The sequence below is a fragment of the Arthrobacter sp. BG3 genome, from assembly GCF_056680185.1.
Map to the genome: position 1 here is coordinate 1,032,213 of NZ_CM155270.1, position 115,343 is coordinate 1,147,555.

The following is a 115,343-nucleotide window of genomic DNA, read 5'->3' on the forward strand; positions in this document are numbered from 1 at the left end:
CGAGGACAGGCACCACCAGCGCGACCACCCCGTAGTCCAGCGACCCGGCCGGCAGCGCCGCCAACGCCGGGATCGAGGGCAGCGGCCCGACGGCGGTGCCGAGCGCCCCGGCCTGGGAACCGGTGCCCAGGGCGAAGCCAGCGCCGGAGGTCCAGGAAAGGGCAAAGACTGCCAGGTTGGGCAGGAAGCCGAGCTGCGCGATGGTGAGCACGGCACCTCCCATGGCGCCGGCGTCGAGCGCTTCGTAGACGGCGATCACGAGGTTCCAGTGGATGAACAAGGTGGCGGCGAGGAGCACGCATGACATTGCCAGCCCCGCCATCAGCGCCACGAAGCCGGCTTTGATGGCGGACCCCAGATAGGACCCGGCCCAACGCGAATGCTGGCTGGTGCGGGAGAGCCAGTCGACGGCGTCGACGCCGATCAGCCGGCTCCAAGAGCCGGCCTCGCGGCGGGCGCCGATCACCATGCCGAGCCCGAACGGGACCAGCGGGATGAGGGCGGCGGACCAGAGGCCCACGCCGACGTCGCCCGTGCGGCAGATGAAGCCGGTGGCGAGGCCGAAGCCGGCGTACATCAGCCACGAGCCGAGCAGCGCCTGCCACAGCTGGTCCGTGTAGGAGGCCCGGGCCAGCCGCCGGCCGGCGCGCCAGGCGAGCAGGAACGGGATCAGCGTCAGTCCGAGCGGGGTGAGGGACAGGACACCGGATTGCGGCTGGGCCACGGCGGCGTTGGCCGTGTCCAGCAGCAGCGGAACGCCGTGGATCAGGAGCCAGGCCTGGCCGGCGAGGCGGGCCAGGGCGTCGGGTGCGCTGTTCAGGAATCCGGCGGTGGCCCACACGGCGAGAATCGGGGCGGCCACCACGAGGGCGGAGATTATTGCCGCCTGCGCGGACTCAAGGGCTCCCTGCAGCCACAAGGGCATCGGAAGTCCACGTTCCCCGGTCTGATCAGCGCGCAGTTTCATCGTGTTCCATGGTGCCACGTGACGGCCTCCCGGGCCGTTCCGACAGGCTCAACCGGCGGATATTGCAGGGATTTTGCCCCGGCCGCGGGGTTTGGGGGTGCGTTCAACTGCCGGCCCTGCCGGCGCTTTTTTCCCTACTCCGCCGTAAAATTGGAGTGTCCGCAATCAGTGGTTGGAGGCAGAAAATGACTACCGCATCTCCACATGCACACGGCGTTCACTTCGGACGGACAGATGTCCAGAACGTTGGCATGGGTGTGGGTATCGTCCTTATAGTCGTGGGCATCCTGGGGTTCATCCCCGGCATCACCACGCAGTACGGCTCATTGGCGTTCTTCGGACCCGGTTCCATGGCCTTGTTTCTTGGCCTGTTCCAGGTATCGATGCTGCTGAACATCGTTCAGCTAGCGATCGGCGCCACCGGCCTGGCCATGTCCCGGAACAACCCCATGGGTGCCCGGAACTTCCTTATGGGCTTTGGCCTGCTGTACATCGTCCTTAGCGTCTACGGGCTCATTGTTGGGGTGGGGTCGGCGGCCAATTTCCTGTCGCTGAACGCCGCAGATGTTTGGGCCTTTATGATCATGGGCATTGCAATGGTAGGCGCCGGTTGGCTGATGTCGAGGCATCTGGCCGAGGACGCAAAGACCCGGTAGAGCAAACAACCGGGAAAAAGGGAGCCGCGAATGAGTAACGTTTCATAGCAATCTGAAAATTCGTACTACCTGCTGGTGCAGTCGCCCCGCGGAAACGCAGTGGCTGCACCAGCTTTCTTTGTGTCCGGCGGCGGCTGGTGGCGGCGCGGGCGGGCCCGCGGGTGCGGGTGCGGGAGCGGGCCTCGGTGGGCCCGCGGGCGGCAGCCGGGCTCCGACAGGTTCCTCGCGTGGGCCTCGCGTGGCGTCGGCGGCCGAACCTCCGCCCATTCGCCACAAATGGCCGCTATGCCTCCTCGCATAGCCCCTGTCTTCACCCATTCACCACAAATGGCCGCTATGAAACCCCCGGGCCGCACCCATTCGCCACGAATGGCCCGCTATGAGACCCCGTCCGCACCCATTCACCACAAATGGCCGCTACGAAACCCCCGGGCCGCACCCATTCACCACAAGTGGCCGCTACTGATCCCCGAATAGCGGCCACTTGCGTCCAATGGCTGCCCCCATGCGCAGCCAGGCAATCCGCGGCCCACAGCCCGCACTGCCTGGCCGGCAGCGCGGGACCCGGACCGGCCCACGGGGGAACTCAGGCGTCGTTGAGGTCGATGCCCTTGGTTTCAGGGAGCTTGAACACCGCGAGCGCCGTGGCGAGGCAGAGCACGATGATGTAGACGTTGGATAGCCAGCCCAGGCTCCAACTGTTGAAGAGGGCATTCAGGTAGGGTGCCGTTCCGCCAAAGACCGCGACCGACAAGGAATAGGCAAAGCCGATGCCCTGGGTGCGGATCTTCGTGGGGAAGTTCTCTGACAGCACGGCGGCGAGCAGCGCCCCCGGGATGGCGACGATGCACAGGGCCAGGCTGGCGGCGACGGCGAGTGTCCAGCCATCACTCGTGATCATGCCCATCAGCGGAAACTGCGAGGCGACCATGGCCACGGAGAAGCCGATCAGCAGGGGCTTGCGCCCGATCCGGTCCGAGAGCCGGCCCCAGAACGGCAGGCTGATGAGGGCCAGCGATTGTGCGACCACGGAGGCCCAGTATGCGGTCTGCGGATCCATCCCCCGCTGGGTGATGGCGAAGGTCGAGGCGTAGGAGGTCCAGGTGTAGTGGGCAGCGGTGATGCCCGAGGTCATGGCGATCATGAGCAGCACCGCGCGGATGATGGCCTTGCGCGGGATGGGTGCAACCTCGGCGGCCGCCGCCTTGGCTTCGAAGACTTCGCTCTCTTCCATGCTCCGGCGAAGGTAGAGCGCAGCCAGCGCCAGCACGGCCCCGAGGAGGAAGGGGATGCGCCAGCCCCATTGGGCAACACCGGCCGCGCCCAGAACACTGGTCACGCCGCCGCCCACAATATAGGCCAGAACCGAGCCGCCAAAGATGGCTACGAAAACGATGCTTCCCCACTGCCCGCGTTTGGCCGGAGGCGCGATCTCCGCGATGTAGGTGTTGGCCGTGGCGGACTCCCCGCCGTGGGCGAAGCCCTGGGCAACCCGGGCCAGCAACAGGAGCACGGAGGCCCAGATTCCCACCTGGCCATAGGTCGGCATCAGCCCGATCAGCAGCGAGCCGCCGGCCATGATGAGCATGGTGGTGATCAAAACGAACTTGCGCCCGCGCCGGTCCGCGATCCGGCCAAACACGATGCCGCCCAGCGGGCGCATCAGGAAGCCGACGGCGAAGACCGCCAGCGTGGAGAGCAGCGCCGAGACGGGGTCCTTGGAGTCGAACATCGCGGCCGCAATGAACGGCGCGAAGACGGCGTAGGCGCTCCACTCGTACCACTCCAGGACGTTTCCGATGGTGCTGGCGAACATGGAACGCCGTTTGGAGCGTTGATCGGAACGGCTCTGTTGCTGCCCGGACGGCGGGGCAGCCTCAAGTCGGATGGTGCTGTCCATGGTGGTTCCTTCCCTACTGCGCTGTATGAGGAATTCGGGTTCTGAGGCAATGACTGAGGAGGCCGTGGCGCCGGTGGCGGCCACAGCTCAGGAGCGGACGGCCCGCGGGGACGTCCCGCCGGCGCTGGCTTACTTCAGGCGGGTCGCGAGCCGTTCGGCGACGTCGAGCAGCTGCGGCACGCCGTGTTCCATGGCGGCGCCGAACCCGGTGTCGCCCGGACGTTCGCCGCGCAGCCAGCGGGTATGGATCGCCTCGCTGAAAATCGCGGCTTTCCACAGGGCCAGGGCCTGGTACCAGGGCAGCGGCGTGAGGTCCAGGGACATCCGCTCCTGGTACCGGTCGATCAGCTCCTGCCGCCGCAGGTACCCCGGAAGCCGGGTGACCGGCGTCAGTTCCATCGTCGTGAACGGCTCGTCGGCGTCGGCGTAGGTCGCGGTCAGATAGCCGAGATCGGCCAGCGGGTCCCCCAGGGTGGCCATTTCCCAGTCGAGCACGGCGGTCACCCGCGGCGGGCCGTCCGGGGCGAACATCAGGTTGCCGGTGCGGTAGTCGCCGTGGATCACCGAGTCGCGCTGGCTCTCCGGCCGGTTTTCCTCCAGCCACGCCGCCAGGCGTCCGACGGCGGGCATGTCCCGTGTCGTGTTGACGTCCCACAGCGCGGCGAACCGGGCGACCTGGCGTTCGAGGTAGCCCTGGGGGCGGCCGATCCGGGCGATCTCGCCGCCGGACACGTCCAGGGAGTGCAGGTCCGCGAGGGTGTCCACCACGGCCTCGCTCGTTGCCCGGCGCGCCGAGAGGGGGTCGAGGTGCCGGGGTACCGTGTCGGTGAGGACCGCGCCGTTGAGGTGTTCCATCAGGTAGAACGGCACCCCGAGGACGGCCTCGTCCCCGCACACGGCAAGGATCCGCGGAACGGGCATGCCCAGCGGTGCCAGGGCCAGCTGGATCCGCGCTTCCCGCACCATGTCGTGGGTGGATTTGGGCAGCGGCGGCCGGGGTCCGCGGCGGAGCACGACGTCGGCCCCGTCCCGGCGGATCCGGAAGGTCACGTTCGACTGGCCGTCGCCGATCCTTTCCCACTCCAGGGGGCCGGAACCCAGACCTTCCTGGTCCAGGAAGTCGCGGACGGAGTCCAGGATCAGCAGCGGCGGCCGGGTCAGCGAGGCGGCCTGCTCCGGGCTGTCGACGACCTCGGGCTGGGCCGCTCCGGCTGCCTCCGCGGGCGTCATGATCCGGCTCCTTCGGGGAACCTGGCCGTGCCAAGGAACGGCTCGCCCCCGGCAACCGCGCGCCGCCGCTGCGACGAGGCGCGCCGCGAGATGGCCCACTTGTGGGTCTCGTTGGCGCCGTCGTAAATCCGGAACGGACGCACTTCGGCGGCGTACTGTGCCAGCGGCAGCCCGTCGGAGACCCCGTCGCCTCCGCAGAGCTGGATGGCCCGGTCGATCACCCGGAAGACAGCCTCCGAGCAGTGCACCTTGGCGATCGAGGACATCGCCGAGCCGGCCTTGGGATCGGAGACCAGGAGGGCGGCGGTCTTGGTGATGATCGCGTCCGAGGTTTCGATGTCGATCACGGACTGGGCGATCATCTCCTGGGCGATGCCGAGCTGCGCGATGGGCGAGCCGAATATTTCCCGCGTGTCGGTCCGGTCCAGGGCGATGTCCAGCGCGCGCCGGGCCAGGCCGAGCCAGCGCATGCAGTGCGTGAGCCGGGCCGGTCCCAGCCGGACCTGGGCGTATTTGAAGCCGAGGCCGACTTCGCCGAGCACCGCCTCCGGCCCGACCACCACGTTCTCGAAGTGCAGGTTCGGGTGCCCGCCGGCGATGGTGCGGTCAATGGTGTGGATGGGGTTGCCCAGCCGGACACCCCGGGCATCCATGTCCACCAGGAACATTGTCGCGCTGTCCGTCCCGGTCCCGGCATCGGGCGTCCGTGCCATGACGATCGCGAAGCCGGCGTGCTCGGCCCCGCTGGTGAAGCGCTTGTCCCCGGTGATGGTCCAGGAGTCGCCGTTGCGGACCGCGGTGGTCAGCAGCCCTGCGGGGTCCGAACCCGCCCCCGGGTGCGGCTCGGTCATCCCGAAGCAGGAGAAGGTGTCGCCGGCCGCGAGCGGGGCAAGGTACTGCTTTTTCTGCTGCTCGGTGCCGATGATGTTCAGCATGTGCATGTTGCCCTCGTCCGGCGCCATGCAGTTCAGGACGGCCGGCCCGATCGGGGAATAGCCGGCCTCCTGGAAGATCGGGGACCACTGGTCCACCGGCAGGCCCTGGCCGCCGAAGGCGACGGGGACGTGCGGGGCGAACACACCGGCAGCTTTGGCGGCTTCGCCGAGTTCGCGGCGGAGACCGTCGTCGAGGCGTTCGCCCGGCCGCGGCTCGGCAGGAATCACGACGCCGCGGATGAAGTCGCGGGTGCGGAGCCGGAGGTCTTCGACGGCGGGAGGCAGGGAGCTTTGGTTCATGGGAGGTCCTTTCGGGCCGGACGGGCTGGGCGCTGGGGCGCTGAGGGTGAGGCGCTGGGGCGCTGGGGCGCTGAGGGTGAGGCGCGGACGGGTTGGGGCGCTGAAGGCGGGGGTTAGGCGGTGCCGCCGGCGGCGAGCAGACCGCCGTCGACCGTGAGTATCTGGCCGGTGATCCAGCCGGCGTCCGGCGAAGCGAGGAACGCGACGGCGGCGGCGACGTCCTCGGGCACGCCGAGCCGCTTGAGCGGGTAGTGCCCGGCGACCTCTGCTTCCTTGCCTTCGTAGAGCGCCTTCGCGAACTGGGTCTTGACGACGGCGGGGGCAACGGCGTTGACGCGGACCTCGGGGCCGAGCTCGACGGCGAGGGTGCGGGTCAGGTGGGAGACCGCGGATTTGCTGATGCCGTAGAGCCCGATCCCTTCGGACGGCGTGTCGCCGGTGACGGAGGAGATGTTCACGACGCAGCCGCCGCGGTCCCGGAAGGCCAGCCCGGGGTGGGACAGCGCGCCCTGCACCCAGGCGAGGGTTCCGATGACGTTGACGTTGAAGACCTTGCGTGCGGCGTCGAGATCGAGGTCGGCCAGCGGACCGTAGACCGGATTGATGCCGGCGTTGTTGACCAGGATGTCCAGGCCCCCGGTTTCGCGGGCAATCAGCTCGAAGACCGCCTGCTGGTGCCCGGCGTCGTCCGCCTTGCCGGCGACGCCGTACGCGGTGCCGGCGGGGAAAGTTGCGACGGCGTCGTCGAGGGTTTCCTGCGTCCTGGCCGTCAGGATGACCCGCGCGCCTTCCGCAGCAAGCCGCCGGGCGATGGCCAGGCCGATGCCGCGGCTGGAGCCGGTCACCAGGGCGGTCTTGCCGTCGAGCCGGTGCGGGATGGTGGGCTGGGTTTCGTTCTGTCCGGTCACGTTCAGTCCTTCAGGTTCAGGCCGCGGAGTTCGCGCCGCTGGATCTTGCCGGTGTGTGTTTTGGGGAGATCATTCAGGATGTAGAGCCGGCGCGGATACTTGTAGGCGGCCAGCCGCTCCTTGGCGAAGGAGACCAGTTCGGCGTCGGTCGCATGTTCGCCGGCCTTCAGGGAGACGTAGGCGACCACCGCCTCGCCGCTGTAGCTGTCCGGCTGGCCGACCACGGCCGCCTCGAGGACCGCCGGATGTTCGTAGAGGGCGTCTTCGACCTCCCGGGGCCACACCTTGTAGCCGGAGACGTTGATCTGGTCCTTCATCCGGTCCACGAGGTAGATCCAGCCGGCCTCGTCCATGATGGCGACGTCCCCGGTCCGCAGCCGGCCGCCGGGAATCGCCGCTGCTGTTTCCGCCGGCTTGTTCAGGTAGCCCGGGGTCACCTGCGGCCCGCTGAGCTCCAGTTCCCCCGGCTCCCCGTCCGGAACCGGTTCGCCGTCGAGGCCAATGACCCGGGCCAGGAGATTCGGCAAGGGCACGCCGATCGCGAGCGTGCCGCTGGCGGGGTCGACCGGCGCCACCGAGCCGGGCGGGACGGCGATCACCGCCGAGGCCGTCTCGGTCATGCCGTACACGTTGTGGATGTACTGCCCGAACCGTGCCTGGAAGGCGGCCACCGTGGCCGGCGGGATGGGCGCCCCGCCGGAATAGATGTACTTGAGGGTCGCGAACTCCGCGGCCGTCGCGTGGGCGAGGTCCAGGAGCGCATTGAACACGGTGATCGACCCGATGATGTGGGTCACGCCGTGCCGGTTGAAGGACTCGAGGATGACGTCCGGGCGGACCCGGTTGATGAACACCAGGTTCACGGGATGGATGAGGGCCGTCACCGCGGTGGCCACCGCACCCGTGATGTGGAAGAGGGGTGCGACGGCGAGCACCACGTCGCCCGGCGCCAGATCCTGCCATTGCGCGTAACCCGTGGCGACGGCCAGCACGTTCCTATGGGTTCCCAGGGCACCCTTCGCCGGGCCGGTGGTTCCCGAGGTATAGGTCAGCAGCGCCACGCTGTCCCCGGTGAGCGGCGGCGGCACCGGGACCTGGCCGGACCTCCGCTGGAGGATCGAGTGCAGGTCCTCCCCCGTCCGTTCCAGCCGGTCCGGCGAGCGGAAGACCCGCGGATCGTCCTCGCTTTGGAAGTCCAGGTCCGAGGTGGTGATCGTCCACGCCACGCTGCTGCCGAGGAGCGTCTCGGTCACGCCGTCGAGCTCGCGGTCCAGGCAGACGATCCCGACGGCGCCCGAGTCGTCGATGATGTTGCGGAGCTCTTTGCCCTTGTACATCGGGTTCAGCATCAGCGCCGTTCCCCCGGCCTTCCAGATCGCCAGCATGGACAGGGCGAACTGCGGGATGTTCTGCAGGTAGATGCCGACGGCACGTCCGGGGCCAACGCCCCGCTGTTGAAGTTCGACGGCGAGCGCATCGGTGAGCGAGTCGACGTCGGACGCGGACAGCGACTGGTCGAAGTAGGTGACGGCGGTGGCCTCCGGTGCTTCACGGACGCGTTGGGCCCAGGCGTCGTTGATGGTCGCGGCCGCCGGCCGGATGCGGGGCGGGACGCCGTCGGGATACAGGGCGGTCCAGGGTGGGTCTGCGGTTTCGTTCACGGCGATGAGTCTCTTCTTCGTTGAACAGAGGACGGTGAATCTTTGTGTGACTTGGCCTACTTTACCGAGCGCTCGATCGGTTTCATCGAATATAGTGTAGATACACAACTACGGCAAGGGGTCACGGGGACATGGTCGGACAAGCTGCCAGGCAATCAACGACGCCGGCCGCGGCAACGGGCGCGGTGCGCCCGGGGGCTGCGAGCGCCGCCGGAGGGTGGCAGGATTTCTCGCCGCCTGCCCTCCGTCCGGCCCTGGCGGCGGCCTTGGCCTGCTTCATGGAAAACGGCTACCACGGGACGACGATCCGCCAGGTCGCCACCCGGGCGGGCCTGTCTGTCCCCGGCCTGTACCACCACTTCCCCTCGAAGCAGGCACTGCTCGTGGCCCTCGACGACGAGGCCATGAACGAGCTCTGGAACCGGAGTACGGCCGCCCTGGCCGACGGGCCGCAGTCGGTGCTGGACAGGTTCGACCGGCTGATCCGCTGCCTCACCCTCTTCCACGCACACCGGGGCGGGCTCGCGTTCATCGCCCTCAGCGAGATCCGCAGCCTGGAGGGATCCGCCCGCGCCGAACACATTGCGGCCCGCGACCGGCAGCAGGCGCTGCTCAGCGGGATCATCGACGAGGGTGTGGCCGCCAGGATCTTCGACGCGCCCCACCCCCGCGAGACCAGCCGCGCCATCACCACGATGTGCACCGGTGTGGCGCAGTGGTACCGGATCGACGGCGAACTCACCCCCGAGGAACTGGCGGACCGCTACGGCAGGCTGTGCCGGCTGACTGCAGGGGCGGCCGCCGGCCGCTGAGCGGCTCCTCCGGCGCTGGAACACTCCCGGCGCTGGTGTTCGCCGCGCGCGCACCCGCCCGTCGGCACCGATTCACCACAAATGGCCGCTACGAGCGTGTCCGCCCGCACCCATTCACCACAAGTGGCCGCTACGAGCCCGCCCTGGCGCACCCATTCACCACAAGTGGCCGCTATTCACCCCGGCTTAGCGACCATGTGCGTCCAATCGCCGAATCGCAGGCTGCCACTCACAGGGACCACTCCTGCGAGAATGGCCAGATGACCGCCATCATCCTGGGCTGGAACCCGGACCGCTGGAATGACTGGACCTACGCCGGCGTCGTTGAGCGCGTCGCCGCGACCGGCATGCACCTCCAGCGGTGGAGCGTGGGCCGCCCCTGGAACATCGCTGCCGGAACGGATGCCTGGCTGCTCTTGCAGGGAGACCATGGCCGGGGACTTATTGGCCACGGCATCGTGGTCTCGGAGCAGCCTGAACCCGGGCCACATTCGCCCATTCCAGCGGGGGCGGCGACGGACCGGAGCCAGCTGTATGTGCAGGTCGCCTTCGACGCCCTCCTACCGCCCGGCGAGCAGATCGCCGTCGACGTTCTCCTGGATTCGGTCCCCGCGGTCCCGTGGGAAAGCGCTGATGCCGCCGAGCTGAGCGTTGATCCGGCCGACGAAGCGGGCATCAGGGCCCTGTGGCGTGAGTTCGGGCCTCCGCCCGGCCCGGACCCCACTCGACCCGGCCCCGGCACCTACCCGCAGGACGCGGTCACCCGGGTGGAGGTCAACCGCTACGAACAGGACCCCGACGCCCGGCGGGCCTGCGTTGCGCTCCACGGCACCAACTGCGCGGCCTGCGGATTTTCCTTCGAGCAGACGTACGGCGAGATCGGCCTGGACTTCATCCCGGTCCACCACCTCGTCCCGGTGTCCCAGCTCGGCAGCGACTACCAGCTCGATCCCATCACCGACCTCGTCCCGCTCTGCGCCAACTGTCACGCCATGGCCCACCAAAGCGTGAGCACTCCGCGGACCGTGGCCGAGCTGCGCCGGATCATCGCCGACGCCGGGTTCCTCCGCGGATCCACAGTCACCGACGACCAGCTCGAGGCCCAGCGGCAGGCCCGGGAGCTCCTGGGGCCGCAGTAGGCCCGCGCCGGCATAGCCGCATGACCTGGGCCTCCATCGCCGCTTCGTTCCGGAGGCCGCCCGCGCTCAAGCGGACCAGACCTGCCGGAACTTGCCGCTGCGGTCGGGCCGGGGCTGCTCATCTGCATGTTCGATGGCGACAGTTCCGGCACCTTGGGCCGCGAAGAAGCTGCCCAGCCGCTCCTCGACTGCTTTCTGCACCTGCGTCCTGTCGGCACCCGGCGCAAGCTCCAGCCGCAGGCGCAGGGCATCCGGGCCGGTGCGGATTGCCTGGAAGCGGCGCACCCCGGCGGTCTCCTCGACCACCGTCCCCAGTGCAAGCGGCAGGACCGTGACCTGTCGACCGTCGGGCGCCCCGAAGGAGAGCAAGTCCCCGGAACGGCCTTCGATTTTCACTGCAGGAAAAGGACTGCCGCAGGGGCACGGGGATGTGGCAATCGTGACCCGGTCTCCGAGGTCGTAGCGGATTATGGGCTGCACCCGGTTGGCCAGGTTGGTGACCAGTACCGTGTGGGAGGTGACGCCGTCGGGCACCGGCCGGTAGTCCGCGTCCACCGGCTCGAGGATGTGCCAGTCAGAATTGACGTGGAACGCGCCGCACCGGCACCGGCTGGTCAGGGCAGGGACTTCCGAGGAAAGGTAGCGTTCGGTGATCCTGCAGCCGAGCGCCGCTCCGATCTCGGCGCGTCCGGCAGAGGACAGGTTCTCGCCGGAACTAATGGCCAGGACGGGACGGATCCGTAACCGCCCGGCCGTTTGCTCCGCGGCCAGCTGCAGCATCGCGCTCGGATAGCCGTAAAGCACCGTGGGCTGGAAGTCGTTGAGCTCCTGCACAAGATCGGCGAGAGGCCTCAGCACGGAGAAGACCCGGACCCGCCGGGCGATGGCGGGGCTGCGGCGCCGGGCGGATTCCGTCAGGACCACGCCCGCGAAGTGGCCGCCGCCCGCGACAAGGGCCGCGGCCCGCAGCCCATGGCGCAGAAACTCCCGCACTTCAGCAGTCCGGACCAGGGTCCGGCGCTCACGGACCCGCACCACGAGATTGACCACCACCCACGATGTCCGGTCGTGAACCAGGATGGCCGGCTCCCCGGTGGTGCCGGACGTGGTCACCACCAGGTACTTGCTGCGATAGGACCTTCCGAGCTGGGATAGGTCAGATAGCAGTTCCGCCTCGAGGTTCGCCAAGGTGATGTGCGGGTCTGTCACCCAGTCGTCAAAGTTCGCCATCAGTTCCCTTTTGCTGACATGGGGAAGCTGCTGCAGATCCGTGACGCGCTCCGGCACGTCCCGGTACAGGCGGCGGTAGTAGGGCGAAGCGGACCGCGCAAACTCCACGAGCTCCGTAAGCCGGGCGTGCTGGCGGCGGGCGATCCCTTCGGGGCCTTCCCGCTCAGCCCGCCAGAGGTCCCACGCCGTCCCGATCGCTGCGGATCCGACATGCATCGCGAATCCCTCCCCGGGACAGCACCATGGTCCCCACCCCACCTTTCCACGCCGGCGCGGTCCGCAACAGGGGCTTTTGCCCCCGCGGCATCCAATCGCTGGACTTTACGGCCGGGGGCGCATCAGACTGTCTACAACAGCTGGATTGGCGGCCCTGCACGTCCGCATTCACGTCCGGCCGGGTTCTATCGGCGGAACGGTTGGGGGCCGTGCCGCACCACCATTTCCAGCATCGTGAAAGGACCTGGTATGCCGGATTTTTCAGCCTTCGCCCCGCTGCTGGCCGTGCTCATCGGAGCGGCCGTAGTCATCGCCGTTATTTGGCTGACCACCAAACTGATGTGGAAAGTGGCTGAACCCAATGAGGCCCTCATCATCTCGGGCCTGACGCGGGGGACCCTGGAAACCAGGGAGGGAATGGACTTCAAGATCGTCACCGGCAAGGGCGCGCTGGTGTTTCCCGGGCTGCAGACCGTCAGAACCCTGTCCCTGACCCTCAATGAAACCGAGCTCAAAGTTTCCTGCGTGACATCGCAGGGCATCCAGGTGATCGTCGAAGGTGTTGTCATCTACAAGATCGGGGACGCCCCGCCGTTCATCGCCAACGCCGCGCGGCGTTTCCTCGGCCAGCAGCCGAAAATGGAAAGCCAGGTCTACAACGTTTTCGAGGGGCACCTGCGCTCGATCATCGGCAGCATGACCATGGAGGAAATCATCCGCGAGCGCGACAAGCTCGGTTCACAGGTCCGCAGCGCCAGCGGTGTGGAAATGGAAAAGCTCGGACTGGTGGTCGATTCGCTCCAGATCAAGGACCTGCAGGATCCCACAGGCTACATCGAGAACATCGCCAAGCCCCACATCGCCCAGGTCAAGATGGAGGCGCGCATCGCCGAGGCCACCCGGAACCGAGAGGCCGCAGAAAAGGAAGCCGAAGCGGAGGCGCTGATCGCGGACGCACGGAGCATCTCGGCCATCCGGCAATCCGAGGCACAGGCCAACGCCGAACGGGCCAGGGCGCAGGCCGCCCAGGCGGGCCCCCTCGCCGACGCGACGGCGCGCCAGCAGGTGGTGGTCCAGGAGACTGAAGTGGCCAAGCTGGAAGCGGACCGGGAGGAACAAAAACTGCAGACCACCGTCCGGAAGCCCGCCGACGCCAAGGCCTATGCCAAGCGCACCGATGCCGAGGGCCAGAAGTCCGCCGACATCAGCGCCGCCGAGGCGCTGGCCCGGCGCACGGAACTCGAAGCTGAGGTCAATGCCAGGCGCACGGAACTGCAGGCCAATGCCAATGCGACGGCAGCCGCAGCGGCCGCCGGGGCCACCCGGGTTACCGGCGAGGCGGAGGCGGCGGCCACCAAGGCCCGCGGCGATGCTGCTGCCTCGGCGATCAAGGCCAAGGCGTTGGCCGAGGCGGACGGCATCAAGGCACGCGCTGAGGCCCTGGGCGCCAACCAGGAAGCGGTCATATCGCAGCAGTTGGCCGAGAACATGCCGGCCATCATCGCGGCAGCAGCGGAACCCTTCGCCCACGTGGGCCAGTTGACCGTCCTCAACGGCGGCGAAGGCATCAACCGCATGATCGGCGGAATCCTGGCCCAGGTGGGAGACTATCTCCCCGCCCTCAGGTCGGCGCTGAGGAACGGCCGGGGCGATTCAAAGGGGCCCACGAAAGCTCCGGATGCGTGATGCACAAGGACGTTGACCGCAGCCTCACCGGCAGGATCGGACGGGTTACCGGACGCATCGCGCCGGGCACCATCGGCGAAGTCATGCTGCCGTTCCGTGGCGGAACAAGCGCCTTCCACGCCCACCCGTTCGACAAGGCCAGTGTCTTCGCGGTGGGCGAGGAGGTCATGGTCATCTACTACGAGCCGCCGCAAACTGTCTACGTTGATGAGCTGCCGGACGTTTTGAGGAAGGACACCCGCGGCTAGCTGCGCCACACGGAGTACGGCATGCTCGGCTGGTCGCCCGCCATCCACGGACGCTCCGCGGCCTCCCGCGGGTTTGGGCCGCGCCCGTTGCGCAAGACCATCACCACAGTGCCGGTCACACCCACCAGCACGATGATGGCCAACAGGATCAGGAAGACGACGATTGACCCGGACATTTCTGAATCACCCCTGGCTTCAATTTTACGGCGGATTTGTTGGCCGGGGTCGGGCGGAGCGTGCGCCCATATCCCGAATCTGGCCTATATATTTGGGTCCGGCTTAGCGGCCATCCCTATATTTGGGTCCGGCTTAGCGGCCATCCCTGGCGAATCGACGCCCGCAGTCTGGAGCCGTAAGGTCCGCGGCGGGACAGTGTCATCCATTTGCCGCAAATGGTCGCTTTGCGGGGTGGTTTAGCGGCCATCCCTGGCGAATCGATTCCTTGTTCGGGTGTCCGGCCGGTCAGCCATCCAACGTTGACGCCTGTTCTGCCCTCACGCGAGGGCTGCCCGGAACAATCTCCAGGGCTTGGCCAGTCCCCGGACCAGCCCCTGGCGGACATGCTCATTTCTTTGCGGGAACGAGCGCGCATATGGGCACTATGTCCACTCCTGAACCCAGTCGCTGACAGGTCCCGGCTGGACATGCCCATTGTTCGCTACAGCGAGCGCGCATATGGGCACTATGTCCACTCCTGAACCCGGCGGGAGGGCATGCTCAGTGGGCGGCCTGGGCTCGCGTGTGCTCCCCAACCACCCACCCAACCCGGGTCCGAACCCCCGGCCGGGCTGAGCACCCGCCCTGTTAACCCACTCTTCCCTCCCCCGCCATGCGCCCGCCCCCGCCCCGAAAGCCTGCCCGCGCACCGTGGAGGGGTGAGGATCGCAATTGTTGCTGAGTCATTCCTGCCGCTAATGAACGGGGTTACGCACTCCATCCTGCGGGTCCTGGAGCATCTGCAGGAACGCGGAGACGACGTGCTCGTGATCGCGCCGTCCACGCAGGACGCGGAGGCCCCCACCGAGGTCTGCGGGGCGCATGTCCACCGGCTGCCCTCGGTTCCGCTGGCCGGCTACGCGAACGTGCGGGTGGCGATGGGCGGTGTCAATCGGGTCAAGCGAATCCTTGCCGAATATGCACCGGACGTGGTCCACCTGGCGTCGCCGTTCGTGCTCGGCTGGCGCGCGGCGCAGGCCGCCCACCAGCTGGGGATCCCCACCTTAGCCATCTACCAGACCGAGGTCCCGGGCTACGCCGGGCGCTACGGCGTCCCCTTCCTGGAGAACTGGGCCTGGAACCGGGTGGAGAACATCCACCTGCTCGCCTCCCGGACCCTCGTCCCCTCCAGCTTCGCGCTCAACCAGCTCCGCGGCCGCGGCATTCCGCGGGTCGAGATGTGGCGGCGCGGAGTGGATACGCAGCGGTTCTCCCCGGACAAGCGCGACGCCGGATGGCGGGCCGCCGTCGCCCCGGCCGGCGAGCGCATCATCGGCTACGTCGGCCGGCTCGCGGTGGAAAAGCAGGTGCAGGACCTCGCGGTGCTGGCCGATATTCCCGGCACCCGGCTGGTGATCGTGGGCGACGGACCGCAGCGCCAGGCCCTCGGGGCAGCCCTGCCCGACGCGGTCTTCACCGGATTCCTTGGCGGCGAGGAACTGGCCCGGGCCGTGGCGTCCTTCGATCTCTTCGTGCACCCCGGCGAGTTCGAGACCTTCTGCCAGACCATCCAGGAGGCGATGGCCTCGGGCGTGCCGGTGGTCGCCACGGGCCGCGGCGGGCCGCTGGACCTCGTCGAGAACTCCCGCACCGGCTGGCTGTACAAACCGGGCGACCTGGCCGCGCTGCGGAACCACGTGGTGGATCTGATCGGCGACGACGCCAAGCGCCGCGCGTTCGCCGCGGCGGCCCACGCCTCGGTCCAGGGCCGGACGTGGTCCGCCCTCGGTGCCGAACTGGTCCAGCACTTCCACGCGGTCCTCGCCGCCGACATCGCCGCCACATCACCCCAAGGAGTCGCCCTGTGAGAATTTCCGTGATCGGCTGCGGTTACCTGGGGGCCGTGCACGCGGCCACCCTCGCGTCGATGGGCCACAGCGTGGTGGGGATCGACGTCGACGCCGCCAAGGTCGAGCAGCTGGGCCGCGGCGCGGCGCCGTTCTTCGAACCGGGGCTGGACGAACTCCTGCGGGACGGCATCGCCACCGGCCGGCTCAGCTTCTCCACGGACTTCGCCGACGCCGCCGGCGCCGAGCTGCATTTCCTCTGCGTGGGCACTCCGCAGTCCAAGACCTCCGACGGCGCCGACCTCAGTTACCTTGTCGCGGCCACTCGGGCGCTCCTCCCCCATCTGGCCGCAGGGTCCGCTGTGGTGGGCAAGTCCACCGTTCCGGTGGGAACGGTGGACATGCTCAGTGGTGTGCTGGGCGAGCGCCCGGACGTGCTGCTGGGCTGGAACCCCGAATTCCTGCGCCAGGGCACCGCGGTCAGGGACTCGCTGGTCCCGGACCGCCTGGTCTACGGCGTCCCCGGGGACGGCACGACCGGCGAAGCCATCACCGCGGCCCTCGATACCGTCTACGCGCCCCTGCTGGCCGCCGGGATCCCGCGGCTGGACTGCAACTTCGCCACCGCGGAACTGATCAAGTCGGCATCGAACGCATACCTCGCCACCAAGCTCAGCTTCATCAACGCCATGGCCGAACTCTGCGACGCCACAGGCGCCGACGTGCAGCAGCTTGGCTCGGCGATGGGCCTTGATCCGCGCATCGGCAGCCGGTACCTGCACGCCGGCCTGGGTTTCGGCGGCGGCTGCCTGCCCAAGGACATCCGCTCCCTCCGGGTCCAGGCCGCCGGGCTGGGCGTCGATTCGGTGGACCAATGGATGGGCGTGGTGGATTCCATCAACCGCGACCAGCGGTCCCGCACCGTCGAACTGGCCCGGGAACTGTGCGGCGGCCAGCTCAGCGGCCGCCGGGTCACGGTGCTCGGCGCTGCCTTCAAGCCGGACACGGACGATATCCGGGACTCCCCCGCCCTGGACGTTGCCCTCCAGCTGGCATCGCACGGCGCCCATGTCACGGTGACCGACCCTGCCGCGATCAACAACGCGTGGCTCCGCTGTCCGCAGCTGCGCTTCGAGCCGTGCACGTCCCAGGCGCTGGAGGGGGCCGAACTCGTTCTGCTGCTGACCGAATGGGACGAATACGCCTCGCTTCAGCCGGCCGACACCGGCGCCCTGGTCCGGCGCCGGATTCTGCTGGACGCCCGGAACGTCGTCGACGCCTCCGTCTGGGAAGCGGCGGGCTGGACGGTCCGCGGCCTGGGCCGGGGCCGCGAAACCTGCCCGGGCGCCACCCGCCCGGGCGCGGCCGCGGGCCACCGGCCGGTTCAGTCCAGCGCAACCGCCGAGGCTCCAACCCCCTGAAGCCCGCCCTGTGACGCCCAGCCGCTGAAGCCCGGCCGTGGAAACGCCGGGCCCACGTGGTCAGCGCCCAGCCGGAAGGCCCCTATGATTTCCAGAGGGGAGGACTCTATATGAACTACCGGTGGTCTCAAATTCGCAAGGCAGTGGCTCCGTGACGGCGCCCGCGCACCCGGCGCCCGGCGTCGCGGCGGTGCTGGAATCCAGCCCCGATGCCCTCCTCGTGATCTCCGAGGACGGCATTATCCGCCTCGTCAACGCCGCCGCGGAGCGCATGTTCGGCTACTCCCGCGAGGAGCTCGTGGGCCAGGACCACCGCATGCTCGTCGCCGAAGGGTTCCGCAGCGGCTTCCACCGGCTCTTCTTCGCCCTCCGCAAGGACGCCGCCCCCAGCCTCACGCCGGTCGAGGCCTACGGGGTGCGTCGCGACGGCACCGAATTCCAGGGCGAAGTGGCCTGCTCGCTGCTGGTCCAGGATGCCGGCGACGGCCCCGCCAGCATGGCCGTCGCGGTCCGCGACACCTCCCACCGGCTCGCAGCCGATGCAGGACTCCGCGAAGCCCTGTCCCTGCTGAGCGCAACGCTGGAATCCACGGCTGATGGCATCCTCGTCGTCGGCGGCGACGGCCGGATCGCCAGCGTCAACAACCAGTTCATCTCCATGTGGGGCGTTCCGAGGGAGCTGCTGGCCACCCAGGACGACGGCGCCGTGCTGGGATTCGTCCTGGACCAGCTGGTGGACCCCGCGCAGTTCGTGGAAAAGATCGCCGCCCTCTACGCCGATCCCGCCTCCGAAAGCCACGACGTCCTGGACTTCCACGACGGCCGCACCTTCGAACGCTACTCCCGCCCGCAGAAGGTCGCGGACCGGGTGGTCGGGCGGGTATGGAGTTTCCGCGACGTGACCCCGGCCAAGGTCGCGCAGGACCGGATCACGCAGGCCATGGCCGACCTTGCCGAGCAGGCCGCCCAGCTCAAGGCCCTCGCCTTCAAGGACCCGCTGACCGGGCTGTCCAACCGGCAGCTCTTCAACGACCACCTCAAGGCAGCCCTGCGCGGGCCGTGCGGCACCGCCGTCGACGTCCTACTCCTGGACCTTGACGATTTCAAGGAGGTCAACGACATCCTTGGCCACCACGCCGGGGACCAGCTGCTGATCGAGGTCGGGCGTCGCCTCCGTGAGTGTGTACGCCCGAACGACGTTGTAGCACGCCTGGGTGGTGACGAATTCGTGGTGCTGCTGGTGGGCTCCCTGGACCCCGAAACAACCGCCGAGCGGATCGTCGCGTCCCTGAAGGCGCCCCTCTGGATCGATGGGACCATGCTGCGCCCGAGCCTCAGCCTGGGCCTGGCGTCGATCAGCGAGGACGCCGTGGACGCCTCCGAGCTGCTGCGCCGGGCCGACGTCGCAATGTACGCGGCGAAGGCGGCCGGGAAGAACCGGTACCTGCGGTTCCGGCCGGAGATGATGAAGAGCCTGGTCGAGCGCACCGAGCTGGAGGCCGGGCTGCGGCTGGCCGTGGATGCCGGCCAGATCACCGTGTACTACCAGCCGATCGTCTCGGCCCGCAGCGGCGTCGTGGTGAAGGTCGAGGCGCTGGCCCGCTGGGAGCGCGGCGGCGAAATTGTCCCGCCGGCGCAGTTCATCCCGGCGGCGGAACGCAGCGGCCTGATCGTCGAAATCGGCACCGAGGTGCTGCTGAAGGGCTGCACCGAGCTGCGGCCCTGGCTGGCGGAGGACCCCTCGCGCGCCCTCGCCGTCAACGTCTCCGGCGTGCAGCTGCAGCACGGGGACTTCGCCGAGCTGCTGCTCGCCGTCGCCCGGAACACCGGGGTGGATCCGCGGCAGCTGGTGGTCGAAGTCACCGAAAGTGTGTTCTTCCACGATGACGGCCACGTGATCCAGCAACTCACCGCCCTCCGGAACACCGGCGTGCGGGTGGCGCTGGATGACTTCGGGACCGGTTTCTCCTCGCTGGGACGGCTTCAGGGGCTCCCCGTGGACACCCTGAAGATCGACCAGTCCTTCACGGCCATGATCCACACCGGCGACGAAAAACTGCCGATCCTCAGCTGCATGATCGCCATGGCCCACGGGCTGGGCCTCAGCGTCACGGCCGAAGGCGTCGAAACGGGAGCGCAGGCCGATTACCTGATGAAACTGGACTGCAATTCGCTGCAGGGCTACCTGTTCTCCCGCCCCAAAGACGGGCCCGGCCTGCGTTCCGCCATCGCCCGGTCCAACGACGCGTTCGCCGCCCTGCGGGGAGAGCGGGTCCCCGGGCCCCGGTGACCCCGCCACCGCATGGGCCCCGGTGACCCGCCACCGCCCGGGTCCCCGGTAACCCGCACAGCCGGTGACCCGGCACTTCCGGTGGACCGGGTACTGGACAAGGGACCAGAGAACCCTATGATTCAGGAACGCATTGTCCGCGGCGCCGCCGGGACAGTCAGCAACACACCAACCGCAGCTTTGGGGGCCGGTATCGCCGTGGGAACAGGGATGGAAGAGAGCCTGCTCGAGCAGGGGCCCGATGCTTTTTTGCTGCTGACCGCGGACGGAACCATCGCCTTCGTGAATGCGGCGGCCGAACGCCTCTTTGGCTACCCGCGCGGACAGCTGCTCGGGGCGGGGCACACCATCCTGCTCTCCGAGGACGAGCGCGGCGGATTCCTGCGGGTCTTCGGCCGGCTGGGCCGCGGCAGCCTGTCCGGCCGACGGCCGTTCGCTGCGGCAGGCCGGCGTCGGGACGGCAGCGAGCTGTCCCTGGAGATCACCTGTTCGCTGGTCACGGTCGACGACGGACCGGCCATGGCGGTCGCCATCCGGGACGGCAGCCACCGCGAGGACACCGATTCGGGCCGGCGCCTGGCCGTCTCCCTCCTGGACGCCACGCTGGAATCCACCGCCGACGGGATCGTCGTCATCTCCAACGAAGGACTCATCACCGGGATCAACGACCAGTACCTGAAGCTGTGGGGCATGCCGCCGGAGCTGGTCGCCGCGGAGGATCCGACGGCGCTGGTCACCTTCATCGCCCGGCAGCTGCTTGATCCGGACTACTTCCTGCAGAAAGTCGGCGAGCTCAACGCGGACAGGGTCACACAAAGCCACGATGTGCTGGAGTTCAGGGACGGCCGCACAGTGGAGCTCTACTCCAGGCCGCAGAGGGTCGCGGACACGGTCGTGGGCCGGATCTGGAATTTCCGCGACATCAGCTCCACCCAGCGCGCCCAGGACCAGGCACGCCGGGCCCTGAAGCAACTCGCCAAGCAGGCGGAAAAACTCAAGGAACTCGCCTTCCAGGACCCGCTGACCGGACTGGCCAACCGGATCCTCTTCACCGAACGCGTCACGGCCGCGCTGCTGGACAGCAAACCGGTGCACGTGCTGCTGCTGGACCTGGATGACTTCAAGGAAGTCAACGACATCCTGGGGCACCATGCCGGGGACCAGATGCTGGTGGAGATCGCGGACCGGCTGCAGAAATGCGTCGGGCCGCACGGCACCGTGGCACGGCTCGGCGGGGATGAGTTCGTCGTCCTGCTGATCGACTGCAACGATTCCGACGCCGTGGCCCAGCGGATCGTGGCCACCCTGAACGCCCCGTTCTCCATCGAGGGCACCCTGCTGCGGCCTGGCCTCAGCCTCGGGGTAGCCTCGCGCGGCGCCGGGCCCATGACGTCCTCCGAGCTGTTGCGGCAGGCGGACCTGGCCATGTACGCCGCCAAGGAAGCCGGCAAGAACTGCTACCTGCGCTTCCGCCCGGAGATGCTCACCGAGCTGCTGGCGAGGACCCAGCTGACCGCCGGGCTGAGGCGTGCCGTGGAACTGGGGCAGATCGTCGTGCACTACCAGCCCGTGGTGTCCACCGAACTGCTCGAGGTCGTGCAGTTCGAAGCCCTGGCCCGCTGGCAGTTCGAGGGGAAGCTGATGCCCCCGGACGAGTTCATCCGGACCGCGGAACGCAGCGGCCTGATCCGGGACATCGGGGCGGAGGTGCTTCGCCGCAGCTGCACCGAGCTGCAGCCCTGGCTTGCGGAGGACCCCTCCCGGAGCCTGGCGGTGAACGTTTCCGGCGTGCAGCTGCTGCACCGGGACTTCGCCGAGCGCGTCCTGGACATTGCGGCGTGGGGCAACGTGAGTCCGCACCAGCTGGTGCTGGAGGTGACGGAGAGCGTGTTCTTCGATCCCCGGTCCCACGTCATCGCCCAGCTCGAGAGCCTCCGCGGGGCCGGGATCCGGGTGGCGCTGGACGATTTCGGCACCGGCTACTCCTCGCTGGGCCGTCTGCAGGCGCTCCCGGTGGACATCGTCAAGATCGACAAGTCGTTCGTCTCGATGCTCCGCACCGGGGCGGAGAAGCTGCCGATCCTGACCTCGATGATCCACATGGCCCTTAGCCTGGGCCTGAAGGTCACAGCCGAGGGCATTGAAACCCCGGAGCAGGCCCACTACCTGATCGCCCAGGGCTGCGATGCCCTGCAGGGCTTCCTCTTCTCCCGCCCCGAGCCCGAACACCGCCGGGAGCTGGGCATCCGCAACACTGCCGCCGCCGTCGCCGCGCTGGCTGCTGCTTCCCCTCGCGGATAACCGCCGGTCCGGGCCGCTCCGATCCGGAACCTCTGCGGCGCGTCTCCTTCTTGGGCGCGGCACCAGGCGGATCGCACCGGAACCGGCGCCGGGCGCATATGCTTCAGGGAGCGCAGCCCGCCCTGTTCTCCGCAGCGGCGGCTGCCACCCGTATCCTTCGGCTTGGGGGCTGGCAGAAATCATGGAATCAGGACTCGCACAGCTGCTGCTGCAGCACGGCCCGGACCCGCTGCTGCTCCTCGATCCCGACGGGTCCGTTTCCTTCCTGAACACCGCCGCGGAGGAGCTCTTCGGCTACTCCCGCTCAGAGTTGCTGGGCACGGACTCCGGCCTGCTCCTTGCCGAGGCCTCGCGCCCGGGCTTCCTCTCCCTCCTCGCCGGGCTGGGCCACTCCACGCCCCGCCCCGGCCGGCCGTTCGCCGGCTCCGGCCGCCGCGCCGACGGTACCGAAGTCCCGGTGGAAATCACCTGCGCGCTGCTGCCCGCCGGCGCCGTGGCAGGTTCGGCGGCACCGTCGGTCGCGCTCTCGGTCCGCAGCGCCGTCCCCCGCCCTGAGCCGGTCCAAACGGAGCCGGTCCAAACGGAGCCGATCCAGAAGGAACCCCACCAAAAGGAACCCGGCCACAAGGAGCCCCGCCACAACCAGCCGTACGACGACGGCACCACAGCGGGCGGGGCGGCGCCCCGCCGTCGTGCGTCGGCTGCGTCAACAGCCGTTCCCGCCACGTCCGCCGAACTCGACGACCTGGTCCGGGCCGGAGTGCTGCGCGACGCGCTGACCGCACTGCCCAACGGCACGCTGTTCAACGACCGCCTGGCCGCGGCGCTCCGCCGCCGGGACCCGGTGGACGTGCTGCTGCTGCACCTGGATGACTTCAAGAACCTCGGCGACAGGCTGGGCCGGTCCGCCGCGGATGAGCTGCTGGTGGAGGTCGCGCGCCGGCTGCGCAACTGCGTGCGGCCGCACGACACCGTGGCCCGCCTCGGCGGCGACGAATTCGCGGTGCTGCTCACGGAGTGTCTCAACGCGGACGCCGTGGCCGCCAGGATCGCCGCGGCCCTGCACGAGCCGCTGCGCGTCGCCGGCTCCGTGGTCCGGCCCGGCCTCAGCATGGGACTCGCCTCCCGCACCGGGGAAACGCCCGGCGGCGCGGAACTGCTGCGGCAGGCCGACGCCGCCATGACCGCCGCCAAGCAGGCGCCCGGAACTGCCGGCGCTGCCGGCACTGCCGGCACCTGGCTGCGGTTCCGGCCGGCCATGCTGGGTCCCGGCGCCAGCGGCGCCGACACGGAGACGGGGCTGCGTCGGGCGGTGGAACTGGGACAGATTTCGGTCCTGTTCCAGCCGGTTGTTGCCCCTGCCCAGCTCACGGTGGTGCACTTCGAGGCGTTCGCGCGGTGGGAAGACCATGGCCGGGTGGCCCCGCCGCAGGAGTTCCTGCCGGCCGCGGAGCAGGGCGGCCTGATCCCGGAAATCGGCGATGAGGTCCTGCGCCGCGCCTGCACCGATATCCTGCCCTGGCTGGCCGCCGTCCCCGCCTGCAGCGTCGCGGTGAACGTCTCAGGCCTGCAGTTACGGCAACGCGACTTCGCCGCCCACGTGCTGGCCATCGTGGCGGCCGCCGGGGTGGAGCCGGGCCGGCTGATGCTGGAACTGGCCGAGAGCGTCTTCTTCGATGCCGACTCGGACGTGCTGCGCCAGTTGCACCGGCTCCGGGAAACCGGTGTGCGGATCGCGATGGACTGCTTCGGACCGGCCTACTCCCCCCTGAACCGGCTGGCGGGACTGCCGCTGGACAAGGTCAAAATCGACCGCTCCATGGTGGCGATGATCAGGACCGGCCAGGAACGGCTGCCGTTCTTCAGCACCGTGATCGGCTCCGCCCACGCGCTGGGCCTGTTGGTCACGGCCGAGGGCATCGAAACACCGGCCCAGGCCACCTTCCTGACGGACCTCGGCTGCGACTCCCTGCAGGGCTCCCTGTTCGGTGCCCCGGCCCCGGCCAGTGAGCTGGCCGGGGCAATGGAGACCGCACTGACCGCGCTCGGGAACCTCGGGAGCCGGCGGGCCTAACCTACGCCGGGGTCCCGGCGGCGAACACGGCCTGCACCGGCCTCATGCCTGCTGGCCCGGGGAACGGATGATGCGGCGCTGGGTGGCAGCAGCGATGGCGGCTGTGCGGTTGTCCACGCCGAGTTTGCCGTAGATATGCACGAGGTGTGTCTTCACCGTTGCCTCGGAGATGAAGACCTGTTTGGCGATCGCCCGGTTGGACAGCCCGGTCGCCAGCAGCTCGAGCAATTGGACTTCCCTGGGCGTGAGGGCCGTAGCAGGATTGCTGATCCGGCCCATCAGCAGGGCCGCAACCCTCGGTGCCAGCGCCGTCTGGCCCGCGGCGGCTGCCAGCACGGCCTGGCGGATCTGTTCCGGAGGTGCGTCCTTGAGCATGTATCCGCTGGCTCCCGCTTCCACGGCGGCCAGGATATCGGCGTCCGTGTCGTAGGTGGTCAGGATCAGGACCGGTGGAGGATCGTCCAGGAGCCTGATCTGCGCGGTGGCAGTGACTCCGTCCATGCCGGCACCCATTTGCAGGTCCATGAGCACGACGTCGACCCGGTCGCCCAGGATTTGCAGCCGCTTCAGTTCCTTCAGTGCCGCATCGCCGTCGGCGGCTTCAGCGGCAACAGCGATGCCCTCGAATTCGGTAAGCATGGCCCGCAGCCCGGCCCTGACCACCGGATGGTCATCGACCAGCAGGATCCGGATCTCGTTCATTGTTCTCCCCTCCCGGGCTCGTCGTCCAGGGGCAGACGGACGGCCACCACCGTCCCCTCCCCGGGGGCTGTTTCGAGTTCGAGGGAGCCGTGCAGCGCCGCCACCCGTTCCTGCAGCGACCGGATCCCGAAACCGCTTCCGTCCGCCCGGGCCTTCATCCGGGCGGCCACCCCGGCGGGGTCGAAGCCGACACCGTCATCATAGATGTCCATGGTCACCTCACTTCCCAGAAAGGCCACCGTCACGACGGCGTTGCTGGCGTTGGCGTGGTCCGTGACATTGGCGAGGCTGGCCTGGGCGGCCCGGAGCAGCGTCACCCGGTACGGCTGCGGCAGCTCTACGGGATCGCCGTCGAGTTCGAGCCGGCAGCGCAGGGCGACGCCCCGGGCGGCGGAGCTGGTTTCAGTGGTGGCGCAGAGCCGGCGCAGGCTTTCCACCAGGGAGGATTCCTGCAGCTGCGGGGACGAAAGTCCGCGGACGAAATTCCGGGCTTCGGCCAGGTTCTCCGAGGCGGTCCGCTGCACCAGCGCGAAGCGTGCGGCGGCGGTGGCGGCGTCTCCATCCGCGAGCGATTTTTCCGCCGCGCGGGCCACCAGCACGATGCTCGAGAACCCCTGGGCGAGCGTGTCATGGATTTCCCGGGCCAGCCGTTCGCGCTCGGCCAGGACGCCGGCGCCATGCTGGGATGCCGCCAGTTCCGCCCGGGTCCGGCGGAGTTCATCGGCTGCACGGCGCTGGTTCTCCGCCTCACGGTAGAGCGCCTGGTAGGCCAGACCGGTCACGACGGCGAACCCCGCCCCAAACGCCGGACCGAGGACAACCGCGGCCTGCGGGACGGGCAGTCCGCTGGCGGCCCATTGGGCGGCAATGACCGCCGCCGTCATCAGCGTGATCGTCAACAAAGCCGTCCGGCGCGGCAGCAGGTGCAGGTGCAGGAAGAAAAGCGGAAACGCCAGCCAGGAGAAATCGGCGCTCCCGGCCAGCAGGACGGCCCACAGGGCGGTGATGATTCCCAGCCAGAGGACACCGTAGCGGCGCGGATCGAAACCCGTGCCGCCGGCGGCGAAACGCTTTTCCAGGATCGTGCCGGTCAGGTAAACCCCGGCCAGAACAAACGCTGTCCCCGCCAGGACATACCGGAAAGGGCCTTCGCCACCGGAAACCACCATCCTCAGGACAGCCACACCGAGCAGGGCGGCGAAGCCGACGTGCAGGGTCACCCGCAGGACACGCAAAATCGCGACAGAGGGCGCGGAGTCCAAGCCCCTGAGCGGGTCATCACCGGATCCGGTGGGGCCGGTCCCGGCTAGGGAAAGCAGGGATTCTGTGGCAGGCATTGGATCAGCCTATGTGCGTCCGGCCCGTGCGGGATCAACCAAATGGTTGATACGGGGGTCAACCCTTCTTCCGTCCCGTATCAACCACCTGCGCGATGGCGCCGGCGCGGGCCCACGGGAGAGTGGAGCCAGAGCCATTCGGGCTGCAGCGTCCCCCACTGAAAAGCGTCCCCCACTGAAAGAAGAACAACCGTGTTTCTTGCTATCCGCGACATCCGCTTTGCCAAGGGCAGGTTCGCCCTGATGGGCGGCGTCGTTGCCCTGATCACCCTGCTGCTGGTCATGCTCTCGGGGCTGACTGCCGGCCTCGGGGACCAGTCAACCTCTGCCATTGACAAACTCGGTGCCCCTGGCGGTACCGGAGCCGCCGCCAGGGCAGTGGACAGCATCGTCTTTGGTGCCCCCGGCACCAACGAGCCAAAGGCCTCCTTCACCGAAAGTGAAGTCACCGCCGCGCAGGTTGAGGGCTGGAAGAACCGGGCCGGCGTTCAGGACGCCGAGGCCCTGGGGATCAGCCAGACCCGGTTCCAGGCCGTGGCCGCGGACACCGGGGCGGGCACCGGCACCACCAACGTCGCCGTTTTCGGCGTCGCGCCGGACGGCCAGCTTGCGCCGTCGGCCGTCACTGCCGGCACTGTTGTGATCGGCAAGACCGTGGCCAAGGCCCTTTCCCTGGACACCGGGGACAAGGCCAGCGTCGGAGGGACCGAACTGACCGTCAGCGCCGTCGTCGAGGACCAGTGGTACTCCCACACCAGCGTCGTCTGGACGGCCCTTCCCACCTGGTCCAAGCTCGCGCACCTGACCGACCCGGAGCAGCTCGGAACCGTCGCCGCCGTCACGTACGAGGCCGGCGCCGCCGTTGACGAGGCCGCTGCCAACGCCGCGGCCCACACCGTGAGCACCTCGCGCACCGGGTCGTTCCAGGCACTGGGCTCCTACAAGAGCGAGAACGGCTCCCTGACCCTGATGCAGGCTTTCCTCTACGGCATCTCCGCCCTGGTGATCGTGGCGTTCCTGACCGTCTGGACCGTCCAGAGGACCCGCGACATCGCGGTCCTGAAAGCCATGGGCGGATCCAGCGCCTACATCCTGCGGGACGCCATCACCCAGGCCGCAATCGTCCTGCTCGCCGGAGCCGGAATCGGCGGCGGGATCGGCGTCCTCGGCGGCTTCTTCGCCGCCCAGGCAGCCCCCTTCCTGGTCACCCCCGCAACAACGCTCCTGCCCATCCTCGGAATCATCACCCTCGGCCTGGCCGGTGCGGCACTGGCCGTCCGCCGCGTCACCAAGGTCGACGCCCTCATCGCCCTCGGCGGGAACTGAACCCTCCCCGGCAGGAACCGAACCCTCCACATCGCGTTGGCCGCGTCCGCGGCTGCGCCGCCGGTCTGCCCCCGGCATTTTCTGAAAGGAAGCCACATCATGTCCTCCGCCTCCAGTCTTCCCGAGACACGACCCTCCGCACGGGGCCCCCTGAACCTCGTCAATGTCACCCTCGAATACCCGGACGGGGACGGAACCATCAAAGCCCTGGACACCGTAAACCTCACCGTCGGGGCAGGCCAGATGGTCTCCCTCGTCGGCCCGTCCGGGTCCGGCAAATCCAGTCTTCTGGCCGCCGCCGCCACCCTCGTCCGGCCCACCCGCGGACTGGTGGTCATCGACGGCACCGACGCCACCGGCCTCGGCGACAAGGAGCTCACCGCGTTGCGGCGGGAGAAGATCGGCATCATCTTCCAGCAGCCGAACCTGCTCGCGTCCCTGACCGCAGCCGAACAGCTCATCATCGGCGACCACCTGCGCGGAAAGCCGCTCAAATCCGCCCGCGCAAAGGCGGCGGGCCTGCTCGACGTCGTCGGGCTCAGCTCCAGCGCCGACAAACGTCCGCACCAGCTCTCCGGCGGGCAGCGCCAGCGGGTCAACATCGCCCGCGCCCTGATGGGCGATCCCAAGGTCCTGCTCGTGGACGAACCCACCGCGGCCCTGGACCACGAACGCAGCGACTCCATCGTCCGGCTGCTGCGCCGCGTCACCGACGACTTTATGGTCGCCACCGTCATGGTCACCCACGACACCGAATTCGTCCCGCTGACCGACTCGGTGGCCACCATGCGCGACGGAAAGCTCACCGCCCCCGTGCTGACGACGCTCTGATACCCCGCCCGGGGGCAGCCAGCTGCCCGGGTGTTCGCGGCCCTGCCTGCCTACTGCCGGTTGTCCAGCTCGTCGAGGTCCGTGCCCACCATGGCCGCGCTGCGCTCCCACAGCTCCCGGGCAAGCCCGGGGTCGTACGCCAGCTTGTTGGCCTTCGCCAGTGCCCGCTTGGCGTAGTAGGCGCCGGAGATCCAGTCCTGCCCCGGTGCGGCGGTGGCCAGCCACACCAGCGTGTCCGCGCCCTGCTCGGGGCTCAGCATGAACCGGTTGAGGAAGCTGCGGTAGAGGAACCGGAACGGGCTGGTGGTATCCGCGGCGAAGTTGGTGGCCACGACGCCGGGGTGGAACGCCGCCGTCGAGATGCCTGCCGCGTGGTACCGGTTGTTGAGCTCGGCGGTGAAGAGGATGTTCTCCAGTTTGGCGTTCCCGTAGGCGAGGTTGGCTGAGTACTTGTTCGCCGTCTCAAGGTCGTTGAGGTCCAGCTTGCCGTAGAGCGAGTTGGCGGCGCTGGAGGTGTTGATGACGGTGGCCTTGCTGGCGGTAAGCACGTCCATCAGCCCGGTGGTGAGCAGGAACGGTGCCAGGTGGTTGATCTGGAAGGTCTTCTCGTGCCCGTCCACCGTGAGACCGCGCTGGCCCATGATGCCGCCGGCGTTGTTGGCCAGGACGTCGATCCGGGGGTACTTGTCCCTCAGCTGCGCGGCGAGCTGGCGCACCTGGGCCAGCTCCGCGAAGTCGCTGACGAAGTAATCGGCGCCGATCCCTTCCGCGACCCTCGCGGTCTTCTCCGCGGAACGCCCGACGACGACGACCCGCTCCCCCTGCTTGCTCAGGGTCCGCGCGGCGGACGCGCCGATGCCGTCGCTGGCTCCGGTGATGACAATGGTCCGTGCGGTCATGAAGTGTCCTTTGAGCGGAAGCGGCAATCGGGCTGGTCTGGATCGAGCCTACCGAACCACGGCGGTCCGGAGCCGGAGGCAAGCGGCCGGACCTGGCCAAGAAATCGGTCAGACGACGGATTGGCCTGAATTCGGGAAAGAGAAAAGCCTCGCTGCCTGGTGAATTTTCGGACGGCACCGCGGCTCCCGCCGCCACCAGCGAAAGCGCACGGACTGCACGAATTCAGAGGCATCGTCACAATTATCGGCGCCCTCCATAAACGGGTTCCGCGGCACGAAAGCAAATACTTGGTTGTTTGTTCCAAACACTGGCCTATTTCTGTGCCCCTACTTGGATCCCCGGGAGGGCCTACGTGCGCACCACCAGTTATTTGGCAACGGTGTACGCGGTCGACGATCGCAGCGCTAATTTCCGTTGAATTCCGGCGTGTTTGTCATGATACTGAACGCGTACGCTGATGCGGGGGCGAAGTCTTGAGTCAGCGTATGCCGCAGGTGCATCGAAGTTGCCAGATGTGACTGGGGGTTTCAAGGGGGGAAACGGGATCCCGGGGGCAGTCCAACCTGACACCGAAGGGTATCGCGATTTCCATTACGGTTCTTTCTCCGCCCGGAAAGAACGCAGAAAATTACAAATTCAGCATGGAAATGGCGATGAAACTCATGAACAATACGGCGATCAAGATGAAAAGAACAGCCCGCTGGCTTAGCCAGATAGTGGTATTGGCAGTAGTGGCGGCCGGGGGCCTGCTGGGAATCTCAGGCACCGCCTCGGCGGCGAGCGACTATGGCTATCCCAGCATCAGCTACTCCGGAGTGAGCAACCCGCCAACATCGGACAAACCGCAGAGCAAGCTCTGGTTCAACGGCGGATCCTGGTGGGCGGACATGTGGACCTCCGGCACGGGCTGGCAGATCTACCGGCTGGACGTGCCCACGAAGACGTGGGTCAGCACCGGCGTCACGAACGACACCCGCGCCAGCACCCTGGCGGACACCCTCTGGGACGGCACCCACCTCTACATCGCCTCCCACGTCGTGGCGGTCTCCACCGACACGTCGCCGAAGACATCCTCCTCGGGCCAGCCGGCCAAGCTGTACCGCTACAGCTTCTCCGGCGGGAAGTTCACCCTGGACAGCGGCTTCCCGACCACCATCACGAATAACAGCAGCGAGTCGATGACCATCGACCAGGACAGCACCGGGGCAATCTGGGCCACCTGGACCCAGGTCTCCGGCAACTCGACCAGCGGCTTCACCAACACCGTCTACGTCAACAAGTCCGCACCCGACGGGACCAGCTGGGGCTCCCCGTTCGTGCTTCCGGTCACCAACCCGCACCCTGCGCCGGATGACATTTCGGCGATCGTGGCCTACGGCAGCAACAAGATCGGGGTCATGTGGAGCGACCAGCTCACGGGCTCCGTCCGCTGGGCGACCCGCACCGACGGGACCAGCACCACCGCGACGTCCTCGTGGAAAGTCCAGGATGCGGCCAAGGGGAACAACACCGCCGACGACCATCTGAACCTCAAGACGCTGCAGTCCGACAATACCGGCAGGGTCTTCGCCGCGATCAAGACCGGATACAACGACGGTTCGACGGACAAGACCCTGCCGGAACTGCTCTTGCTGGTTTTCAAGCCCGGAACCGGCTCATTCACCAAGACAACCATCGCCACCATCGGTGACTGTGTGTCCCGCCCGCAGATCGTCCTGGATACCCAGAACGGCGTCGTGCATGCGTTCCACACGGCGCCCAGCAGCGGCGACAGCGGATGTGCCTTCTCCGGCGTTCCCGGCGCCGTCTATGAAAAGACGGCCCCCATGGACAACCCGGTCTTCGCGAGCGGACGCGGCACCGCGATCATCCAGGACGGCTCCTCCGCCAACATGAACGATGTGACCACCAGCAAGCAAGGTGTGGACAGCAGCACCGGCCTCGTGGTGCTGGCCAGCAACGACGTCACCAAGCGCTACTGGTTCTCCTACCGGACCCTGGAAAACAAAACCCCGCCGAAAACACCCATAGCGTCCTTTACCGCATCCCCGACGTCGGGCGAGGTCCCCCTGGATGTGGACTTCACGGACACGTCCGCGGGTTCGCCGACGGAGTGGGCCTGGGACTTCGGTGACGGCGGAACCTCCACCGAGCAGAACCCTGCGTACACCTACGACGCCGGGGGCACCTACACGGCGACCCTGACCGTCACCAACGCAGCGGGCTCGACGTCGGCCACCCAGGAGATCACCGTCGACCCGAGCGCGACCCCGATGCGTCTGAACGATTTCAACGGTGACGACAACACGGACGTGATCGCCCGCGATGCCTCGGGGCGGCTGTGGCTGTACCCGGGAACGGGGACCGGTGACTGGTTCAAACGGATTGACCTCGGCCCCGGCTGGAATGTGATGACCTCCATCGTCAGTGCCGGGGACTTCAACGATGACGGCAATGCTGACGTCATCGCCCGGGACACCAACGGGGAGCTGTGGCTCTACCGTGGGACCGGGTCCGGTGACTGGCTGCAGCGGCAGAATCTCGGGGGCGGCTGGAACGTGATGACCTCCATTGTGGCGCCGGGCGATTTCAACGGCGACGGCACGCCGGACCTAATTGCCCGGGACAGCAGCGGAAGACTGTGGCTGTACCCGAACGACGGGGCCGGCGACTGGTTCAAGCGGGTTGATTTGGGCGGCGGGTGGAACATCATGAGCTCCATCGTGGCCCCCGGGGACTTCAACGCCGACCTCAAGGCCGACCTGGTCGCCCGCGACACCAGCGGGGAACTGTGGCTCTACCCGGGCAACGGCAAGAACGAATGGTTGAAGCGGGAGAGCCTCGGGGGCGGCTGGAACACCATGAACGCCATCACGGCACCCGGTGACATGGACGGCGACGACTGGCCGGACGTCATCGCCCGCGACACCACCGGGGAGCTCTGGCTCTACCCGAACGACGGGGCCGGCGACTGGTTCAAGCGGGTCGACCTCGGCTCAGGCTGGGGCCAGATGACGGCGATCCTGTAACCCAGGTCCCGTGGCTGCGGTCTTGAAAAACTGGAATAGCGCTTAAATGCGGGAGAGCCCCAACCTGTGGTTGGGGCTCTCGACCGTTTAATGATGTTCCGGCGGTGACCTACTCTCCCACACCCTCCCGGGTGCAGTACCATCGGCGCTGTGGGTCTTAGCTTCCGGGTTCGGAATGGGACCGGGCGTTTCCCCCACGCTATGACCGCCGTAACCCTTGCTCCGACACCCCCGCGGGGGGGTGTGGAAATCTGGTGTTACAACTGTGGTGTTGTTATGTTGTTGTGGTTTTGTTCCCTGGAACAAACACGCTGGTGGCGGGTTTGTTGTTTGGGAACCACATAGTGGACGCAAGCAGTCTTGTTTCTTTTTACCACCCGCTGGTGCGAACCCCTTTTGAATGGGTTCGCGGGGTGGTGTGTGGTGTAAGTTATCGGCCTATTAGTACCGGTCAGCTTCACGAGTCGTTAGTCCTCGCTTCCACATCCGGCCTATCAACCCAGTGGTCTGGCTGGGGGCCTCTCACACACAAGGTGTATGGAAATCTCATCTCGAAGCGAGCTTCCCGCTTAGATGCTTTCAGCGGTTATCCCATCCGAACGTAGCTAATCAGCGGTGCACTTGGCAGTACAACTGACACACCAGAGGTTCGTCCGTCCCGGTCCTCTCGTACTAAGGACAGCCCTTCTCAAATTTCCTGCGCGCGCAGCGGATAGGGACCGAACTGTCTCACGACGTTCTAAACCCAGCTCGCGTACCGCTTTAATGGGCGAACAGCCCAACCCTTGGGACCTACTCCAGCCCCAGGATGCGACGAGCCGACATCGAGGTGCCAAACCATGCCGTCGATATGGACTCTTGGGCAAGATCAGCCTGTTATCCCCGAGGTACCTTTTATCCGTTGAGCGACGGCCATTCCACAATGTACCGCCGGATCACTAGTCCCGACTTTCGTCCCTGCTCGAGATGTCTCTCTCACAGTCAAGCTCCCTTGTGCACTTACACTCGACACCTGATTGCCAACCAGGCTGAGGGAACCTTTGGGCGCCTCCGTTACTTTTTAGGAGGCAACCGCCCCAGTTAAACTACCCATCAGGCACTGTCCCTGACCCGGATTACGGGCCGAAGTTAGATGTCCAAAGTGACCAGAGTGGTATTTCAACGATGACTCCACCCGAACTGGCGTCCGGGCTTCAACGTCTCCCACCTATCCTACACAAGCCACTCCGAACACCAATACCAAACTATAGTAAAGGTCTCGGGGTCTTTCCGTCCTGCTGCGCGTAACGAGCATCTTTACTCGTACTGCAATTTCGCCGAGTTTATGGTTGAGACAGCGGGGAAGTCGTTACTCCATTCGTGCAGGTCGGAACTTACCCGACAAGGAATTTCGCTACCTTAGGATGGTTATAGTTACCACCGCCGTTTACTGGGGCTTGAATTCTCAGCTTCGCCTTGCGGCTAACCGGTCCTCTTAACCTTCCAGCACCGGGCAGGAGTCAGTCCGTATACATCGTCTTGCGACTTCGCACGGACCTGTGTTTTTAGTAAACAGTCGCTTCCCCCTGGTCTCTGCGGCCCCTGCACGCTCCGGACAGCAAGTGTCCATCACGATGGGGGCCCCCCTTCTCCCGAAGTTACGGGGGCATTTTGCCGAGTTCCTTAACCATAATTCTCTCGATCGCCTTAGTATTCTCTACCTGATCACCTGTGTCGGTTTGGGGTACGGGCGGCTAAAACCTCGCGTCGATGCTTTTCTAGGCAGCATAGGATCACCGAATCCCCCCTTACGGGAGTCCCATCGGATCTCAGGCATCATGAACGGCGGATTTGCCTACCGTTCGCCCTACATCCTTAGACCGGGACAACCATCGCCCGGCTCGGCTACCTTCCTGCGTCACACCTGTTAATACGCTTGCCTCCCAGGATCAGGTCCCGCGCTCCACCAAAACCCTCACACCACAAGGGCGCTCAGGCAGGCTTCGGGCAGTTAGTATCCCCTGTTCAGCATGGACGGTTTTTCGCCGGTACGGGAATATCAACCCGTTGTCCATCGACTACGCCTGTCGGCCTCGCCTTAGGTCCCGACTTACCCAGGGCAGATTAGCTTGACCCTGGAACCCTTGATCATTCGGCGGACGGGTTTCTCACCCGTCTTTCGCTACTCATGCCTGCATTCTCACTCGTGTAGGCTCCACCGCTGGTTTACACCGCGACTTCACTGCCCACACGACGCTCCCCTACCACTCCAGACGCCTGAACCAACCCACAAGGGGCGGCTTAGCAAATATCTGAAATCCACAACTTCGGCGGTGTACTTGAGCCCCGCTACATTGTCGGCGCGGAATCACTTGACCAGTGAGCTATTACGCACTCTTTTAAGGATGGCTGCTTCTAAGCCAACCTCCTGGTTGTCTTCGCAACTCCACATCCTTTCCCACTTAGCACACGCTTAGGGGCCTTAGTTGGTGGTCTGGGCTGTTTCCCTCTCGACTATGAAGCTTATCCCCCACAGTCTCACTGCTGCGCTCTCACTTACCGGCATTCGGAGTTTGGCTGACGTCAGTAACCTTGTAGGGCCCATTAGCCATCCAGTAGCTCTACCTCCGGTAAGAAACACGCAACGCTGCACCTAAATGCATTTCGGGGAGAACCAGCTATCACGAAGTTTGATTGGCCTTTCACCCCTACCCACAGCTCATCCCCTCCATTTTCAACTGAAGTGGGTTCGGTCCTCCACGACGTCTTACCGTCGCTTCAACCTGGCCATGGGTAGATCACTTCGCTTCGGGTCTAGATCACGCCACTGCAACGCCCTATTCAGACTCGCTTTCGCTACGGCTTCCCCACACGGGTTAACCTCGCGACGTAACACTAACTCGCAGGCTCATTCTTCAAAAGGCACGCCGTCACCAGAATCAGACTGGCTCCGACGGATTGTAAGCACACGGTTTCAGGTACTGTTTCACTCCCCTCCCGGGGTACTTTTCACCTTTCCCTCACGGTACTGGTCCGCTATCGGTCATTAGGGAGTATTTAGGCTTATCAGGTGGTCCTGACAGATTCACACGGGATTTCTCGGGCCCCGTGCTACTTGGGATACTCCCCGGGCGGTACACAACATTTCGGTTACGGGGCTCACACCCTCTCTGGCCGGCCTTTCAAGACCGTTCACCTATGCCTGTACTACACACCCCACTGTCCCGGCAGAGACAGAATGGGAAGTCCCACAACCCCGACCATGCAACGCCCGCCGGCTATCACACATGGAACGGTTTAGCCTGATCCGCGTTCGCTCGCCACTACTGACGGAATCACTATTGTTTTCTCTTCCTGCGGGTACTGAGATGTTTCACTTCCCCGCGTTCCCTCCACGCACCCTATGTGTTCAGATGCGGGTCACCAGGCAACTCGCGCCCCTGGCGGGGTTTCCCCATTCGGACACCCTGGGATCACAGTCCGGTTATCGACTCCCCCAGGCTTATCGCAGATTCCTACGTCCTTCTTCGGCTCCTAATGCCAAGGCATCCACCGTGTGCTCTTAAAAACTTGACCACAAAAGATCAAAAACGCTAATTTTCGAGAGAACCACGGAAACCACCACCACCGCCCCGAAGGACAACAGCGACAGATCCAGGTTCATATTCTTGGAAATTGCTTCTTATAAAAGATGCTCGCGTCCACTATGTAGTTCTCAAACAACAACCCCAAACCACACACCCCACACACTCTTCGTGCGTGCTCGATGCAGCCAGGAAACCAGAAACAAACAAAACCCGGACCCCGCGGCCTACGCCGCGAACCCCGGCCCTGTTGCCTCAGGACCCAACAGTGTGCCAAACACTAAACCGCCCGTACCCTCCCCGCCACCGTTCCAGGACCACCCCCGAAAGGAGAGTCCGTACTGGGTGCCAGGGAAAAACCGGCGGCCGCTATTCGTTGATATTCCACCCGTGAGCACCCGCCGCAGAACTATCGTCTGCGCAACGGGCGTACTCCTGACAACCCCTCCACACCCGCATACACGGGGCAAGGTGACGGTAGGTGCTCCTTAGAAAGGAGGTGATCCAGCCGCACCTTCCGGTACGGCTACCTTGTTACGACTTAGTCCCAATCGCCAGTCCCACCTTCGACAGCTCCCTCCCACAAGGGGTTAGGCCACCGGCTTCGGGTGTTACCAACTTTCGTGACTTGACGGGCGGTGTGTACAAGGCCCGGGAACGTATTCACCGCAGCGTTGCTGATCTGCGATTACTAGCGACTCCGACTTCATGGGGTCGAGTTGCAGACCCCAATCCGAACTGAGACCGGCTTTTTGGGATTAGCTCCACCTCACAGTATCGCAACCCTTTGTACCGGCCATTGTAGCATGCGTGAAGCCCAAGACATAAGGGGCATGATGATTTGACGTCGTCCCCACCTTCCTCCGAGTTGACCCCGGCAGTCTCCTATGAGTCCCCGCCATAACGCGCTGGCAACATAGAACGAGGGTTGCGCTCGTTGCGGGACTTAACCCAACATCTCACGACACGAGCTGACGACAACCATGCACCACCTGTAAACCGACCGCAAGCGGGGCACCTGTTTCCAGGCGTTTCCGGTTCATGTCAAGCCTTGGTAAGGTTCTTCGCGTTGCATCGAATTAATCCGCATGCTCCGCCGCTTGTGCGGGCCCCCGTCAATTCCTTTGAGTTTTAGCCTTGCGGCCGTACTCCCCAGGCGGGGCACTTAATGCGTTAGCTACGGCGCGGAAAACGTGGAATGTCCCCCACACCTAGTGCCCAACGTTTACGGCATGGACTACCAGGGTATCTAATCCTGTTCGCTCCCCATGCTTTCGCTCCTCAGCGTCAGTTAATGCCCAGAGACCTGCCTTCGCCATCGGTGTTCCTCCTGATATCTGCGCATTTCACCGCTACACCAGGAATTCCAGTCTCCCCTACATCACTCTAGTCTGCCCGTACCCACCGCAGATCCGGAGTTGAGCCCCGGACTTTCACGGCAGACGCGACAAACCGCCTACGAGCTCTTTACGCCCAATAATTCCGGATAACGCTTGCGCCCTACGTATTACCGCGGCTGCTGGCACGTAGTTAGCCGGCGCTTCTTCTGCAGGTACCGTCACTTTCGCTTCTTCCCTACTGAAAGAGGTTTACAACCCGAAGGCCGTCATCCCTCACGCGGCGTCGCTGCATCAGGCTTTCGCCCATTGTGCAATATTCCCCACTGCTGCCTCCCGTAGGAGTCTGGGCCGTGTCTCAGTCCCAGTGTGGCCGGTCACCCTCTCAGGCCGGCTACCCGTCGTCGCCTTGGTGAGCCATTACCTCACCAACAAGCTGATAGGCCGCGAGTCCATCCAAAACCACAATAAAGCTTTCCACCCCCCACCATGCGATGAGGAGTCATATCCGGTATTAGACCCAGTTTCCCAGGCTTATCCCAGAGTTAAGGGCAGGTTACTCACGTGTTACTCACCCGTTCGCCACTAATCCACCAGCAAGCTGGCATCATCGTTCGACTTGCATGTGTTAAGCACGCCGCCAGCGTTCATCCTGAGCCAGGATCAAACTCTCCGTTGAAGTAAAACAGACACACCATGCGCCCCCGGGAAAACGGGATGCACACAATGCACAAAATTTGAAACCAGCTGTAAAAACCAGACCACACCACGGGGTGGCGGATCCAGTCAATTCAACCAATTCAATACAATAAATTGGTATCAACAAACTTGGCACACTATTGAGTTCTCAAACAACAGACACACCCGGCACCACCACAACCACAGGTCGCGGATCGCTCCGGAGCAACTTCACAAACTTACCCGGTCCCGGCCAGACAAGCAAATCAACGTCTCCGCGATCCACCCTGCCCACCAGACCGCCCCACCAAAATCCGGCACGCAACAAAGCGAACCATTTCCAGGCCGTTCATGAGGGGGGTCGGTCGCAAACTCTCCGCAACAGCGGCGGCGACTCGAACTACTCTACACACCCCACCGACCACACACAAATCCACCCCCACACCACCCCCACACCCCCAAAAACCCCGCCACCCCAACGATTCCAGACACCCGAAAGCCCTCCCCCACACCCAAACCACAAAAACCAACCCCCGTGGGCTGCATCACCTGCTTTCCAACGCCCCTGCCGTTACGATCAGGAGGTGATGGCAGAACGCCGGCGCCACAGACCAGACCTGCTGCACCGGCGTGTCTCCGGGCCAGCCGCCGCAGGCCTGTCCGGCAGCGACGTCGCCTCCCGCACAAGCCAGGGGCTCGCAAACCGCATACCCGATACAACCAGCCGCAGCCTCTGGCAGATCGTCCGGGCCAACGTCCTGACCCTGTTCAACGCAATCGTGGGCACAAGTTTCGTTCTCCTGCTCCTGCTGGGCAGCTGGCAGGATGCACTCTTCGGCCTGGCAGCAGCCGGCAACGCCGTCATCGGAGTCGTGCAGGAATACCGCGCCAAACGGACCCTGGACCGCCTGGCAGTACTCGAGGCCCCGCTCGCACGCGTGCTCCGCGACAGCACCGTGCAGGAAATCCCCACGGCAGAGGTCGTGCTGGACCCTGTCGGTGATCGGGCTGAGGCTGACCCTGTCGGTGATCGGATTGTGGATTCTCGCGGTCGTCTCCCGGCCGCTCGATGGGCAGAAACTGGCGGTGCTGCTGGCGATGTGTGCCAGCGTCCTGATCCTGCTGAACCTGCCGCTGGCCCAGGACTTCTTCCAGCTCGCATTGCCGCCGGCGGACTTGTTGCGGGCGGCGGGCGCCGCCGCGCTTGGCGGCGGGCTGGCTGTCGAGCTCCTCGCCTGGATCCACGGCAGGAAATTCCCGCGCTGACCGGCGCTTCGGTGCCCGCCGGGGCCTGGGATTCCCGGGTATCGACAGGCCAGGCCTTCGGTCTTGAAAAAATGGAATAGCGCTTAAATGCGGGAGAGCCCCAACCTGTGGTTGGGGCTCTCGACCGTTTAATGATGTTCCGGCGGTGACCTACTCTCCCACACCCTCCCGGGTGCAGTACCATCGGCGCTGTGGGTCTTAGCTTCCGGGTTCGGAATGGGACCGGGCGTTTCCCCCACGCTATGACCGCCGTAACCCTTGCTCCGACACCCCCGCGGGGGGGGTGTGGAAATCTGGTGTTACAACTGTGGTGTTGTTATGTTGTTGTGGTTTTGTTCCCTGGAACAAACACGCTGGTGGCGGGTTTGTTGTTTGGGAACCACATAGTGGACGCAAGCAGTCTTGTTTCTTTTTACCACCCCTTGGGTGCGAACCCCTTTTGAATGGGTTCGCGGGGTGGTGTGTGGTGTAAGTTATCGGCCTATTAGTACCGGTCAGCTTCACGAGTCGTTAGTCCTCGCTTCCACATCCGGCCTATCAACCCAGTGGTCTGGCTGGGGGCCTCTCACACACAAGGTGTATGGAAATCTCATCTCGAAGCGAGCTTCCCGCTTAGATGCTTTCAGCGGTTATCCCATCCGAACGTAGCTAATCAGCGGTGCACTTGGCAGTACAACTGACACACCAGAGGTTCGTCCGTCCCGGTCCTCTCGTACTAAGGACAGCCCTTCTCAAATTTCCTGCGCGCGCAGCGGATAGGGACCGAACTGTCTCACGACGTTCTAAACCCAGCTCGCGTACCGCTTTAATGGGCGAACAGCCCAACCCTTGGGACCTACTCCAGCCCCAGGATGCGACGAGCCGACATCGAGGTGCCAAACCATGCCGTCGATATGGACTCTTGGGCAAGATCAGCCTGTTATCCCCGAGGTACCTTTTATCCGTTGAGCGACGGCCATTCCACAATGTACCGCCGGATCACTAGTCCCGACTTTCGTCCCTGCTCGAGATGTCTCTCTCACAGTCAAGCTCCCTTGTGCACTTACACTCGACACCTGATTGCCAACCAGGCTGAGGGAACCTTTGGGCGCCTCCGTTACTTTTTAGGAGGCAACCGCCCCAGTTAAACTACCCATCAGGCACTGTCCCTGACCCGGATTACGGGCCGAAGTTAGATGTCCAAAGTGACCAGAGTGGTATTTCAACGATGACTCCACCCGAACTGGCGTCCGGGCTTCAACGTCTCCCACCTATCCTACACAAGCCACTCCGAACACCAATACCAAACTATAGTAAAGGTCTCGGGGTCTTTCCGTCCTGCTGCGCGTAACGAGCATCTTTACTCGTACTGCAATTTCGCCGAGTTTATGGTTGAGACAGCGGGGAAGTCGTTACTCCATTCGTGCAGGTCGGAACTTACCCGACAAGGAATTTCGCTACCTTAGGATGGTTATAGTTACCACCGCCGTTTACTGGGGCTTGAATTCTCAGCTTCGCCTTGCGGCTAACCGGTCCTCTTAACCTTCCAGCACCGGGCAGGAGTCAGTCCGTATACATCGTCTTGCGACTTCGCACGGACCTGTGTTTTTAGTAAACAGTCGCTTCCCCCTGGTCTCTGCGGCCCCTGCACGCTCCGGACAGCAAGTGTCCATCACGATGGGGGCCCCCCTTCTCCCGAAGTTACGGGGGCATTTTGCCGAGTTCCTTAACCATAATTCTCTCGATCGCCTTAGTATTCTCTACCTGATCACCTGTGTCGGTTTGGGGTACGGGCGGCTAAAACCTCGCGTCGATGCTTTTCTAGGCAGCATAGGATCACCGAATCCCCCCTTACGGGAGTCCCATCGGATCTCAGGCATCATGAACGGCGGATTTGCCTACCGTTCGCCCTACATCCTTAGACCGGGACAACCATCGCCCGGCTCGGCTACCTTCCTGCGTCACACCTGTTAATACGCTTGCCTCCCAGGATCAGGTCCCGCGCTCCACCAAAACCCTCACACCACAAGGGCGCTCAGGCAGGCTTCGGGCAGTTAGTATCCCCTGTTCAGCATGGACGGTTTTTCGCCGGTACGGGAATATCAACCCGTTGTCCATCGACTACGCCTGTCGGCCTCGCCTTAGGTCCCGACTTACCCAGGGCAGATTAGCTTGACCCTGGAACCCTTGATCATTCGGCGGACGGGTTTCTCACCCGTCTTTCGCTACTCATGCCTGCATTCTCACTCGTGTAGGCTCCACCGCTGGTTTACACCGCGACTTCACTGCCCACACGACGCTCCCCTACCACTCCAGACGCCTGAACCAACCCACAAGGGGCGGCTTAGCAAATATCTGAAATCCACAACTTCGGCGGTGTACTTGAGCCCCGCTACATTGTCGGCGCGGAATCACTTGACCAGTGAGCTATTACGCACTCTTTTAAGGATGGCTGCTTCTAAGCCAACCTCCTGGTTGTCTTCGCAACTCCACATCCTTTCCCACTTAGCACACGCTTAGGGGCCTTAGTTGGTGGTCTGGGCTGTTTCCCTCTCGACTATGAAGCTTATCCCCCACAGTCTCACTGCTGCGCTCTCACTTACCGGCATTCGGAGTTTGGCTGACGTCAGTAACCTTGTAGGGCCCATTAGCCATCCAGTAGCTCTACCTCCGGTAAGAAACACGCAACGCTGCACCTAAATGCATTTCGGGGAGAACCAGCTATCACGAAGTTTGATTGGCCTTTCACCCCTACCCACAGCTCATCCCCTCCATTTTCAACTGAAGTGGGTTCGGTCCTCCACGACGTCTTACCGTCGCTTCAACCTGGCCATGGGTAGATCACTTCGCTTCGGGTCTAGATCACGCCACTGCAACGCCCTATTCAGACTCGCTTTCGCTACGGCTTCCCCACACGGGTTAACCTCGCGACGTAACACTAACTCGCAGGCTCATTCTTCAAAAGGCACGCCGTCACCAGAATCAGACTGGCTCCGACGGATTGTAAGCACACGGTTTCAGGTACTGTTTCACTCCCCTCCCGGGGTACTTTTCACCTTTCCCTCACGGTACTGGTCCGCTATCGGTCATTAGGGAGTATTTAGGCTTATCAGGTGGTCCTGACAGATTCACACGGGATTTCTCGGGCCCCGTGCTACTTGGGATACTCCCCGGGCGGTACACAACATTTCGGTTACGGGGCTCACACCCTCTCTGGCCGGCCTTTCAAGACCGTTCACCTATGCCTGTACTACACACCCCACTGTCCCGGCAGAGACAGAATGGGAAGTCCCACAACCCCGACCATGCAACGCCCGCCGGCTATCACACATGGAACGGTTTAGCCTGATCCGCGTTCGCTCGCCACTACTGACGGAATCACTATTGTTTTCTCTTCCTGCGGGTACTGAGATGTTTCACTTCCCCGCGTTCCCTCCACGCACCCTATGTGTTCAGATGCGGGTCACCAGGCAACTCGCGCCCCTGGCGGGGTTTCCCCATTCGGACACCCTGGGATCACAGTCCGGTTATCGACTCCCCCAGGCTTATCGCAGATTCCTACGTCCTTCTTCGGCTCCTAATGCCAAGGCATCCACCGTGTGCTCTTAAAAACTTGACCACAAAAGATCAAAAACGCTAATTTTCGAGAGAACCACGGAAACCACCACCACCGCCCCGAAGGACAACAGCGACAGATCCAGGTTCATATTCTTGGAAATTGCTTCTTATAAAAGATGCTCGCGTCCACTATGTAGTTCTCAAACAACAACCCCAAACCACACACCCCACACACTCTTCGTGCGTGCTCGATGCAGCCAGGAAACCAGAAACAAACAAAACCCGGACCCCGCGGCCTACGCCGCGAACCCCGGCCCTGTTGCCTCAGGACCCAACAGTGTGCCAAACACTAAACCGCCCGTACCCTCCCCGCCACCGTTCCAGGACCACCCCCGAAAGGAGAGTCCGTACTGGGTGCCAGGGAAAAACCGGCGGCCGCTATTCGTTGATATTCCACCCGTGAGCACCCGCCGCAGAACTATCGTCTGCGCAACGGGCGTACTCCTGACAACCCCTCCACACCCGCATACACGGGGCAAGGTGACTGTAGGTGCTCCTTAGAAAGGAGGTGATCCAGCCGCACCTTCCGGTACGGCTACCTTGTTACGACTTAGTCCCAATCGCCAGTCCCACCTTCGACAGCTCCCTCCCACAAGGGGTTAGGCCACCGGCTTCGGGTGTTACCAACTTTCGTGACTTGACGGGCGGTGTGTACAAGGCCCGGGAACGTATTCACCGCAGCGTTGCTGATCTGCGATTACTAGCGACTCCGACTTCATGGGGTCGAGTTGCAGACCCCAATCCGAACTGAGACCGGCTTTTTGGGATTAGCTCCACCTCACAGTATCGCAACCCTTTGTACCGGCCATTGTAGCATGCGTGAAGCCCAAGACATAAGGGGCATGATGATTTGACGTCGTCCCCACCTTCCTCCGAGTTGACCCCGGCAGTCTCCTATGAGTCCCCGCCATAACGCGCTGGCAACATAGAACGAGGGTTGCGCTCGTTGCGGGACTTAACCCAACATCTCACGACACGAGCTGACGACAACCATGCACCACCTGTAAACCGACCGCAAGCGGGGCACCTGTTTCCAGGCGTTTCCGGTTCATGTCAAGCCTTGGTAAGGTTCTTCGCGTTGCATCGAATTAATCCGCATGCTCCGCCGCTTGTGCGGGCCCCCGTCAATTCCTTTGAGTTTTAGCCTTGCGGCCGTACTCCCCAGGCGGGGCACTTAATGCGTTAGCTACGGCGCGGAAAACGTGGAATGTCCCCCACACCTAGTGCCCAACGTTTACGGCATGGACTACCAGGGTATCTAATCCTGTTCGCTCCCCATGCTTTCGCTCCTCAGCGTCAGTTAATGCCCAGAGACCTGCCTTCGCCATCGGTGTTCCTCCTGATATCTGCGCATTTCACCGCTACACCAGGAATTCCAGTCTCCCCTACATCACTCTAGTCTGCCCGTACCCACCGCAGATCCGGAGTTGAGCCCCGGACTTTCACGGCAGACGCGACAAACCGCCTACGAGCTCTTTACGCCCAATAATTCCGGATAACGCTTGCGCCCTACGTATTACCGCGGCTGCTGGCACGTAGTTAGCCGGCGCTTCTTCTGCAGGTACCGTCACTTTCGCTTCTTCCCTACTGAAAGAGGTTTACAACCCGAAGGCCGTCATCCCTCACGCGGCGTCGCTGCATCAGGCTTTCGCCCATTGTGCAATATTCCCCACTGCTGCCTCCCGTAGGAGTCTGGGCCGTGTCTCAGTCCCAGTGTGGCCGGTCACCCTCTCAGGCCGGCTACCCGTCGTCGCCTTGGTGAGCCATTACCTCACCAACAAGCTGATAGGCCGCGAGTCCATCCAAAACCACAATAAAGCTTTCCACCCCCCACCATGCGATGAGGAGTCATATCCGGTATTAGACCCAGTTTCCCAGGCTTATCCCAGAGTTAAGGGCAGGTTACTCACGTGTTACTCACCCGTTCGCCACTAATCCACCAGCAAGCTGGCATCATCGTTCGACTTGCATGTGTTAAGCACGCCGCCAGCGTTCATCCTGAGCCAGGATCAAACTCTCCGTTGAAGTAAAACAGACACACCATGCGCCCCCGGGAAAACGGGATGCACACAATGCACAAAATTTGAAACCAGCTGTAAAAACCAGACCACACCACGGGGTGGCGGATCCAGTCAATTCAACCAATTCAATACAATAAATTGGTATCAACAAACTTGGCACACTATTGAGTTCTCAAACAACAGACACACCCGGCACCACCACAACCACAGGTCGCGGATCGCTCCGGAGCAACTTCACAAACTTACCCGGTCCCGGCCAGACAAGCAAATCAACGTCTCCGCGATCCACCCTGCCCACCAGACCGCCCCACCAAAATCCGGCACGCAACAAAGCGAACCATTTCCAGGCCGTTCATGAGGGGGGTCGGTCGCAAACTCTCCGCAACAGCGGCGGCGACTCGAACTACTCTACACACCCCACCGACCACACACAAATCCACCCCCACACCACCCCCACACCCCCAAAAACCCCGCCACCCCAAGGAAAACGGACGGACACACGGCCTGCCGTGGCCCCTCTCCGCGAAATCTGGCCACTGTGTATTGGCTCACACCCTCCTCTGCGCAGGCTCAGACGGGCAGGTGGAAACCGCTGTTGGAATGCAGGAGCTGGCCATCTATCCGCCCCCGCGCTCAGAGAGCAGGAACGACACCAGGTTCGCCGCGTCTCGTTGAGTGCCAAGCCGGCCAAGCGCGGTTTCCCCGCGCAAACCTAGACGGCGGGATCGTATTGGAAGGCGCGCACCTCCTGCGGGCAACGGCAGGCGACCGCGATCTTCGCGGCCCACTCCAGGGCCGCATCGTACGAGGGCAATTCCAGCACCGAGTAGCCGCCTTCGAGCTGCGCCGTCTGCGGGTAGGTGCCCTGGCGCACGGTACCGTCGCCGTCGACTACGACGGGCGGGATGCTCTCATCGATGCCGCCGCCGAACACCCAGACGCCGGCGTCCTTCGCCTCCTGAACAACCGCGTGCGCCGCATCCGAAACGGCCGGGAGGTCTTCTTCCGGGAAGACCATGGCGGCACTCGGAAACGAGATCAGATACTTGGTCATCGCGTCGACTCCTTCTTCGCAGCACGGGGGATCGCATTATCCTCGCCGATGCCACCGTGCCGCGCAAGATCTCGGCGGTTCCGACGATGCCTCACAGAACGCGGCCACGAAACGCTGCACTCCGCGGCCTCACACCCCAGGCCCCGGGAGCCTTTACGGGCCTTCCAGCAACCCTTGAACCTGTAGAAGGAACTTCCGTCCGCCGTCGGTCAGGTTCGCCGCTTCACCGAATGTACGCTCCGGGACTTTCAGCTGCAGGCAGTCCAACATCCAGCGCACGTCCGAGTAGAGGGCCTGGGCGGCATCCAAGGGCACAGGTTTGCCGCCCTCCACCCGGAAACCCGCCGCATTCAGGGTGTCCGCGATCACGCGTCGCCGCGGTTCCCAGTCCGGTGGGGACCCTTCAAAAAGCCAGTGGATCACCATCCGGGTCACAACGGCTGTCGCCTCATCCGCCGGGAAGGCCACCGCTTGGGCGAGGTAGTCCCACAGGGGACGGCCGCCGTCGCGCATTTTGCGTCCGGCCGGTGACAGCACCAGCCGGCCTTTGCTCTTCCGCAGCAGCTTCCAGGCCTGCAGCTGCTGCCGCAGCATCAGAACGGGCAGGGTCTGGCTTTCGCGGTTCGCAGCTCCCGGCCAGCGGTAGGCCCAGCCGAGTTCGCGGACGGCCTGGTTGACCACGGCAGGCTTGAGATAGCCGTCCTGGGTTAACTGCAGTCCGTCTGTGCCCGCCTGGTTCAGCAGCCACAGCACGGGACGGACGACGGCGTCGATCTCCTCGTCCGTGGGCGGCTCCGGCCAGAGGCGCTTCGCCAGCTCGTCCAGGCGGCTGTTGAGCGCGGCGGCGTCGAACGCATCCGGTTCGAAGGTGGCGGCGTCCTGGCCCGTCGCGAACTTGTACCAGTCGGAGAGCTCCTGATGCTCCGCATCCAAGGGATCGGCCAAGGCCCTGATGAGGCGCGCATAGCCGTAGATCCCGCCGGAGTCCTCCACCGGCCCGCGGCTGGCGCCGTCGATGCAGCGCACGGCGCCGGCAGGCAGCTCGGCGGGCCCCATGACTTCGAAGAGGTGCGTCCAAGCGTCGCCAAAGTCATACTCGTATTCGAACATCACCGGGGCGGTCTGCTGGGCGTCGAATAGTTCAAAGAGCACGACGCCGGAAGCGGGCTCGTCGCCCATCTCCTCCGCTGCGTCGTCGGGGCCGATGATGACGCGGGGCTGGCCGAGCCGGTCCACACACCGGATGCCAAAAAGATGGCGGTTCTCCCAGCCGAATGCCGCCTGGAGCACCCTGTGCAGTTCCGGGACGGTGATGGTTTCCGGCACCAGCAGGCGGCGCCAGATCTCGGGCTCGGTGCCCTGGATGCTGACGCGGAGGTCGTAGGCGGGGACGGTGGTGGGAGAATCCATGCTGGCTATCCTGCCAGAACTGGCCAGGTTCCCCGCGCGCCACCGCTCGGTGGAAGGATCCGCTCTCCCGCGGCTGTTCTCCTGACGCGGCCGCGCTGCTACCTTGGCTGGATGGAACGATCTCTGGTTAGGCCCACCAACGGCAAGATCATCGCGGGCGTGTGCGCAGGCCTCGCCGACCGCTTCGGAATCTCCAGGACGCTGGTCCGCATCGGGTTCGTGCTCTTCGGCCTGTTCGGCGTAGGCGAGCTCGCCTATATCGTGCTGTGGATCATCATCCCCAAGTCCCGGTAGCGGGCAGCACGGATGCCCGCTTTGCCCGGGCTACCCGCCCACGTGGTGGATGGTGAACGCGCTGAGGAATCCGACGGCGGCCACCAGCCCGGTGAGGTTGTGGTGTTCCTCGAACGCCTCGGGAATCATGGTGTCGGCCAGCATGGCCAGGATCCCGCCGGCGGCCGCGGCCGTGATGAACGCCACCGCTTCCTCGGGGGCGTTCCCCAGAACACCCGCGAGGTGAACACCCTCGTGGTCGGCGCCGGCCAGGCCGGTCTGGCCATGAGCTACTGGCTGAGCCAGGCCGGCGTCGAGCACCAGTTGCTGGAACGCCGCCCCACCCTCGGCGGGGCCTGGCACGACCGGTGGGACGGTTTCTGCCTGAACACGCCGAACTTCACCCTGCAGTTGCCGGGGATGCCCTACGCCGGCCCGGAACCGGACGCCTTTATGCCGCGCGATGACCTCATCGGCTACGTCCGGCACTACGGGGAAGGCATCGGCGCACCCGTCCTCACCGGCACGGAGGTCACGCGCATCGCGCCCGCGGACGACGGCGGGTTCCGGCTCGAGACAACCGGGGGCAGCTGGCGGGCGCGCAACGTGGTGCTCGCCACCGGCGCCTACCAGCAGCCGAAAATCCCCGCGTTGTCCGCACAGCTGCCGGGGGACGTCATGCAGCTGCACGCCAATGGCTACCGCAGCCCTGCCCAGCTGCCGGACGGGGCCGTCCTGGTGGTGGGGACCGGCCAGTCCGGAGGGCAGATCGCCGAGGAGCTGCTGGCCGCCGGCTGCGAGGTCCACCTGGCCGTGTCCGCGTGCCCGGAGGCGCCACGCCGGTACCGCGGCCAGGACGCGATCCACTGGATGATCGAGATCGGCCTGCACGGCCCGGAGTACGGGCTCAATGGACTGGCCGTGGAGCAGCTGCCTTCCCCCGCGGCGCGCTTCATGTGCAACCCGCTGCTGTCCGGCGCGGACGGCGGGCACGACATCCACCTGCGGGACCTCGGCCGCCGCGGCGTCCGGCTGCACGGCCACCTGGAAGCCGCCGACGACGGCGACCTCGTCTTCAGCGACGACCTCCCGGCGCGCCTGGCCCAGGTCGAGGCCGGCTTCGGCCAGCGCCTGCAGCCCATGTTCGATGCCTATATTGCCGCGGTGGGGATCCGGGCCCCGGCGGCCGACCCGCCGCGCGTGGACGACTGGCTGCCCTCCGAAACCCCGCGGCTGAACCCCGGCGCGGAGAACATCACGTCCGTCATCTGGGCCACCGGCTACCGGCTGGACTTGGGCCTCCTGGACATCCCGGTCCTGGACCAGTGGAACTACCCCCGCCCCCGCCGCGGCGTCACGGAACACCCGGGCCTGTACGCGGTGGGGCTGCCGTGGCTTAACGGACACTGGTCGGCCATTCTCGCCGGGGTGGGCCGCGACGCCGCGTTTGTCGCCGGGCAGATTGCGGGGCGGTGAGCCGCCGGCCCACCGCCCCGCAAAACGTTCGCCGCCCCGATAGTGTTCGCCGCTCGGGCGGCTGCGCTGGCCGAAATCGGCGATTGGATCAGCAAGCCGGCGGCTACTGGACCTTGGCGCCCGGCCGGTACCAGGTAAAGGCCGACGTGTAGGGTTCGCTGGGCAGGTTGCCGGCGTACCAGGACTCCGCGGACCGCACCTCGGGGGTGTGTCCGTGGCCGTCCTTGAGCAGGGCGCGGACCGTGGCGGTGCCGGCGGTGATTACGAGTCCGAACAGCAGGACTACGAACAGTTCCATTTTGGGTTCCTCGGGTGGAGTGCGGATTGGATGACTCCAGTGTCTGCAGCCGCCGTGTGAGCACCCGTGTGAAGGCGCAGCGGCTGGATACCAGCGGCGGAATTCCCCGGGACTCCGGAGTGCCCCGCGGCGTAAAATGACTTATGGCCGAGACCTGGATCCGGCTCCTCGGTCCGCCAACGATCGAGTCCTCCGGCGCCACTCCCCCACAGCCCAAGGGCCGCAAAGCCTGGGCCGTGCTGGCGTACCTCGCCTTGCAGCCGGACGGCATCAGCCGGTCCCGTACGGCCACCCTGCTGTTCCCGGACGCCGCGGATCCGCTGGGCGCCCTGCGCTGGAACCTCTCCGAGCTGCGCCGGACCCTAACCGGCATCTCCATCGGCGGGGACCCGCTGCGGCTGGCCCTCCTGCCGCCCTGGCGCTGCGATGCCCTGGAGCTGGTCGGCTCGGCGACCGGCAATGGCCTGGACCCGCGGCAGTTCAACGGCCAGCTACTGGAGGGGCTCTCCTTCGCGGACAGCCCGGTCTTTGACTCCTGGCTCGCGGACCAGCGGTACCGGCTGGAGAACTGCGTCCAGTCGCTGCTCTATGAGGCGGCCCTGGCCGCCCTCGCCGCGGGCACCCCGGCGGACGCCGTCGAGCTGGCCACCCTGGCACTGCGCCGGGATCCTTTCCAGGCGGACTGCACCGCCGTCCTGGTCAAAGCGCTCGTGGCCCTGGGCGAACACCGGCGGGCCCGGGACGAGGTCACCAAATGCGCGGACCTCTACCACCGGGAGCTCGGCCTGCCGCTGCCGGCGGAAGTCCGGCGGGCCCTGTCCGACTCGGTTCCGGACGCCGACCCCGGAATGCCCGCCACCGCGGCCACCGTCCGGTCCTATCTCGACGCCGGCAGCGCCTCCCTGTCCGCGGGCGCCGTCGACCGGGGCCTGGACCAGCTGCGGCTCGCCGTCGTCCTGGCCCAGCGCGCTGGTCAACCAAACCCGGACCGCCACCTCGTGGCAGAGTCGCTGGTGACACTTGCCGGGGCGCTCATCCACCAGGCCGGCGGCCGCGGCGCCGAGGTCGCCGATTTCCTGCACCGCGCATTGTCGGCGGAAGCGCCCGACGGCGTCTCCCGGACGGCCGCTGCGGCTTTCCGCGAGCTGGGGTACCTGTCCGTGCAGCGTGGGGTCCCGGACCGGGCGGCCGGCTGGCTAGACCGCGCGATGCAGGCCGCCCAGGGAATCCCGGACGAGCAGGCCCGGATCCTGGCGATCCAGGGCATGCTGGCCTCGGACACCGCGCACTACGGGGACGCGGTGGCTGCCTTCACCGAGTCAGGGAGACTGGCCAAGGCGGTCCGGAACCGCCGGCAGCAGGCCTTCAGCGAGGCACTGCTGGGGCGTGTGCATCTGCTCCGCGGGGATCTCGAGCTGGCGGCCGCCTGTCTGGACCGGGCGCTGGAGTGGATCGCGGAAGAACACTGGACGGCGTTCGAGCCGTTTGTCGCCGGGGTCCGCGGCGAGACCTACCTGGCTGCCGGCCGGCTGGAGGATGCCGCTGCCCTGATTGACCGGTCCTGGGTCATGGCCGACCTCGCCGGCGACCACTGCTACATGGCCCTCGCCGCAGGTGCCGAAGCCCGGCTTTTCCTGGCGCACGGGGACCTCGCCGCCGCCGAGCACTGGATCGGCCGGGGCCTGGAACCCAGCCCCTGGTACCTCTGGTACACGGCCCGGCTGCTGGATGCGGCGGCGGAAGTCACCATCGCCACGGGCTCGCCGCGGGCCGCAGTGTTCGTGGACCGGCTGGGCGCGCTGGCTAGCCGCAGCGGGATGCGGGAGTTCGTGGTCCGGGCGCAGTCGCACCGGGCGGTGCTCGGCGACGAGGCGGCAGCGCTGTCCGTGCCCTGGCTGGCGAAAGAGATCGACAACCCCGCGCTGGCCGCGTTCCTGGCCCGGCGGCACGGCGTCTCGCATTGATCCAGAGCTGGTTGAGCGGGTCCGGCGCCCTTTCCGGAAGCCCTGTCCCGGCGTCGTCCGCGGGACTACCATGCAGCTGTACCGATGGGATTACCACCGTGCTCACTACTGCGTGGAAGGAAATCTGTCATGGAATGCATTACGTGGTTCGCGCCGATTTTGCCCGGGAAACTGGACGAGTGGAAGGCGCTCGACGCGGAGATGAACGGCCCGCGACGGGAGGAACATGCCCGCTCGAGGAAGCGCATGGGCGTCACGCGGGAGGTCGTCAGCCTTGTGCAGAGCCCGCAGGGGGATTTCGCCTGCCTGTTCCATGAGGCCGAGGATCTGGCCAAAGCGTTCCAGACTCTCGCCGCCTCGGACGATCCCTACGACGTCTGGTTCCGGGAGCATCTGGTCAGCGTGCACGGGCTGACGGCGGAGATGCTGCAAGGGCCGATTCCGGCGACGCTGTTCTTCGACTACCGCGACGCCGGCTGAGTTCCATAGGGTGCGCAAACCGGTCCACGACACGCGCATTTCCTGACGCGTCCGAATTCCGGTAGCGACAGGAATTTCGCGCAACGTGGGCCACAATTCGTCGCGGCGTTATACGTTGAGGCGCAACGTGGGCCCCGGCGCACATCCGGGTTAAACAAAAGCAGGGCCCGTCAATGACGGACCCTGCTCGAAACCTGTAAGGTTCCGGACTCAGAAGAGTTAGCTGAAAGCTAAGTCTTAGAGAGCCTGGATGTTTACGGCCTGGGGACCCTTGGGGCCCTGCTCGGTTTCGAAGGAGACCTTCTGGTTCTCTTCGAGGGAGCGGAAGCCGGAAGAGGCGATCGCGGAGTAGTGTGCGAAGACGTCCTGTGAGGAGTCATCGGGGGAAATGAAGCCGAAGCCCTTTTCAGCGTTAAACCATTTGACGGTACCAGTAGCCATTATTTTTTGTCCTTCGTGAAGGTGGAGGAAAAGTCCCGACTTTCGGGTCCTCCGGTGTGGGGTGCTCAAAACCGCTGCTTCAGAAGAACAAGGTCTTTCAACCTTGCGTACTGCCTGAACTACGAACTGCATAAACACAACAACAAGATCAACTGTACAGGAGATTTCCGGAGCGGATTACCACCGGGTCCACTGCGGGAACGGCGAGACCCGCTGCAGCCACGGCGGCCGCAGCCGGCCGCCCGTTCTCACCCCGTGATAACGCCACTTCTTTCCTGACGTGTCCCGGCCCACACTCGATCCATTCACCGCAACGACGCAGGGGGAGTCATGAAAGCCGTCCGAGTGCACCGCTACCACGAGGATCCGCGGATCGACGAGGTCGACGAGCCCGTCATCGCGGGCCCGTGGGACGTTATGGTCGAAATCGGCGCCGCAGGACTGTGCCGGACGGACCTGCACGTGATCGAGGGCCAGTGGGATCCCATCCAGCATCCGCCGCTGCCGTACATCCTGGGACACGAGAACGCCGGATGGGTGCGGGAGGTCGGCACCGCCGTCACCAACGTGGCCGCCGGCGACACCGTCATCATGCACCCGCTGGTCACGTGCGGGCTGTGCCTGCCGTGCCGGGCCGGGCAGGACTCCCACTGTGAGAACTCCACCTTTCCGGGCCTGAACGTCGACGGCGGGATGGCCGAGTTCATGCGCACCAACGCCCGCTCCGTGGTGAAGCTGGACCCGGCGCTGCAGCCGGCGCAGATCGCGGCCCTGGCTGACGCCGGTCTCACCGCCTACCACGCCGTACGAAAGGCGGTGCCGCTGCTGCCGCCGGGCAGCCACGCCGTCGTGATTGGCAGCGGCGGGCTGGGGCACATCGGCATCCAGTCCCTCAAGGCCCTCACCGCCGCGGAAATCACGGTTCTGGACCACTCAGACGCCGCACTGGAACTGGCGGCGTCCCTGGGCGCCGACCACACCGTCAATTCCGCGGACGACGCCGGGAAGCTGCTGGAGATCACCGGCGGCGGGGCACACGTGGTCTTTGACTTTGTCGGCGAACACGGCACGGAAGCCCTGGGCATCACGGCGCTGCGGAACCGCGGCAGCTACTACAGCATCGGCTACGGCGGCGCCGTGAACGTCGACACCATCGAAATCATCTCCCGCGAAATCAGCGTGATCGGGAACCTCGTAGGCACCTACACGGACCTCGTCGAACTGATGACGCTCACGGCGCAGGGCAAAGTCACCCTGCACACGCAGGTCTATGACCTGGAAGATGCCGTCCAGGCCATGCATGACCTGGACAACGGCAAGCTCGTCGGCCGCGGCATCCTCGTTCCACACCACAACAAATAAGGCGCAGTAACGGCTCCGCAAACACACCAAGGGGAAGAAACAATGGCGTATCCCGCGAAGTACTCCGCTCTCAACGCGCTGCGACTCACCGACGAGGCCCGGCGCACCATCACCCGGATCATCCGAGTGGCCTTTCCGCACCCCGGGGTGCCAGACGGGCCGTATGAACGGATGGCAGACAGGATCATCACAGAAGCGGAGGAGTCCACCTGGTTCCGGGTGGCGTTGACCCAGGGTCTGCTGACACTGGATTCCCTGAGCGAGAAGCATTTCCTGGAACTCTCCGATGAGCAGGCACTGGAGGTCCTCACACGCCTGGGCGACCTGGAGTTCTTTGGATTCATCCGGCGCACCACCGTCCTGAACTTCTACGACGACCCGGAAGTCTGGGAAGTCTTCGGCTATGAGGGCGAATCCTTCTCCAAGGGCGGCTACCTGCACCGCGGCTTCAATGACCTGGACTGGCTCCCGGAACCGCGCATCGAGGAGTCCGACGAGACCCTGACCGAGATCGGCCCGCTGGGCTACCCGGTCGCCACTGCCCCGGCCCCGGCCTCCGGCCCGCCCACGACGGCGGACCGCAGCAGCACCGAAACCACCGATAAACCGTTCGATGACCTCTTCAAGGGATCCGACACTGTCGAAGGAGCCACCTCAGCATGACGCAGGAATCAGCAGCAGAACAGTCCGCCAGCTTCGCGCACGACGACGATTCCGTCGTCGTCGTCATCGGTTCCGGTGCCGGCGGCGGCACCCTCGCCCACGAGCTGACCGAAAAGGGCGTCAAGGTGGTGGTCCTCGAAGCCGGCGGCTACCTGCGGAACGAGGACTACGAGAACAACGAATGGCCGGCCTTCCGGCAAATGGCCTGGCTGGACCCGCGCACCACCTCCGGATCCTGGCGGATCGCACGGGACTTCCCCAACCTGCCCGCGTGGATCGTAAAGGCCGTGGGCGGCACCACCACGCACTGGTCCGGTGCCACCCCCCGGTTTAAGGCCCATGAATTCAAGGCCCTGGGCACCTACGGCCGGATTGACGGGGCCAACCTGCTGGACTGGCCCATCACCCTGGCGGACCTGGAGCCGTTCTACGACCAGGCTGAGCGCAAGATCGGCAGCACCCACCGGCACGGCCGCCCGGCCCTGCCGGCGAACAACAACTACAAGGTGCTCGCCGCCGGCGCGGACCGGATCGGCTACCGGCACTACGCCACCGGCCCCTACGGCACCAACGCCGAACCCTACGACGGCCGGCCCGCCTCCATCCAGGACGGGTTTAATTTCCAGGGCGACAAGAACAAGTCAAAATGGTCCACCATGGTCTCGGAAATCCCGAAGGCACTGCGCACCGGGAAGCTGGACCTGCGTCCCAACAGCCATGCCGTGCAGATCACGCACACCCCCGCGGGCAAGGCCGACGGGGTGCTGTACCTCGACGCCGACGGCCAGCTGCAGGAGCAGAAGGCGCGGGTGGTGGCGGTGGCCGGGAACTCGATCGAGACGCCCCGGCTGCTTATGCTCTCCAGTTCGCCGCTGTTCCCGGACGGGCTGGCCAACTCCTCCGGCCAGCTGGGCCGGAACTACATGCGCCACACCACGGGCTCGGTCTATGCCAAGTTCGACAAGCCGGTGCATATGTACCGGGGCGAGACGATGGCCGGTCTGGTCGCCGACGAGTCCCGGCACGATCCCAGCCGCGGCTTTGCGGGCGGGTACTACATGGAGACGATCGCCCTCGGTCCGGCGTTCCTGGCCAGCTTCGCCGACCCCGGAGCGTGGGGGCCGGAGTTCGCGTCGCTGCTGGATGACTACGAGAACACGGCCGGGATGTGGATCGTGGGCGAGGACATGCCGCAGGAATCCAACCGGATCACGCTGAACACCTCGGTCAAGGACAATCTGGGCCTGCCGGTGCCGAACGTGCACTTCGATGATCACGCGAACGACGTCGCGATGCGCAACCACGGCTACCAGCAGGGTTCGCTGCTCTATGACGCGGTGGGCGCAATCTCCTCGCACCACACTCCCCCGTACCCGTCCACGCACAACATGGGCACGGCGCGGATGAGCGAGCGGCCGGCGGATGGCGTGGTCAACGGCTTCGGCCAGACCCACGATGTGCCGAACCTGTTCGTCTCGGACGGCTCGCAGTTCACCACCGGCGCCGCGGCGAACCCGACCCTGACGATCGTGGCCCTTGCCATCCGGCAGGCCGAGTACATCGCGCAGCAGATGGCGGCCGCGCAGATCTAGGCGCCCGGGGCCCTGCCGCGCTGCGGTTGCTCAGCCGCGGTGCGGCAGCACCGAGGTGGCGCGCAGGGCCCGGCTGACCCGGTCCGCTGCATCGCGCAGCAGCGGTGCCACCTTGGTGGCGCGCCGGTCGAAGTCGGCGGTGTCCATCGAGACCGCGACGGAGCCGACAATCTGCCCGGCAGCGTTGGTGACAGGGGCGCCGAGACAGGATGCGCCCAGGATGAACTCCTCCCGTTCCTTCGCGATTCCGTTCTCCCTGACCCGGTCGAGCTCCTCGTCGAGTTCTTCCAGAGTGCTCAGGGTATGGTCCGTCATGGACGGCATGCCGTGCCGGGCGAGGTAGGCCCGGCGCCGTTCCGGGTCCATCCCGGCGAGCAGGATCTTGCCGAAGGCGGTGGCGTGCGCGGCGTCGTTGAAGCCGAAGCCCATCGGGGTGATCCGGCGTCGTCCGGGGGAATCGGCCACGTGCGCGACGACGATGTGGTCGCCGCGGTGCACCGCGTAGTAGGCGGCGGCCTCGCCGCGGGAATGAAGTTCCAGGATCAGCCGGGCCACCGCGGAAGGCGTGCCCACCTGGCGTCTCAGCGAAGCGTCCAGGGCATGGACCTTGTAGCCGAGGGCGTAGCGGCTGTCCTCCTTGAGGTGGACCAGGTGCTCGGATTCCACCAGGGTCTTGAGCAGCCGGTAGACGGTGGGCAGCGGAATATCGAGCGCTGCGGCGATGTCCTTGGCGGTCAGCCCCCGCTGGTCCGAGGCGACGACGTCGAGGAGGGCAAAGGCTTTTTGCACCGAGGCCATGCCGGTAAATGCGTCATTGCGTCCCATGGACCCATCTTGACCCGTGGACGGGGACAAACCAAGGTCTGCCCCCGCTCCGCGGACGTGTTGCCGCGCCGGCGCACGGGCCCGGGCGGCGGCCCATCGCGCCGCGCCGGACGCGGGCCGGCGCTAGTTGACGGTGAGTTCACCCATCCGGCCCCACCCGCTGGCCTCGATCTTCTCGCTGATGATCTGCGGTGTCTCGGTCAGGGCCTGCGGCATGTCCGCCATGGCCTTCTTGAAGTGCGCGCTGTTGACGTGGTCCCCGGCGGCGTCGTCCTTGAACGCCTCGACCAGGATGAACTCGTTGGGGTCCTCCACGCTGCGGGACCAGTCGAACCAGAGGTTGCCGGGCTCCTGGCGGGTGGCTTCAGTGAAGTCGCGGGTCAGGTCCAGCCAGCGGTCGGTCCAGTCGGGCTTGACCTTGAATTTGACGACGATGAAGATCATTCGCGTTGCCTTCCAGCTCGGCGCACTCGTGCGGTGCGGTATTCCAGCAGTCTGCCGCGGTGCGGCTGCCGGGCCAACCCGGGTTATCACGGGGTGAGAACACCCTGCGCCGGGTGCCGCCATCAGGCGGCTCGGACCCTGACCGGGACCGCACCCAGCCAGGTCTCGTGGGTGGGAAGTGCAGGGCCGTCTCAGGAGAGACGCACAAACGGCGTGCCACGACTGGCGAGGTTGTCGAGGGCGCGTGCCATGCCATCGGCGCCTCCGGCCCCGGGGTGGTTTCCGTGGCAGATGAGGATGTCTCCCGGGCGCGCCTTCGCGGCTTCCCTCGCGACGGTTGGGGCCGGGTAGGTTGCACCGCCGTCGGCGTTGATGCTGAAGCCTGCCGGTACCAGGCCGAGGCCGCGCACGATGTCGGCGGCAACGTCGTCGAGGTGGGCCGTGCCGGGCCGGAAAAAGCGGGGCCGGGCCCCGGTGAGCTGCGTGAGGATGGCATCGTTGATCATCACCTCGTCGTAGACCTCACCGGCGTTTTGGGTGCCCGAAATCCCGTAGGCCGCCTTGCCGGTGGTGGACAGAGGCCGGTGGGTGGTTCCGTGGTTGCCGAGTTCGAACAGCGGGTCGGCGGCGAACTGCCGGGCGGTTGCAGGGTTGGCGGCAATCCACCTGGAGTTCAGGAAAAGTGTCGCCGGGACATGGTGTTCGCGCAGGACGGCAAGGAGTGGCTGGTCATAGCCGTTGCCGCCGGGACCGCCGCAAAAGTCGACGGTCACCGCAACGCCCTGTGTGCCCGGGGCCAGCCGGATCAGAGCGCCGGGGGCTTCGAGGCCCCAGTACTGGGGGCTCCGGCCGCCATAGGCGGCGATGACGTCAGCGCGCGACGGAACCTGAGGATCCTGGGGCACGGTCGGTGCAGGATCGGGCAGTACGCCGGAGGCCGCTGCCTGCGTGCCCCGGCCCTCCCCCTCCGTGAGCGCCGCAGCCGCGGCCGCGGCGGCTGCAACGGCGGCGAGAACGACGGCGCGCCGGGTCGGCCGAGAGCCGTGCTGCCTCAGGTGACGCGGGGTTTGGGTTTGGTCCATGTGCTCGGAATTCAAAAATAGGCAGGCCCGGAGCGAAGTGCTAATCCGCTTATTAGGGCGACAGGCACGGCCCCAGAGCCTGAGCCGGTGGTCATGTCTGGAGAATACACCGCCCGTGCTGGCGCCAGGTGAACACCACCGCTAGATGAAGCCGGCCATCCCGGAGGCCTTCCGCGAGCAGCCTCGCCTTCTGTAGGTACTGCAGTCCTTAGGGACTGGAGTCTGGCAGACGGTTCGGGCCCGGCGTCGAACTTACAGACCCGTGTGGTGCGAGCGTCCGGAGGACCGTCCATCCGACGGCGGCGAGCGGGACGGCGAGCAGGGCACCTATCACTCCGGCCAGCGTCGCCCCCGCTGTCAGGGCCAGAATAATGACCAGGCCGTGGATGCGAAGGACACGGCCCATGAAGAGCGGCTGCAGAATGTGGTGCTCGAACTGGTTCGCAACGATCAGAACGCCCAGGACCACCAGTGCCGTCACTGGGCCGTTCTCCACCAAGGCCACCAGAACCGCAAGGCTGCCGGCTGCCGTGGCTCCAATAATGGGCACGAACCCGCCCAGGAAGACCACCGCCGCCAAAGGCACGGCGAGCGGGACCCGGAGGATCAGCAGCCCCACAAGGACGATCACGGCATCGATGGCGGCAATGACGAGCGTCCCCCGGACGTAGCCGCCCAAAACCACGATGCTGCGTTCCACGGCCAACTGTGCCCGCCCGCGGCGGCCCGCGGGCAGGAACCCGATGAGGAAGCCCCGGATCTTCTCCCCGTCCTTGAGGAAGAAGAACAGGATCACGGCTGTCAGGACGGTCCCGGCCGCTATCTCCCCGGCCGTCCGCAGCCCGGTAAGGGCGTCCGCCCCCAGGCTGCCTCCGGAAAGGAACTTCTGGAACTCGGCCTGGGCCGCGCTGATCTGCTCTCTGGAAAGAGCCACCGGCCCGGTGGTGATGAAGGCCTGGAGCTGGGCAATCCCGGCTTCCGCGCGGGTCGCCAGCGCCCCGGCCTGTTGCCGGACCACGACGACGATGCCCCCGACGATGCCGGCCCCCACCGCCAGGATCACCAGGAACGAGGCCAGTACCGCCGCCGCCCGGGGCCAGCCATGGGCCGCCAGCCAGCGGACCACAGGAGCAATCGCCGAGGCCAGCACGAGGGCGATGAGCACGGGAATAGTCACCAAGGGAATTCTGGCCACCGCCGTAACGGCCACCCAGGCCAGCGCTACGACGGCGAGTACCTGGATCGCCCGGATGCCGGCCCGCGCCAGACCGTCCGCCCACAGCAGGGCCATCCTTGAGCCAAAAGATTGGGGTGGCGCCGGGGACACCTCAGGCACACCGGACGGCCCGTCGCCGGCCATTAGGCCACGTCCTGGACGTCGTAAGGCATCATCCGGTTACCCGTGGCTGTCCGGCTCGTAGCTCCGGCATGCACACCTTCGGTCTGCGGTTCTTTCAGCATTTCAAGTCCAATCGGAATGACGGAGACCAGCGCGATCACGTCAATGCTCGCATCAATCCACTCGCACCATATAAGCCACTCGGGGATTGGCTGGACCAGTTGGAATCCCACAGCAACGGCCCGGACCTGGGCAACCCTGGACGCCGTCGTCACCTACGGGCCGACGGCGTCCCACGGCCCGAGGCGGCTCCCGGAGCCGGCCTACCCCGGGTTGGTTGCCTGGCAACTCTGATCTTTTGGCTTGTCTGAAACCACGTCATTTGGTGCCCGGAACGGCGCCGCGATGTCGGCGAACGCCGCACCCCGCCCTGCTCTTCCTCTGGATGTCATGATCGGGCCATGAGCATTTCCAGTTTCAAGACTCCCATTCACCGTTCGGCCGTGCGGCTGGCCGTCATCGCCGTCGTCGGACTGGCGGTCGCGCTGGCCGTCGGAAATCTCGGGTCCTGGGCCTACGCCCCGGCCTTGGGGTGGGCGGCCGCATCGCTGACCTACTTGATTTGGGTATGGTCTGTGATCGGGCGGCTGGACGCCACCGGCACCGCCGCCCACGCCCGCGCCCGTGGGGAAGATCCAGGCCGCTTCGTCGCGGATGTACTGCTCCTGACTGCCACGGCGGGAAGCTTCGGCGGTGTCGCACTGATCCTGTTGGAAGCGGGATCAGCCCAGGGAGGGCTGAAGGCGGCGATCATTGCCCTGGCCCTGGGGAGCATCACGCTGTCCTGGCTCCTGGTGCAGACGCTGTTCACGCTCCGCTACGCCACCGTCTTTTACAGCGAAAATGACGGGGTGGACTTCAACGAAAAGAAGCCGCCGCGGTACGCGGATTTCGCTTACCTTTCCTTCACCATCGGCATGACCTTCCAGGTCTCAGACACCGATCTGACGACCGACGCCGTCCGGTACACCGTCCTTCGTCAGGCACTCCTTTCCTACGTCCTTGGTGCCATCGTCCTGGCCACCGTCATCAACCTCGTCTCGGGCCTCGTCCACTGAAGCCCAGGCCGGTCCCGCTTCGGCGTGAAGCCGGTGGTGCCGGCAACGAACTACAGTGACCAGCAACACCTGCCCGGCTAGGACAAGGAAAACCCGATGAGGCGTCCCGCGGGCACCACAACAAGAGACCGTGGGATGCTGCTGCGCCGCGGGCTGCGCCTGGAATACGCGACTCTGGGCTGGAATGTCATTGGCCTGGGCGTCCTGGCCGCCGCCGCCGTTGGTGCCGGATCCCCGGCCCTGGCCGGTTTCGGCCTGGATTCCCTGATCGAGGTCTTCGCCTCCCTGGTCGTGGTCTGGCAGCTCAAAGGTATCCACAAGGATCGGGAGACCCGGGCGATGCACCTGATCGGGGTGGCCTTCGCGGTCCTCGCCGCCTACCTTCTCATCCAGCTGGTCATCGTCCTTGCAGCCGGCCTCCGGCCCGCCACTTCAGCGTTGGGGATCGTTTGGACGGCCCTGACCTTCGTGGTCATGCTTACCTTGGCCTGGGGCAAGATCCGCACCGGGCGCGCCCTGGGCAATCCGGTGCTGCGCGCCGAAGGAAAGGTGACGCTGGTCGACGCCTACCTGGCCGGCGCGGTGTTGGCCGGGCTGATCCTGAACGCGCTGTTCGGGTGGTGGTGGGCCGACCCGCTCGCCGGCGCCGTCATCATCTACTACGCCGCCCGGGAGGCACGCCACGCCTTCACGCACACCCCCGGCGCGGCCACCTAGGAAACAGGCCCGCGCGGTGCGAACATGATCACCGTCACCCCCGCAAGACAGATTAGGGATCCGATGACGTCTCAGCGGTCGGGCCGGAACCCGTCAAAGGCCATTCCCCACGCCAGGGACCCCGCGACGAAAACGCCGCCATAAGCGGCCAGCATCCTGCCAAAGGCCCGGTCCCGGGACGGCGCGGACCTCATCGGGCTCATGCACCATTCCGGCCGCGGAGTCGGATACCATGCGATCCGTCAGGAATTAGAATGGCCGCATGACACCACAGGAGCTGGCCATCCTGGCACACCTCCGCCGGGCCCGGGACCTGATCGACCGGGAATACGCCCGGCCGCTCGATGTGCCCACCATGGCCGCCGGTGCCCTGATGTCCCCGGCGCACTTCTCCCGCCAGTTCAAGGCGGCCTACGGCGAGACGCCCTACAACTACCTGATGACCCGGCGGATCGAACGCGCCATGGCGCTGCTACGGGCCGGCACCAGCGTGACCGATGCCTGCATGGAGGTCGGCTGTACCTCGCTGGGATCGTTCAGCACACGATTCACCGAGCTCGTCGGCATGACCCCCAGCGAGTACCGGTCCAGGGAGCACCACGCGGTCAACGCCATGCCGCCGTGCATTGCCCGGCTGCGCACGCGGCCTGCGGGCAAACCGAGCAGGATTGAAGAAGCGCCCCCGCGAGCGCAGTAATAGCGTGGGAGACATGAACATCTCACTGCAGTACTCACAAATCACTGTCAACGACCTCGACGAGTCGCTCGCGTTCTACCGGGACGTGCTCGGTCTGGAAGTGCGAAACGACGTCGGCTCCGACGGGCAGCGCTGGGTCACCCTCGGCAGCAAGGCCCAGCCGGATCTGGAACTGGTGCTCTCCGTTCCGCACGCCGGCCGCTCCCAGGACGACGGCGACGCCCTCCAGCAGTTGCTCGTCAAGGGCGCCCTGCCGATCCTGGTGTTCCGCACGGACGATCTCGACGCCACCTTCGAGGCGGTCCGGGCCTCCGGCGCGGAGGTCCTCCAGGAACCCATCACCCAGCCCTGGGGCCCGCGCGACTGTGCGTTCCGTGACCCGTCCGGCAACATGGTCCGCTTCAACCAGGCCTGAGGAACGAAGTCGCGAACGACGCCGTCGGGCAGCTTGGGACGGCCCCCGCACCGGCCCGAATCAAGCTCTGCTCGACAATCCGGGCCGCACACCGGTGGCCTCGTCCGCTGCAGGGAGTGCCGTGTCCACGAAATGCCCTGACGAGATCTGCCGTTTGACCTGCTCAAGCTCATCTTTGAGCAGGTCAACGGTGGCACGGTATTTGTCGAAGTCCGCCGCTCGGCGCCTGGCCACGGCGAAACTGACGCCGGCGGCGAGAATGGCAAGCGGGAAGGTCACCAGCAGGGCCCAGCCGGACACGGCAAGGAAGTCCAGCGCGATGGGAAGTGCCTGCTTGAATGCCAGGAACTCGTTCACTCCACCGACCACTGCGTTCAGGGCGGAGTCCAGGGGGCCCAAGAACTGCCCCACGAGGGGCGTTCCGGAAAACGACGGAGCGCTCAGCGGCGGTTCTCCCCCTGCTGACCAGCGCGAATCAGCGAAATGGTTCAGGACGTAGATGCCGGCACCGGCGTTGAGGGCCGCGAAGAGCATGACGGAACCCAGCGCAGTCCAGTGAAGCCTGCGCGGTCGCCAGACGCCGACCGCAAGCGCGAAGACAGTGGCCGCGACCCAAGAAAAGGTGCGGAGTTCATCGCGGCCCATGCCGCCCAGTAGATCCAAGGAAATTCCCTGCCGCCTTCAGTTGGAGTAAATGCTTGTTCTAGTCGCAGGCGAGCCTATCCCAGTCACCGCCGGGCATGCGGCGGCAAGTATTGACGCAGGCTGCCGACGCCGGTGAGAAAAGTCAGGGCTGTTACTTACCGGACCGCGTTGTTGGCGTTCACGCGGCCATGTGCCCAGTAGGTTCCAGTCCCGGAAATGTTGTCGGCGGTTGATTCGATGTTCGCGCGGACTGACGTGTTCGTGGCGCCGGTGTGGGAACTCCAGGCAAGCGCGGCAGTTGCCGCCACAATGGGTGAGGACATCGAGGTTCCGTTGCCGACGTCATAACCGAAGGAGCGATTGTTCTGCGTCCCGAGGACAAATGTGTGGTTTGGGAATGTTGAGTAGACGTTGACTCCGGGCGCCGCGACGTCCACCCAGCTGGCTCCGTATGTTGAGAACGATGCTTTGGCGTCGGAGTTGTCGGTGGCGGCGACGGCAATGACGTTGGGGTATGCGCCCGGGTAGATCTTGGTCTGGTTACTGCCGTTGCCTGCTGCTGCAACAAGCACCACGCCCTTACTCCAGGCGTTATTGATGGCAGTTTCGAGGGTGCGTGATGCCCGCACCCCGAGGCTCATATTGATAACCTTTGCACCGTTATTGACGGCCCAGTTGATGCCGTTCGACAGGCTTGAGCTGGAGCCAACCCCGCTGTCGTTGAGGACCTTGCCATCCAGGATGGTGCATCCCGGACACACGCCGGCAACCCCGACCGTGTTGTCTGCGGTGGCGGCGACAATACCGGCCACGTGCGTGCCGTGCCCGTAGTTGTCCTCACCGGTTGTCCCATTCGTGAAGTTGGCGCGGGCAACCACCTTTGGTGTGATGTCGGCGTTGTCGCTGGCGACACCGGAGTCGAGAACGGCGACTTTGATGCCGGTCCCTGTCGTGACGCCCCAGGCCTCGACGGCGTCGACGTCAGCGTCTGCTGTGCCCCCGGCTACCGATAAGGTGCCGGCAGTGTTATTGAACGATTGGCTAATGTTTTGCAGAGCGTACTGGCGAGGGAAATACTCGTCAGACGTAGTGGCAGTAACAGTCTCGTCCGGCTCCGCGTATTCAACTGCCGGGTTCCGGCTCAATTCTTCTATGAGCTGGGCTTCCCTGTCGGCTGGTACCTTGACGAGCTGGGCGCCGGTGCTGCCGATACCGGCACCCTCCGCGAGGCCTTGCTGGCGCAGTAAGCCGGCGGCCGAGCCGTGGTCGCGAAATTTGACCATGATGTGCCCCGCGATCGGTGATGACGGGGTCGCCGCGCTGCTCGTGGTCACTGCGTTGCTCGGGGCTGCCATGGCGATTGTGCCGCAGCCAATGACTGCCGCCGCGAAGCCGGCTATAACGGTTCTTTTCATGCGGAGTATCTTGCTTCAATCTGCGCTGGCTAGATAGGGCCTGCCGGCACATTACGCGCCGGCTTCTCAAAGGCTTGGCCGGACTCCAGCTGTCGGCACAAGTTCAGGCGCCTGGGCAGCTCTCTACCCGCGGCGCCCCGACCCCGCCTCGGCCAGGTCCCGGACGGGCGGGCTGTCCGGCCTTTCGGGGACGGCCTGGGTGTCAGGTATGTCCGGGGCGTCACTGCGGCGCCGGCGCCCCACCGCGCGCCCCACGGCCATCGAAAGCCGGTGGGCGGGCTGTTCCACGTAGCGGTAGAACAGCTCGGCGATCACGAACGCGGCGGCCACGGAGGCGGCGAGCGCCAGCGGAAGCGAAACGGACCGCAGCAAGGTGACGCCGGCGAGGATGATCGGGAGGTGCACCAGGTAGAGGCTGAAGGACACGCGTCCCAGCCATTGCGCGATGACAGTGTCACCGAGCCTCTTGGCCGAGCGGCAGGACACGAACAGCAGGACGATCAGCGTCGCGCCCGCCGTGACAATGGCCTCGACGCCGCGGATCGGCTGCTCGGGGCTGATCCATTCCGCGTTGGCCAGGAAGAGTCCCGCGGCGGCCACGAAGAACCAGACGAAGCGAGGCCAGGACTGGGTCAGTTCACGGATCCGCTCGCGTTCGGCGCCGAGGACGGCCCCGATGGCGAATATCGGGAGATAGGACAGCCAGTCCACGTGCTGCACGGCTCCCACCACGGCCAGCAGCAGCGCAAGGCTAATCTTCACGTACCAAAAGCGCCGCCAGCGGAGGGCGACAAAGATGTACACCGGGAGCAGGAGGGAGAAGAGGACTTCCCATTTGAGGGACCACAGCGGGGTGTTGATGGTGCTGGCGTTCAGCAGGAGCAAACCGTCCTTGAGAACCTGGGCCACGCTGGGGTTGGTCACGTACATGTCCGCCCAGGGGCTCTGCAGCGGCGACGCCGAGCGGGGAATGGCGGTCATCAACGCAACGGCCACCGCCAGGGATGCCCACGCCGGCAGGTAAAGGCGGAAGAAACGCTTGGCGTAGTACTGGGCCCACTTCCCGGCCGCCCCCGGCCTGGTGAACGGCAGGACCAGGACGAAGCCGGAGAGCACAAAAAAGACGTGGACAGCCGGAGTGCCGTTCCAGAGGACGTGCAGCGGCGAAAACACCGCCCACTGCCCCGCCGTGGTGAGCCCAGCGGAGCGGTCGCCCTCAACGACGCTCCCGATTCCCGGGAGTGTGGAGAGGACGTGGCAGGCAACAACCACCAGGGCGGCGAGCCCCCTGAGGCCATCCAGCTGCGTGACTCTTGTTTGACCAGAGTTAGAGCGCATTGACCCTATGTTACCAGTTCGTTATATTGCGCCCCGGCTGCCGGACCACTGTTCAGGCAGTTACAGGAAGGCCGTGCCGGTCGCCGGGAGGCCATTCCCGCCCGCGTCCACGGTTGCTACGATTGCTACGGAGGTAGCCATGACAACCATCCCGCACCGCGAACTGCGCAACCAGAGCAGCAAGATTCTTGAGCGCGTCAAGAACGGCGAAACCATCGATGTCACGAACAACGGCGAGATCGCCGCGACCCTGATCCCCCCGTCATCCTCCCCCTTCGAACGTCTGCTGTTGGCAGGGCGGGTGCGGCCGGCTGCCGGCATCGTCGACTTTCGGGCACTGCCGCGCGTCCGTCAGGCCGCGGGCACGGCGGAAATCCTGGCCGACCTCCGCGGGGACCGTTGATCATCTACTTGGACACCTCGGCTGTCCTCAAACTGGTCGTGGAGGAAGAGGAATCCTCCGTTGCCGCCGCGTACCTCTCAGCAGCGGCCGGGCGCGGTGACACGCTGGCGGCGTCCATGCTGCTCTACACGGAACTGCATTGCGCGGCGCACCGGCGCGGCCTCCCCGGCCAGTTGGTCAATTCCGTGCTCAGTGGAATCAATCTGGTGGATCTGGCGCGCTCGGACCTGATGTATGCGGCCGCCTTGCCTGGCGGCTTGCGGAGCGCCGACGCCGTCCACCTCGCCGCCGCCATCCGGCTGCAGTCCGACGTCGTGGTGGCCTACGACGCCGAACTGCTGGCCGCCGCGGTGGACGCCGGGCTCAACGTTCTGTCCCCGGGCCGCACGGGCTGATCATCGCCTGAGCCAATCCCGGATCGGGCTGCGCCCAGAGGTACCAGCATCAGCTCCGGCGCAGCGGCCACGACAAAGGCCTCGACGCCGCGGATCGGCTGCACGGGGCTGATCCATCCAGCGTTGGCCAGGAACAGTCCCGCGGCGGCCACGACGAAACTGCGGGCGGACGTGGTTGCGGGATCGGAATCAGTGAGAATAATGCCAGACTGACGGTCAGGGAAGTTCGGGGAAGGAGACAGGATATGAGGTTCCAGCCGTACCGTTCACCGTCAACCGGGTGCGAGGTGCGCGCTGTCCTTTTCGACACCTTCGGCACGGTGGTGGACTGGCGCACCGGCATCGCCCGGCAGGCGGCCGCCTTCGCCGCGACACATGGACAGGATCTCGACGCCGAGGCGTTCGCCGATGACTGGCGCGCCCTCTACCAGCCGGCCATGGAGGCCATCCGCTCCGGATCCCGCGAATTCGCCACCCTGGACACACTTCACCGCGAAAACCTGGACCAGGTGCTCCGCCGCCACGGTTTCGATCCGGACCGGCTGGACGCCGGAACCCTGGAGGAGTTGAACAGATCCTGGCACCGTCTGCCGCCATGGCCGGACAGCGTGGAAGGTCTGGCTGCCGTCCGCCGTGGCTACATTGTGGGTCCTCTTTCCAATGGCAACACCTCGCTGCTGGTGGACATGGCCAGAAACGCCGGCCTTCCGTGGGACGTGATCATCGGCTCGGACATGACACGCACCTACAAGCCGCTGCCCGCGGCGTACCTTCGGACTGCGGAGTTCCTGGGCCTCAGGCCCGGTGCTGTGATGCTCGTGGCCGCCCACAACAACGACCTGTGTGTTGCTCGGGACGCCGGTCTGGCGACGGCGTTCATCGCCCGCCCCACCGAATACGGCCCGGGCCAGGTTGCGGATCTCACGCCGGAGAGCGACTGGGACCTCTCGGCATCGAGCATCACCGAACTGGCTCACGAGCTCGGGGCCTGAGCTGCATACTGGCCGCGGTCACCGTCCCCCGGGTTTTCCTGGTGGTTCTGACGATTATTGCGGCCGTCATCCGCGCCAGAGACGCCAAACGCCGGGACCCGGTCCGGCGTTTCAGCCGCCGCGATCCTAATCCGCCCCGGCACACCCCGCACTAAAATAGGGACGTCGACTTCTCCTCCACAGGGTGTCTGTGGTCGCATGTATCTTAGGCCTTAACCCCAGCACGCACGCCGCATCAAGGACACGATGGACTACTACGCAATCAGTTCGCTGCGTGAAAACCACGCGGGATGGTCGCTGTTGCGCGCGCAGAACGCCCCGCTGGCGGTCTCCTTCTTCATCAAAGCCTTCACCGGCCCCAACCAGCGCGACATCGGCCGCCAGGAGCTGATCGACCACCTCGACGACGTCCTGTTCGGCCTGCGCGACGTCTTCGGCGAGGACAAGTTCCCACGACCGGCGTCGGAGTACCTCGACGACTGGGCGGCCCCGGAGCGGGCCTGGCTGCGCAAATACTACGTGCCCGGCCAGGACGAGCCCCGCTACGATCTCACGGCTGCGGCGGAGGACGTGGTGCACTGGGTCGAAAGCCTGCGCGGCCGGGACTTCGTGGCCACCCAGTCGCGGCTGACCAGCATCTTCGCCGTCCTCAAGGCCCTGGTCCAGCAGTCGGAGACGGACCCGGAAGTGCGGCTGGCCGAGCTCCAGCGCCAGCGGGACGGCATTGATGCGGAGATGCAGCGCATCAGGGACGGCAACATCAGGGTCATGACCGCCCCGGAAGCCCTGGACCACTTCCAGCAGCTCACGTCCCTGGCGAAGGATCTCCTCTCAGACTTCCGGGAAGTCGAGCAGAACTTCCGGAAACTGGACCGCCAGGTCCGCGAACAGATCGCCACCTGGGACGGCAGCCAGGGCGAGCTCCTGGAAACCATCTTCGCCAACCAGCAGGACATCAGCAGCTCCCTGCAGGGCCGGACGTTCCAGGGCTTCTGGGACTACCTGATGTCCCCGCAGCTGCGCACCGAACTCAAGGACCTGCTGCAGCGGGCCACCCGGATCGAGGCGCTGTCCGGCGCCGAGAACCTCCACGCCGTCACCAACCTGCACCAGGACTGGCTGCCCGCCGTCGAACAGACGCAGTCCACGGTCCGCCAGCTCTCCCAGCAAATGCGCCGGCTCCTCGACGATAAGGTCTTCCTGGAGAACAAACGGATCATGCGGCTGATCCGGAGTATCGAAACCGGCGCGCTGGGCACCCGGGACGCGCCGCCGTCGGGCGTTTTTATGGAGATCGCCGCGCCGTCCGTGGACGTGGCCGCAGCCCTGCCGTTCGAGCGGCCCCTCTATGAGCCCAGCCGGAAGGTGATGGTGGACGACGACGTCGTCACCGCCGACGACGCCGACGTGGACGCCGGCGCCCTGTTCAGCCAGTTCCACGTGGACACGGAGCGGCTCAAATCCAGCATCGACGACGTCCTGGCCGGCGCCGAACAGGCCACCCTCGCGGAGATCACGGACGCCCATCCGCTGCAGCAGGGCCTGGCCGAGATCGTGGCCTACTACCAGCTGGCCAGCGAATCGGAGTGGGCCAGCATCCACCCTGAAACAACACAGCAGCTGTCCTGGTCCCTGCCGGACGGCAGCATCCGCGAAGCGACCATCGACCAGATCATCTTTGTGAGGCCCGCATGAACCCCGCCGCATCCCCCGCCACGCACCCGGCGGAAACCCGGACCCCCGAGGAACTTCCCGGCGTCGTCACCCGCCTGTTCCGGGGTGTGGTGTACGCCGAAGCGGACGAGAAGATCTGGCAGTCACTGACGGCACTGGAGTCCCAGGCCCGCGACTACGTGGCCGTGCTGGGGCTGGACCTGATCCTGGATGAGTCGGAGGGCTACGCGTTCCTCCGGTCACGGGAGGACCCGGAGGGCACCCTCCCCCGGCTCATCCAGCGGCGCCGTCTGACCTTCGACGTCAGCCTCCTGCTGGCCCTGCTGCGCGGCCGCATGCTCGAATTCGATACCAACAGCAGCGATCCCCGCCTCATCATGACCGAGCAGGAGATCATGGACATGGTGGCCGTTTTCCTGCCCGAATCCAGCAACCAGGCCCGGATCCTGGACAAGCTGGGCGCCAACATCAAGAAGGTCGTTGAACTGGGCTTCCTCCGCCAGCTCCGCGGACAGCCCGGGACGTACGAGGTGGCCCGGATCCTGAAGGCCTACGTGGACGCCCAGTGGCTGGAGGAGTTCGACGCGCGGCTGGCGGACTACCGGGCCACGCTGGACGGTACGCCGGGCCCCGCCACGGGCAGCGGCCAGGAAGAACCGGCCGCACCGGACATTAACGACCAGGACAGCAACGACGGGGAGCTCTCATGACCGCCGACCTGCAGGACAGCCTTTTCAGCCTGGACGAACCTCTCGAGCAGACCACGGACGACGCCGGCACTCCCCCGGGGTACCGGCTGCACCGGCTGGAACTGCTCAACTGGGGCACTTTCCACCAGGGCGTCCGGACCTTCCGGCTGGACGGCGCCAACAGCCTGCTCACCGGCGACATCGGCTCCGGGAAGTCCACCGTGGTGGACGCGATCACCACCCTGCTGCTGCCGGCCAACAAGATCGAATACAACAAGGCCGCCGGGGCGCAGAAGAAGGAACGCACCCTGATGTCCTACGTGCGGGGCTTCCACAAGAGCACCCGCAGCACCGGCGGCGAATACTCCAAGCCCGTCTCGCTCCGCGGCACCGGCACCCTCACCGTGGTGCTGGCGGTCTTCCACAACGCGGTGCTGGGCAAGTCGGTCACGCTCGCCATCACCCTCTGGGCGGTGCAGGAGGCCGGCCAGCCCAACCGCTTCTACTCGCTCGCGGAAATGGACCAGACCATTGCCGGGGACTTCTCTAACTTCGGCCAGGACCCCGCCAAGCTGAAAAAGAAGCTGAAGGCGGCCGGCGCGGCCGTGTATGACACGTTCGAGCCCTACGCGGCGGCGTTCAAGCGGCAGTTTGGCATCAGCGGGAACCAGGCCATGGAGCTCTTCCACCGCACGGTCTCGATGAAGCAGGTGGAGAACATCACCCACTTTGTCCGCACCAACATGCTGGACGAGGACGATGTTGCCGCCCGGATCACCAACCTGATCCACCACTTCGATGACCTGAAGAAAGCCCACGGCGCCGTGCTGCGGGCCAAGGATCAGATCTCCCTGCTGGCCCCCATCCGGGAGGGAGCCGCCCGGCACGCCGCGCTCACGGTGGAGGACGAGCTGGCCAGGGCCCAGCGGGACCAGCTGCACCCGTGGTTCACCAACCAGCGCCTCATCCTGAGCCTGGAACACGCGGCGGAGCTGGAGAGCACCGGGGTCCGGCTGCGCGAGGACAGCGCGTCGCTGACTACCAAGATCGCCGGACTCCGGCGCGATATCTCTGCGGTGGCCGAGGACATCCGCACCAACGGCGGCGGCCGTCTGGCAGCCATCGACGCCGACATCGCGCGGCTGGGCGCCGATGCGAACGCACAGCGGACCCGCTACCAGAGCTACGCCGCAGCGGCGGCGGAGCTCGGCCTGCGCGCCCCGGAGGACCGGGTGCTGTTCGACGCCAACCGGGACCGGCTGGCCGCCGTCGAATCCGGGCTGGCGGAGCAGCACACCGAGCTGCAGGAGCGCCGCACCGGGCTGACAGTCCAGCACAGGGAGCTCACCGAGCGGTCCGCCACGATCAAGGCCGAGCTGACCAGCCTCCAGTCCCGGCGCAACCTGCTGCCGCTGCGGCAGCTGGAGATCCGGCGCCGGCTGTGTGAGGGAACCGGTGTGGAGGAGAAGGCGCTGCCGTTCGCCGGGGAGCTGCTGCGCGTCCGCGAGGGCGAGGCCGCCTGGGAAGGCGCGGCGGAACGGACGCTGTATGGCTTCGCTCTGTCCCTGCTGGTCCCGTCCGAGCACTACGCGGCGGTCAGCAGCTGGGTGGATGCGAACAATCTCCGCGGCCGGCTGGTCTACCTGAAGGTCGGCGACGCGCACTCCCCCAGGGCCGCCGAGCCCGGGACGCTGGCCGCCAAAATTGCGATCAAACAGGGCACCCCGTTCCGCGATTTCCTGCTGGATGAGCTCGCCAGCCGGTTCGACTACGTCTGCTGCGAGACGCTGGAGGAATTCCGCCGCTTCCCCAAGGCACTCACCGCCAACGGTCAGCTCAAGGGCAGCCGCGGCAGGCATGAGAAGGATGACCGGAACGAGCTGACGGACCGGCGGAACTACGTGCTGGGCTGGGACAACCAGGACAAGATCAACCGGTTCCTCGCCGAGCTGGACGAGGTCAAGGGCCAGCTCCAGGTCGCGGAGACGCAGCTGGCGAAGGTCGACGGGCAGCTCGGCGACATCGGGCGCCGGAACCAGCAGCTGGGCACCGTCCGCTCCGTGTCCGATTTCGGCGAAATCAGCTGGGAGCTCACGGCCCGGCGGATCCAGGACCTCAAAGAGGAGCGCCGGGCACTGGAATCCGCCAGCGACATCCTGCAGGAGCTGGCGGCCCGGGAAACCGCCCTGAACGCCGACCTCAACCGTCAGGAAGACAAGGCAAACAAGAACAGGGAACGGCTGGGCGAAAACAAGAAAGACGCGGAGAATCTGGCGGAGGCCATCGACGAATGCCGGGCGCTGCTGCAGGAGCAGCCGCTAACGGACGACGCCGGCCTGCTGGCCTCCGTCGCCGGACTCGCCGCGGCGGCGCCCGGGGAGAAGGTCCTCACCTACAAGAACACGGTGGCGGTGGAGAGCCTGGTGCGGTCGGAGCTGACCAGGTCCATTGATGCGCTGTCCAAGCGGCTGGCGACGGCGGAGGCCGGCACGGTGCGGCTGATGGCCGACTTCCGCAACAAATACCCGAACGAGACCACCGAAATCGACGCGTCCCTGGACGCCGCCGGTGACTACGAACGGCTCCTGGACCAGCTGGAGAAGAACGATCTGCCCAAGTTCGAGGCGCATTTCAAGGAGTCCCTGAACCAGAACACCATCCACGAGGTGGTGGCGTTCAACGCGTTCCTGGACAGCCGCCGGCAGGACATCGTGAACCGGATTACCGAGATCAACCTGTCCCTGGCCACCATCGAGTACAACCGCGGCCGGCATATCCAGCTGGAGCACCAGAACAGCAGTGACCAGGACATCCGCCAGTTCATGGCGGACCTCCGCGCCTGTTCGGAGGGCACCATCGGGGACGACGAGCAGTACTCCGAGCAGAAGTACCTGCAGGTGGAGAGCCTGATCGAGCGGTTCCGCGGCAGGGAAGGCCTCACCACCCTGGATGAGCGGTGGACGGCGAAGGTCACGGATGTGCGGAACTGGTTCACCTTCTCCGCCTCGGAGAAGTGGACCGAGACCGGCGAGGAGTTCGAGCACTTCACCGATTCCGGCGGAAAGTCCGGCGGGCAAAAGGAAAAGCTGGCGTACACCATCCTGGCCGCCGCGCTGGCCTTCCAGTTCGGGCTCGGAGCCGGGCAGGGCAGCACCGGGAGTGGAAGCGGCAGCGGCCGGAACGCCGGCAAGGGCCGCAGTTTCCGGTTCGTGGTGATCGACGAGGCCTTCGGCCGGGGGTCGGACGAGTCCGCCCGCTACGGCCTGGAACTGTTCCAGCGGATGAAGCTCCAGCTGCTGATCGTCACTCCCCTGCAGAAAATCCACGTGATCGAACCGTTTGTGGCCCATGTCGGATTCGTGGCGAACACCAACGGCGACGATTCGCAGCTGCGCAACATGACCATCCAGGAGTACCGGGACGAACGGGACCGCCGTGCCGGGTGAGTCGTCGGCTGTGCGGGCCCAGGGCTGGACCACGCTGGCGATACTGCGCGCCCAGTCGCAGAAGGCCTGGGACAGCGGGGCCCTGCTGCGTGAGCTGCTCGAACCCAGTGCCGTCTACCCTCGCCGCCGCCCGCTGAAACGCCCGACGGCGGCCACGCTCCGGAGCGACTACGCTGCGGCCCGTGCGTGGGCGGCGGAGTTGTTTGCAGCCGTTGGTCATTTCACGCTGGAGACGGCGGAGGTGGGCCGAAGCACCATCGGGGCCAACCTGCTGCCGGCCGCGGCGGTGTTCGCCTCAGCGGAGGATGAGATTGCGTTTGTGGGGAAGTCGAAGGATGCTGCGCGGTTCCGCGGGCTCGCCGACGGGTTGTCAGCGCTGGACCCTGCCTTCCGTACGTGGACGCTGAGGCGGCCGTTGCGGCTACTGGAGCTGGGCGGCGACGCGCTGACCGCCGCCCATGTGGCCCTGTGGTTACGGGATAACCTGCAACCCGGCGTCTACGTGCGGCAGCTCAGCCTGCCCGGGGTGCACACCAAGTTCATCGAGAGCCACAGAGAAGTTATTGAGAAGATGGCCGCAGAGCTACAGGTCGGCCTGCCGGTTCCCGGTGACGCTGGGGACGACGATGCCGTTCCGGAGGCGCCTTCGGAGCCGGGGTCGTTGCTGGGGCAGGCGACGGTCCGGACGTCAGCGGCACGCTTTGCCGCGAGGCACGGGTTCCTCCACCCGCCCGAGCTCGTCAGGTTCCGGGCTCTGGACCCCGGCATGCCACTGCTGGGCGGGGCACGGGACCTGACCGTCACCGCCGAGGCATTCAGCGCCCTGGATTTGCCGGTCCGGCGCGTCATTGTCACCGAAAACTTGGTGAATTTCCTGGCGCTGCCGGAGGCGCCCGGCACTCTGGCGCTCTATGGCGGCGGGTATGGTTTTTCGTCTCTGCGAAACGCTGGCTGGCTCCGCGACTGCGAGGTCTGGTACTGGGGTGACCTGGACACCCACGGCTTCCGGATCCTGAACCAGCTCCGGGCGGTGCACCCGCACGTGGTGAGCGTGCTGATGGACGAGGAAACGCTGCTGGCGCACCGTGACGCGTGGGGCAGCGAGCCGACGCCGTCCCGGGCTGCGCTAAGCAGGCTGACGGCTGCGGAGTCTGCGCTCTACGAAGCGCTGGGCCGTGACCAGTTCGGAAAATCCGTCAGACTGGAACAGGAGCTGATCCGCTGGGACTGGGCCTCGGAGAGACTGCTGGACGGATGCCGTCGGATTGCCCCGTCCCCCGTTCGCGACGCCGGTGGACCCAACGTTGCCGGGAGGCGCCAAGATAATGACCAGCATCCAAGGTGAGATTGTCATCGGTCGACCACTGAGTGAAGTCTTCGACTTCGTCGCCGACGAACGGAACGAGCCCAGATACAACCCCCGCATCCTGCATGTCGAGAAAGTCACCGGCGGATCCATGAGAAACGGGACGCAGTTCAAAGTGACCACAAAGTCCAGGGGACGGCCACTGACCATGCTCCTGAAAACCACGGAGTACCAGCGCCCTACGCGGCTCGCGAACACCACAAGCATGTCCTCGGCCACCATCCGAGGGGTCCTCACCTTCGAGCCCGCTACCGGGGGCACACTCATGCGCTGGTCATGGGACATCCAGCCCCGAGGCGCGCTCAAGTTCCTCTCCCCGATCATCGGCCGAATCGGCAAACGCCAGGAAGCCGCCAACTGGGCAAGCCTGAAGCGCTATCTGGAATCACTGCCGGTAGCAGAACCGCCGGGAAGCGGGCCGGCGCTGACGTGAATCCACGCGGGCGGTGCCCCAATTAACAGTTCTTGTCACATAGTTAACGGCGTATTCACACCATCCACAGAACCTGTCCAACAGGCCTCCGTACGGTCGAAGGCATGGACAACATTTCACGCAGATCCGTTCTTTCCGCAGGCCTCGGGGCCGGACTCGTCGCCGCCTGGCCGGGTGCCGCCTTCGCCGTTTCCACCGCGGACGACGCCGGCCTCCGCGCCGATCCGTTCCTGCTGGGCATCGCCTCCGGCGAACCGTGGCCGGACGGCTTCGTGATCTGGACCCGGCTGGCGCTGGACCCGGTGGCCGAGGACGGCCTGGGCGGCATGCCGTCCCGCAACGTCGCGGTGGCCTGGGAAGTGGCCGAGGACGCGAGCATGCGCACGGTCGTAGCCCGCGGCGTCGAGCACGCCCGGATTGAAACCGCGCACTCCGTGCACGTGGAGCTGAAAGGCCTGCGGCCGGGGCGCGAATACTTCTACCGGTTCCGCACCGGCCGGCACATCAGCCCGGTCGGCCGCACCCTGACCAGCCCGGCGCCGCACGAGACGCCGGCGGCACTGGCCATGGCGTTCGCCAGCTGCGCGCAGTTCGAGCACGGCTACTTCACCGCCTACACCCGGCTGGCACAGGACCAGCCGGACCTGGTCCTGCACCTCGGTGATTACCTGTACGAATACAAGAAGGACAGCTACGTAATCGGTGGCGGCAATCCGCGCGACCACGCCGGTCCCGAGACCACCAGCCTGGGCGGGTACCGGCAGCGGCACGCGCAGTACAAGGCCGACGCCGATCTGCAGGCCGCGCACGCGATCGCACCGTGGCTGGTGGTGTGGGATGACCATGAGGTGGACAACAACTGGGCGGACGACGTCCCGGAGAGCACCGACGCCGGGCAGCTGAACGACACCACCGAGCATTTCCGGCAGCGCCGCGCCGCCGCGTTCCAGGCGTACTACGAGAACATGCCGCTGCGGCCCTCGTCTGTGCCGGCCGGGTTCGACATGAAGATCTACCGCACCATCCAGTGGGGCCAGCTGGCCAACTTCCACATGATGGACACCCGGCAGTACCGGGACGACCAGCTGGCGGGCGACGGCTGGAAGAAGAACGTGGCCGAGCGCCTGGCCGAGGACCGCACCATCACCGGCGCGGAGCAGGAGAGGTGGCTGCTGGATGGCTTCAGGAACTCCACGCAGCGCTGGGACATCCTGGGCCAGCAGGTGTTCTTCGCCGAGCGGGACCGGAACCAGGCGCCGGAGATCGACGACGTCTCCATGGACGGGTGGGACGGCTACGCCGCGTCGCGGCGCCGCATCACGCAGGGCTGGGTGGACGCGAACGTGCCCAACGCCGTGGTCCTCACCGGCGACGTGCACCGCAACTGGGCAAACGACGTGAAGGTGGACTACAAGGATCCTGAGTCACCCGTGGTGGGCTCGGAGCTGGTGTGCACGTCCATCTCGTCCACCGGTGACGGCACAGGATCCACCACGGACGCGACCATGGCCTGGAACCCGCACCTGAAGTTCTACAACGACAACCGCGGCTACGTGAAAACGAAGATCACCAAGGACGCGATGACCGCTGACTTCCGGACGCTGGACTACGTCACGACGCCGGGTTCCGCGGTCAGCACGAAGGCGTCGTTCACGATCCAGGACGGGGAGCCGGGGCTGCAGTAGCGGGGGTAGACCTTACTTAGGGAAAGCCGACGACGGCGGGCAGGCGCCCGCCGTCGTCGGCTGTCCCCCTCCATGGGGCCACGCGGCGCCACGGCGTCTAATCGTCTGCGAGGTACTTGACGATGGCTTCGAGCAGCTCCGCAGGACGCGGCTTTGGTCCAGGCGGCGCTGGCGCTCCGCGACGCTGCTGTGGAGGAGCGGCTGGGGGAAATCAGCAAGCCCTAAGCTGGGTGCCATGACCACTGCCACGAAAGGTCGCAACCCCCTCGGCTCCCGCGTCTCCCAGGCCGTGCAGACCCTCACGCCGGGGTACTTCGCCCTCACCATGGCCAGCGGGATCATCTCGGTGGGTCTCGAGCTCGAAGGCTTCGACGCACTCTCAGCCGCACTCCTGGTGGTCTGCGCGGTCTCCTACGCCGTGATCCTGGTTCTCAGCCTGGTGCGGCTGGCCAGGTTCCGCGCCGACATGCGCCGCGACTTCCTGGACCCCGGCCGGGCGTTCGGATTCTTCACCTTCATCGCCGGAACGAATGTGCTCGGCGTGCGCCTGGGGATGGCGGGGTGGCCGGGGACGACGGCGGCGCTTTTGGCCGTCGCGGTCCTCGCCTGGGTGGTGCTTGGCTATGTTGTGCCGTGGACCGCCGTGCTGGGCCGGGACGAGCGCCCCGTGCTGAAGGATGCCAACAGCAGCTGGTTCATCTGGTGCGTGGCCAGCCAGTCCGTGGCGGTCGCGGCTGCGTCGCTGGAACCCCTCGCCGGGCCGGACTTGCGTGCGGCGCTGGCGCTGGTCGCCGTCGTCGCCTGGTCGGTGGGGCTCATCCTGTACGCCGCAGTGGGGATCTTCGTCTCGCTGCGGCTCATGACCTACCCCATCCGGGCCGAGGACCTGCGCCCGCCATACTTCGTGGCCATGGGTGCCATGGCGATCAGTGTCCTCGCCGGCGCACGGATCGTCGAAATGGCCGGCGCGCCGATGGTGGATGCGACGCGCGGGCTCGTGGCCGGTTCCTCCGTCGTATTCTGGGCCTTCGCCTCGTGGCTCTTCCCGGTACTCCTCGCAGCCGGATGGTGGCGGCACGTGATCCACCGCGTGCCCCTGTCCTACGAACCCGGCCTCTGGAGCGTCATCTTCCCCTTGGGCATGTACGCCGTGGCCGGGATTTATCTGGGGCGCGCTGACCATCTTCCCCTTGTGGCGCTGATTGGCCGCACGGAGCTGTCGCTGGCTGTCGCCGCATTCCTCGCCACCCTCGCCGCGATGCTGTGGCATCTGTGGGTCACGCTCGTGCGCCCGGGCCGGTGACCGCTGAGGTGAGGCGGCCCTCTCGCCGGCCTGCCTCCTGAGGATGCGCCAGCACCTTCCCCGCAGCGTCCCTGTGGTTGATGAGGGCATCGAAAGCCCTGCCCTGCTCGCTCTTGTACGCGGGTTATTGACCGCCGTTTGGGGCCGGGGTAATTTACGAGTAGCCGTGCTGTAACCCGTTGAGACGAGGGCGAACCTCGTTTTTGAATCACGCCAAGGCAAACCGCGACAACGCTGGGTTGCCGAGGTGCATCCGGTCTCCGCCGCTGTGGAAGCCTGCGGCATAGGCTTTTGCCCTCCAAGACACAGGGCCCCATCGGCTGCCAAACCAATTACCCGGCACGACCCCAGTGGCCGTGCCCAGTTGCCTGGGCATGCCCGGCCCGGGTGAATCGGAGTACACGGTGGACAACAGCTCTTTCCAGGCCCTCCAGGAGAAAGTGCGGGGCCAGGTCGTCACGAGCGATCAGGCGGACTACGACACCGCGCGTGCCGTCTTCAACGGAATGATCGACAAACGCCCCGCAGCCATTCTGCGCGTGTCGCAAGTCGCGGACGTCATTGCAGGCGTGAACTTCGCGCGGGACACCGGCCTGGACCTGGCGCTGCGCGGCGGCGGCCACAGCGCGCCCGGGTTCGGGACCTGCGACGGCGGCCTCGTCATCGACTTCACAGACTGCCGGGGCGTGCGCGTGGATCCTGCCAATGCAACCGCACGGGCCGAAGCCGGAGTGACATGGGCGGACTTCAACCACGCCACGAGCGCATTCGGCCTTGCCACCACCGGAGGCATCATTGGATCAACGGGCGTTGCTGGACTAACTCTCGGCGGAGGCATCGGCTACCTCGCCCGCAAGTATGGGCTCTCGTGCGACAACCTGAAATCCGCGGACGTAGTGACAGCCGACGGGAAATTTCTGGTCGCCAGTGACACGCAAAACGAGGACCTCTTCTGGGCGCTGCGCGGCGGGACCGGCAACTTCGGCGTCGTGACTTCCTTTGAGTTCAACCTTCACCCCGTGGATATTCTCTACGGCGGAGTGATCATCTACCTTCTAGAGCACGCCGACGCGGTGGCACGGCTCTACCGGGATTACATCGCCACCGCACCGGAGGAAATGGGAGTGTTCCTGGGCTTCCACCAGGGACCGCCTGTCCCCTTCCTGCCTGAGGAATATCACGGGAAACCCGTGGTGGTGCTGGTGGGCGGCTGGGCGGGCCCCCACGACGAAGGGGAGCGTCAATGGCAGCCTTTCCTTGACGTTGCGCCCGTCGCCGGATCCTTCCTGGGTCCCCTTCCCTACACGGTGCTAAATACACTCTTCGACCCCATGTATCCCAAGGGCCTGCAGGCCTACTGGAAGTCCGCATTCCTGCCCCGCCTGACCGACGACGTCGTCCGTGTCGCTGAGAAATTCGGCGAGGCCATTCCGAGCGTCCAGACGGCCAACCACTTCTATCCAATAAACGGTGCCGTCCAGCGGGTCGGGCGGGACGAGACCGCGTTCCCGAACCGCGACGCCGACTTCGCAGTGGACATTGCCTGCCATTGGGAGGATCCGGCCGACAATGAGGCCAATAGGAAGTGGGTGCGCGACTACTATGCCGAGCTCCACCCCCTCGGATCCGGTGCGGGCTACGTGAACTTCCTCGACGCCGACGACCAGTCACACATCGAGGACACCTACGCGGGGAACTACGCCCGCCTCGCCAAAGTCAAGGCCAAGTACGATCCCGGCAACCTCTTCCACATCAACCAAAACATCAAGCCGGCAGGCTGACACTTCGAACAACCTGGCGAGGGCATGCTCCCGAGCCAGGGGAATATCGCCGATGGGGTGGACCCGCCGCTGGTCCACCACTAACTTTTCGCTGAGCCCGCCACCGGAGAGCCCGATGAAGCCCATCTGCCAGCACCGGTGGTAGCTGCCCGCCGTGCACATATCGCAGTCGCCGTCCACTAAATACCGTTCGACGACTAGTCGCCCACCGCGAGCTCCTCCACGCCGTCACCGAGTTCGGACACGGTCCCGGAGAATTCATGCCCTAGAGTCACCGGTGATTCCTCGCCGGAGAGCGGGTGGGGGTGCCCGTATGCAGGGCAGAAGGTAGGGCCTCCCCCGCGACGCCGTCAACGGCCTGTTCCGCGGCTATGCGTAGCGGATCGCGGCGCCGGTGCAGCTGGGCAGGGAGTTTACCCGGATCGCAGGGCGGGCCGCCATGTCAGCGTGGAGATGGCCGGCGGGCGCTTCGCGGCAAAGAGCGTGGTTCTGGCGAACGGTCCTTTCCAGCTCCCGCGTCCCTCCGCGTCCGCCCACTCCCCGGGCATGTGCACCAGCTCCACAGCCACGACTAACGCAACCCGCAGCAGCTGCCCGACGGTGCCGTGCTGGTTTGGCGCCGGACAGTCCGGCGCCCAGATAACCGAGGACCTGCTGGCCGCCGCCCGTGAGGTTGATTTGTCCATTTCCGTATGCCCTGGGGTACCTGCAGGGAACCGCGTCCAAGACACCTTCTACTGGATCGTGCAGATCAACCTGCGCGGCCCGAGTACGGCGTCAACGGACTCCAGCTGGAGCAGCTCCCCTCCCCTGTGCAATCTGCTGGTTCCGGCAACGACGGCGGCCACAGCATCCATCTGCGGGAATTGGGCCGCCGCGGCGTGCGGCTGCACGGCCACTTCGAGGGAACGGACGACGGCGTGCTCGCCTTCAGCTACGACCTCCCCGGACGCCTGGCGATGGTAGAGGCCGGGTTCGGCCAGCGCCTGAAGCTGATGCGGACGTGTACATCGAGGCGGCCGGCATGGACGCACCGCCGCCGACCTGCCCTAAGACGATCCCCTGATTCCCGGGGAGTCCAGCAAGCGGCTGAACCTGGACGCGGCGAACGTCACGTCCGTCATCTGGGCCACCGACTACGGCCTGGACTTCAGCGGTGTGGGACGAGTGGACCTACCCCGGCGCACTCCCGCGCCATCACGGAGGTTGCCGGCTATACGCGGTCGGGCTGCCGTGGCTGACCCGGCAGTATCAAGCACCCCCGTGGCCGGACTGCGACCGCGTCGTTTTGCGCGAAGCTCGTGAGGAGTGGACTAGGAGACGACAACCGATCTAGACGACGGTGCGGCCTCTAGCCATCTTGCGGCGTCCTTGTAAACGTTGAGTTCGCTAGGCATGTAGCCGTAGGACCACTTCATTCCCTCGCGCTTTCTGACAGTGGGTTCACAGAGCATGTCGACCCCCGCGTTGATGTCGATGGCGGCAATGTCCCCAAATCTAATGTGCCTATCGTGAGGTCGCTCACCACGAGGCTCGGCCAGGACGACTTCCAATCTCTCGATTCTTTTTGTCGCTGTCCGTGTCCAGACGTCCCGAACCATAGCCGCAGTCTGTTCCGCGGACCATCGGGTCTTTTTCCCCCGATTGTCTGGGCGACGGCGTTGGCCAATGATTTTGACGCTGGCCCCCGGCATAAGAGCGGCATCCAGTCGTTCAAGGAGCCAGCAGACGTGCTCGGGCTCGTCGCGACGATAATTGTCATCGGCGTCATCCCACATTCGCTCGAAGACGTAACGATCAGTGATGACTATGCTGCGTGTGCACTCCGCAAGTGGCGCCAGGACGGCCGACCAGAACTCTTCCCGGGCCGCACCATACGTGTGCCTTCCTCGACGCTCCCTGTCTTCCAAGGAACGAATGATTCTCCCTTCAGAGAGCGTGATGGGAGTGGCCACCTCCAAAGCAGTGCCCTCTAGGACGCCCGATTCCTGTTCATCGAGCTTCATGTCGGGCGAGAGCTCCTCGCACACAACGACAATTTTCGCTTTATGCTTCCATTCCCCGTAGAGGTCTTGAAGGGACGTGAGCGAGGCTAACTGGGACGCCACAGGAGGATTGCTTACTCTTAGCCGCGACTTCGTCGCGAATTCAGCAATGACAGCATTCCAGACTTGTCGGCTCACCGTCGGTATGCCCTCCCCGGCTCGAATCGAACGGCTGAACGCACTTTTCTCGCCCTCGCTCCCGAAGACAAGCACCGCATGTTTCATGAGCAACTCGGTGAATTCTCGATGGTTCTTCCTCTGATGCGACGCCGGCCCCTGGGAGAGATCCCCGATGGCCTGCGCGGACAAGGCAATCGTCGCGAGCATCAGTATTCCTCCCCGAAGATCTCGTCGAGCCGTTCGTCAAAAAACCCTTCAGGCCACTCATCCAAGAACTCGCCCTCCTCGCTTAGGCGAATACGCGACACGTTCGCGCAGCCGGACTCGTCCTGATCGACGTAGAGCACGGCAACGTCCTCCGGTGAGAGCGCTCCCTCCCGAATGCGGCGCTGGACTCGCAGCATGAGATGTTCACTGTGAGTCTCGACTATTAGCTGATTACCTTGGCCCGCGACGGAGGACGACGCGATCAACAGATCAGCCAGCCGTGCTTGGAGGCGCGGATGGAGATGAGTCTCAGGCTGCTCGATGCATACGATGGAGTCGGTCTCTGCCAGTAGCTTGACTATGATCGGGAGCATCTGGCTGACGCCGTAGCCAACGTCAGCAGGCGTGACTTGCACGCCTGAGCGCTTATCCGAGAGCGCCATTACCACGAGGTCGCCAACCAAGGAGGCGACGCCGGCCTGTGCCTCGACAGGTAGCATCTGGAGGTCGTATGGGACTTCCAGATGCGTGAGCCACTCGTTGACACCGTCGACCACGACGCTGTTGTTGTAGAGAAGCATCGCAGTCTCGTATCCGTCTCCGGGTCGATCGCCACTTGAGGCTCGGTCATAGTATCGCTTTGGGGCCGAGCGGAGCGGACCGAGATACGTAATTCCGGCCAGCAGGGCTCGTACTTCGTATCCGATTCCGGCTACAAGTCGCGCAAGCCGATTTGTATACGAAGTATCGGTTGAGCGCTGGCGCTCTGGATAAGTGTTTCGAAAGGCTTTGGTGTACTCCACCTCGTGTGACGGCAACAGTCCTTGGGCGATGATCGTGAGATCATGCTCTCCAACCTTCCGGAAGTCCTTGACGGCCGACCGGACGCGATTTTCGCGAGACTGGAGATTGCGCTTCTTTTTTTCGGGATCGACTTCGGTCAAGAAGCGAGACTCAAAAGGAAATAACACATGCCCTCCGGCGATTCCCTTCATCACCGGCTCCGCTAGCTCCATCGGTATCCGGAATCGGCCATCAGAGGAGCCTTTCAGCGGTAGTTGGTAAGCGTCCCAGGAGATTCTTAGATGGCTGATGGCGCCATTAGTGGAAGTCTCGGAAGCGCTGCCTGAGAAGGTGAAGCGGATGTCGCGAAGCGCCGCTGGATCAGCTGTGCCTTCATCCGGAATCCACGAAGGCAACGAACCGTACTGTAGACCGAACTCAATGTCTTCGTTTCGGTGTCCGCTTGAGACTCCTTGGAAGTTGCCGACATCGGCCCAGTCACCCTGAGTGACCAGATGGTCGCGGTCGACGGACTGTTTCATAAGAAGGAGCGATTGGATGATGGACGATTTGCCGGCTGAGTTTGCACCGTACACAAGCGTTAGAGGGGCGAGGTCGACACTCGTCGGCTTAGAGAACGCCTTGTAGCCACTGATGTCGAGCCGAGAAATCATGCGTTTGGGTGGTTCTGGAAGGCTAACTTCCTCATCGGGCACGTCGTCGAGATAAAGACTCGGCATCATGCCTTTACGCTCGAGGTCGAATTGGTCTACGCGTAGCGACTTTGCCAGATATCCGGGGGCGTCGACCTTGCCTTTGATCCGCCAGACTTCCAGCAAGTTGGCCAATGCGCCCACTGCAACATCGTTCAGCGTGGTGCCCCCTCGCTCACGTTCAACGAGTGTTGAGGCATCGATGAGCAGTACATCCGAGGAACACGTCGACTCTTCAGGTTTTCGGAGGATCCACAGAGCAGTCGGGACGGCGGCACCTATGGCCATGCCTCCCTGCGGAAAGTCAATCACCGCCTCGACCGCACCGAGATCGAGCAATCTCCTATGACTATCTTCTTGTCCTCTAACGGGGCTGGCAGCACTTCGCGGAAGGAAGACCGCGGCTCTGCCCTCCGGTGCCATCAGATAGTGAGCCAACTCGACCCATGCGAAGTCCGTGCGTAGCGACGGGACGGGCAGGTGGCCGAGGAGTTGGGCTCGTTTCGCAACTGTCTCCGAGTCGTTCAGCACGTTCCACGGGGGCTGAATGAGAACGCCACCATAGCGCCCCCGATGCCCATGCGCCCGTTCGAAGGCGTCGCCCTCGGAGAGTTCAGCAGCCCCTCCGATCATGATCAGGCGCATCTCAGCAACGGTAAGTGTGTACTCATTGATGTCGAACCCAGTGAGCTCCGCCCCTCGGTTTAGCAGATGAGCAGCCCGAAGCGTCGTGCCGTACCCACTCGCCGGATCGATGTACGAATCCTGCGGGCCGACGATCGCAGCGCTGAGACGCACGATGGAATCAGGGCCCATGTATTCGCCCTCGCCTCGTAGACCTTTCGTCCGGTATAGCCCAAGAACGCCTTCAAAGGCTTCCTGGAGAACTTTGAAGTCGCGTTCTTTGTCGTCGGACAAGGCCCCGTCAACTGCCTTCCACATCGATAGGACTGCCTTCGAAAGGAGACCACCCGCTGAAAGGGAACGGGGAGGATGGCGAAGAACGTGTGCCAGCTCCGTGTCCATGACTTTGAGAATGGCACTAGGATCTCGGCCCACGTCACTAGCGAAATCGTGGCCATTCATGTGTAGCCGCAGATGCGCCCGCAGAAATATGACCTGCATAGCGAGGTTGATTCCTTGGTCTATAGGGAGCGGCCCCCGCGTGATGTCCAGTAGCTTGGCCACGAGGGCGTCGGAAGCGGACCGGATGTCATATGAGCGACCCTCGAGCATGGGCAGTCCTTTCTTCGTATGTCACGTGCACGTTGAGTCTACGTAGGCGACGAGCAGAGTTTTGCTATTCATGGTTTTCTGACTCTCCGGCGCTCGCTGTGATGTTGAATCTCGGTGGAAAGCACGAACGGTGCCGGAAAAAATAATGCCTCCGGGGATGTGCGCCAGCTCCACGCCTTACGCAGCCGACGATGGCCGAGTTCACGATGTTCGGCTACGTCCGCAAGCGATCTTTCCGGGGGGAACCAAACGTGCATTCGGGCACTGCCGCTTTCGCACTTTCGGAAGCATGTGACGGCGTTGTCGTCGGCGGGTCTTGCGTGCGACCGCTGCATCCGGCAGCGCACGGACGCCCGGCTCAGCTGGGCCAGGCCACAACTGGGGCGAGCGGGGAGGATCAACCTTTCGCACACAGATTCGAGTCGCCAGCGACGCACCTACCTCGACGCCTCGAATGAAATGTCTCATGTCCCCCATACAATGCATAGCAAGTACGTGCGTGATCGATAAACGCTGCACGGCAACGGGGGTCGCCGGTATCGGCAAGGCATCGACTCGCACCCCACTGCCCGCAGCGAGGGAAGTGGGAGCAGTGGCCGGCAACAACAATGCCAACCTAGTGTGGAGCATCGCGAATATCCTGCGGGGCACCTACAAACCGGCGCAGTACGGCTCGGTGATTCTCCCGTTCACCATCCTCCGCCGCCTAGACTGCGTCCTCGAAAAGACCAAGGACGCCGTCCTGCAGGAAGCAGAAGCCAAGAAGGCCCTGAACATCCCGCTGGACACCTTCCTGCAGAAGGCCTCCGGCCACAGCTTCTTCAACACCTCGAAGTTCAACTTCGCCAAACTTCTGGATGACCCCACCAACATCAAGGCGAACATCCTCAACTACGTCCAGGGCTTTTCGGAGAACACCCGGGACATTTTCGAACGCTTCGAGTTCTACAAGACGCTCGAGAAACTGGACAGCTCGGACCTGCTCTACCACGTCACCAAGGACTTCGCCGCGATCGACCTCCACCCGGAGACCATCAGCAACATCGAGATGGGCCTCATGTTCGAGGAGCTAATCCGCCGCTTCGCTGAAGCCTCCAACGAGACCGCCGGCGAGCACTTCACCCCGCGCGAGGTCATCCAGCTCATGGTCCAGCTCCTGCTGAACTACGACGACGACGTCCTCACCAAAGAGGGCATCGTCCGGTCCATCTACGACCCCACCGCAGGCACCGGCGGCATGCTCACCGTCGCCCAGGAACACCTCCACTCCCTGAACCCGACCGCCTCCCTCGTGGCGTACGGCCAGGAAATCAACGACGAGTCCTACGCCATCTGCAAGTCGGATCTGCTGATCAAGGGCCAGGACATCTCCAAGATCTCTGTAGGCGATACTCTCGCCAATGACCAGAACATCGGTCAGCAGTTTGACTTCATGCTCTCCAACCCGCCCTTCGGCGTGGAGTGGAAGAAGATCCAGCCGCAGATCCAGAAGGAGCACGAACTCCACGGCTTCGAAGGCCGCTTCGGCCCGGGCCTGCCCCGCGTGAGCGACGGCTCGCTGCTGTTTCTGTTGCACCTGGTCCGCAAGATGCGCCCGGCGCACGACGGCGGCTCCCGCATCGGTATCGTCCTGAACGGCTCGCCGCTGTTCACCGGAGGCGCCGGCTCCGGGGAGTCCGAGATCCGAAAATACTTGATCGAGAACGACTTGGTGGAAGCCATCATCGCCCTCCCTACCGACATGTTCTACAACACCGGCATCGCCACCTACGTCTGGGTCCTCTCCAACAGCAAGAAACAGAAACACCCGGAACGCGTTGGAAAGATCCAACTCATCAACGGCGTCGATTTCTTCCAGAAGATGCGCAAGAGCCTCGGCTCCAAGCGCAAGGAACTCGGCCCAAAGGACATCGCCAGCATCGTCCAGCTCTACGGCGCCTTTGAGGACGACGGCGAGACCTCCAAGATCTTTGCCGTTCAGGACTTTGGCTACTCCACCATCACTGTGGAGCGCCCGCTCAGGCTCAACTTCGCCTGCACGCCGGAGCGGATCGACGCCGTTCTGGCGCAGAAGCCGGTCGAAAAACTGTCCGACGACGAACGGCAGCTTCTCGAGAAGACGCTCACCCGGCTCGGCGAAGACGAAACGAAGCTCTGGAAGAACCGCGAGGCTTTCCTCAAGGTCCTCAGACCGGTTCTCGCCAGCGCAGGCCTGAAGCCCGGCGCCCCAGTCCTGAAAGCGGTCGTGGCCGGTCTTTCCGAACGCGACGAGGAGGCTGCCATCTGCAAGGGGCCCAAGGGAACGCTGGAAGCCGACACCGACCTTCGCGACACCGAGAACGTACCCCTTGGTGAGGACATCCAGGGCTACTTCAAACGGGAAGTCCTCCCCCACGTCCCCGACGCCTGGATTGACGAGACCAAGACCAAGGTCGGCTACGAGATCCCGTTCACGCGCCACTTCTACAAGTACATTGCCCCGAGGTCCCTTGTTGAGATCGACAGCGACCTCAACAAGCTGATCTCCGAGATCACTACGCTGCTTGCCGAGGTGGAGCAGTGACCTGGTATGGCACGACCGATCTACCCGTGACAAGTTTCAAGCAGATGTTCGAAGTCACGTTAGGAAAGATGCTGCAGACCGAACAAACTGGGCCCTCTGACTCCATGACGCCCTACCTGAATTCTGCCGCAGTCCAAGACGGCTATGTCGAAGACTCCAATCTAAAATCTATGTGGGCCTCGGACACCGATCGTCGAAATCTGAGCCTGAGAGCCGACGACCTCGTCGTTTGTGAAGGTGGTGATGTCGGGCGCAGCGCTTTGGTGAAGGCTGCCAGCCTGGCAATTTTCCAAAACAGCGTGCATAGGGTTCGCCCTCGCCGAGGAAACGATATTCGGTTCGCCAAGTACACTCTCGATGCCCTCCGCAGCAGTTCCTATTTGGACGTTCTTTGCAACAAAGCGACGATTCGTCATTTCACGGCGGACAAGCTCGCGAACTTAGAAGTACCGCTCGCCAGCCCTAGCTATCAAAGCGCCGCATGTGACTACCTTGACCGCGAAACAGTGCAGATCGACGATCTGATCGGAAAACAGGAGCGGCTCGTCGAACTGCTCGCCGAGAAGCGCCAGGCCATCATCACCCATGCCGTCACCAAAGGCCTCGCGCCCGCTGCCCCCACCAAACCCTCCGGCATCCCGTGGCTGGGCGACATCCCCGCTCACTGGACGGCCAGCTTGTTGGGTACATGGCTGATCCAAAAAATCGAGGGTGGTTACAGCCCCACTGCGTCCAGCATCTTTCCTGAGGAAGAAGACTGGGGAGTCCTATCCCTAGGAGCAGTTGGCCGAGGCGAGTTCTTTCCCGGCAACGTCAAGGCAGTAGATCCTTCAGTGGACGTTCCTACGACTTTGGAAATCCACGATGGCGACCTTCTTCTCACGCGCTCAAATGTCCGGGAACGGGTCGGGTTTGCGGCGGTCGTCGAAGGTTCCCGCCCTCTAACTATTTTCCCTGACCTCGTCTACAGACTCGCGTTGAATTCTTCGGTAGATAAGCAGTACATGGCATGCTTCTTGTCGTCCACGCCCGCCCGCGCTCAGATCGAGAGTTCGGCGCGAGGCTCATCCGGAACTATGCCCAAGATCTCACACGATCAAATCAGAGCTTGGCGAATCCCGCTCCCACCGCTCGGCACTCAGCAGGAAATCGTTGGGTTCGTCCGTTCAGAATGCGCCAGGATAGACAAAGTTTCCTTAACGGCATCCAGTGCCATCCGGGTTCTCCGAGAACGTCGTTCCGCCCTCATTTCCGCTGCCGTCACCGGCAAAATAGACGTTCGAGAAGGAGCAGCATAGCCATGACGTTGCCTCAGTGGCATGGATTCATCGACCCCGTACTTCGAGAAATGTCGGACGGGCAAACCCGACGCAATGCTGAGATTCGCGAAGCGGTGGCGAAGCGTACCCGTCTTACGCATGAAGACCTGAGTGAGATCATGTCCTCGGGTGAGGCCCGGTGGTCGAACCGCGTCTATTGGGCTGTCTTTGACTCGATGAAGGCTGGGCTGCTTGTCAGAGAAGCTCGCGGTCAGTACAGGATCAGCGAGGAGGGGCTTCGTCGTGTTTCGGCCGCCTCGCTTATTACATATCAGACTCTCCTAGAGTACGAGTCGTACCGGCAATACAGCAAAAAGTCGAGCCGGCCCAAAGTTGGGCTCACGGTGGGTTCAGAGGTATCACAGTCTGCCGCGTCGTCCGTTGCGGATTCCGATCCGTCTGAGTCGTTGGAGGCGTCCGCGGATCAGCTGAATCAGGTTGTCATCGACGAGATCTACCGCAATCTGCTCGAACTCTCACCCGACGCCTTCGAGCGCCTCATTCCGTTTGTCGTGAGAGCGCTCGGCTACGGAACAGACCGAGAAGACAACCTGAAGCCCACGCAGCGCTCCGGGGACAAGGGCATCGACGGAATCGTATGGCAGGATGCGTTGGGCTTCGACCGGGTCTACCTCCAGGCCAAGCGTTATTCCGAGGGCAACAACGTCAGGGCCCCTGAGGTCCAGGCTTTCAGCGGAGCACTCGGACAGTTCCGCGCCACGAAGGGCATCTTCATCACCACCTCGACGTTTTCGACCGGAGCCCGTGCGGTTGCCAGCGACACCGCCCATTACACGCTGATATTGATCGATGGGGAGCGGCTGGCGTCGCTCATGTTTGAGTACGGCGTGGGCGTTCAAGTAGACCGGACAGTGGTCGTAAAGAAATTGGATCAGGACTTCTTCGACAGTTTCTAGGGGGAACAATATGGCTCAGCACAATGAAGTGACATTCGAGGATGAGATCTGCCAGGCCTTGGCAGCCCAGGGCTGGCTCTATGAGCCGAATCGGAGGGCCGGCGAGCTTTACGATGCCACCCGGGCCCTTGTTCCCGAGGATGTCTTCGCGTGGCTGGCGGACACCCAGCCTGAGCAGCTGGCGAAAGTCCTGAAGCCCAGGGACTCCCCCGCCGAGCACGAGGTCGCCAAGCGGCTGCTCCTGGACCGGCTGTGCAAGGTCCTGGACAAGCCGGTGGCCAAAGAAGCCGGGATGCTCTCGGTCCTGCGCACCGGGTTCAAGGACGTAGCCGCGAAGTTTGAGATGTGCCAGTTCAGGCCGGCCATGGGTTTGAACCCTGAGACGCTGGAGCGCTACGCCAAGGTTCGCCTCCGGGTGATACGGCAGGTCCACTACTCCACGGTCGACACAATGAAGAGCATCGATCTGGTGCTGTTCGTCAACGGGTTGCCGGTCGCGACCATCGAGCTCAAGACGGACTTCACGCAGAACGTCAATGACGCCGTCGAGCAGTACCGCAAGGACCGGCTCCCCAAGAATGGCAAGAACAAGGATGAGCCGCTGCTGTCCTTCGGGCGCCGTGCCCTGGTGCACTTCGCCGTCAGCAACGACGAAATCCGGATGACCACCGAGCTCAAGGGTAAGGACACCTACTTCTTGCCGTTCAACCTCGGTGACGACGGCCACGCCGGCAACCCGGTCAATCCCAAGGGTTCGGCCACAAGCTACCTCTGGGAGCAGGTCCTGCAGCGTGACTCATGGCTGAACATCATCGGCAAGTTCCTGCACCTGCAGATCAGCGACAAGACCAACCCGGTCACGGGCGAGCGTGAGGTGCGCAAGTCCCTGCTGTTTCCCCGCTATCACCAGTGGGACGTGGTCAACCAGCTCATCGAGACCGCACGGGCCGAGGGCCCAGGCCACCGTTATCTGGTCCAGCACTCCGCCGGATCGGGGAAGACCAATTCCATTGCCTGGACCGCGCACCAGCTCAGCTCCCTGCACGGAGCCGGCAACGAGAAGATCTTCGACTCCGTCATCGTGGTGACCGACCGGACTGTTCTGGATGCCCAGCTTCAGGACGCGATTTACCAGATCGAGCACAAGTCCGGCGTCGTGGTCCCCATCCGCGGCAGTGCCGGCTCCAAGTCCGCCGAACTCACCGCCGCGCTCGTGGCACGGACACCGATCATCATCGTCACCATCCAGACCTTCCCGTTCGCGCTGAAAGCCATCGCCGAATCCCAGGCACTAAAGGGCCGGAACTTCGCCATCATCGCCGACGAGGCCCACTCCTCCCAGACCGGCTCCACCGCGAACAAGCTCAAGAAGGTCCTCTCCGCGGAGGAACTGACGGACGTCAACGACGGCGGCGAATTCGACGTCGAAGCCTATCTGGCCGCCGAAATGGCCGAACGCGCCGATGCCAAGAACATCAGCTACTTCGCCTTCACCGCCACGCCCAAGGCCAAGACTCTGGAGCTGTTCGGCCGCAAGGGCCAGGACGGGCTGCCGCAGCCGTTCCACCTGTACTCCATGCAGCAGGCCATCGAGGAACGCTTCATCCTGGACGTGCTGCAGAACTACACCAGCTACAAGGTGGCCTACCGGCTCACCCACGAGGGCCGGGCCTACGACTCGGACGACGCACAGGTGGAGAAATCCGAGGCGCTGAAGTCGCTGATGAACTGGGTGAAACTGCACCCCTACAACATCAGCCAGAAGGTCCAGGTGATCGTGGAGCACTTCCGCGCCAACGTCGCCTGGCGCCTCGACGGCAAAGCCAAGGCCATGGTGGTCACCGGCTCCCGCAAGGAAGCCGTCCGGTACAAGCTCGCCATCGACAAGTACATCCACGACGCCGGCTACTCCGGACTTGGCACCATGGTCGCCTTCTCCGGCGAAGTGAACGACGACGAATCCGGCCCGGATGCCTTCACCGAGCTCAACATGAACCCCGGGCTCAAGGGCCGCACGTTGCCCGAGGCGTTCTCCACCGACGAGTACAAGATCATGCTGGTGGCCAACAAGTTCCAGACCGGCTTCGACCAGCCGCTGCTCGTCGCGATGTACGTGGACAAGAAGCTCTCCGGAGTCTCCGCCGTGCAGACCCTGTCCCGGCTCAACCGCATCGCAGTGGGTAAGGACCAGACCTTCGTGCTCGACTTCGTCAACGATCCCGATGAGATCCTGGAGTCCTTCCAGCCCTACTTCCGCGAAGCAGCGCTGGAAGGCGTCTCGGATCCGAACGTGGTCCACGATCTTCAGGCCAAGCTCGACGCCGCGCAGATCTACCTTGAGTCCGAGGTGGACGGACTGGTGAAGTCCTACGTCCTGGAGGGCGGCAACAACGCGCTCTCCGGCTGGGTGGCGCCGGCGAAGTCGCGGTTCAACACCCGGTACAACGCAGCCGTTGCTGAGGGCGACAAGGCAACCCAGGACGAGCTGGACCTGTTCCGCAAGGACGTCGGCTCCTTTGTCCGCGCCTACGACTTCCTCTCCCAGATCGTCGATTTCGCCGACACGGACCTGGAGAAGCGCTCGATCTACTACAAGCACCTCCTGCCGGTTCTCCGTGTCAACGACGCGAAGGTGGCGCTGGACCTCTCCGGTGTGGTGCTGGCCAAGTATGCGCTCAAGGACAAGGGTCAGGCCCAGCTGCAGCTCTCCGGCGAGGGCGAGTTGTTGAAGCCGTTGACGGAGCCGGGTACCGGTCAGGCCAAGGATCCTGTTCTCGCGACGTGGGAAGAGATCATCCAACAGGCCAACCTCCCGTTCGAGGGCGAGGAACTGGACGCGGTGGCACACTTCGTCGAGGGCGTGCGGCGGGAACTGGTGAAGAACGAAGATCTCCGAGACCAGGCGAAGGCGAACTCCCGCACCCAGTTCAACATCAGTCCTGCACTCCACGGAGCAGTCAGCAACGCCGTCATGAACTCAATGGAAAGCCACCGCAACCTTAGCCTCCAAGCATTGGGCGACAAGACGAAGATGCAGGCCTTGCTCAAGATGCTGAGCGAGCTGGTTTATGAGGACATGCAGTCATGAGCGGGTGGGAATGGGTGGAGATCGGTGCCCAACTCGCGACTATGGTGACCGCATTGGCAGTCTTCCTCGCTCTGCTGCAATTGACCCAAGGCCGCACGGCGAAGCATCGAGACTTCGAAAACCTCTATGTTCAGCGCTATTGGAACCTGATGGATCGTTTCGAAGGTAATCCCTGGACGGCCTCTTCCATCGACGACCTCGTGGACAGCGACAGGTCTCGTGTCTCGGCCTATCTTCAGCTCTGCGAGGATGAACTAGATCTGCGACGGAACGGCTTCATCTCCACGAAAACTTGGGGAATATGGGTAGACGGCATGAAGAGTCAGTGCGCCCGCGCGGCCTACAAAGAAGCCCTAAACGCCATGGAACAGGGCGAGCTGCCTGCGCTGCGGGACTTTATCGACAACGGAAACGAGGATCCGTTGTCGATGAACTGGTTCCGGAAATGGTGGACTGGCATTGGAAATGAAGGTCGAAAGCAAGCAACAAGGCGGCCGGTGGCTGCCGCGCAAGAATACGACGCTGCCCGCTCATAGATTCGTCGACGTAGCACTGACCGAAGAATCAACCATAATCCCTCCCGTCGGCCGGCCGATAGAAGCGAGCTCCTCACCAATATGACCTCCCTCATCTCCTGGCTCGACGCGTCCACCGAGGAAAACTCAAAAATGCGCGAGCTCGTGAAGCTCTTCGGCACACCGGAAACCACCGATGACCTCGGCATGGGGCAGCTCCGCGACGCCATCAGCAACAGCCTGTTCCCAGGCACTTCCGTGCTGCACCTGGGCGCACGCTACATGCTGCTCGTCCCGTGGGCCTATCAAACCGCCCACTGCAGTTCACGGAACCCGGATGACCTTCGGAAGCGGTCCGAGGAATCCGAGCGGCAGCTGATCGGCCGGCTCAAAGAAATCGGTGTGGAAAGCTACATCGGGCGCGACGCCGGCCGGAACGTGATGCAGCTTCCCTCGGCCGCCTATTGGACCGCGCTGCGGCGCTACGAGATCGTGAACCCCGAAACAGACCGCTCCGCCGTCGCCCAGCTCATGTGCGCAGACGTCCCTTCCCCTGAAGAAGGTGAGACCAGCTACTCCGTCTGGAACCAGACTCTGCCGAAGCCACCCAAAGGCTTCCCCCAGACGGAGAACCGGGGTCTCATGCTGTCACACGATGAGGCGCGTTGGCTCCAGGAACGCATCCTGACCACCTGCTCCGGCACCATGCTGGCCCACGTCGTCGGCTCCGAGGTCAGCCCTACCTCCGGGCTTTGGGCGCCCTGGCTGGACCCGGCGTGCCGAAGCGCGGACGGTGACCCCGCACAGTGGCTTAAGGACGCCGAGGCGTTCTCCTTCATCCACAACGGCGCCACCATCCTCTACCAGCATCTGGTCGCCGAGCTCTCAGCAGGCGTCTTCTCCGCCGGCGAGGACACCCTGCAACCCACACAGGAACTCCTCGAAGCGTGGGAGGACCAGAGGGACAGCAAGCGCGAGCTCCTCGCCGGATGGGACGTCGACGACTACCTCGACCGCGCCAAAAGACTGAACCGCGGCATCAACAGCAACACCGCCGGCTTCGCGCGCGCTATGGCCGAGGCGGCCATGAGCCCCGGCAAACTGATCGACAACCAAGACTTCCGTGCCGCCGTCGAAACCCGAGAGAAGCTGATGAAGAAGTCCAACTCGCGGTTCCGCAACGAACGCCGACTCCGTGTCTGGCAGCCGCCCGTCCGGGTGGGAGCCCTGACCTTCCGCTGGACGCAAGTGCGCCGGAACGTCCTGGACATCCACGCAGGGCTCGCACTGGAAGGGCAGTCGAATGCTTGAGGCAGCAAACCGGCAGGCACTCACCCAGCAGCTGCGCCCGCCGGCAGGATTCCGGCTCTCCCACGCCGTGGGCACCACGTTCACCCTGGACATGACAAGCGCTCTGTCGGTTCCGCTGAGCTTCGTGGCGGGCTCCGGAGAAGAATTCACCAATCCGGTGGCGGTGCTCAGCGCCCTGCGCAAAGTCTCCGACCGAGTGGACATCTTCTGCCAGGCCGGCCACATCAAGGCGCCCGCGGATGCCTCGGACCTGCTCGCGCTACTGGAGCCGATGGTCCACCAGGTCAGCGTCAGGCGCGGACTGTTCCACCCCAAAATCTGGCTCCTCGAATTCGAGAACGACACCGAGCGCCGCTACCGCTTCCTGTGCAGCAGCCGCAACCTCACCACCGACGCCAGCTGGGACCTCCTCGTCCGGCTGGATGGCGAACCCGTGCAGGACGGCGAGGTTACGGGCCCGGACAGCGGGCCCCTGGCGCGCTTCATCGCCGGGCTTCCAGACCTCTGCACGGTAACGCCCGACGCCGGGCGGCTCGCCAGGGTGCGCAGTCTCGCCTCCCGCCTGGCATCCGTCCGCTGGGAGTTGCCGGAGGACATCCACCGTCTGGCGTTTCGGCCGATGGGCGTGGGCCAAGACTTCGAACAAGGCTCAATCGTGGCGCACCTCCGCGACCCGGAGAACTTCATCGCACTCAACAACAAAACCGGGAAGGACGCCTTCCTGGGCTACGATAAACTGGTCATCTCGCCCTTCCTTGATGACAAACTCATCGGCCGGCTGCAGGACACGTGGACGCGGAACCTCTACGTCTATTCGCGCGACGACCAGGTGGACCTCCTCAACGAGACGACGGTGGCCGATACCCACACGTCGTTCAAAGCCTTTGACGAGCTCGGCATCCCCGAATCGTCAGAGTCAGGGCAGAGCGATGTGGACGAGTCCGGGGTCCAGCGGGTCGCCGATGATCTGACCGGCCTGCATGCGAAGGCGTACTTCTGCGACTACGACCACTTCACCTACGCGCTCCTGGGCTCCGCCAACGCCACCGAGGCAGGCTTCACCAAAAACGTGGAGTTCATGCTGGAAATGCGGGGAGCCAAAAAACGCCTGGGTGTGCAGCGCATCCGAGAAAGCCTGAAGGACGTGCCTTTCGCTGACTACCTAGGCACCGGCGGCGAAGCCCGCTCGGACGAGGACAAGGCTGCGTACGAGCTGGAGGACGCGCTGCGGGACGCTGCGGCGCAACGGTTCCTCCTCGACGCAGTCCCCGACGGCGACACCAAGAACACGTTCGCGGTGACCGTCTCCCATGTCTGGTCGCCGAAGCCCGAGTTCACCGCGAAGCTGCGTCTCCTTTCGCTCCCCCAGCCGAGCGCCGTCGTCGAGCCGTCCGGCGGTCAGCACGAACATGTCTTCCACGCCATACCGCTGGCTGACGTGACGCCGTACCTGGTGCTCACGCTGGAGGACCCGGCGGCCGGGCTGTCCAAGAGCACGGTCATCCAGGGCAGCCTGCGCACCGATCCTGCGGGAAGGCTGGAGGAGATAATCGCCCGCCAGCTGGACGACCCCCAGAAGCTTCGCCAATTCCTGCTGTTGTTCCTTACCCCGGAAGACTCCCTGCCTGGGTCGGGGACGGGCGCAGGATGGTTCGCCGGCGCAGGCTTCGGCGACGGCTCGACCTCGGGACTCTTCGAGGCGATGGTGGGCGCGATGGCGGGACCGGACGCCGCTTCAATATTCCCGGGTTTGAAGGTAGTGATGGACCGGCTGCTCGCCCTTCGCGGCGATGACCCGGAGATTCAGCAGCTGCACGCGCTCTGGACGGCAGCCACCGAAGCATTGGACATAGGGGAACTTCATGGGGTTTGATGCAACGCCCGCGCTGGACGGCCTGAGGGGCTTTCAGCGCCGGACCGTGGAACATGTCTTCAAGCGCCTCTACCTGGATGACCAGCCGGCGGACCGCTTCCTCGTCGCGGACGAGACCGGGCTGGGCAAGAGCATGGTGGCCCGCGGCGTCATTGCGAAAGCCATTGAGCTCCTTGACCGGCCCGACTCCGGGGTGAACCGCATCGACGTCGTCTACGTCTGCTCCAACGCTGACCTGGCCAAACAGAACCTCGGCCGGCTGAACGTCACCGGGCAAAAGGACATCATCGAGTCCGGCCGGCTGACCCTGCTGCCGACCGAGCTGGCCAAGCTGAATGCTCCGGCCGCGCCGGGGACCCGGAAACGGGTCAACTTCATCTCGTTGACTCCGGGCACGTCGTTCAACGTCGGCGGGGCCACCGGCCAGGCCAAGGAACGGGCTGTGCTCTTCCGCATCATCGCGCAGCTTGGTGTCATCAGCGAGGAACAGCACGACGACGCCGTGGAGCTTCTCCGGGCCGGCGCCTCCACACAGCGCTTCGCGCGCCGTGTCCAGTACATGCACGAGCAGTTCCCGGACGGCTTCGCCGTCGCCGTGCGGAACCGGTTCCGCACACTGGCCCACCAGAGCGGCAACCTGCCCGCTTTCCGCAAGGCGCTCCGTGAAGCACTGAGGGACGGGACGGAGGCTGTTCGGCCCCGCATGAGCGCCATCATCGGCGGGCTCCGGGGAGACCTGGCCCAAGCCGGCCTGGACTGCCTGGAACCTGACCTGATCATTCTGGACGAGTTCCAGCGCTTCCGCGACCTGCTCTACTCCCCCGGCACCGCGCCCGACGATGAGGATCCTGCGGCCGAGCTTGCGCGCCAGTTCCTGAACTACAAGGGCGCCAAACTGATCCTGCTCTCGGCCACACCGTACAAGGCACACACCGGAGCGAACGAAGCCGACGGCGACGACCACGCCGCAGACTTCCGGCAACTGCTGCGGTTCCTGAGCAGCGAACGGCCAGGGTACATGGAAGGCCTCGAAGCGGATCTGGACGGCCGCCGGACCCAGCTGCTGAAGCAGGTCCCAGACGATGCGCTGACGCACCGCATCGAGGACGGCCTGAAGCTCTTTATGAGCCGCACGGAGCGGCCCCAGCTCGGCAAAGACGACATGCTGGCCGTAATCGAGATGGCGCCCACGGATGTCCGGGCCGGGGACCTCACCAGCTACCGGTCCCTGTCCGCGTTGTTCCGGGCCACACGAACCGGCACCCCAATGGAGTACTGGAAATCCGTGCCGATGTTTGCGCACTTCCTCACCGACTACAAAGTCGGCAGGATGCTGGACGGCAGGATCCACTGCGACCGCGAGGCCGTTGACCCGGTGCTGCCGGCTCTGGCGACCATCGACCCCGAGGCCTATCGCAGCTACGGCGCCGTGGAGACCGACAATGCCAAATTCAGGGCCGTGCGCGAACACACCGTCGGCCAGGGTTGGTGGAAGCTGCTCTGGATGCCGCCGTCACTCCCGTACGTGGAGCCCTCCAGTGCTTTCGCCGAAGTGGGTCCCGACGTCACCAAGCAGCTGGTTTTCTCGGCGTGGAACGCTGCCCCGACGGCGATCACTACGATGCTCTCCTACGAGGCCGAGCGGCAGATCCTGGAAGGGTCACCGCTGCACGGTGAAAACACGGCCGAGGCCCGCAAGCGCTTCCGCGGCCGCCTCCGGTTCCGCGTCCGCGACGGGGAACCCCAGGCCATGTCCACACTGGCGCTCTTCATCCCCCATGCGGCTCTGGCACTGGCCGGTGACCCGCTGGAGACTGCCTCCCTGAGTGGTTCTTCGGTGCCCGGAGAAGCTGTGCGGGATGCCGCCGCGGTGACCGGTCAGGCCATGGTTGGCGGCGCCGCCGTCGACCCGGCCAGCCGCCTCGGTGTCTGGGCGTCCTACTTCTCGGTGCCTGGCGCTCTGCCGGCCCAGTGGAAGGGCGATGCGAAGCTGGCGGCGCGGGAGTTGCGGAAGCTGGACGAGTTCACCCAGCAGCAGGGCAAAGCCTCGGATAGCGGGGACGCCGAGCAGGAGGGTGGCTCCGAGGCCGGTCTCTATTTGACTCACGTTGACCGCATGCTGGAGGCATCCGCCGGTGAGCCGGCCGGCTGGGAGGAAGGCCTTGAAGACCTGGCCGTCAACTCCCCCGCCAACTGCCTTTACCGCGCACTGCGGCGGGTTGTTCCCGATGACTACGACGGTGCCGAGCTGTGGAAGGCCGCCGTGTTCTCTGCAAGCGGCCTGCGCACGCTGTTCAATCGCCTTGATGTCACCGAGCTGCTGGATAAGCTCTACCCCGAAGGTGACTACTGGCAGAAAGTCCTCCGCTATTGCGAAGCCGGGAACCTCCAGGCTGTGCTGGACGAGTACGTCTTCCAGCTCCGCAGCCAGCAGGCGCCCGGGGCGATCACCACCGAGCAGCTGTGGTCTCTGGCCGATGACATCCGGCGCTCCTTGTCCCTCAAGCCGGCGCAGATGCTCGCGAAGTATCCGGATGGTTCCCACGAGGACCTCCGGATGGGCGTCCGCTTCGCCGTCCGGTACAGCAACGCGAAGACGGACGACGGCGACAGCAACCGCATGCCCGACGTCCGCCGGGCCTTCAACAGCCCGTTCTGGCCGTTTGTTCTTGCCTCGACGTCTGTGGGTCAGGAAGGCATCGACTTCCATTGGTGGGCGCACTCGGTCATTCACTGGAACGTGCCCGGAAACCCGGTTGATTTCGAACAGCGGGAGGGCCGGGTTCACCGGTACCTTGGGCATGCTGTTCGGAAGAATGTCGCCGACGCCCACGGCGCAGAGGTGCTGAAGCCCGGTGTCACAGATCCGTGGGAGACGCTCTTCTCCGTTGCCGCAGCTGATGTTGCAGCCCACCCGGAAGATTCCAGTACGGAGTTTGCTCCACACTGGATCCATCGGGGAGACCACAAAATCCAGCGGAGGCTGCTGGACCACCCGTTGAGCCGGGACGTGCCACGGACCAAGCACATGCTGGCCGGCCTAGCAAAGTACCGGCTGACGCTCGGCCAGGCCCGGCAGGACGATCTGTTGGGGCTGATCAAGGATGGAGCGGAGATCAAGCCGCTGGATTTGCGGCCCTGAGACCAGGCCGGAGTTCAGCCGCTTCTCGATCAATGTCAGCTGGGGGCCGGTAGGCTCCGACCCCGGCCATCGTTCCCGTCTGCGGCTGGGCGTATCTCCGGGCCAGGTCAAGTCAAAGTTCAGGGACGCACGCCCCGCTACCCAGCAAAGCCAGGCCGGCGCGGTCACCGTCTGCAAACTCTATGATCCCGGTGTTTTCGGCATTCATCAGCTGCTTCGAATCATCGACGTGGTCAAGTCCAACGACATGACCCAATTCGTGCATTATTACCGCGCGAACCAGAAGGTGGCCGTCTGGCCGGTGCATGATCTCTTCGAGAGCTGGGGCATCCAGCGCCACTTGTCCAGTAACCAGGACCGAGGGACGCCCGGCGGCCTCGGCGTGCCCACTGCCACCAAACCCGGCAACTTTGCCTTCCAGGCGCGGGCTTTCGACAGGAGTGGACCACGCAATCAGGACCGGGGCCCACCGATTGCCGTAACGATCCTGCTGGTACGGCTTGCGCTCGTCGCTGGGGCCCTCGGAGGTCACTCCGTCGTTGACGAACTGCAGCCCCGTCGCGGCTGATACTTCTGCCACGGCCTGACGAATCAGCCGTTCCCCGCCGACTGGCGCATTGTCAGGTCTGACGACGTAGTGGACGGGTCGACAGGGGTCGTAGCCTACGAAAGGTTGTGCGGGATCCGGAGAGGGTTGCAGGACATAGGCGCCGGACGGGGACGTTACCGGGGGATGACCGAGCGGGGCCCCGGCCGCCTCAATCCCCGGCGGAGGAGCGGTCGCGCCAGGCAGGTACGGCCGGAAAGGCTGCAGAACGAACCGCTCAAACAGTGCCGGGCTGAAATACAGGCCCGCCACGAGGGCGATGCCCAAGACAACCGGGATTGACTTCCATTTCCCCCGCTGCGCAACGGACGCGCCATTTCGGCGCGGCCTTCCTATCTTCTTTTTTCTCCCCGTTCTCCCGGCGGAGGGATCCGTGCGCCAAGCGGCAGGCTCCTGGAGCTTTCCTAGCGTTTCGTCGATAGCCCACTGCGGGATGCGTCCACTCGGCGAACGGCGAACACCGGTTGGCCAGTCGCCGCCGGTCTTGCGAACGTCGTTCGAATCCGAACCGTCCCGGCGTCCACTACCTGAATGCAACTTCGTCCCCTTCGAAACCCATGACCATCCCCTAATAGTGACCCCAGCATAAGGCGATGGACGCCCTTGCCTTGCCCTTACGTCACTGAGCCACCGCAGCCGCCGTCGCGAACACATCCGCTGGCATCGGCCGGTGCAGCCTCCAGGTGATCGCAATCGGCTTCTCCCCGGCATGCAGCACATAGTCCACCTGCCCGAGGCACGTGTACGGAACGGTCAGCCCGGTCTCGTCTTCTGAGGTATCCCGGGTGAAGATCAGGATCCTCGAGCCGTGCGCTGCCCGGTCCAGGTACCGCTTGCCCGTCGGACTTCCGGGGGACGTCGCGTTCTGTGACTCCCAGTGGAACAGCTCAGGGCTGATGGCGTAGTCCCTGTACATCGTCGTTGCCGAGTGCTTCTTATCGTCCTTGTTCAGCGTGACAAAGAAGGCGTCCGTGGACGTCGCCGGGCACCAGGCCACACCCTCGCGGTGCTGGACGTTCTTGCCGAGCTCCAAAGACCCATACTGCAGCGCAGCCAGGACCTCCTCGCGCCGGTATGTCGCGTGCGACAGCAGCGGAAGATGCTGCAGCCCCGCGCCGAGACCCTTGGCGGCGTGCTTGGACGCGGTCACTCCGAGCTTCACGATCTGGCGGATCTCGCTGCAGACAAACTGGTAGCCGCGCAGATAGTCCAGGCCGGCGTCGTACGACTGGAAACCGCCGCCGTCGTCCCAAAGCGTGTAGAACAGCATGCGAGCGAACGTCTGCTCGCGCATGCCGAGGTCCGCGTAACGGCGCGCATCCGCAGAGACCAACATCGAGTACGCCTCGGCGCGTTCCCGATCGTCTACATGGATCAGGCGCGCCATCCGGCTGAGGAGCTTTTTTTCGTCGGCGTCCGAGAGCTCTTGAACCCTCCCAGTGATGACTGCCTCCAGCGGCGAGAACCCCTCGATCAACTGAGCCTGGCGCAGGTAGCCGGTCCACGAGTCCTTGGTCGAACGGTAGATCGACTTCACGTCGTTCCCGGATCGTTCGAGGTAGTTCTCCAGCTCGGTCTCCGCGTACGAGGCGATGTCCCGGACCAGCTGCGCCCGGTTGAACCGCAGCTGCGCCTTGATATTGTCCAGCACGACCTTCTGCGCCACCCGGTCCAGGACAATCTGCGAGCCTGACGGCAGGTAGGGGAACTCGTCTTCGACAGCCTTCTCCAGCTCCTTCCGCCCGTAGCCGGTGAGCGCACGGTAGCGCAGATCGAAGCGGAACTCACGGCGTTGCTGGCCGATGAAGTCCATGACGGTGAGCACCGCTTTGTCCTCGGCCCGGCGCAGCCCGCGCCCCAGCTGCTGGAGGAAGATCGTGGCGCTCTGGGTGGGCCGGAGCAGCAGGATGGTGTCCACCTGCGGCAGGTCCAGGCCTTCGTTGAAGAGGTCGACGGCGAAGATGCAGTTGATCTCCCGTGTGCGGAGCCGCTCCAGCGCTGCCACGCGGTCGGCGTCGTCGGTGCTCCCGTCGACGGCAACGGAGGCGATGCCGGCGCGGTTGAACACCAGCGCCATGTAGCGGGCGTGCTGGACCGAAACGCAGAAGCCGATGGCCCGCATCTGGTCCGTGCTGGTGACCTTGTCGCGCAGTTCGCGGATCACCTTGGCTGCGCGGGCGTCGTTGCCGGTGTAGAGGTTGCTCAGCTGCGCGGTGTCGTAGTTGCCGCGCTTCCACTCCAGCTGGCTCAAGTCGACGTCGTCCGAGACGCCGAAGTAGTGGAACGGCACCAGCAGATCCGCATCCAGTGCATCCCAGAGACGCAGTTCGCTGGCGGTGCGGCCGTCGAAGAACTGCTTGGCGACGTCGACGCCGTCACCGCGTTCCGGTGTCGCGGTCAGTCCGAGGAACTGCTGCGGCTGGAGGTGGTCCAGCAGCCGGCGGTATGTGGGCGCCATGGCGTGGTGGAATTCATCGATGACGACGACCTCAAAGAAGTCCGGTTCCAGCCGTTCGATGCCGAGGGATGACAGCGACTGGACGGAGGCGAAGATGTGCTTCCACTGCCGGGGTTTGTGCTCCCCGACGTAGAGTTCGCCGAAGGCACCGTCCTGCATGACGTCGCGGTAGGTGCGCATGGCCTGTTTCAGGATTTCCTGGCGGTGGGCGACAAAGAGCAGCTTCAAATCGTGACCGGCCTCCTGGCAAAGGCGCTTGTAGTCCAGCGCGGCGATGACGGTCTTCCCGGTGCCGGTGGCCGCGACCACGAGGTTGTGGTTGAAGCCCTTGAGCCGCTCGGCTTCCAGGTCCTCAAGCATTTCCTCCTGGTGGAGGTAGGGCTGGACTTCGAGGCCGGTGGCTGCCCCGGGGATGGCGGTGCGCCGGCCGCCGCTGCGTTCGAGGGCGGCGTCCAGTTTTTCGCCGTCGCGTTCCGGATCGTAGCTTTGGAAGGCGCGCTGCGCCCAGTAGCTGTCGAAGGTGACCTCGAACTTCTGCAGCAGCGCGGGCGTGCCGACAGAGCTGAGCCGGACGTTCCATTCCAGTCCGTCGAGCAGGGCGGCCTGGCTGAGGTTGGAGCTGCCGACATAGGCGGTGTCGAATCCGGAGTCTCGGCGGAACAGCCAGGCCTTGGCGTGCAGGCGCGTCGCTTGGGTTTCGTAGCTGATCTTCACTTCCGCGCCGTAACGCGTGACGAGCTCGTCGATGGCCCGGCGTTCTGTGGCGCCCATGTACGTGGTGGTGATGACGCGGAGTTTGGCTCCGCGTTCTTTGAGTTGTTCCAGCGCCGGGTGGAGCAGCCGGAGCCCTGTCCAGCGGACGAAGGCGCAGAGGAGATCTACGGTGTTGGCGGACCCGATCTCGGTCCGGAGTTCTGCGGCGAGGTTGGGGTCGTCCTTGCTGTTGGTGAGGAGGGCGGAGTCGCTCAACTTCGTGGTGGGGCGCCGCAGGTTGCGGCGTTTCAGCGTGTCCGGGCGGTGGAGGGACTGGAGTTGGGTGGGGCCGTCGGCGATGAGATCGCTGTGCTGAAGCTCCTGGAGGAGTTTGTTGGCGAGGGCTACGCGTTCGGCGGGTTTGGCTGCGGCGAGTGCCTGGCGGACGGCGTCGGCGACGTGGCGGGAGAGGATGTCGGGGCTGTCCTCGTCGTCTATGGCGGCAAAGACAGGTTGCAAATCAGACGCGTTGTTCAGCAGACTGCCGAGCGCATCCGTGTTGAGCAGTTCGTACAAGCCCTCGGGCAACTGCTTAGCTGCCACTCCCCCAATGGAATTAGTCACTGCGCCAGGCTATTGCGTACATGTCTGGGCGCCAAACTCTAGACCCACTAATGCATCGTGGCCATTAGCCAGTTCCAAATTCACCTGTCCGGCAGAGAACTCCGGATCAGCTCTGCGTGCGATTGCATCGAATTACGCGCCGATCGTGGACCCGCGCTTTATGCTTGCTCCATGCCTGTTGGGGATTGTGAAATTGCGTTTCTAGAAGCCGCTCGCCGTGAGGGTGTGGAACTGGTTCGGTGCAAGACAACGTGGCTGAATCAAAGAGGGCACTTCGGTCTACCGGATCGAGCCTCCAACGTGACCGGGCCCCTCAATGACATCTTCTTGTCACTTGGAGGTCAGGCCACTGAGCAAGCGGCTAAGCGGATGACGGCGTTGCCTGGCGACTTCATCCACCCCGAGACCGGAACGATCATTGAGATCGACGAACTACAGCACTTCACCAGCTTCCGGCTGAAGTCATTCGAGTACTATCCAGCCGGTTATCCCTTGGATTTCGAAGCCAAGGAGTATCAAGATCTCTGCCGCCAATTCGCTCCGAAAGCCGACAAGTACCGACAGACGAAGACCGCGGCGGCTTTCGGTCCAGGCGGCCGGCAGCGGCAGCGCGCGTATTACGATGCACTGCGCGATCTCGCCACGCCCGCTATGGGACACCCACCCATAATTCGCATTCCAGCACCCGACGGCAATGGCGCTTCGGCCTTCGAAAGGAATCGAGAACGGATCTTGCGGGCCGTTCTGTGAGCGCCAGAGTGCTGGTTCAACTGGCGCTCGCCAATAGGCTCGTTGGTGCGCAGCCGGAACGGAGACGCGGCTTTGCCTCGCTGTTCTGATAAACAGAAGGCATGACTCAGCCTCATGTTTTTGTAGCCATGGCCGACATCTTGAATCTCCGATGTGACGCGTGGCTGCTGCCAACGGACTCAAGCGTTCGCATCGAGCAGCATTGGCTCAAAGCTCATCCCGAGCTGCGGGAGCTTGCTGCCGCCTCGGCTTCGGCTGAATTCCGAGAGGGAGCTGCGCTGGCCGAGCCCATCCGGCCCTGGGACCCGAACACACCGCTGCCGATACTGACCGCAGTCCCCGACGACGGCGGTTGGGGATCCACCGACGTCGTCGAACGGCTTGAAGCGTTCGTGGCCAGTGCGCTGTCTGCCATTCCGGATCCAGATGACCGCCCGTATCGGCTTCTAGCCTTCCCGTTCTTCGGAACGGCCGGGGGCGGCGCCGGCAACCACCTTGGCGCCGCCCTCCGCACGATTCTCGATGCCTGCAGCCAACTTGCTGACACCCACCGCGTGGACCTTGTTCTTGTCCTTCGAGACAGGGCTGCTTTCTCACTGGCCCAAAAACTGAGGCGGGACGTATCGAGTGACCCTGGCCATCGCTCGGTGACCGCCTGCATGAGAAGGCCAAGTCCCTGGGAGAGGAAGCCCGCTCGGGGCACTTGGTTCCCTTTCTCGGAGCCGGCGTCAGCGTAAGCGCCGGTGCTCCAAGTTGGAGCCAGCTCCTCGACAAGCTGAGGTCGGGCGTACATCTGAAAGCAACGGAGGAAGCCGCTTTCAAGGCTCTGGGTGTACTTGACCAGGCAGGGGTGCTGGAACAGCTGTACGCCGATCAGCACGACTCGCCGAAAGCCTTCGGCGAAGCGGTTGCAGGTGCCGTCGACCTGCCGAGATATGGATTGGCACCCGCGCTGCTTGCTACCCTGACCTCAGCCGGTGCCATCACTTTGAATTACGACAGGCTCTTCGAGACAGCCTGCAGTGATGCGCAGCGGCCACGAACCGTCATGCCGGAGAACATTCCCGCCGTCGGCAATAATTGGCTGCTGAAGCTTCACGGTTCCGTGAGCCAACCAGACAGCATTGTGCTGACGCGTGATGACTACCTCGGTTACAACAGCAACCGCGACGCGCTGTCGGCGCTCGTCAAGGCGCACCTGCTGACCCACCACTTGCTGTTCGTCGGATTCGGGCTCGCCGACGACCATTTTCATGAGATCGTTCACGACGTCAGGCGAGCACTCCCGAACGATGCCTCCAAGAACCATCAGATGGGCACCGTGCTCTCCCTCTTCCACGAACCGCTGCAGAATCTCGTCTGGGAAGGCAGGCTCGACATCCTCGCCATGTCAGGGAGCGCACCTGCAACGGATTCGAGCCAAGCCGCGATTGGCACCGCAGTCGCTGCGGCCGGGAGGGAGCTGGAGATCTTCCTGGACATGCTGGCCGCCTACGCAACGGACAACCACTCCTACCTGCTGGCTCCGGCCTACAACCGCGGGCTGACTCAGGGCGAAGACGACCTGCGGCAACAACTCCTGGTTCTCTCGCGTCACGAACGCTCGGCTGATACGGCGGAGGTCTGGGGCGTCATCGATGCTGCACTACAAGAGCTTGGATGGCAGGCCTGAGCGAAGCTGGGCGGAAGCATCACCAAGGCGGCCGGCCCGCGAACGTGCTACTTCCTACCTAGCACCCACAACCGTGACGGCCTCCCCCGCGTCCCGTCGGACATTTGCCCGGTCCCCGTCAGCTTCGGCTCCATGAAGCGCCGGAACGTGTCGCGCATCAGCGTTTTACCCGCCACCGCCTCGTGCAGCTCGCGCAGATCCTTCAGCGTGAACGGCTCATCAAGCAACGCTCCGGGGTCCGGGGCCTCCGTGTAGGCCGCCCGCAGCCACTCCACCGCCTTCGCCACAATCTTCGCGTGGCCATACGGCAGCCCCGCGATCAGCTCCGGTTCCCCCGTCACGGAAGCCAGCCGGACGCCGTCGGACGCCAACGCCTCTTCCAGCCCCGCCAAGGGAACCACATCCACGTGGGCAACCGACAGCACCCAGCCGCGGTCATCGCGCGCCGGGTCGTCAAAGACCTGCAACTGGCGCGGCACCCGCCCGGAAATCCCGGCCTTCTCCCGCAGGGAACGCAGCACCGCGTCCGCGAGCGTCTCGCGTTCGCGCAGGAACGTGCCGGGCAGAGCCCACCTTCCGTGCTGGTCCGGTTCCTCGCGCTTCACCAGCAGCACAAACACCGTGCCCCCTGACACCGTCAGCACCGCGGTGTCCACCGCCACCGAGGGCCGCGGGTAATCGAGCAGGGACGTGCCGTGGCCGTTCTCCGAATCGTTCACACCATTATTTATCGCAGCATTGCGCTAAAGACGCAAGCCGTGCATACTGAAGTCAATTAGCGCAGAAATGCATTAAATCAAATCGGAGGTCCATCGTGAAGGTTCCACAGCTCCACGTCGGCGCCGGCAGCAGGCTCGGCCCGCTCAGCATCTTCCCTGTCTGGACCTCCGGGTCCGGCAGCCTCGGCATCAGCACCGGGACCCACGCCGACGTCGCCGTCACCGAGATCGCCAGCGGCGCCCAGGTCGCCCGGCTCACCGTCACCAACAACGGCCTGCACCCGGCACTGCTGCTGGAAGGCGAGCTGCTCGAGGGCGGGCAGCAGCACCGCACCTGCGCCCGCGATGTCGTCCTGGGCCCCGGCGAAATCCGGGACATTGACACCTTTTGCGTCGAGGCCGGCCGCTGGGAGGCCGGGGCAACCAGCCACCGCCGGCAGGCGCGGCGCGCCCCGCTGAACGTCTGGTCGGAGCTGGCCAACGGCCTCAACCGCCAGCGCGGCGGCAGCCGGCAGGACCGCATCTGGGAGCGGGTCAGCCGCTTCGACGCAGCCCGCGGCGCCTCCGTGACCAGCTCCCTGCTCGACCACCTGGACCTCTTCAAGGAGGGCCGGAACGTGCACAACCGGTTCGACGCGGCGGACGCCCCGGCCGCGCTGGAAGGCCAGCGCGGCGTCGTGATCGGTCTGGGCCAGCAGCCGCTGCTCCTGGAGGTCTTCGGCACCAATACCCTCTTCCGCCGGCACTACCGCCAGCTGATCGAGTCCGCGCTGCTGGACTTGGAACTCCTCTCACCCCAAGCGCTGGCGTCCAGCCCCATGCCGGGCCAGCGGGCCCGCGACTTCGCCGCCCAAGTCCAGGCGATGGACTTCGGAACCTTCGATGGCGGCGCCGCGGCCGTCGAGGTCCGGACCCACGGCTCCCTCCGGAGCCGCAACGTCTCCCGTGCGGCCGGCACGGTCTCCGCCGCCGGCATCGCCGTCGAGCTTCCCAGGCGCCGCCCCCAGCTGGCGCACCTGACCGGCTGGAACACCAAACACCCCCTGATGGAGATGGCATGAAACTGACCCCCTTGCAGAATGACCGCGCGGCCGGCGTCCTCGTCGCACTGGCCGCCGGCGACGCCCTCGGAGCCGGCTACGAGTTCGGCGCGCCGCTGCCGGACGGCGCCGAGGTGACCATGAAGGGCGGCGGACCGTTCGGGTTCGCGCCGGCCGAGTGGACCGACGATACCTCCATGGCCATCCCGATCGCCCAGGCGCTGCTGGCGGCGGCGTCCGACGCCGGATCCTCCTCCCCCGCGGCGCTCACCATGATCGTCCGCGCCTGGACGGCCTGGGCCGCCGAGGCCAAGGACGTGGGGGCACAGACCAGCTCCGTCATCGCGGCCGCCCGCCGGCTCGCCGCGGCTGCCGGCCGGAGCAAGGTCCGCGCCGCCGACTTCTCCGCCGCGGCCGCGGACTTCCATGCCCGCACCGGCCGCAGCGCCGGCAACGGCTCGCTGATGCGCACGGCACCGCTGGCCCTGGCCTACCTGGACCGGGACCCGGCTGAACTCATGGCCCAGGCCGGGGTGCTCAGCGCACTGACCCACGCCGATCCTGACGCGCAGGAAGCCTGCGGGCTCTGGTGCGTGGCCATCCGCGCTGCCGTCCTGACCGGGCGGCTCGACGTCCGGGCCGGGCTGCCCCAGCTGTCCGCCGACCGCGCTGCGGTGTGGCTGGAGCGGATCGAGGTGGCCGAGCGGTCCCGGCCGCGCGACTTCACCAACAACGGCTGGGTGGTCGAGGCGTTCCAGGGCGCTTGGAGCGCCATCCACTACGCCGGATTGTCGGCGTCCGGCCCGGCGCACCTGCGGGCTGCGCTGGAGGAGGCTGTCCGCGGCGGCCGGGACACGGACACCGTTGCCGCGATTGCGGGCGGACTGCTCGGTGCCGCCTACGGCTACACGGCCGTGCCGTTCGAGTGGCGGCAGCGCCTGCACGGCTGGCCCGGGCTCCGGGTCCGGGACCTGATGATGCTCGGCATGGAACTGGGCCGCGGCGAGGGCCGCCGGCACGCGTCCTGGCCGCGGGCCGAGCGGCAGGACTACAGCATGTGGGGCCGCACCGAGGCACTCGTCCAGCACCCGCACGACGACGGCGTCTGGCTGGGCGGCGTCGGATCTCTGGGACGGGTGGCGGAGCTGGGGATCGACGCCGTGGTGTCACTATGCCGGCTGGGGACTTCGGATGTAGCGGGCGTCGCACCGGAAGACCACGCCACGTTCTGGATCATCGACTCCCCTGCCGAGGACGTCAACGCCCACGCCGCGTTCGTGCTGCGGGACGCGTCAGCCGCCGTCGAACGCTTCCGCACTGAGGGAAAGACGGTGCTCGTGCACTGTGTGCGGGCCGAGTCCCGGACGCCGACCGTGGCCGCGCTGCACGGGGCGCGGATCGCGGGGATCACGCCGCTGGAGGCGCTGGAGGACCTGCGGCGGGTGCTGCCGGGGGCTAACCCGAATGACTTGTTCCTGGAGTTGCTGACTAATATTCAAGGGACGCCATAGGCTAAGCGAAATTGATACCGCCGGTTCAGGCCAGAATTGCAGGGGGCAGCAGTGAAATGCATTCCGGAGGAACCGGATTTCGGCGACGGCCAGCTCGCCGAGAAAGTCGTCTGGGAAGCCCTCAAGGACAGCCTCCCGGACGACGTCGTGCTTGCCCACTCGGTCCAGCTGCGCGACGGAGTGCGGGAATATGAAATCGATCTGCTGGTGCTGTGGCCGAGGGTCGGAATAGCGGCCATCGAGGTCAAGGGCGGGCAGATCACCATCGCGGACGGCCAATGGTATCAGTCTGACCGCTCCGGAAAACGGCCTCTTAAGAGCCCCGTGGTGCAGTCCCAGGGATCCGCCCACGCATTCAAGAACCGGATCGAGGCCCAGCTCGGGAGTCGCCTAACCAGCCGTTTTGCCTACATGGTGAGTTTCCCGTACACCGAAGTCCGGCAAGACTGGGAGATGGCCGGCTGCCCCAGGACGCTCGTCCTGGACAAGGCAGACACGACGTCCGCCGCCGAGTTAGTCCGCACCGCCATCGAGCAGGAAGGCGGCGGCTCTTCGCCATTGGCATCGACATTTATGGATCGCATCGTTCGCGTGCTCAGCGCAACTCTTGGGGACCAAGGCTCAGGGCAGGCGGACCCCAGGGAAGCGGAAGACGCGGCGGATCATCTCACCGAACGTCAGTCGGTGTTGTTGCGTTCCACCCGGTCCCTCCCCCGGATCCGGTTCACCGGTGGCGCGGGAAGCGGAAAAACTTGGTTGGCAATAGAGAAAGCCCGGTTGCTGTGCAAACAGGGCAAACGGGTCGGCCTGTTTAGCTACAACAAGGGCATCAGCCAATATCTACAGGAACGGGTTTCGAACTGGCGTCATGCCCAGCCCGTATTCACCGGAGAGTTCCATGAATATGCCCGGCGTCTGGGCGTGCCGGACGGCACGGGCCCCGCCTATTTCGAAGAGGAGTTGCCGCAGCTACTCAAGGATCTCGCGGTCAGCCTTCAGCCCCAGCAGCGGCTGGATGCCATCATCGTTGATGAGGCTCAGGACTTCGCCCCGCTGTGGTGGGAAGCGCTGCTTGCCACCACCACAGATGACGCCGAGATCTACGCCTTCCTAGATGACCATCAGGACGTCTACCGGCGTTGGAGCAATACCTCGACGGAGGGCGCAAGCCCGCTGGAAGACCTTGTGACGATCCACATCGACGAGAACCTGCGCAACACACGGAAAATCGCGGAGACGTTCCGGTCCTTCGCGGGTGACCACTTCACACCCCGGGGTAGCACCGGGCTTCCTGTGCGACGGGTTGAGTGCGCCACCGAGGATGCCCTCGATGTCGCCGCAGACTGCATCGACGCGCTGATCGAGGAGGGTTGGGCGAACAACCAGATCGCGATGCTGACGACAAAGGAACGCCACCCCATCCACAAGGAATTCTTCGAAAACGGCACCACCGCTGACTACTGGCGCGAGTTCCATGCGAACGAAGGTGAGTTCTACGGTCATGTTCTGGGCTTCAAGGGCCTGGAACGATCTGTGATTGTCCTCTGCGTCAACGGCTTCAAGGACCTAAGCCGTGCAGCAGAGCAGCTTTATGTTGGCCTGTCCCGGGCTCGAAGCCTCCTCGTGGTTGTCGGTGACTCTGATTTGCTGGAGGAGGCCGGCGGGCGCGAACTCAAGATGGCCCTGTCGCGGTCGCAGGTGTGGACGCCGGCAACGCCCGTCGATCGGTGAAGGGTGGGCTGCGAGTTCTCCTAGACCGCACCGCCAATCGAGCGCCGTTGGATCCCGTCCCGATACCGGAAGAAATTCACTACATCGTCCACTGAGCGCCGTTGGATCCCGTCCCGATACCGGAAGAAATTCACTACATCGTCCACTGAGCGCCGTTGGATCCCGTCCCGATACCGGAAGAAATTCACTACATCGTCCACTGAGCGTCGTTGAACGGGCGACCGTCTTTGGGCGAGAATCAGGCATCGACGGCCCAATGAACTCACGCTGGAAATCCGAATATCGACACCACACCGATCGTGTCTAATCCCTGGGCAATACGCCCAGACATTAACGGGCGAGAGTTCACACCGCCAGCCGTGACGGCAAGACCAGTTAGGCAGACCCATCCTTCTGGATTGGTCCATCCAACTGGTCTTGCCATCGTGGGCCGAATGAGGGTCCACCTTAGACCGAGCTTAAGGCGTGTGGTTGGGACCCCGTTAACAGCCCGCTACGCCAAACCAGCGTGTTCGTTCTTCTCGATCACAACAGCATTGCCATTCGCGGTCACCGCAAATAAGAACGGCAGATACAGTGTTCCGCCCGAACTGGACGCAGTCTCGGGATCCAATGTTAGGTAGTCGAAGTCCACTCCGATCACAGCATTGCACCCGAGTGCATATGCTGCCTCTTTCAACTCCGTTAGAGCGTTTCGCCTGATTTGCGACAGTCCCGCCAGCAAGTCTGAGCCGACGTCCTTGTTCACGCCCCCAAGCCAGCCGTGGCTTGGGCGGTCCATCGATACCGCATCGTCGCCAGAAATATAGCCTGAGTACTTGGTGATGCTGTAGCCCTCAAAGTTAAAACCGGAAGAGATGAGCATGCTCGCCACGGCATGCTGCTTCGCTAGCTCGTCTTGCTTCGCGCTGGCCTGCTCCAGTGCGAGACGTTCCTGCTCCTGGGCTGTCCGCGCCTTCTCCTGAATAAGATACTGGTTGTAATGACCAACCAACTCGCTGACGTTGACGCCATCGTCGACGCTCAGGCCAGTAATCCCGGACTTGCACTGGAAATCGGATTCCTTTAGCCACCCATCGAAAGCGGCCGGGTCAAGCTGGTATTTCTTGGCAATGTCCCTGGTCTTCATGTAACTCCTAAGCGTAAAAACTGCATGGCGTGCTGGTTGGTGGGGTTCGTAGTAGCCGGGATGGGCTTGCTTAGCGACAGCTACTTATCGACCGGCCTTGCTCTCCCAGAGCAACAAGTGGATGTCCGAAAGCAAATTCACCGCGGCTCCCCTTCGGGAAATTTCACTCGGCTGCAGAGCCTATCGTGAAGGGGTTCCCACTGCCTCCTCGAGCGCATTCAATAAAATTTCATAGTGCTTGCAGGCCATTATCCGCAGAGTGGCGAGTAGTCCTTGATGGTAGCGCTAGTCCAGGCATCTGGTAGCGCAGTTCTGACGTGGTGGTAGCGGCCCGGGCGCTGTGCCCGGGCCGCGGCCGGTGTTACTCCCAGTAGGCCTCGTGGGCGCGGGCCTGGTCGTTGCGGTGCCGGCGCATGTCGATCTGACCGAGGTTGATGATCCGGGCGTTGTTGGCGAGGCGGTTCACGATCGAGTCCGCTGCGACCCGGTCGGGCAGCTCAGCAACCCAGTGCGCTGGCCCCGTCTGCGAGGCAATCATTGTCGGAAGCCGGTGCTCCCGGTTCGCGAGGATCGCGAACAAATCGCTGGCAGCGTCGCTGTCGATGCCGACGGTGAGGAAATCGTCGATGATCAGCAGATCGATGTTGGAGAGCTCGTTCAACAGCTTCTGGTGGGCGATGCCGTCGCCGCGGGCGATGACGAGCCGCCGTGCCAAGTCGTCCATCCGGAAGTAGAGAACCGAGTGCTCACTCTGGCAGGCACCGATGGCCAACGCGCAGGCAAGGTAGGTTTTCCCGCCTCCGGTGGGCGAGATGATGAGCAGGTTCGTCGCATCGGAGCGCCAGTCATGGGCGGCATAGCGTCGCATTCTGACCGGGGTGATCCCTCGCCCGTCGCGGTAGTCGACCTCAGCAACTGTTGCCCCCGGGATCGGGAAGGCGGCCTGACGGATGAGTTTGTCGACCTTGTTGATGCGGCGGGACTCCAACGCGTCGTCGACCGCAGTGAGAAACAACTGCTCGGGAGTGAGTGTGTCGTTGCCTTCGTCCTGGATGAGCTCCTCCAGCCGGGTCGCGACGTGGGTCACCCGCAGGGCCCGGAACTTGTCGTAATCGATGCTCGTGAACATCACTTCCCCTCCTCGTCGCGTGCGTAGTGGGAGGCATCGCGAACGTAAACGTCCGAGATGGTGTCACGGAAAACGACAGTGCTGCCGCGTTTGCGCGTCGAGGCCGCCGGGATCACCGGCCGGGGCTTCTTCGCATCATTATCGATCGCCGCCATCAACCGTTTCAGCGTCGAGTAAGTCGGATGAGCGCTGCGGTTCACAAGCTCCTGGCAGGCCGCCTCCAACCGTTCCCGGTTATTCTTGCCGAGCCCGTCGAGGATGTTCTGGCACGACAGGTAGCCCTGCGCCTCGATCACCTGACCGTCGAGGATCTGCTCGATCACCGTGACTGTTGCCGGCCCGACGCTGCGCGCCCGGTCGATGAACCACCGCCGGGACCACAACCCATCAATATCGCGGTGCCGCGGCGGGACATGGTCCGGCAAGGTCGAGTACTGGCCTTTGCGGCCCGTCAGCCGCGGGTGTTCGCAGATGCTCTCGTGCCCGTCGAAGACCGTCACTCGGGAAGACGTCAGCCGGACCCGCAGCAGCTTGCCCGCCAACGCGAAGGGCACGGAATACCGTTGTGTGTCCGCGGTGACGTGGTAGTTCCGGGCCGCCTTTAGTTCCTTCCACTCGACGTCCTCGAACCCGGCATCGGGCAAAGGGCCGAGCAGCTCCCGCTCCTCGGTGTCGAACCTCTCCCACCGGGTCGTGTCGTCGGCGCGGCGGATATCGTGGTTGATCTCCCGCACCCGCTCCTCGATCGCAGTATTCAACTCGCTCAGCGTCGTAAAGACATCGTCATCGAGGTAGCCGATGACGCGTTTGTTGACCACGTTCACCGCGTTCTCGGCTGAGGCTTTATCGCGGGGTTTCTTCACTCTGGCCGGGACAATTGCTGTCTGGTAGTGATCCGCGAGTTGCTGATACCTCGCGTTGACGACCCGCTCCGCATCGCCCTTATGGGTTTGGTGGGTGGAGGTCGTCGGGTTATCTGGCACGACGATCTGCGTCACGCCGCCGAAGAACGCGAACGCTTGAACATGCGCGTCGAGCCACGCCGGGGACTTCATATCCGCATATGCGCGGCAGAACATCAGCCCCGAAAACGGCAACACCGCGACGAACAAAATTGCCCGGACCACCTCGCCGGTGATCGTGTCGACGACATCCATCGTGTCGCCGGCCCAGTCCACCAGCATCGCCCGCCCCGGCTCATGGCGCAGCACCGCCACCAGATCGTGGGTGCGCAGGTAGCCAGTGAACAGGGCGCAGAACTGGGAATACCCGTACTTCTTCCCCGCGTCCTTGGTGTCGACGTAGCGACGCCACGCCAGCAGCAACGTGAAGTGCCGGTTCGCTTTCAAAGACGCCAGCACCCGCGACAAGTCGGGCTGGTCATACTCCTCCGACACTTTCCGGCGCCCGTCGGGGAACCAATCCGCCAGCTCGCTGTCACTGACCGCGACCGCCGAGGTGAGACCCCGCTCCTGGACCTCCTGCCGGACCCGGGCCACGTCGCGATGCGAGCACCCCGCGATCTCTACAACTTCGCGGTAACTCCTCCCCTCCAGCAACAACCCCAATATTTTACGATATTCCGCCATGGCCCGCCCTTAACAATGAGACGACAACGCCTTATGCGTTGTCATCTCACAGCACAGCAGTTCACCAGGGCGGGCGCTAC

General features: G+C 64.9%; 80 protein-coding genes, 6 rRNA genes and 3 pseudogenes (1 of these 89 only partly in view). 51 read left to right on the forward strand and 38 right to left on the reverse strand.

What is annotated here, in order from left to right:
* Positions 1 to 967: the 5' portion of a cell division protein PerM gene (locus tag AC1MFL_RS04560; protein ID WP_479813666.1), read on the reverse strand. Its footprint begins 350 nt before the window's first position; 967 of the gene's 1,317 nt are visible here — the first part of the coding sequence; the start codon lies at positions 965 to 967; the stop codon falls past the left edge of the window.
* A 185-nt stretch (positions 968 to 1,152) separates the two neighbouring features.
* On the opposite strand from AC1MFL_RS04560, the gene AC1MFL_RS04565 reads away from it, so the two are divergent.
* On the forward strand, positions 1,153 to 1,623 hold the full coding sequence (locus AC1MFL_RS04565; protein ID WP_479813667.1) for a DUF4383 domain-containing protein: 471 nt from the start codon (positions 1,153 to 1,155) through the stop codon (positions 1,621 to 1,623).
* Between the two features lie 586 nt (positions 1,624 to 2,209).
* Here AC1MFL_RS04565 and AC1MFL_RS04570 read toward each other — a convergent pair.
* The 5 genes from AC1MFL_RS04570 to AC1MFL_RS04590 all read right to left on the reverse strand — a co-directional run bounded on the left by AC1MFL_RS04570 (position 2,210) and on the right by AC1MFL_RS04590 (position 8,557).
* Entirely contained in the window at positions 2,210 to 3,523 is a 1,314-nt protein-coding gene (locus AC1MFL_RS04570; RefSeq protein ID WP_479813668.1) for an MFS transporter, read from the reverse strand.
* Between the two features lie 129 nt (positions 3,524 to 3,652).
* Positions 3,653 to 4,753, reverse strand: coding sequence for a phosphotransferase family protein (locus AC1MFL_RS04575; protein WP_479813669.1), 1,101 nt, complete (start codon positions 4,751 to 4,753; stop codon positions 3,653 to 3,655).
* Complete coding sequence (locus AC1MFL_RS04580; protein WP_479813670.1) at positions 4,750 to 5,988, reverse strand: acyl-CoA dehydrogenase family protein; 1,239 nt, start codon at positions 5,986 to 5,988, stop codon at positions 4,750 to 4,752. The genes AC1MFL_RS04575 and AC1MFL_RS04580 overlap by 4 nt, the downstream gene beginning before the upstream one ends.
* Positions 5,989 to 6,101: 113 nt before the next feature.
* Complete coding sequence (locus tag AC1MFL_RS04585) at positions 6,102 to 6,896, reverse strand: SDR family oxidoreductase (RefSeq protein WP_479813671.1); 795 nt, start codon at positions 6,894 to 6,896, stop codon at positions 6,102 to 6,104.
* Between the two features lie 2 nt (positions 6,897 to 6,898).
* On the reverse strand, positions 6,899 to 8,557 hold the full coding sequence (locus AC1MFL_RS04590; RefSeq protein WP_479813672.1) for a class I adenylate-forming enzyme family protein: 1,659 nt from the start codon (positions 8,555 to 8,557) through the stop codon (positions 6,899 to 6,901).
* Between the two features lie 131 nt (positions 8,558 to 8,688).
* Between AC1MFL_RS04590 and AC1MFL_RS04595 the strand changes: the two genes are divergently transcribed.
* Complete coding sequence (locus AC1MFL_RS04595) at positions 8,689 to 9,369, forward strand: TetR/AcrR family transcriptional regulator (RefSeq protein ID WP_479813673.1); 681 nt, start codon at positions 8,689 to 8,691, stop codon at positions 9,367 to 9,369.
* A gap of 260 nt (positions 9,370 to 9,629) precedes the next feature.
* On the forward strand, positions 9,630 to 10,508 hold the full coding sequence (locus tag AC1MFL_RS04600; RefSeq protein WP_479813674.1) for an HNH endonuclease: 879 nt from the start codon (positions 9,630 to 9,632) through the stop codon (positions 10,506 to 10,508).
* A 66-nt stretch (positions 10,509 to 10,574) separates the two neighbouring features.
* Here AC1MFL_RS04600 and AC1MFL_RS04605 read toward each other — a convergent pair whose 3' ends face one another.
* Entirely contained in the window at positions 10,575 to 11,954 is a 1,380-nt protein-coding gene (locus AC1MFL_RS04605) for a phenylacetate--CoA ligase family protein (RefSeq protein ID WP_479813675.1), read from the reverse strand.
* 249 nt (positions 11,955 to 12,203) lie between these two features.
* On the opposite strand from AC1MFL_RS04605, the gene AC1MFL_RS04610 reads away from it, so the two are divergent.
* Positions 12,204 to 13,640, forward strand: coding sequence for a flotillin family protein (locus tag AC1MFL_RS04610; RefSeq protein WP_479813676.1), 1,437 nt, complete (start codon positions 12,204 to 12,206; stop codon positions 13,638 to 13,640).
* Positions 13,640 to 13,888, forward strand: a complete 249-nt coding sequence (locus AC1MFL_RS04615; RefSeq protein ID WP_479813677.1) for a hypothetical protein — start codon at positions 13,640 to 13,642, stop codon at positions 13,886 to 13,888. Before AC1MFL_RS04610 ends, AC1MFL_RS04615 begins: the two co-directional genes overlap by 1 nt.
* Here the strand turns inward: AC1MFL_RS04615 and AC1MFL_RS04620 are convergent.
* On the reverse strand, positions 13,885 to 14,064 hold the full coding sequence (locus tag AC1MFL_RS04620) for a hypothetical protein (RefSeq protein WP_479813678.1): 180 nt from the start codon (positions 14,062 to 14,064) through the stop codon (positions 13,885 to 13,887). The genes AC1MFL_RS04615 and AC1MFL_RS04620 overlap by 4 nt on opposite strands.
* Positions 14,065 to 14,763: 699 nt before the next feature.
* Here AC1MFL_RS04620 and AC1MFL_RS04625 point away from each other — a divergent pair.
* From AC1MFL_RS04625 to AC1MFL_RS04645, 5 genes are all read left to right on the forward strand, one after another.
* Positions 14,764 to 15,912, forward strand: a complete 1,149-nt coding sequence (locus AC1MFL_RS04625; protein ID WP_479813679.1) for a glycosyltransferase family 4 protein — start codon at positions 14,764 to 14,766, stop codon at positions 15,910 to 15,912.
* Positions 15,909 to 17,312 carry a UDP-glucose dehydrogenase family protein gene (locus AC1MFL_RS04630; RefSeq protein WP_479813680.1) on the forward strand — a complete coding sequence of 468 codons (1,404 nt, stop codon included), beginning with the start codon at positions 15,909 to 15,911 and terminating at the stop codon, positions 17,310 to 17,312. Before AC1MFL_RS04625 ends, AC1MFL_RS04630 begins: the two co-directional genes overlap by 4 nt.
* Positions 17,313 to 17,463: 151 nt before the next feature.
* On the forward strand, positions 17,464 to 19,602 hold the full coding sequence (locus tag AC1MFL_RS04635; RefSeq protein WP_479813681.1) for a putative bifunctional diguanylate cyclase/phosphodiesterase: 2,139 nt from the start codon (positions 17,464 to 17,466) through the stop codon (positions 19,600 to 19,602).
* 117 nt (positions 19,603 to 19,719) lie between these two features.
* Positions 19,720 to 21,903 (forward strand): putative bifunctional diguanylate cyclase/phosphodiesterase, encoded by a 2,184-nt coding sequence (locus tag AC1MFL_RS04640; protein ID WP_479813682.1) that lies wholly within the window; start codon positions 19,720 to 19,722, stop codon positions 21,901 to 21,903.
* Between the two features lie 181 nt (positions 21,904 to 22,084).
* Complete coding sequence (locus AC1MFL_RS04645; RefSeq protein WP_479813683.1) at positions 22,085 to 23,977, forward strand: EAL domain-containing protein; 1,893 nt, start codon at positions 22,085 to 22,087, stop codon at positions 23,975 to 23,977.
* A 42-nt stretch (positions 23,978 to 24,019) separates the two neighbouring features.
* On the opposite strand, the gene AC1MFL_RS04650 is transcribed toward AC1MFL_RS04645, so the two are convergent.
* A complete protein-coding gene (locus AC1MFL_RS04650) occupies positions 24,020 to 24,679 on the reverse strand; it encodes a response regulator transcription factor (RefSeq protein WP_479813684.1) in 660 nt (219 codons plus the stop codon).
* Positions 24,676 to 26,016 carry a sensor histidine kinase gene (locus AC1MFL_RS04655; RefSeq protein WP_479813685.1) on the reverse strand — a complete coding sequence of 447 codons (1,341 nt, stop codon included), beginning with the start codon at positions 26,014 to 26,016 and terminating at the stop codon, positions 24,676 to 24,678. The genes AC1MFL_RS04650 and AC1MFL_RS04655 overlap by 4 nt, the downstream gene beginning before the upstream one ends.
* A 192-nt stretch (positions 26,017 to 26,208) precedes the next feature.
* On the opposite strand from AC1MFL_RS04655, the gene AC1MFL_RS04660 reads away from it, so the two are divergent.
* Positions 26,209 to 27,342, forward strand: a complete 1,134-nt coding sequence (locus AC1MFL_RS04660) for an ABC transporter permease (RefSeq protein WP_479813686.1) — start codon at positions 26,209 to 26,211, stop codon at positions 27,340 to 27,342.
* A gap of 99 nt (positions 27,343 to 27,441) precedes the next feature.
* Entirely contained in the window at positions 27,442 to 28,173 is a 732-nt protein-coding gene (locus tag AC1MFL_RS04665) for an ABC transporter ATP-binding protein (RefSeq protein WP_479813687.1), read from the forward strand.
* Between the two features lie 50 nt (positions 28,174 to 28,223).
* On the opposite strand, the gene AC1MFL_RS04670 is transcribed toward AC1MFL_RS04665, so the two are convergent.
* On the reverse strand, positions 28,224 to 29,072 hold the full coding sequence (locus tag AC1MFL_RS04670) for an SDR family NAD(P)-dependent oxidoreductase (RefSeq protein ID WP_479813688.1): 849 nt from the start codon (positions 29,070 to 29,072) through the stop codon (positions 28,224 to 28,226).
* A gap of 654 nt (positions 29,073 to 29,726) precedes the next feature.
* On the opposite strand from AC1MFL_RS04670, the gene AC1MFL_RS04675 reads away from it, so the two are divergent.
* On the forward strand, positions 29,727 to 32,102 hold the full coding sequence (locus tag AC1MFL_RS04675) for an FG-GAP-like repeat-containing protein (protein WP_479813689.1): 2,376 nt from the start codon (positions 29,727 to 29,729) through the stop codon (positions 32,100 to 32,102).
* A 96-nt stretch (positions 32,103 to 32,198) separates the two neighbouring features.
* Here AC1MFL_RS04675 and rrf (AC1MFL_RS04680) read toward each other — a convergent pair.
* The 3 genes from rrf (AC1MFL_RS04680) to AC1MFL_RS04690 form a co-directional block, all read right to left on the reverse strand.
* A 5S ribosomal RNA gene (rrf, locus tag AC1MFL_RS04680) occupies positions 32,199 to 32,315 on the reverse strand.
* Between the two features lie 207 nt (positions 32,316 to 32,522).
* Positions 32,523 to 35,657, reverse strand: a 23S ribosomal RNA gene (locus AC1MFL_RS04685).
* A 500-nt stretch (positions 35,658 to 36,157) separates the two neighbouring features.
* Positions 36,158 to 37,681 (reverse strand): 16S ribosomal RNA (locus AC1MFL_RS04690).
* A 998-nt stretch (positions 37,682 to 38,679) separates the two neighbouring features.
* Here AC1MFL_RS04690 and AC1MFL_RS04695 point away from each other — a divergent pair.
* A complete protein-coding gene (locus tag AC1MFL_RS04695) occupies positions 38,680 to 38,946 on the forward strand; it encodes a hypothetical protein (RefSeq protein WP_479813690.1) in 267 nt (88 codons plus the stop codon).
* Between the two features lie 137 nt (positions 38,947 to 39,083).
* Here AC1MFL_RS04695 and rrf (AC1MFL_RS04700) read toward each other — a convergent pair.
* The 5 genes from rrf (AC1MFL_RS04700) to AC1MFL_RS04720 form a co-directional block, all read right to left on the reverse strand.
* A 5S ribosomal RNA gene (gene rrf / locus AC1MFL_RS04700) occupies positions 39,084 to 39,200 on the reverse strand.
* Positions 39,201 to 39,409: 209 nt separating this feature from the next.
* Positions 39,410 to 42,544: ribosomal RNA gene (locus tag AC1MFL_RS04705) — 23S ribosomal RNA — on the reverse strand.
* A gap of 500 nt (positions 42,545 to 43,044) precedes the next feature.
* Positions 43,045 to 44,568: ribosomal RNA gene (locus tag AC1MFL_RS04710) — 16S ribosomal RNA — on the reverse strand.
* Together the 16S, 23S and 5S rRNA genes form the textbook arrangement of a ribosomal RNA operon.
* 708 nt (positions 44,569 to 45,276) lie before the next feature.
* Positions 45,277 to 45,618: a YciI family protein gene (locus AC1MFL_RS04715; RefSeq protein WP_479813691.1), complete on the reverse strand. Its 342-nt coding sequence runs from the start codon at positions 45,616 to 45,618 to the stop codon at positions 45,277 to 45,279.
* Between the two features lie 153 nt (positions 45,619 to 45,771).
* Complete coding sequence (locus AC1MFL_RS04720; RefSeq protein WP_479813692.1) at positions 45,772 to 47,028, reverse strand: plasmid pRiA4b ORF-3 family protein; 1,257 nt, start codon at positions 47,026 to 47,028, stop codon at positions 45,772 to 45,774.
* 111 nt (positions 47,029 to 47,139) lie between these two features.
* On the opposite strand from AC1MFL_RS04720, the gene AC1MFL_RS04725 reads away from it, so the two are divergent.
* Complete coding sequence (locus AC1MFL_RS04725; RefSeq protein WP_479813693.1) at positions 47,140 to 47,322, forward strand: PspC domain-containing protein; 183 nt, start codon at positions 47,140 to 47,142, stop codon at positions 47,320 to 47,322.
* A 30-nt stretch (positions 47,323 to 47,352) separates the two neighbouring features.
* Here AC1MFL_RS04725 and AC1MFL_RS04730 read toward each other — a convergent pair.
* Positions 47,353 to 47,526, reverse strand: a pseudogene (locus AC1MFL_RS04730) (ZIP family zinc transporter); the annotation flags it as partial.
* 60 nt (positions 47,527 to 47,586) lie between these two features.
* On the opposite strand from AC1MFL_RS04730, the gene AC1MFL_RS04735 reads away from it, so the two are divergent.
* The gene (locus AC1MFL_RS04735) at positions 47,587 to 48,777 is read left to right on the forward strand and encodes a flavin-containing monooxygenase (RefSeq protein ID WP_479813694.1); all 1,191 of its coding nucleotides are present in this window, start codon (positions 47,587 to 47,589) and stop codon (positions 48,775 to 48,777) included.
* 103 nt (positions 48,778 to 48,880) lie between these two features.
* On the opposite strand, the gene AC1MFL_RS04740 is transcribed toward AC1MFL_RS04735, so the two are convergent.
* Positions 48,881 to 49,075 (reverse strand): hypothetical protein, encoded by a 195-nt coding sequence (locus AC1MFL_RS04740; protein WP_479813695.1) that lies wholly within the window; start codon positions 49,073 to 49,075, stop codon positions 48,881 to 48,883.
* A gap of 143 nt (positions 49,076 to 49,218) precedes the next feature.
* Between AC1MFL_RS04740 and AC1MFL_RS04745 the strand changes: the two genes are divergently transcribed.
* Both AC1MFL_RS04745 and AC1MFL_RS04750 read left to right on the forward strand, forming a co-directional pair.
* Positions 49,219 to 51,039, forward strand: coding sequence for an AfsR/SARP family transcriptional regulator (locus AC1MFL_RS04745; protein ID WP_479813696.1), 1,821 nt, complete (start codon positions 49,219 to 49,221; stop codon positions 51,037 to 51,039).
* 129 nt (positions 51,040 to 51,168) lie between these two features.
* Positions 51,169 to 51,519, forward strand: a complete 351-nt coding sequence (locus AC1MFL_RS04750; RefSeq protein ID WP_479813697.1) for a DUF6176 family protein — start codon at positions 51,169 to 51,171, stop codon at positions 51,517 to 51,519.
* A gap of 237 nt (positions 51,520 to 51,756) precedes the next feature.
* Here the strand turns inward: AC1MFL_RS04750 and AC1MFL_RS04755 are convergent, their stop codons facing one another.
* Positions 51,757 to 51,960 carry a cold-shock protein gene (locus AC1MFL_RS04755; RefSeq protein WP_024365339.1) on the reverse strand — a complete coding sequence of 68 codons (204 nt, stop codon included), beginning with the start codon at positions 51,958 to 51,960 and terminating at the stop codon, positions 51,757 to 51,759.
* A 330-nt stretch (positions 51,961 to 52,290) separates the two neighbouring features.
* On the opposite strand from AC1MFL_RS04755, the gene AC1MFL_RS04760 reads away from it, so the two are divergent.
* The 3 genes from AC1MFL_RS04760 to AC1MFL_RS04770 are packed head-to-tail and all read left to right on the forward strand — an operon-like array spanning position 52,291 to position 55,577.
* The gene (locus AC1MFL_RS04760) at positions 52,291 to 53,322 is read left to right on the forward strand and encodes an NAD(P)-dependent alcohol dehydrogenase (RefSeq protein WP_479813698.1); all 1,032 of its coding nucleotides are present in this window, start codon (positions 52,291 to 52,293) and stop codon (positions 53,320 to 53,322) included.
* 42 nt (positions 53,323 to 53,364) lie between these two features.
* A complete protein-coding gene (locus AC1MFL_RS04765; RefSeq protein WP_479813699.1) occupies positions 53,365 to 53,985 on the forward strand; it encodes a gluconate 2-dehydrogenase subunit 3 family protein in 621 nt (206 codons plus the stop codon).
* Entirely contained in the window at positions 53,982 to 55,577 is a 1,596-nt protein-coding gene (locus AC1MFL_RS04770; RefSeq protein ID WP_479813700.1) for a GMC family oxidoreductase, read from the forward strand. The genes AC1MFL_RS04765 and AC1MFL_RS04770 overlap by 4 nt, the downstream gene beginning before the upstream one ends.
* 30 nt (positions 55,578 to 55,607) lie before the next feature.
* On the opposite strand, the gene AC1MFL_RS04775 is transcribed toward AC1MFL_RS04770, so the two are convergent.
* The 4 genes from AC1MFL_RS04775 to AC1MFL_RS04790 all read right to left on the reverse strand — a co-directional run bounded on the left by AC1MFL_RS04775 (position 55,608) and on the right by AC1MFL_RS04790 (position 59,219).
* Positions 55,608 to 56,402: an IclR family transcriptional regulator gene (locus AC1MFL_RS04775; protein ID WP_479813701.1), complete on the reverse strand. Its 795-nt coding sequence runs from the start codon at positions 56,400 to 56,402 to the stop codon at positions 55,608 to 55,610.
* Between the two features lie 123 nt (positions 56,403 to 56,525).
* Positions 56,526 to 56,846: a putative quinol monooxygenase gene (locus tag AC1MFL_RS04780; RefSeq protein ID WP_479813702.1), complete on the reverse strand. Its 321-nt coding sequence runs from the start codon at positions 56,844 to 56,846 to the stop codon at positions 56,526 to 56,528.
* 191 nt (positions 56,847 to 57,037) lie between these two features.
* Positions 57,038 to 57,928, reverse strand: a complete 891-nt coding sequence (locus tag AC1MFL_RS04785) for a polysaccharide deacetylase family protein (RefSeq protein ID WP_479813703.1) — start codon at positions 57,926 to 57,928, stop codon at positions 57,038 to 57,040.
* A 208-nt stretch (positions 57,929 to 58,136) separates the two neighbouring features.
* Positions 58,137 to 59,219 carry an AI-2E family transporter gene (locus tag AC1MFL_RS04790; RefSeq protein WP_479813704.1) on the reverse strand — a complete coding sequence of 361 codons (1,083 nt, stop codon included), beginning with the start codon at positions 59,217 to 59,219 and terminating at the stop codon, positions 58,137 to 58,139.
* A gap of 186 nt (positions 59,220 to 59,405) precedes the next feature.
* On the opposite strand from AC1MFL_RS04790, the gene AC1MFL_RS04795 reads away from it, so the two are divergent.
* The 3 genes from AC1MFL_RS04795 (at position 59,406) to AC1MFL_RS04805 (ending at position 61,102) form a co-directional block, all read left to right on the forward strand.
* Complete coding sequence (locus tag AC1MFL_RS04795; protein ID WP_479813705.1) at positions 59,406 to 59,621, forward strand: hypothetical protein; 216 nt, start codon at positions 59,406 to 59,408, stop codon at positions 59,619 to 59,621.
* 107 nt (positions 59,622 to 59,728) lie between these two features.
* Positions 59,729 to 60,385, forward strand: a complete 657-nt coding sequence (locus AC1MFL_RS04800; RefSeq protein ID WP_479813706.1) for a DUF1345 domain-containing protein — start codon at positions 59,729 to 59,731, stop codon at positions 60,383 to 60,385.
* Between the two features lie 96 nt (positions 60,386 to 60,481).
* The gene (locus AC1MFL_RS04805) at positions 60,482 to 61,102 is read left to right on the forward strand and encodes a cation efflux transmembrane domain-containing protein (protein WP_479813707.1); all 621 of its coding nucleotides are present in this window, start codon (positions 60,482 to 60,484) and stop codon (positions 61,100 to 61,102) included.
* Here the strand turns inward: AC1MFL_RS04805 and AC1MFL_RS04810 are convergent.
* Positions 61,099 to 61,275, reverse strand: a pseudogene (locus tag AC1MFL_RS04810) (YnfA family protein); the annotation flags it as partial. The gene AC1MFL_RS04805 and the pseudogene AC1MFL_RS04810 overlap by 4 nt on opposite strands.
* Positions 61,276 to 61,364: 89 nt before the next feature.
* Between AC1MFL_RS04810 and AC1MFL_RS04815 the strand changes: the two are divergent.
* Together AC1MFL_RS04815 and AC1MFL_RS04820 are read left to right on the forward strand one after the other, a co-directional pair.
* On the forward strand, positions 61,365 to 61,799 hold the full coding sequence (locus AC1MFL_RS04815) for a helix-turn-helix transcriptional regulator (protein WP_479813708.1): 435 nt from the start codon (positions 61,365 to 61,367) through the stop codon (positions 61,797 to 61,799).
* 13 nt (positions 61,800 to 61,812) lie between these two features.
* The gene (locus AC1MFL_RS04820; RefSeq protein ID WP_479813709.1) at positions 61,813 to 62,214 is read left to right on the forward strand and encodes a VOC family protein; all 402 of its coding nucleotides are present in this window, start codon (positions 61,813 to 61,815) and stop codon (positions 62,212 to 62,214) included.
* Positions 62,215 to 62,274: 60 nt separating this feature from the next.
* Here the strand turns inward: AC1MFL_RS04820 and AC1MFL_RS04825 are convergent, their stop codons facing one another.
* The 3 genes from AC1MFL_RS04825 to AC1MFL_RS04835 form a co-directional block, all read right to left on the reverse strand.
* The gene (locus tag AC1MFL_RS04825) at positions 62,275 to 62,877 is read right to left on the reverse strand and encodes a hypothetical protein (RefSeq protein ID WP_479813710.1); all 603 of its coding nucleotides are present in this window, start codon (positions 62,875 to 62,877) and stop codon (positions 62,275 to 62,277) included.
* Between the two features lie 137 nt (positions 62,878 to 63,014).
* Positions 63,015 to 64,214, reverse strand: a complete 1,200-nt coding sequence (locus AC1MFL_RS04830) for a S8 family serine peptidase (RefSeq protein WP_479813711.1) — start codon at positions 64,212 to 64,214, stop codon at positions 63,015 to 63,017.
* A 183-nt stretch (positions 64,215 to 64,397) separates the two neighbouring features.
* The gene (locus tag AC1MFL_RS04835; protein WP_479813712.1) at positions 64,398 to 65,612 is read right to left on the reverse strand and encodes an acyltransferase family protein; all 1,215 of its coding nucleotides are present in this window, start codon (positions 65,610 to 65,612) and stop codon (positions 64,398 to 64,400) included.
* Between the two features lie 139 nt (positions 65,613 to 65,751).
* Between AC1MFL_RS04835 and AC1MFL_RS04840 the strand changes: the two genes are divergently transcribed.
* The 11 genes from AC1MFL_RS04840 to AC1MFL_RS04890 all read left to right on the forward strand — a co-directional run bounded on the left by AC1MFL_RS04840 (position 65,752) and on the right by AC1MFL_RS04890 (position 79,779).
* Positions 65,752 to 66,015, forward strand: a complete 264-nt coding sequence (locus AC1MFL_RS04840) for a type II toxin-antitoxin system Phd/YefM family antitoxin (RefSeq protein ID WP_479813713.1) — start codon at positions 65,752 to 65,754, stop codon at positions 66,013 to 66,015.
* Positions 66,012 to 66,410 carry a type II toxin-antitoxin system VapC family toxin gene (locus AC1MFL_RS04845; protein ID WP_479813714.1) on the forward strand — a complete coding sequence of 133 codons (399 nt, stop codon included), beginning with the start codon at positions 66,012 to 66,014 and terminating at the stop codon, positions 66,408 to 66,410. The genes AC1MFL_RS04840 and AC1MFL_RS04845 overlap by 4 nt, the downstream gene beginning before the upstream one ends.
* 245 nt (positions 66,411 to 66,655) lie before the next feature.
* The gene (locus tag AC1MFL_RS04850) at positions 66,656 to 67,402 is read left to right on the forward strand and encodes a haloacid dehalogenase type II (protein ID WP_479813715.1); all 747 of its coding nucleotides are present in this window, start codon (positions 66,656 to 66,658) and stop codon (positions 67,400 to 67,402) included.
* Between the two features lie 246 nt (positions 67,403 to 67,648).
* A complete protein-coding gene (locus AC1MFL_RS04855; RefSeq protein WP_479813716.1) occupies positions 67,649 to 69,097 on the forward strand; it encodes a DUF3375 domain-containing protein in 1,449 nt (482 codons plus the stop codon).
* Entirely contained in the window at positions 69,094 to 69,786 is a 693-nt protein-coding gene (locus AC1MFL_RS04860) for a DUF4194 domain-containing protein (RefSeq protein WP_479813717.1), read from the forward strand. Before AC1MFL_RS04855 ends, AC1MFL_RS04860 begins: the two co-directional genes overlap by 4 nt.
* The gene (locus AC1MFL_RS04865; protein WP_479813718.1) at positions 69,783 to 73,211 is read left to right on the forward strand and encodes an ATP-binding protein; all 3,429 of its coding nucleotides are present in this window, start codon (positions 69,783 to 69,785) and stop codon (positions 73,209 to 73,211) included. The genes AC1MFL_RS04860 and AC1MFL_RS04865 overlap by 4 nt, the downstream gene beginning before the upstream one ends.
* The gene (locus AC1MFL_RS04870; RefSeq protein WP_479813719.1) at positions 73,201 to 74,556 is read left to right on the forward strand and encodes a Wadjet anti-phage system protein JetD domain-containing protein; all 1,356 of its coding nucleotides are present in this window, start codon (positions 73,201 to 73,203) and stop codon (positions 74,554 to 74,556) included. The genes AC1MFL_RS04865 and AC1MFL_RS04870 overlap by 11 nt, the downstream gene beginning before the upstream one ends.
* Positions 74,537 to 75,010 (forward strand): SRPBCC family protein, encoded by a 474-nt coding sequence (locus AC1MFL_RS04875; RefSeq protein ID WP_479813720.1) that lies wholly within the window; start codon positions 74,537 to 74,539, stop codon positions 75,008 to 75,010. The genes AC1MFL_RS04870 and AC1MFL_RS04875 overlap by 20 nt, the downstream gene beginning before the upstream one ends.
* A 104-nt stretch (positions 75,011 to 75,114) precedes the next feature.
* Positions 75,115 to 76,695: an alkaline phosphatase D family protein gene (locus AC1MFL_RS04880; protein ID WP_479813721.1), complete on the forward strand. Its 1,581-nt coding sequence runs from the start codon at positions 75,115 to 75,117 to the stop codon at positions 76,693 to 76,695.
* Between the two features lie 235 nt (positions 76,696 to 76,930).
* Entirely contained in the window at positions 76,931 to 77,998 is a 1,068-nt protein-coding gene (locus AC1MFL_RS04885; protein ID WP_479813722.1) for a tellurite resistance/C4-dicarboxylate transporter family protein, read from the forward strand.
* A gap of 404 nt (positions 77,999 to 78,402) precedes the next feature.
* Entirely contained in the window at positions 78,403 to 79,779 is a 1,377-nt protein-coding gene (locus tag AC1MFL_RS04890; RefSeq protein ID WP_479813723.1) for an FAD-binding oxidoreductase, read from the forward strand.
* Positions 79,780 to 79,815: 36 nt separating this feature from the next.
* Here the strand turns inward: AC1MFL_RS04890 and AC1MFL_RS04895 are convergent.
* The 3 genes and pseudogenes from AC1MFL_RS04895 to AC1MFL_RS04905 all read right to left on the reverse strand — a co-directional run.
* A pseudogene (locus tag AC1MFL_RS04895) lies at positions 79,816 to 80,114 on the reverse strand (alcohol dehydrogenase catalytic domain-containing protein); the annotation flags it as partial.
* Positions 80,115 to 81,092: 978 nt separating this feature from the next.
* Positions 81,093 to 82,151, reverse strand: coding sequence for a hypothetical protein (locus tag AC1MFL_RS04900; protein WP_479813724.1), 1,059 nt, complete (start codon positions 82,149 to 82,151; stop codon positions 81,093 to 81,095).
* The gene (locus tag AC1MFL_RS04905) at positions 82,151 to 84,565 is read right to left on the reverse strand and encodes a DUF3696 domain-containing protein (protein WP_479813725.1); all 2,415 of its coding nucleotides are present in this window, start codon (positions 84,563 to 84,565) and stop codon (positions 82,151 to 82,153) included. Before AC1MFL_RS04905 ends, AC1MFL_RS04900 begins: the two co-directional genes overlap by 1 nt.
* Before the next feature lie 910 nt (positions 84,566 to 85,475).
* Here AC1MFL_RS04905 and AC1MFL_RS04910 point away from each other — a divergent pair.
* The 9 genes from AC1MFL_RS04910 to AC1MFL_RS04950 all read left to right on the forward strand — a co-directional run bounded on the left by AC1MFL_RS04910 (position 85,476) and on the right by AC1MFL_RS04950 (position 100,179).
* Positions 85,476 to 87,446 carry a type I restriction-modification system subunit M gene (locus AC1MFL_RS04910; protein ID WP_479813726.1) on the forward strand — a complete coding sequence of 657 codons (1,971 nt, stop codon included), beginning with the start codon at positions 85,476 to 85,478 and terminating at the stop codon, positions 87,444 to 87,446.
* Positions 87,443 to 88,744 carry a restriction endonuclease subunit S gene (locus AC1MFL_RS04915; protein ID WP_479813727.1) on the forward strand — a complete coding sequence of 434 codons (1,302 nt, stop codon included), beginning with the start codon at positions 87,443 to 87,445 and terminating at the stop codon, positions 88,742 to 88,744. Before AC1MFL_RS04910 ends, AC1MFL_RS04915 begins: the two co-directional genes overlap by 4 nt.
* Positions 88,745 to 88,746: 2 nt before the next feature.
* Positions 88,747 to 89,682 (forward strand): restriction endonuclease, encoded by a 936-nt coding sequence (locus AC1MFL_RS04920; RefSeq protein WP_479813728.1) that lies wholly within the window; start codon positions 88,747 to 88,749, stop codon positions 89,680 to 89,682.
* Positions 89,683 to 89,692: 10 nt separating this feature from the next.
* Positions 89,693 to 92,770, forward strand: coding sequence for a type I restriction endonuclease subunit R (locus AC1MFL_RS04925; RefSeq protein ID WP_479813729.1), 3,078 nt, complete (start codon positions 89,693 to 89,695; stop codon positions 92,768 to 92,770).
* Entirely contained in the window at positions 92,767 to 93,306 is a 540-nt protein-coding gene (locus AC1MFL_RS04930; RefSeq protein ID WP_479813730.1) for a hypothetical protein, read from the forward strand. The genes AC1MFL_RS04925 and AC1MFL_RS04930 overlap by 4 nt, the downstream gene beginning before the upstream one ends.
* 81 nt (positions 93,307 to 93,387) lie before the next feature.
* Positions 93,388 to 94,596: a DUF6361 family protein gene (locus AC1MFL_RS04935; protein ID WP_479813731.1), complete on the forward strand. Its 1,209-nt coding sequence runs from the start codon at positions 93,388 to 93,390 to the stop codon at positions 94,594 to 94,596.
* Positions 94,589 to 96,469, forward strand: coding sequence for a phospholipase D family protein (locus tag AC1MFL_RS04940; RefSeq protein WP_479813732.1), 1,881 nt, complete (start codon positions 94,589 to 94,591; stop codon positions 96,467 to 96,469). The genes AC1MFL_RS04935 and AC1MFL_RS04940 overlap by 8 nt, the downstream gene beginning before the upstream one ends.
* Positions 96,459 to 99,611 carry a DEAD/DEAH box helicase gene (locus AC1MFL_RS04945; RefSeq protein ID WP_479813733.1) on the forward strand — a complete coding sequence of 1,051 codons (3,153 nt, stop codon included), beginning with the start codon at positions 96,459 to 96,461 and terminating at the stop codon, positions 99,609 to 99,611. The genes AC1MFL_RS04940 and AC1MFL_RS04945 overlap by 11 nt, the downstream gene beginning before the upstream one ends.
* Positions 99,574 to 100,179, forward strand: a complete 606-nt coding sequence (locus tag AC1MFL_RS04950; protein ID WP_479813734.1) for a hypothetical protein — start codon at positions 99,574 to 99,576, stop codon at positions 100,177 to 100,179. Before AC1MFL_RS04945 ends, AC1MFL_RS04950 begins: the two co-directional genes overlap by 38 nt.
* 658 nt (positions 100,180 to 100,837) lie before the next feature.
* Here AC1MFL_RS04950 and AC1MFL_RS04955 read toward each other — a convergent pair.
* Positions 100,838 to 103,993: a DEAD/DEAH box helicase gene (locus AC1MFL_RS04955; protein WP_479813735.1), complete on the reverse strand. Its 3,156-nt coding sequence runs from the start codon at positions 103,991 to 103,993 to the stop codon at positions 100,838 to 100,840.
* Between the two features lie 171 nt (positions 103,994 to 104,164).
* On the opposite strand from AC1MFL_RS04955, the gene AC1MFL_RS04960 reads away from it, so the two are divergent.
* On the forward strand, positions 104,165 to 104,743 hold the full coding sequence (locus tag AC1MFL_RS04960; RefSeq protein ID WP_479813736.1) for a DUF7255 family protein: 579 nt from the start codon (positions 104,165 to 104,167) through the stop codon (positions 104,741 to 104,743).
* Between the two features lie 703 nt (positions 104,744 to 105,446).
* Complete coding sequence (locus AC1MFL_RS04965) at positions 105,447 to 106,415, forward strand: SIR2 family NAD-dependent protein deacylase (protein WP_479813737.1); 969 nt, start codon at positions 105,447 to 105,449, stop codon at positions 106,413 to 106,415.
* Between the two features lie 47 nt (positions 106,416 to 106,462).
* On the opposite strand, the gene AC1MFL_RS04970 is transcribed toward AC1MFL_RS04965, so the two are convergent.
* Positions 106,463 to 107,134 carry an NUDIX hydrolase gene (locus AC1MFL_RS04970; protein ID WP_479813738.1) on the reverse strand — a complete coding sequence of 224 codons (672 nt, stop codon included), beginning with the start codon at positions 107,132 to 107,134 and terminating at the stop codon, positions 106,463 to 106,465.
* Positions 107,135 to 107,229: 95 nt separating this feature from the next.
* On the opposite strand from AC1MFL_RS04970, the gene AC1MFL_RS04975 reads away from it, so the two are divergent.
* The 3 genes from AC1MFL_RS04975 to AC1MFL_RS04985 are packed head-to-tail and all read left to right on the forward strand — an operon-like array spanning position 107,230 to position 111,416.
* Positions 107,230 to 108,195, forward strand: coding sequence for an ARPP-1 family domain-containing protein (locus AC1MFL_RS04975; protein WP_479813739.1), 966 nt, complete (start codon positions 107,230 to 107,232; stop codon positions 108,193 to 108,195).
* Entirely contained in the window at positions 108,192 to 109,685 is a 1,494-nt protein-coding gene (locus AC1MFL_RS04980) for an ADP-ribosylglycohydrolase family protein (protein ID WP_479813740.1), read from the forward strand. Before AC1MFL_RS04975 ends, AC1MFL_RS04980 begins: the two co-directional genes overlap by 4 nt.
* A gap of 51 nt (positions 109,686 to 109,736) precedes the next feature.
* Complete coding sequence (locus AC1MFL_RS04985) at positions 109,737 to 111,416, forward strand: nuclease-related domain-containing DEAD/DEAH box helicase (RefSeq protein WP_479813741.1); 1,680 nt, start codon at positions 109,737 to 109,739, stop codon at positions 111,414 to 111,416.
* 493 nt (positions 111,417 to 111,909) lie between these two features.
* Here AC1MFL_RS04985 and AC1MFL_RS04990 read toward each other — a convergent pair whose 3' ends face one another.
* From AC1MFL_RS04990 to istA, 3 genes are all read right to left on the reverse strand, one after another.
* Positions 111,910 to 112,545 (reverse strand): YbjQ family protein, encoded by a 636-nt coding sequence (locus tag AC1MFL_RS04990; RefSeq protein ID WP_479813742.1) that lies wholly within the window; start codon positions 112,543 to 112,545, stop codon positions 111,910 to 111,912.
* 361 nt (positions 112,546 to 112,906) lie between these two features.
* Complete coding sequence (locus tag AC1MFL_RS04995) at positions 112,907 to 113,674, reverse strand: ATP-binding protein (protein ID WP_479815314.1); 768 nt, start codon at positions 113,672 to 113,674, stop codon at positions 112,907 to 112,909.
* The gene (istA, locus tag AC1MFL_RS05000) at positions 113,674 to 115,263 is read right to left on the reverse strand and encodes an IS21 family transposase (protein ID WP_479810432.1); all 1,590 of its coding nucleotides are present in this window, start codon (positions 115,261 to 115,263) and stop codon (positions 113,674 to 113,676) included. Before istA ends, AC1MFL_RS04995 begins: the two co-directional genes overlap by 1 nt.
* Between the last annotated feature and the right edge of the window lie 80 nt (positions 115,264 to 115,343).

Excerpts from the sequence above, each read along its gene's own strand:
- AC1MFL_RS04565 (WP_479813667.1), top strand. The coding sequence starts at position 1,153 with ATGACTACCGCATCTCCACATGCACACGGCGTTCACTTCGGACGGACA.
- AC1MFL_RS04570 (WP_479813668.1), bottom strand. The coding sequence starts at position 3,523 with ATGGACAGCACCATCCGACTTGAGGCTGCCCCGCCGTCCGGGCAGCAA.
- AC1MFL_RS04575 (WP_479813669.1), bottom strand. The coding sequence starts at position 4,753 with ATGACGCCCGCGGAGGCAGCCGGAGCGGCCCAGCCCGAGGTCGTCGAC.
- AC1MFL_RS04580 (WP_479813670.1), bottom strand. The coding sequence starts at position 5,988 with ATGAACCAAAGCTCCCTGCCTCCCGCCGTCGAAGACCTCCGGCTCCGC.
- AC1MFL_RS04595 (WP_479813673.1), top strand. The coding sequence starts at position 8,689 with ATGGTCGGACAAGCTGCCAGGCAATCAACGACGCCGGCCGCGGCAACG.
- AC1MFL_RS04600 (WP_479813674.1), top strand. The coding sequence starts at position 9,630 with ATGACCGCCATCATCCTGGGCTGGAACCCGGACCGCTGGAATGACTGG.
- AC1MFL_RS04605 (WP_479813675.1), bottom strand. The coding sequence starts at position 11,954 with ATGCATGTCGGATCCGCAGCGATCGGGACGGCGTGGGACCTCTGGCGG.
- AC1MFL_RS04610 (WP_479813676.1), top strand. The coding sequence starts at position 12,204 with ATGCCGGATTTTTCAGCCTTCGCCCCGCTGCTGGCCGTGCTCATCGGA.
- AC1MFL_RS04615 (WP_479813677.1), top strand. The coding sequence starts at position 13,640 with ATGCACAAGGACGTTGACCGCAGCCTCACCGGCAGGATCGGACGGGTT.
- AC1MFL_RS04620 (WP_479813678.1), bottom strand. The coding sequence starts at position 14,064 with ATGTCCGGGTCAATCGTCGTCTTCCTGATCCTGTTGGCCATCATCGTG.
- AC1MFL_RS04640 (WP_479813682.1), top strand. The coding sequence starts at position 19,720 with ATGATTCAGGAACGCATTGTCCGCGGCGCCGCCGGGACAGTCAGCAAC.
- AC1MFL_RS04645 (WP_479813683.1), top strand. The coding sequence starts at position 22,085 with ATGGAATCAGGACTCGCACAGCTGCTGCTGCAGCACGGCCCGGACCCG.
- AC1MFL_RS04650 (WP_479813684.1), bottom strand. The coding sequence starts at position 24,679 with ATGAACGAGATCCGGATCCTGCTGGTCGATGACCATCCGGTGGTCAGG.
- AC1MFL_RS04655 (WP_479813685.1), bottom strand. The coding sequence starts at position 26,016 with ATGCCTGCCACAGAATCCCTGCTTTCCCTAGCCGGGACCGGCCCCACC.
- AC1MFL_RS04665 (WP_479813687.1), top strand. The coding sequence starts at position 27,442 with ATGTCCTCCGCCTCCAGTCTTCCCGAGACACGACCCTCCGCACGGGGC.
- AC1MFL_RS04670 (WP_479813688.1), bottom strand. The coding sequence starts at position 29,072 with ATGACCGCACGGACCATTGTCATCACCGGAGCCAGCGACGGCATCGGC.
- AC1MFL_RS04675 (WP_479813689.1), top strand. The coding sequence starts at position 29,727 with ATGAAACTCATGAACAATACGGCGATCAAGATGAAAAGAACAGCCCGC.
- AC1MFL_RS04715 (WP_479813691.1), bottom strand. The coding sequence starts at position 45,618 with ATGACCAAGTATCTGATCTCGTTTCCGAGTGCCGCCATGGTCTTCCCG.
- AC1MFL_RS04720 (WP_479813692.1), bottom strand. The coding sequence starts at position 47,028 with ATGGATTCTCCCACCACCGTCCCCGCCTACGACCTCCGCGTCAGCATC.
- AC1MFL_RS04725 (WP_479813693.1), top strand. The coding sequence starts at position 47,140 with ATGGAACGATCTCTGGTTAGGCCCACCAACGGCAAGATCATCGCGGGC.
- AC1MFL_RS04735 (WP_479813694.1), top strand. The coding sequence starts at position 47,587 with ATGAGCTACTGGCTGAGCCAGGCCGGCGTCGAGCACCAGTTGCTGGAA.
- AC1MFL_RS04740 (WP_479813695.1), bottom strand. The coding sequence starts at position 49,075 with ATGGAACTGTTCGTAGTCCTGCTGTTCGGACTCGTAATCACCGCCGGC.
- AC1MFL_RS04745 (WP_479813696.1), top strand. The coding sequence starts at position 49,219 with ATGGCCGAGACCTGGATCCGGCTCCTCGGTCCGCCAACGATCGAGTCC.
- AC1MFL_RS04750 (WP_479813697.1), top strand. The coding sequence starts at position 51,169 with ATGGAATGCATTACGTGGTTCGCGCCGATTTTGCCCGGGAAACTGGAC.
- AC1MFL_RS04755 (WP_024365339.1), bottom strand. The coding sequence starts at position 51,960 with ATGGCTACTGGTACCGTCAAATGGTTTAACGCTGAAAAGGGCTTCGGC.
- AC1MFL_RS04760 (WP_479813698.1), top strand. The coding sequence starts at position 52,291 with ATGAAAGCCGTCCGAGTGCACCGCTACCACGAGGATCCGCGGATCGAC.
- AC1MFL_RS04765 (WP_479813699.1), top strand. The coding sequence starts at position 53,365 with ATGGCGTATCCCGCGAAGTACTCCGCTCTCAACGCGCTGCGACTCACC.
- AC1MFL_RS04770 (WP_479813700.1), top strand. The coding sequence starts at position 53,982 with ATGACGCAGGAATCAGCAGCAGAACAGTCCGCCAGCTTCGCGCACGAC.
- AC1MFL_RS04775 (WP_479813701.1), bottom strand. The coding sequence starts at position 56,402 with ATGGGACGCAATGACGCATTTACCGGCATGGCCTCGGTGCAAAAAGCC.
- AC1MFL_RS04780 (WP_479813702.1), bottom strand. The coding sequence starts at position 56,846 with ATGATCTTCATCGTCGTCAAATTCAAGGTCAAGCCCGACTGGACCGAC.
- AC1MFL_RS04785 (WP_479813703.1), bottom strand. The coding sequence starts at position 57,928 with ATGGACCAAACCCAAACCCCGCGTCACCTGAGGCAGCACGGCTCTCGG.
- AC1MFL_RS04790 (WP_479813704.1), bottom strand. The coding sequence starts at position 59,219 with ATGGCCCTGCTGTGGGCGGACGGTCTGGCGCGGGCCGGCATCCGGGCG.
- AC1MFL_RS04795 (WP_479813705.1), top strand. The coding sequence starts at position 59,406 with ATGACGGAGACCAGCGCGATCACGTCAATGCTCGCATCAATCCACTCG.
- AC1MFL_RS04800 (WP_479813706.1), top strand. The coding sequence starts at position 59,729 with ATGAGCATTTCCAGTTTCAAGACTCCCATTCACCGTTCGGCCGTGCGG.
- AC1MFL_RS04805 (WP_479813707.1), top strand. The coding sequence starts at position 60,482 with ATGAGGCGTCCCGCGGGCACCACAACAAGAGACCGTGGGATGCTGCTG.
- AC1MFL_RS04815 (WP_479813708.1), top strand. The coding sequence starts at position 61,365 with ATGACACCACAGGAGCTGGCCATCCTGGCACACCTCCGCCGGGCCCGG.
- AC1MFL_RS04820 (WP_479813709.1), top strand. The coding sequence starts at position 61,813 with ATGAACATCTCACTGCAGTACTCACAAATCACTGTCAACGACCTCGAC.
- AC1MFL_RS04830 (WP_479813711.1), bottom strand. The coding sequence starts at position 64,214 with ATGGCAGCCCCGAGCAACGCAGTGACCACGAGCAGCGCGGCGACCCCG.
- AC1MFL_RS04835 (WP_479813712.1), bottom strand. The coding sequence starts at position 65,612 with ATGCGCTCTAACTCTGGTCAAACAAGAGTCACGCAGCTGGATGGCCTC.
- AC1MFL_RS04840 (WP_479813713.1), top strand. The coding sequence starts at position 65,752 with ATGACAACCATCCCGCACCGCGAACTGCGCAACCAGAGCAGCAAGATT.
- AC1MFL_RS04850 (WP_479813715.1), top strand. The coding sequence starts at position 66,656 with ATGAGGTTCCAGCCGTACCGTTCACCGTCAACCGGGTGCGAGGTGCGC.
- AC1MFL_RS04855 (WP_479813716.1), top strand. The coding sequence starts at position 67,649 with ATGGACTACTACGCAATCAGTTCGCTGCGTGAAAACCACGCGGGATGG.
- AC1MFL_RS04860 (WP_479813717.1), top strand. The coding sequence starts at position 69,094 with ATGAACCCCGCCGCATCCCCCGCCACGCACCCGGCGGAAACCCGGACC.
- AC1MFL_RS04865 (WP_479813718.1), top strand. The coding sequence starts at position 69,783 with ATGACCGCCGACCTGCAGGACAGCCTTTTCAGCCTGGACGAACCTCTC.
- AC1MFL_RS04875 (WP_479813720.1), top strand. The coding sequence starts at position 74,537 with ATGACCAGCATCCAAGGTGAGATTGTCATCGGTCGACCACTGAGTGAA.
- AC1MFL_RS04880 (WP_479813721.1), top strand. The coding sequence starts at position 75,115 with ATGGACAACATTTCACGCAGATCCGTTCTTTCCGCAGGCCTCGGGGCC.
- AC1MFL_RS04885 (WP_479813722.1), top strand. The coding sequence starts at position 76,931 with ATGACCACTGCCACGAAAGGTCGCAACCCCCTCGGCTCCCGCGTCTCC.
- AC1MFL_RS04900 (WP_479813724.1), bottom strand. The coding sequence starts at position 82,151 with ATGCTCGCGACGATTGCCTTGTCCGCGCAGGCCATCGGGGATCTCTCC.
- AC1MFL_RS04920 (WP_479813728.1), top strand. The coding sequence starts at position 88,747 with ATGACGTTGCCTCAGTGGCATGGATTCATCGACCCCGTACTTCGAGAA.
- AC1MFL_RS04925 (WP_479813729.1), top strand. The coding sequence starts at position 89,693 with ATGGCTCAGCACAATGAAGTGACATTCGAGGATGAGATCTGCCAGGCC.
- AC1MFL_RS04930 (WP_479813730.1), top strand. The coding sequence starts at position 92,767 with ATGAGCGGGTGGGAATGGGTGGAGATCGGTGCCCAACTCGCGACTATG.
- AC1MFL_RS04935 (WP_479813731.1), top strand. The coding sequence starts at position 93,388 with ATGACCTCCCTCATCTCCTGGCTCGACGCGTCCACCGAGGAAAACTCA.
- AC1MFL_RS04940 (WP_479813732.1), top strand. The coding sequence starts at position 94,589 with ATGCTTGAGGCAGCAAACCGGCAGGCACTCACCCAGCAGCTGCGCCCG.
- AC1MFL_RS04945 (WP_479813733.1), top strand. The coding sequence starts at position 96,459 with ATGGGGTTTGATGCAACGCCCGCGCTGGACGGCCTGAGGGGCTTTCAG.
- AC1MFL_RS04950 (WP_479813734.1), top strand. The coding sequence starts at position 99,574 with ATGGAGCGGAGATCAAGCCGCTGGATTTGCGGCCCTGAGACCAGGCCG.
- AC1MFL_RS04960 (WP_479813736.1), top strand. The coding sequence starts at position 104,165 with ATGCCTGTTGGGGATTGTGAAATTGCGTTTCTAGAAGCCGCTCGCCGT.
- AC1MFL_RS04980 (WP_479813740.1), top strand. The coding sequence starts at position 108,192 with ATGAAACTGACCCCCTTGCAGAATGACCGCGCGGCCGGCGTCCTCGTC.
- AC1MFL_RS04990 (WP_479813742.1), bottom strand. The coding sequence starts at position 112,545 with ATGAAGACCAGGGACATTGCCAAGAAATACCAGCTTGACCCGGCCGCT.
- AC1MFL_RS04995 (WP_479815314.1), bottom strand. The coding sequence starts at position 113,674 with ATGTTCACGAGCATCGATTACGACAAGTTCCGGGCCCTGCGGGTGACC.
- istA (WP_479810432.1), bottom strand. The coding sequence starts at position 115,263 with ATGGCGGAATATCGTAAAATATTGGGGTTGTTGCTGGAGGGGAGGAGT.